Annotated in this window: 102 protein-coding genes and 1 pseudogene (1 of these 103 cut by a window edge); 64 read left to right on the top strand and 39 right to left on the bottom strand. The window is 54.6% G+C overall.

The window, feature by feature from the left end:
* Window positions 1-227: 227 nt before the first annotated feature.
* The 8 genes from ACN0UH_RS00810 to ACN0UH_RS00775 all read left to right on the top strand — a co-directional run bounded on the left by ACN0UH_RS00810 (window position 228) and on the right by ACN0UH_RS00775 (window position 7,246).
* Window positions 228-1,256 carry an amino acid ABC transporter substrate-binding protein gene (locus ACN0UH_RS00810; protein WP_417660267.1) on the top strand — a complete coding sequence of 343 codons (1,029 nt, stop codon included), beginning with the start codon at window positions 228-230 and terminating at the stop codon, window positions 1,254-1,256.
* A gap of 97 nt (window positions 1,257-1,353) precedes the next feature.
* Complete coding sequence (locus ACN0UH_RS00805; RefSeq protein ID WP_417660266.1) at window positions 1,354-2,538, top strand: amino acid ABC transporter permease; 1,185 nt, start codon at window positions 1,354-1,356, stop codon at window positions 2,536-2,538.
* A 10-nt stretch (window positions 2,539-2,548) separates the two neighbouring features.
* The gene (locus ACN0UH_RS00800) at window positions 2,549-3,646 is read left to right on the top strand and encodes an amino acid ABC transporter permease (RefSeq protein WP_417660265.1); all 1,098 of its coding nucleotides are present in this window, start codon (window positions 2,549-2,551) and stop codon (window positions 3,644-3,646) included.
* A gap of 11 nt (window positions 3,647-3,657) precedes the next feature.
* The gene (locus ACN0UH_RS00795) at window positions 3,658-4,422 is read left to right on the top strand and encodes an amino acid ABC transporter ATP-binding protein (protein ID WP_087517832.1); all 765 of its coding nucleotides are present in this window, start codon (window positions 3,658-3,660) and stop codon (window positions 4,420-4,422) included.
* 165 nt (window positions 4,423-4,587) lie between these two features.
* Window positions 4,588-5,061, top strand: coding sequence for a nuclear transport factor 2 family protein (locus ACN0UH_RS00790; RefSeq protein WP_417660264.1), 474 nt, complete (start codon window positions 4,588-4,590; stop codon window positions 5,059-5,061).
* Window positions 5,062-5,213: 152 nt separating this feature from the next.
* A complete protein-coding gene (gene pcsA / locus ACN0UH_RS00785; protein ID WP_417660263.1) occupies window positions 5,214-5,924 on the top strand; it encodes a phosphatidylcholine synthase in 711 nt (236 codons plus the stop codon).
* A 3-nt stretch (window positions 5,925-5,927) separates the two neighbouring features.
* Window positions 5,928-6,230: a GIY-YIG nuclease family protein gene (locus tag ACN0UH_RS00780; protein ID WP_417660262.1), complete on the top strand. Its 303-nt coding sequence runs from the start codon at window positions 5,928-5,930 to the stop codon at window positions 6,228-6,230.
* An 80-nt stretch (window positions 6,231-6,310) separates the two neighbouring features.
* Entirely contained in the window at window positions 6,311-7,246 is a 936-nt protein-coding gene (locus ACN0UH_RS00775; RefSeq protein WP_417660261.1) for a glutathione S-transferase family protein, read from the top strand.
* A 516-nt stretch (window positions 7,247-7,762) separates the two neighbouring features.
* Here the strand turns inward: ACN0UH_RS00775 and yejK are convergent.
* Both yejK and ACN0UH_RS00765 read right to left on the bottom strand, forming a co-directional pair.
* A complete protein-coding gene (gene yejK / locus ACN0UH_RS00770) occupies window positions 7,763-8,764 on the bottom strand; it encodes a nucleoid-associated protein YejK (RefSeq protein ID WP_417660260.1) in 1,002 nt (333 codons plus the stop codon).
* 83 nt (window positions 8,765-8,847) lie between these two features.
* Window positions 8,848-10,191: a TAXI family TRAP transporter solute-binding subunit gene (locus tag ACN0UH_RS00765; RefSeq protein WP_417660259.1), complete on the bottom strand. Its 1,344-nt coding sequence runs from the start codon at window positions 10,189-10,191 to the stop codon at window positions 8,848-8,850.
* Window positions 10,192-10,430: 239 nt separating this feature from the next.
* Between ACN0UH_RS00765 and ACN0UH_RS00760 the strand changes: the two genes are divergently transcribed.
* Window positions 10,431-10,718, top strand: coding sequence for an encapsulin-associated ferritin-like protein (locus ACN0UH_RS00760; RefSeq protein ID WP_010486623.1), 288 nt, complete (start codon window positions 10,431-10,433; stop codon window positions 10,716-10,718).
* Window positions 10,719-10,782: 64 nt separating this feature from the next.
* Here the strand turns inward: ACN0UH_RS00760 and yjeH are convergent, their stop codons facing one another.
* Window positions 10,783-12,057: an L-methionine/branched-chain amino acid transporter gene (gene yjeH / locus ACN0UH_RS00755; protein WP_339510846.1), complete on the bottom strand. Its 1,275-nt coding sequence runs from the start codon at window positions 12,055-12,057 to the stop codon at window positions 10,783-10,785.
* Between the two features lie 183 nt (window positions 12,058-12,240).
* On the opposite strand from yjeH, the gene ACN0UH_RS00750 reads away from it, so the two are divergent.
* The 6 genes from ACN0UH_RS00750 to ACN0UH_RS00725 all read left to right on the top strand — a co-directional run bounded on the left by ACN0UH_RS00750 (window position 12,241) and on the right by ACN0UH_RS00725 (window position 21,857).
* The gene (locus tag ACN0UH_RS00750) at window positions 12,241-12,663 is read left to right on the top strand and encodes an Lrp/AsnC family transcriptional regulator (RefSeq protein ID WP_417660258.1); all 423 of its coding nucleotides are present in this window, start codon (window positions 12,241-12,243) and stop codon (window positions 12,661-12,663) included.
* A 2-nt stretch (window positions 12,664-12,665) separates the two neighbouring features.
* A complete protein-coding gene (sbcD, locus tag ACN0UH_RS00745) occupies window positions 12,666-13,880 on the top strand; it encodes an exonuclease subunit SbcD (RefSeq protein ID WP_417660257.1) in 1,215 nt (404 codons plus the stop codon).
* A 214-nt stretch (window positions 13,881-14,094) separates the two neighbouring features.
* Window positions 14,095-17,529 (top strand): SbcC/MukB-like Walker B domain-containing protein, encoded by a 3,435-nt coding sequence (locus ACN0UH_RS00740; protein WP_417660256.1) that lies wholly within the window; start codon window positions 14,095-14,097, stop codon window positions 17,527-17,529.
* A gap of 398 nt (window positions 17,530-17,927) precedes the next feature.
* Complete coding sequence (locus ACN0UH_RS00735) at window positions 17,928-19,340, top strand: sodium/glutamate symporter (protein WP_417660255.1); 1,413 nt, start codon at window positions 17,928-17,930, stop codon at window positions 19,338-19,340.
* Window positions 19,337-20,965 carry an amidohydrolase gene (locus tag ACN0UH_RS00730; protein ID WP_417660254.1) on the top strand — a complete coding sequence of 543 codons (1,629 nt, stop codon included), beginning with the start codon at window positions 19,337-19,339 and terminating at the stop codon, window positions 20,963-20,965. Before ACN0UH_RS00735 ends, ACN0UH_RS00730 begins: the two co-directional genes overlap by 4 nt.
* Entirely contained in the window at window positions 20,952-21,857 is a 906-nt protein-coding gene (locus tag ACN0UH_RS00725; protein WP_417660253.1) for a CobW family GTP-binding protein, read from the top strand. Before ACN0UH_RS00730 ends, ACN0UH_RS00725 begins: the two co-directional genes overlap by 14 nt.
* Before the next feature lie 12 nt (window positions 21,858-21,869).
* Here ACN0UH_RS00725 and ACN0UH_RS00720 read toward each other — a convergent pair whose 3' ends face one another.
* Both ACN0UH_RS00720 and ACN0UH_RS00715 read right to left on the bottom strand, forming a co-directional pair.
* Complete coding sequence (locus ACN0UH_RS00720) at window positions 21,870-22,766, bottom strand: LysR family transcriptional regulator (protein WP_417660252.1); 897 nt, start codon at window positions 22,764-22,766, stop codon at window positions 21,870-21,872.
* A 171-nt stretch (window positions 22,767-22,937) separates the two neighbouring features.
* Entirely contained in the window at window positions 22,938-24,647 is a 1,710-nt protein-coding gene (locus ACN0UH_RS00715) for an amidase (RefSeq protein WP_417660251.1), read from the bottom strand.
* A 281-nt stretch (window positions 24,648-24,928) separates the two neighbouring features.
* Between ACN0UH_RS00715 and ACN0UH_RS00710 the strand changes: the two genes are divergently transcribed.
* Both ACN0UH_RS00710 and ACN0UH_RS00705 read left to right on the top strand, forming a co-directional pair.
* Window positions 24,929-25,234, top strand: coding sequence for a YceK/YidQ family lipoprotein (locus ACN0UH_RS00710; RefSeq protein ID WP_417660250.1), 306 nt, complete (start codon window positions 24,929-24,931; stop codon window positions 25,232-25,234).
* A 72-nt stretch (window positions 25,235-25,306) separates the two neighbouring features.
* A complete protein-coding gene (locus tag ACN0UH_RS00705) occupies window positions 25,307-25,765 on the top strand; it encodes a GNAT family N-acetyltransferase (RefSeq protein WP_417660249.1) in 459 nt (152 codons plus the stop codon).
* A gap of 30 nt (window positions 25,766-25,795) precedes the next feature.
* On the opposite strand, the gene rlmF is transcribed toward ACN0UH_RS00705, so the two are convergent.
* The 9 genes from rlmF to ACN0UH_RS00660 form a co-directional block, all read right to left on the bottom strand.
* A complete protein-coding gene (rlmF, locus tag ACN0UH_RS00700) occupies window positions 25,796-26,812 on the bottom strand; it encodes a 23S rRNA (adenine(1618)-N(6))-methyltransferase RlmF (RefSeq protein WP_417660248.1) in 1,017 nt (338 codons plus the stop codon).
* Window positions 26,813-26,884: 72 nt separating this feature from the next.
* Complete coding sequence (locus ACN0UH_RS00695) at window positions 26,885-27,445, bottom strand: VTT domain-containing protein (protein WP_417660247.1); 561 nt, start codon at window positions 27,443-27,445, stop codon at window positions 26,885-26,887.
* Window positions 27,446-27,464: 19 nt separating this feature from the next.
* The gene (locus tag ACN0UH_RS00690; protein WP_417660246.1) at window positions 27,465-27,767 is read right to left on the bottom strand and encodes a winged helix-turn-helix domain-containing protein; all 303 of its coding nucleotides are present in this window, start codon (window positions 27,765-27,767) and stop codon (window positions 27,465-27,467) included.
* 24 nt (window positions 27,768-27,791) lie between these two features.
* Complete coding sequence (gene nhaD, locus ACN0UH_RS00685) at window positions 27,792-29,168, bottom strand: sodium:proton antiporter NhaD (protein WP_417660245.1); 1,377 nt, start codon at window positions 29,166-29,168, stop codon at window positions 27,792-27,794.
* Window positions 29,169-29,511: 343 nt separating this feature from the next.
* Window positions 29,512-30,963 (bottom strand): Na+/H+ antiporter NhaC, encoded by a 1,452-nt coding sequence (gene nhaC, locus ACN0UH_RS00680; protein WP_417660244.1) that lies wholly within the window; start codon window positions 30,961-30,963, stop codon window positions 29,512-29,514.
* 70 nt (window positions 30,964-31,033) lie between these two features.
* The gene (locus ACN0UH_RS00675; RefSeq protein WP_417660243.1) at window positions 31,034-33,886 is read right to left on the bottom strand and encodes a valine--tRNA ligase; all 2,853 of its coding nucleotides are present in this window, start codon (window positions 33,884-33,886) and stop codon (window positions 31,034-31,036) included.
* A gap of 150 nt (window positions 33,887-34,036) precedes the next feature.
* The gene (locus ACN0UH_RS00670) at window positions 34,037-34,456 is read right to left on the bottom strand and encodes a DNA polymerase III subunit chi (RefSeq protein WP_417660242.1); all 420 of its coding nucleotides are present in this window, start codon (window positions 34,454-34,456) and stop codon (window positions 34,037-34,039) included.
* Window positions 34,457-34,464: 8 nt separating this feature from the next.
* A complete protein-coding gene (locus ACN0UH_RS00665; RefSeq protein WP_087517809.1) occupies window positions 34,465-34,884 on the bottom strand; it encodes a DNA polymerase III subunit chi in 420 nt (139 codons plus the stop codon).
* Window positions 34,885-34,956: 72 nt separating this feature from the next.
* Window positions 34,957-36,447: a leucyl aminopeptidase gene (locus tag ACN0UH_RS00660; protein ID WP_417660240.1), complete on the bottom strand. Its 1,491-nt coding sequence runs from the start codon at window positions 36,445-36,447 to the stop codon at window positions 34,957-34,959.
* A 144-nt stretch (window positions 36,448-36,591) separates the two neighbouring features.
* Between ACN0UH_RS00660 and lptF the strand changes: the two genes are divergently transcribed.
* Together lptF and lptG are read left to right on the top strand one after the other, a co-directional pair.
* Window positions 36,592-37,713, top strand: a complete 1,122-nt coding sequence (lptF, locus tag ACN0UH_RS00655; protein ID WP_417660239.1) for an LPS export ABC transporter permease LptF — start codon at window positions 36,592-36,594, stop codon at window positions 37,711-37,713.
* Window positions 37,706-38,767, top strand: a complete 1,062-nt coding sequence (gene lptG / locus ACN0UH_RS00650) for an LPS export ABC transporter permease LptG (protein ID WP_417660238.1) — start codon at window positions 37,706-37,708, stop codon at window positions 38,765-38,767. The genes lptF and lptG overlap by 8 nt, the downstream gene beginning before the upstream one ends.
* Window positions 38,768-38,825: 58 nt before the next feature.
* Here lptG and ACN0UH_RS00645 read toward each other — a convergent pair whose 3' ends face one another.
* The 6 genes from ACN0UH_RS00645 to ACN0UH_RS00620 form a co-directional block, all read right to left on the bottom strand.
* The gene (locus ACN0UH_RS00645) at window positions 38,826-39,320 is read right to left on the bottom strand and encodes an RDD family protein (RefSeq protein WP_417660237.1); all 495 of its coding nucleotides are present in this window, start codon (window positions 39,318-39,320) and stop codon (window positions 38,826-38,828) included.
* Between the two features lie 301 nt (window positions 39,321-39,621).
* Complete coding sequence (locus ACN0UH_RS00640; RefSeq protein WP_010486675.1) at window positions 39,622-39,834, bottom strand: cold-shock protein; 213 nt, start codon at window positions 39,832-39,834, stop codon at window positions 39,622-39,624.
* Between the two features lie 335 nt (window positions 39,835-40,169).
* The gene (locus tag ACN0UH_RS00635) at window positions 40,170-40,613 is read right to left on the bottom strand and encodes a DUF2489 domain-containing protein (RefSeq protein WP_417660236.1); all 444 of its coding nucleotides are present in this window, start codon (window positions 40,611-40,613) and stop codon (window positions 40,170-40,172) included.
* Window positions 40,614-40,620: 7 nt separating this feature from the next.
* Window positions 40,621-40,812 (bottom strand): SEC-C metal-binding domain-containing protein, encoded by a 192-nt coding sequence (locus ACN0UH_RS00630; RefSeq protein WP_087517803.1) that lies wholly within the window; start codon window positions 40,810-40,812, stop codon window positions 40,621-40,623.
* A 6-nt stretch (window positions 40,813-40,818) separates the two neighbouring features.
* Window positions 40,819-41,316, bottom strand: a complete 498-nt coding sequence (locus ACN0UH_RS00625) for an LEA type 2 family protein (RefSeq protein WP_417660235.1) — start codon at window positions 41,314-41,316, stop codon at window positions 40,819-40,821.
* 188 nt (window positions 41,317-41,504) lie between these two features.
* Window positions 41,505-43,313 (bottom strand): monovalent cation:proton antiporter-2 (CPA2) family protein, encoded by a 1,809-nt coding sequence (locus tag ACN0UH_RS00620; RefSeq protein ID WP_417660234.1) that lies wholly within the window; start codon window positions 43,311-43,313, stop codon window positions 41,505-41,507.
* Window positions 43,314-43,726: 413 nt separating this feature from the next.
* On the opposite strand from ACN0UH_RS00620, the gene ACN0UH_RS00615 reads away from it, so the two are divergent.
* On the top strand, window positions 43,727-44,287 hold the full coding sequence (locus ACN0UH_RS00615) for a hypothetical protein (protein WP_417660233.1): 561 nt from the start codon (window positions 43,727-43,729) through the stop codon (window positions 44,285-44,287).
* An 81-nt stretch (window positions 44,288-44,368) separates the two neighbouring features.
* Here ACN0UH_RS00615 and ACN0UH_RS00610 read toward each other — a convergent pair whose 3' ends face one another.
* Both ACN0UH_RS00610 and ACN0UH_RS00605 read right to left on the bottom strand, forming a co-directional pair.
* A complete protein-coding gene (locus tag ACN0UH_RS00610) occupies window positions 44,369-44,839 on the bottom strand; it encodes a YchJ family protein (protein ID WP_417660692.1) in 471 nt (156 codons plus the stop codon).
* 20 nt (window positions 44,840-44,859) lie between these two features.
* On the bottom strand, window positions 44,860-45,357 hold the full coding sequence (locus tag ACN0UH_RS00605) for a DUF6231 family protein (RefSeq protein ID WP_417660232.1): 498 nt from the start codon (window positions 45,355-45,357) through the stop codon (window positions 44,860-44,862).
* 428 nt (window positions 45,358-45,785) lie between these two features.
* Here ACN0UH_RS00605 and ACN0UH_RS00600 point away from each other — a divergent pair.
* The 3 genes and pseudogenes from ACN0UH_RS00600 to ACN0UH_RS00590 form a co-directional block, all read left to right on the top strand.
* Window positions 45,786-46,142, top strand: a pseudogene (locus ACN0UH_RS00600) (OmpA family protein); the annotation flags it as partial.
* A 302-nt stretch (window positions 46,143-46,444) separates the two neighbouring features.
* Window positions 46,445-46,837, top strand: a complete 393-nt coding sequence (locus tag ACN0UH_RS00595) for a DUF1145 domain-containing protein (protein WP_417660231.1) — start codon at window positions 46,445-46,447, stop codon at window positions 46,835-46,837.
* Window positions 46,830-47,603, top strand: coding sequence for a collagen-like protein (locus ACN0UH_RS00590; protein ID WP_417660230.1), 774 nt, complete (start codon window positions 46,830-46,832; stop codon window positions 47,601-47,603). Before ACN0UH_RS00595 ends, ACN0UH_RS00590 begins: the two co-directional genes overlap by 8 nt.
* A gap of 152 nt (window positions 47,604-47,755) precedes the next feature.
* On the opposite strand, the gene ACN0UH_RS00585 is transcribed toward ACN0UH_RS00590, so the two are convergent.
* Window positions 47,756-48,220, bottom strand: coding sequence for a CopD family protein (locus ACN0UH_RS00585; protein WP_417660229.1), 465 nt, complete (start codon window positions 48,218-48,220; stop codon window positions 47,756-47,758).
* A 143-nt stretch (window positions 48,221-48,363) separates the two neighbouring features.
* Between ACN0UH_RS00585 and dinG the strand changes: the two genes are divergently transcribed.
* From dinG to ACN0UH_RS00495, 18 genes are all read left to right on the top strand, one after another.
* Window positions 48,364-50,508 (top strand): ATP-dependent DNA helicase DinG, encoded by a 2,145-nt coding sequence (dinG, locus tag ACN0UH_RS00580; protein ID WP_417660228.1) that lies wholly within the window; start codon window positions 48,364-48,366, stop codon window positions 50,506-50,508.
* Between the two features lie 71 nt (window positions 50,509-50,579).
* The gene (locus ACN0UH_RS00575) at window positions 50,580-52,982 is read left to right on the top strand and encodes a beta-galactosidase (protein ID WP_417660227.1); all 2,403 of its coding nucleotides are present in this window, start codon (window positions 50,580-50,582) and stop codon (window positions 52,980-52,982) included.
* A 29-nt stretch (window positions 52,983-53,011) separates the two neighbouring features.
* The gene (locus ACN0UH_RS00570) at window positions 53,012-54,157 is read left to right on the top strand and encodes a serine hydrolase domain-containing protein (RefSeq protein WP_417660226.1); all 1,146 of its coding nucleotides are present in this window, start codon (window positions 53,012-53,014) and stop codon (window positions 54,155-54,157) included.
* 210 nt (window positions 54,158-54,367) lie between these two features.
* Entirely contained in the window at window positions 54,368-55,012 is a 645-nt protein-coding gene (locus ACN0UH_RS00565) for an OmpA family protein (protein ID WP_417660225.1), read from the top strand.
* Window positions 55,013-55,185: 173 nt separating this feature from the next.
* Window positions 55,186-55,833, top strand: coding sequence for a pyridoxamine 5'-phosphate oxidase (gene pdxH, locus ACN0UH_RS00560; RefSeq protein ID WP_417660224.1), 648 nt, complete (start codon window positions 55,186-55,188; stop codon window positions 55,831-55,833).
* A 70-nt stretch (window positions 55,834-55,903) separates the two neighbouring features.
* Window positions 55,904-57,010, top strand: a complete 1,107-nt coding sequence (locus ACN0UH_RS00555; RefSeq protein WP_417660691.1) for a CdaR family transcriptional regulator — start codon at window positions 55,904-55,906, stop codon at window positions 57,008-57,010.
* Window positions 57,011-57,178: 168 nt separating this feature from the next.
* On the top strand, window positions 57,179-58,546 hold the full coding sequence (locus ACN0UH_RS00550) for a GntP family permease (protein ID WP_417660223.1): 1,368 nt from the start codon (window positions 57,179-57,181) through the stop codon (window positions 58,544-58,546).
* 136 nt (window positions 58,547-58,682) lie between these two features.
* On the top strand, window positions 58,683-59,822 hold the full coding sequence (locus ACN0UH_RS00545) for a glycerate kinase (RefSeq protein ID WP_417660222.1): 1,140 nt from the start codon (window positions 58,683-58,685) through the stop codon (window positions 59,820-59,822).
* A gap of 141 nt (window positions 59,823-59,963) precedes the next feature.
* Window positions 59,964-60,428, top strand: coding sequence for a glycine zipper 2TM domain-containing protein (locus ACN0UH_RS00540; protein ID WP_417660221.1), 465 nt, complete (start codon window positions 59,964-59,966; stop codon window positions 60,426-60,428).
* Between the two features lie 513 nt (window positions 60,429-60,941).
* Window positions 60,942-63,734, top strand: coding sequence for a monovalent cation/H+ antiporter subunit A (locus tag ACN0UH_RS00535; protein ID WP_417660220.1), 2,793 nt, complete (start codon window positions 60,942-60,944; stop codon window positions 63,732-63,734).
* 1 nt (window position 63,735) lies between these two features.
* Entirely contained in the window at window positions 63,736-64,065 is a 330-nt protein-coding gene (locus ACN0UH_RS00530; RefSeq protein ID WP_417660219.1) for a Na+/H+ antiporter subunit C, read from the top strand.
* The gene (locus ACN0UH_RS00525; protein ID WP_417660218.1) at window positions 64,062-65,567 is read left to right on the top strand and encodes a monovalent cation/H+ antiporter subunit D; all 1,506 of its coding nucleotides are present in this window, start codon (window positions 64,062-64,064) and stop codon (window positions 65,565-65,567) included. The genes ACN0UH_RS00530 and ACN0UH_RS00525 overlap by 4 nt, the downstream gene beginning before the upstream one ends.
* Window positions 65,564-66,067 (top strand): Na+/H+ antiporter subunit E, encoded by a 504-nt coding sequence (locus tag ACN0UH_RS00520; RefSeq protein WP_417660217.1) that lies wholly within the window; start codon window positions 65,564-65,566, stop codon window positions 66,065-66,067. Before ACN0UH_RS00525 ends, ACN0UH_RS00520 begins: the two co-directional genes overlap by 4 nt.
* Window positions 66,052-66,321: a K+/H+ antiporter subunit F gene (locus ACN0UH_RS00515; RefSeq protein WP_417660216.1), complete on the top strand. Its 270-nt coding sequence runs from the start codon at window positions 66,052-66,054 to the stop codon at window positions 66,319-66,321. Before ACN0UH_RS00520 ends, ACN0UH_RS00515 begins: the two co-directional genes overlap by 16 nt.
* 8 nt (window positions 66,322-66,329) lie before the next feature.
* Window positions 66,330-66,662: a Na+/H+ antiporter subunit G gene (locus ACN0UH_RS00510; RefSeq protein ID WP_417660215.1), complete on the top strand. Its 333-nt coding sequence runs from the start codon at window positions 66,330-66,332 to the stop codon at window positions 66,660-66,662.
* Between the two features lie 126 nt (window positions 66,663-66,788).
* Entirely contained in the window at window positions 66,789-67,697 is a 909-nt protein-coding gene (locus ACN0UH_RS00505) for a DMT family transporter (protein WP_417660214.1), read from the top strand.
* Between the two features lie 33 nt (window positions 67,698-67,730).
* A complete protein-coding gene (locus ACN0UH_RS00500; protein ID WP_417660213.1) occupies window positions 67,731-68,822 on the top strand; it encodes a PLP-dependent cysteine synthase family protein in 1,092 nt (363 codons plus the stop codon).
* A 5-nt stretch (window positions 68,823-68,827) separates the two neighbouring features.
* Entirely contained in the window at window positions 68,828-69,328 is a 501-nt protein-coding gene (locus ACN0UH_RS00495; RefSeq protein WP_417660690.1) for a GNAT family N-acetyltransferase, read from the top strand.
* Between the two features lie 49 nt (window positions 69,329-69,377).
* Here ACN0UH_RS00495 and ACN0UH_RS00490 read toward each other — a convergent pair whose 3' ends face one another.
* The 3 genes from ACN0UH_RS00490 to ACN0UH_RS00480 all read right to left on the bottom strand — a co-directional run bounded on the left by ACN0UH_RS00490 (window position 69,378) and on the right by ACN0UH_RS00480 (window position 72,649).
* Window positions 69,378-70,994, bottom strand: a complete 1,617-nt coding sequence (locus tag ACN0UH_RS00490) for an NAD(P)/FAD-dependent oxidoreductase (protein WP_417660212.1) — start codon at window positions 70,992-70,994, stop codon at window positions 69,378-69,380.
* A gap of 100 nt (window positions 70,995-71,094) precedes the next feature.
* Window positions 71,095-71,496: a type II toxin-antitoxin system death-on-curing family toxin gene (locus ACN0UH_RS00485; RefSeq protein ID WP_417660211.1), complete on the bottom strand. Its 402-nt coding sequence runs from the start codon at window positions 71,494-71,496 to the stop codon at window positions 71,095-71,097.
* A gap of 487 nt (window positions 71,497-71,983) precedes the next feature.
* Entirely contained in the window at window positions 71,984-72,649 is a 666-nt protein-coding gene (locus ACN0UH_RS00480) for a COG3650 family protein (protein ID WP_417660210.1), read from the bottom strand.
* Between the two features lie 65 nt (window positions 72,650-72,714).
* On the opposite strand from ACN0UH_RS00480, the gene ACN0UH_RS00475 reads away from it, so the two are divergent.
* Window positions 72,715-73,110, top strand: a complete 396-nt coding sequence (locus tag ACN0UH_RS00475) for a DUF488 domain-containing protein (RefSeq protein WP_417660209.1) — start codon at window positions 72,715-72,717, stop codon at window positions 73,108-73,110.
* Between the two features lie 48 nt (window positions 73,111-73,158).
* On the opposite strand, the gene ACN0UH_RS00470 is transcribed toward ACN0UH_RS00475, so the two are convergent.
* Entirely contained in the window at window positions 73,159-73,791 is a 633-nt protein-coding gene (locus ACN0UH_RS00470) for a LysE family translocator (RefSeq protein WP_417660208.1), read from the bottom strand.
* Window positions 73,792-73,939: 148 nt separating this feature from the next.
* Complete coding sequence (gene plsB / locus ACN0UH_RS00465; RefSeq protein WP_417660207.1) at window positions 73,940-76,423, bottom strand: glycerol-3-phosphate 1-O-acyltransferase PlsB; 2,484 nt, start codon at window positions 76,421-76,423, stop codon at window positions 73,940-73,942.
* A 501-nt stretch (window positions 76,424-76,924) separates the two neighbouring features.
* Between plsB and ACN0UH_RS00460 the strand changes: the two genes are divergently transcribed.
* The gene (locus tag ACN0UH_RS00460; RefSeq protein WP_417660206.1) at window positions 76,925-77,134 is read left to right on the top strand and encodes a cold-shock protein; all 210 of its coding nucleotides are present in this window, start codon (window positions 76,925-76,927) and stop codon (window positions 77,132-77,134) included.
* 59 nt (window positions 77,135-77,193) lie between these two features.
* Here the strand turns inward: ACN0UH_RS00460 and ACN0UH_RS00455 are convergent, their stop codons facing one another.
* The 4 genes from ACN0UH_RS00455 to ACN0UH_RS00440 all read right to left on the bottom strand — a co-directional run bounded on the left by ACN0UH_RS00455 (window position 77,194) and on the right by ACN0UH_RS00440 (window position 82,333).
* A complete protein-coding gene (locus ACN0UH_RS00455) occupies window positions 77,194-77,568 on the bottom strand; it encodes a hypothetical protein (protein ID WP_417660205.1) in 375 nt (124 codons plus the stop codon).
* Between the two features lie 58 nt (window positions 77,569-77,626).
* Window positions 77,627-78,478 carry a putative RNA methyltransferase gene (locus ACN0UH_RS00450; RefSeq protein ID WP_417660204.1) on the bottom strand — a complete coding sequence of 284 codons (852 nt, stop codon included), beginning with the start codon at window positions 78,476-78,478 and terminating at the stop codon, window positions 77,627-77,629.
* The gene (gene dapE / locus ACN0UH_RS00445; protein ID WP_417660203.1) at window positions 78,475-79,617 is read right to left on the bottom strand and encodes a succinyl-diaminopimelate desuccinylase; all 1,143 of its coding nucleotides are present in this window, start codon (window positions 79,615-79,617) and stop codon (window positions 78,475-78,477) included. The genes ACN0UH_RS00450 and dapE overlap by 4 nt, the downstream gene beginning before the upstream one ends.
* 115 nt (window positions 79,618-79,732) lie before the next feature.
* Window positions 79,733-82,333 carry a glycosyltransferase gene (locus ACN0UH_RS00440; RefSeq protein WP_417660202.1) on the bottom strand — a complete coding sequence of 867 codons (2,601 nt, stop codon included), beginning with the start codon at window positions 82,331-82,333 and terminating at the stop codon, window positions 79,733-79,735.
* 341 nt (window positions 82,334-82,674) lie between these two features.
* Here ACN0UH_RS00440 and tcdA point away from each other — a divergent pair, with 341 nt between their 5' ends.
* Complete coding sequence (gene tcdA, locus ACN0UH_RS00435) at window positions 82,675-83,484, top strand: tRNA cyclic N6-threonylcarbamoyladenosine(37) synthase TcdA (protein ID WP_417660201.1); 810 nt, start codon at window positions 82,675-82,677, stop codon at window positions 83,482-83,484.
* On the opposite strand, the gene ACN0UH_RS00430 is transcribed toward tcdA, so the two are convergent.
* From ACN0UH_RS00430 to map, 7 genes are all read right to left on the bottom strand, one after another.
* Complete coding sequence (locus tag ACN0UH_RS00430) at window positions 83,471-83,896, bottom strand: SufE family protein (protein WP_417660200.1); 426 nt, start codon at window positions 83,894-83,896, stop codon at window positions 83,471-83,473. The genes tcdA and ACN0UH_RS00430 overlap by 14 nt on opposite strands.
* Complete coding sequence (locus ACN0UH_RS00425) at window positions 83,893-85,098, bottom strand: aminotransferase class V-fold PLP-dependent enzyme (protein ID WP_417660199.1); 1,206 nt, start codon at window positions 85,096-85,098, stop codon at window positions 83,893-83,895. The genes ACN0UH_RS00430 and ACN0UH_RS00425 overlap by 4 nt, the downstream gene beginning before the upstream one ends.
* Window positions 85,099-85,362: 264 nt before the next feature.
* Window positions 85,363-86,397, bottom strand: a complete 1,035-nt coding sequence (dapD, locus tag ACN0UH_RS00420; protein WP_417660198.1) for a 2,3,4,5-tetrahydropyridine-2,6-dicarboxylate N-succinyltransferase — start codon at window positions 86,395-86,397, stop codon at window positions 85,363-85,365.
* Between the two features lie 40 nt (window positions 86,398-86,437).
* On the bottom strand, window positions 86,438-86,785 hold the full coding sequence (locus tag ACN0UH_RS00415; protein WP_417660197.1) for an ArsC family reductase: 348 nt from the start codon (window positions 86,783-86,785) through the stop codon (window positions 86,438-86,440).
* 39 nt (window positions 86,786-86,824) lie between these two features.
* Window positions 86,825-88,033 carry a succinyldiaminopimelate transaminase gene (dapC, locus tag ACN0UH_RS00410; RefSeq protein ID WP_417660196.1) on the bottom strand — a complete coding sequence of 403 codons (1,209 nt, stop codon included), beginning with the start codon at window positions 88,031-88,033 and terminating at the stop codon, window positions 86,825-86,827.
* Between the two features lie 60 nt (window positions 88,034-88,093).
* Entirely contained in the window at window positions 88,094-90,796 is a 2,703-nt protein-coding gene (locus ACN0UH_RS00405) for a [protein-PII] uridylyltransferase (protein ID WP_417660195.1), read from the bottom strand.
* A gap of 73 nt (window positions 90,797-90,869) precedes the next feature.
* Window positions 90,870-91,652 carry a type I methionyl aminopeptidase gene (gene map / locus ACN0UH_RS00400; RefSeq protein WP_417660194.1) on the bottom strand — a complete coding sequence of 261 codons (783 nt, stop codon included), beginning with the start codon at window positions 91,650-91,652 and terminating at the stop codon, window positions 90,870-90,872.
* Between the two features lie 272 nt (window positions 91,653-91,924).
* Here map and rpsB point away from each other — a divergent pair, with 272 nt between their 5' ends.
* The 20 genes from rpsB to ACN0UH_RS00300 all read left to right on the top strand — a co-directional run.
* A complete protein-coding gene (rpsB, locus tag ACN0UH_RS00395) occupies window positions 91,925-92,668 on the top strand; it encodes a 30S ribosomal protein S2 (RefSeq protein WP_087517759.1) in 744 nt (247 codons plus the stop codon).
* Between the two features lie 118 nt (window positions 92,669-92,786).
* Window positions 92,787-93,656: a translation elongation factor Ts gene (tsf, locus tag ACN0UH_RS00390; RefSeq protein ID WP_417660193.1), complete on the top strand. Its 870-nt coding sequence runs from the start codon at window positions 92,787-92,789 to the stop codon at window positions 93,654-93,656.
* Between the two features lie 340 nt (window positions 93,657-93,996).
* Window positions 93,997-94,740 (top strand): UMP kinase, encoded by a 744-nt coding sequence (gene pyrH / locus ACN0UH_RS00385; RefSeq protein ID WP_087517757.1) that lies wholly within the window; start codon window positions 93,997-93,999, stop codon window positions 94,738-94,740.
* Window positions 94,737-95,294 carry a ribosome recycling factor gene (gene frr / locus ACN0UH_RS00380; RefSeq protein WP_417660192.1) on the top strand — a complete coding sequence of 186 codons (558 nt, stop codon included), beginning with the start codon at window positions 94,737-94,739 and terminating at the stop codon, window positions 95,292-95,294. Before pyrH ends, frr begins: the two co-directional genes overlap by 4 nt.
* A gap of 15 nt (window positions 95,295-95,309) precedes the next feature.
* Entirely contained in the window at window positions 95,310-96,071 is a 762-nt protein-coding gene (gene uppS, locus ACN0UH_RS00375) for a polyprenyl diphosphate synthase (protein WP_417660191.1), read from the top strand.
* Entirely contained in the window at window positions 96,064-96,879 is an 816-nt protein-coding gene (locus ACN0UH_RS00370; RefSeq protein ID WP_417660190.1) for a phosphatidate cytidylyltransferase, read from the top strand. The genes uppS and ACN0UH_RS00370 overlap by 8 nt, the downstream gene beginning before the upstream one ends.
* Window positions 96,876-98,069, top strand: a complete 1,194-nt coding sequence (gene ispC, locus ACN0UH_RS00365) for a 1-deoxy-D-xylulose-5-phosphate reductoisomerase (protein ID WP_417660189.1) — start codon at window positions 96,876-96,878, stop codon at window positions 98,067-98,069. The genes ACN0UH_RS00370 and ispC overlap by 4 nt, the downstream gene beginning before the upstream one ends.
* Window positions 98,066-99,418, top strand: a complete 1,353-nt coding sequence (gene rseP / locus ACN0UH_RS00360; RefSeq protein WP_417660188.1) for a sigma E protease regulator RseP — start codon at window positions 98,066-98,068, stop codon at window positions 99,416-99,418. The genes ispC and rseP overlap by 4 nt, the downstream gene beginning before the upstream one ends.
* 72 nt (window positions 99,419-99,490) lie before the next feature.
* A complete protein-coding gene (gene bamA, locus ACN0UH_RS00355) occupies window positions 99,491-101,887 on the top strand; it encodes an outer membrane protein assembly factor BamA (protein WP_417660187.1) in 2,397 nt (798 codons plus the stop codon).
* Between the two features lie 47 nt (window positions 101,888-101,934).
* Window positions 101,935-102,444, top strand: coding sequence for an OmpH family outer membrane protein (locus tag ACN0UH_RS00350; RefSeq protein ID WP_417660186.1), 510 nt, complete (start codon window positions 101,935-101,937; stop codon window positions 102,442-102,444).
* Between the two features lie 2 nt (window positions 102,445-102,446).
* Window positions 102,447-103,505, top strand: a complete 1,059-nt coding sequence (lpxD, locus tag ACN0UH_RS00345) for a UDP-3-O-(3-hydroxymyristoyl)glucosamine N-acyltransferase (protein ID WP_417660185.1) — start codon at window positions 102,447-102,449, stop codon at window positions 103,503-103,505.
* A 49-nt stretch (window positions 103,506-103,554) separates the two neighbouring features.
* Entirely contained in the window at window positions 103,555-103,995 is a 441-nt protein-coding gene (gene fabZ, locus ACN0UH_RS00340; protein ID WP_087517748.1) for a 3-hydroxyacyl-ACP dehydratase FabZ, read from the top strand.
* Window positions 103,992-104,768, top strand: coding sequence for an acyl-ACP--UDP-N-acetylglucosamine O-acyltransferase (gene lpxA, locus ACN0UH_RS00335; protein ID WP_417660184.1), 777 nt, complete (start codon window positions 103,992-103,994; stop codon window positions 104,766-104,768). Before fabZ ends, lpxA begins: the two co-directional genes overlap by 4 nt.
* Window positions 104,769-104,770: 2 nt before the next feature.
* Entirely contained in the window at window positions 104,771-105,901 is a 1,131-nt protein-coding gene (lpxB, locus tag ACN0UH_RS00330) for a lipid-A-disaccharide synthase (protein ID WP_417660183.1), read from the top strand.
* Window positions 105,901-106,497: a ribonuclease HII gene (gene rnhB / locus ACN0UH_RS00325; RefSeq protein ID WP_417660182.1), complete on the top strand. Its 597-nt coding sequence runs from the start codon at window positions 105,901-105,903 to the stop codon at window positions 106,495-106,497. Before lpxB ends, rnhB begins: the two co-directional genes overlap by 1 nt.
* Window positions 106,498-106,765: 268 nt before the next feature.
* Complete coding sequence (locus ACN0UH_RS00320; RefSeq protein ID WP_417660181.1) at window positions 106,766-108,232, top strand: alanine/glycine:cation symporter family protein; 1,467 nt, start codon at window positions 106,766-106,768, stop codon at window positions 108,230-108,232.
* 122 nt (window positions 108,233-108,354) lie between these two features.
* Window positions 108,355-111,873 carry a DNA polymerase III subunit alpha gene (gene dnaE / locus ACN0UH_RS00315; RefSeq protein ID WP_417660180.1) on the top strand — a complete coding sequence of 1,173 codons (3,519 nt, stop codon included), beginning with the start codon at window positions 108,355-108,357 and terminating at the stop codon, window positions 111,871-111,873.
* 194 nt (window positions 111,874-112,067) lie between these two features.
* Window positions 112,068-113,018, top strand: coding sequence for an acetyl-CoA carboxylase carboxyl transferase subunit alpha (gene accA / locus ACN0UH_RS00310; protein ID WP_417660179.1), 951 nt, complete (start codon window positions 112,068-112,070; stop codon window positions 113,016-113,018).
* Between the two features lie 52 nt (window positions 113,019-113,070).
* Window positions 113,071-114,384, top strand: coding sequence for a tRNA lysidine(34) synthetase TilS (gene tilS / locus ACN0UH_RS00305; RefSeq protein ID WP_417660178.1), 1,314 nt, complete (start codon window positions 113,071-113,073; stop codon window positions 114,382-114,384).
* A gap of 182 nt (window positions 114,385-114,566) precedes the next feature.
* Window positions 114,567-115,343, top strand: partial view of a CTP synthase gene (locus ACN0UH_RS00300; RefSeq protein WP_417660177.1) — the beginning only. The gene runs 855 nt beyond the window's last position; only the first 777 of its 1,632 coding nucleotides appear in the window; it begins with the start codon at window positions 114,567-114,569; its stop codon lies beyond the right edge, outside the window.

The raw sequence follows: 115,343 nt of genomic DNA, 5'->3' as shown, positions 1-115,343 counted from the left end.
GTCGCCAGAAGCGTTTTTTTGGTGATGAGCAAATTGCTATCCGTCTCACGTTCGTTCTACCAACGGACGTGCGCAAGTTCAAAGCCGGTTGAAAAAACGGCAACATAACTCGCGCTAATGCTCAATCCATGGTTAATTGCGTCGCTGCCAACGTAATTAACTCACCTCATAAGGGTACGGTGGTAGAGCTGAGACTCCAACACAACAAAAGCAACTGGAGGTTTTTAATGAAGATGGTGAAATCCACTCTGGCTATTCTGACTACCGCGACTGTTCTCGGTGTCAGTGGCTTTGCTCAAGCGGGCGCAACTCTCGACGCAGTACAAAAAAAGGGCTTTGTACAGTGCGGTATTAGTGACGGTTTGCCTGGCTTCTCGTACGCAGATGCCAAAGGTAACTACTTGGGGCTCGACGTTGATGTCTGCCGCGCAGTTGCTGCAGCTGTTTTCGGTGACGCTACCAAAGTTAAATACAGCCCACTGACGGCCAAAGAGCGCTTCACTGCACTGCAATCTGGTGAAGTTGATGTGCTGTCGCGTAACACCACTTGGACCAGCTCGCGTGATGCTGGCCTGGGTCTGAATTTCGCGGGCGTTAACTACTACGACGGTCAAGGCTTCCTGGTTAACAAGAAACTGGGTGTTTCCAGCGCTAAAGAACTCGACGGTGCAACCGTTTGTATTCAGGCCGGTACCACCACTGAGCTGAACCTTTCTGACTACTTCCGTGCCAATGGCATGAAGTACACCCCAATCACTTACGATACTTCTGACGAAAGCGCCAAATCGGTTGAAGCAGGCCGTTGCGACGTGCTGACTTCTGACCAATCGCAGCTATATGCACAGCGTATCAAGCTGGCCGCCCCTGAGGAGTACGTAGTACTTCCAGAAGTCATCTCTAAAGAACCGCTGGGTCCAGTGGTTCGTCAGGGTGACGAGGAGTGGTTCGACATCGTGCGTTGGTCTCTGTTCGCTATGGTTAACGCCGAAGAGCTGGGCATCACTTCGAAGAACGTAGAAGACATGGCCAAAACTACCAAGAACCCTGACATCGCACGTCTGTTGGGCGCCGAAGGTGAGTTTGGTAAAGATCTGAAGCTGCCGAAAGACTGGGCAGTCAAGATCGTCAAGCAAGTGGGTAACTACGGTGAAAGCTTTGACCGTAACGTCGGTGCCGGTAGCGATCTGAAGATCGAACGTGGCCTCAACGCCCTGTGGAACAAAGGTGGTCTTCAATACGCACCACCAGTGCGCTGACCGTCAGTGCTCGCGCCCGTCCTGGGCGTGAGCATAGTTCTGATGATGTGAACCCCATGCCCGCTGATGCGGGTGTGGGTGTTCCAAGAGGGCTTATATGCAAACTAGTGCAAATGCCTCTCACCCCAAGGGCTCCGTCTGGACTGACCCTAAGGTGCGTGCGTGGATATTCCAAATTCTTGCCGTTATCGCTGTCGTGGCGCTCGGCTGGTTCTTGTTTGACAACACCCAGACCAATCTGGAAAAACGCGGTATTACCTCCGGCTTCTCGTTCCTGAATAACAGCGCCGGTTTTGGTATTGCTCAACACCTGATCGAATACACGGAAAGCGATTCCTACGGTCGGGTCTTTGTCATTGGCTTACTCAATACCTTGCTGGTATCTGGCATCGGTATTGTTGGTGCAACATTGCTCGGTTTCATTCTGGGTATTGCGCGACTATCGCCTAATTGGCTAGTCAGTAAGCTGGCAACGATCTATATCGAGATCTTTCGTAATATTCCGCCTCTGCTGCAAATCTTCTTCTGGTATTTCGCGGTCATGCTGGCTATGCCAAGCCCGAGGCAGAGCCTTGAGTTTGGCAGTATGTTTTTCATCAATAACCGTGGCTTGTATATGCCTTCGCCGTCAATGACGGATGCATTTACACCGTTCTTGATTGCTTTGCTGCTGACTATTGTCGCGATTATCTTCATCGTGCGTTGGGGACGGGCACGGTTTGAAAAAACCGGCCAACCGTTTCCGTTGCTGCTGGTTTCGCTAGCAATGTTGGTGGTGATACCAGGTTTGACCATCGCGTTGTCAGGAAATCCACTGACGTGGCAGACCCCGGAGTTGAAAGGTTTCAACTTCCGTGGTGGCTGGGTGATGATTCCCGAGTTGATCGCTCTGACTCTGGCTCTGACGATCTACACCGCAGCCTTTATTGCTGAAATCGTCCGTTCGGGCATCCAGGCAGTGAGTCACGGGCAGACAGAGGCGGCGCGTTCGCTTGGCTTACCTGCCGGGAAGATATTGCGTTTGGTGGTTATTCCACAATCGCTACGGGTGATCATTCCGCCGCTGACCAGTCAGTACCTCAATCTTGCGAAGAACTCGTCCCTGGCCGCCGGTATCGGCTATCCAGACATGGTCTCGTTGTTTGCCGGTACGGTACTTAATCAGACAGGGCAGGCGATTGAAGTCATTGCCATCACCATGAGCGTGTACTTGGCGATCAGCATTAGCATTTCGCTGTTCATGAACTGGTACAACAAGCGCATCGCGCTGATCGAGCGGTAAGGAGCAGCCCATGCAAACTCATACCTTTAAACCTGACTTGCCACCTCCTCGCCTGAGCGTCGGCGCGGTTGGCTGGCTACGTGGCAACTTGTTTTCCAGCGTACCCAATACGCTGCTGACAATTGTCGCTGTGTATTTGATCTGGCTAATGATGCCACCGCTGTTCGATTGGGCGCTGTTCAGTGCTGACTGGGTGGGGACAACCCGTGCCGATTGCACCGGTGATGGCGCGTGCTGGGTGTTTATCCAGCAACGTTTCGGTCAGTTTATGTACGGTTTCTACCCGAGCGAACTGCGCTGGCGCGTTGACTTTGCCTTGTGGGCAGCGATCATCGGTGCTGCACCGCTGTTCGTGCCACAAATGCCACGCAAAGCCATTTATGGCTTGGGCTTCTTGGTTATCTACCCGATTCTGGCCTACCTGCTGCTGCATGGCGGTCACTTTGGTTTGGAAACCGTGCCAACCAGCCGCTGGGGCGGTCTGATGCTGACTTTGGTGATTGCCTCTGTTGGTATTGCTGGCGCCTTGCCATTGGGTATTGTGCTGGCGCTTGGACGTCGTTCAGAGATGCCGGCTATCCGGGTTATCTGCGTGACCTTTATCGAGTTCTGGCGCGGCGTGCCCTTGATCACCGTGCTGTTTATGTCTTCGGTAATGTTGCCGCTGTTCCTGCCGGAAGGCATGAGCTTCGACAAGCTGATGCGCGCCTTGATTGGGGTTATCTTGTTCCAGTCTGCCTATATCGCTGAAGTGGTGCGTGGTGGTTTGCAGGCAATCCCTAAAGGCCAATATGAAGCGGCTGCTGCGATGGGCTTGGGTTACTGGCGCATGATGGGGCTGGTTATCCTGCCGCAAGCGCTGAAGATGGTGATTCCTGGCATCGTCAACACCTTTATCGCGCTGTTCAAAGACACCAGTCTGGTCATCATTATCGGTCTGTTTGACCTGCTCAACAGCATCAAACAAGCGACCACAGACCCGGCGTGGCTTGGTATGTCGACCGAGGGCTATGTGTTTGCAGCCCTGGTTTACTGGATTTTCTGTTTTGGTATGTCCCGCTACTCCATGCATCTGGAGCGCAAATTGGACACTGGCCACAAGCGTTAGGAGCTAGTTAGATGAGTGAAGCAATTAAAAAGCCTGAAGCTGTGGAAAGCATGATCCAAATGCAGGGCGTACATAAATGGTACGGCCAATTCCATGTGCTCAAAGACATCAACCTCGACGTTAAATCAGGTGAGCGTATTGTCCTGTGCGGTCCTTCTGGCTCGGGTAAGTCGACGACCATTCGCTGCCTGAACCGTCTGGAAGAACACCAGCAAGGTCGTATTGTCGTCGATGGCACCGAGTTGACCCATGACCTCAAGCAGATTGAGGCGGTTCGTCGCGAAGTGGGTATGGTGTTCCAGCACTTCAACCTGTTTCCGCACCTGACCGTGTTGCAAAACTGCACGTTGGCGCCGATGTGGGTTCGCAAGCTGCCTAAGCGTCAGGCAGAGGAAATCGCCATGCACTACTTGGAGCGTGTGCGTATTCCTGAGCAGGCGAATAAATTTCCAGGCCAGTTGTCAGGTGGCCAGCAGCAGCGTGTGGCCATTGCCCGTGCCTTGTGCATGAAGCCGAAAATCATGCTGTTCGACGAACCAACCTCGGCACTTGACCCAGAAATGGTTAAAGAAGTGCTCGACACCATGATTGGCCTCGCTGAAGACGGCATGACCATGCTCTGTGTGACCCACGAAATGGGGTTTGCACGGACTGTGGCCAACCGGGTGATTTTCATGGACAAGGGAGAGATTGTCGAAGAAGCAGAGCCGAACAAGTTCTTCACCAATCCGGAGAACGAGCGCACTCAGCTGTTTCTCAGCCAAATCTTGCACTGATAGTCAGCACCTTGATAAGGGAGCCTTCTGGCTCCCTTTTTTATGTGTTCGGTTGCTTGTGGGATAGCTTTAAGGTTGCTATGCACATAGCGATAGAGAATATGTACTGATGCTTGAATGCTTGCTTCGCGCTAGTCTAATGAGAATCATGGAGAGAACTGTGCGATGAACCATACCAACGGCCAATTAATTCAGCGCTTTTACAGTGCCTTCCAACTGCTCGATGCCGAAACAATGGCGAGTTGCTATGCCACAGATGTGCGCTTTAGCGACCCGGTGTTTCCTGACTTGCGTGGTGAAGATGCCGTCGATATGTGGCGCATGCTTACCCGTCGCGCCAAAAATTTCAGCCTGACTTTTGATAATATTCAGGCCGACGAGCAACAGGGCAGTGCGCAGTGGGTGGCAACCTATGTGTTTAGTCAGACGGGTAACACCGTGGTTAATCGTATTGATGCAAATTTTAAGTTTGCTGATGGCAAGATAGCCGAGCACCGCGACCAGTTCGATCTTTGGTCCTGGGCTTCACAGGCGCTTGGGTTCAAGGGGCGTCTACTGGGTTGGACGCCGTTGGTGCAAAATGCAATTCGCGGTCAGGCGGCGAAAGGCTTGGCGCAATTTCAGGCCGCTCGCGAGTAATCAAGCAAGCTAAAGTATCATGTGCGCAGTGAGTGACGTTGAACGTAACGGGCAACTTTTCTGTCTGATAGGTATTGGTCTTATATGACAGACCTCCAAGTTGTGAGAAATTTATAGCCATGAGCAAAACCGCGCCACTGAGAGAACCGACCATGCAAGGATTGCTGCTGCGACTGGCCCAGGCCAAGGCTTGGGGTGTTCATGCGATGACCGCCAGCGGGGTGATTCTGGCGCTCTTGGCTCTGCTGGCGGTGCTTGATGGCAATCCGCGAGTGTCGTTGCTGTGGTTGGGCTTGGCGCTGTTGGTTGACGGCCTCGACGGAACGTTGGCACGTAAATACGACGTTAAGACCGTGCTGCCGCAATTTGACGGCACCACCCTTGATCTGGTCGTCGATTATCTGACCTATGTGTTTATCCCGGCGATTTTTATCTACCGCTTTGTGCCACTGCCCGAATACACCGCTTTGCTGGCCGTCGGTTTGATCTTGTTGTCATCGCTGTTCTGTTTTTGCAACGTCAACATGAAAAGTCAGGACAACTACTTTGTCGGCTTTCCGGCGGCGTGGAATGTGGTCATCGTTTATCTGTATCTACTCGATATATCTCCTTGGATGAGCGTTGCCTGCATCGTTGTACTTTCGGCGTTGACCCTGAGCACCATGAAGTTCCTGCACCCGTTCCGGGTCAAGGAATTCATGCCAGTCAACATCACCATGACCCTTATCTGGATGCTTTGCTGCTTGCTGCTGATACTGCAGTATCCACAAGCGCCAGCATGGTTGATGGCGTTGTGGGCGGTGTCCTCGGTTTACTTTGTGGCGGTCTGTGTGTGGCGCACATTGCGTGAATGGCTGCGCTGATAGATGACTGAAGTGCTTGATAAAACCTGGTCGGTGTATCTGGTCAGGGCGCAGAACGGCGCCTTGTATTGTGGGATCAGTGATGATCCGTTGCGACGTTTCGCCAAGCACCAAAGTGGTAAAGGTGCGCGTTTTTTCTTCTCCAGCCCGGCGCAAGCCTTGGTCTACACCGAAGCCTGTGCCGACAAGGGCGATGCATTGCGCCGCGAACGGGCGATCAAAAAGCTTAGCAAAGCGGCCAAAGAGATACTGGTGAAAAGCTTCAAGACCGATATCGCTGCGGCTAATACTGCGCTATCAACTTAATCGAATCGTTTCCTGGGCGTTATGCGGTTGCGGTTTCTGCGCGTAAGCTAGTGATCTATTAATAATTCACGGAGACCGCCATGCACGAGTTGATTTTGCACCACTACCCAACATCGCCATTCGCTGAAAAAGCGCGTTTGATGCTGGGCTTCAAGCAGCTCTCTTGGCGCTCGGTGATGATCCCTCCGATCATGCCAAAACCTGATTTGACTGCACTGACTGGCGGTTATCGCAAGACGCCGGTGCTGCAGGTCGGTGCTGATATTTATTGCGACACGGCACTGATCGCACGCCGTCTTGAGGCTGAAAAGGCCACTCCTGCGTTATTTCCTCTGGGCTCGGAGTTTACCGTCACCAGCTTTGCCCAGTGGGCTGATTCCGTGGTGTTTCTGCATGCCGTGAGCCTGGTGTTCCAGCCCGAGTCAATCGCTGCGCGCTTTGGCAAGTTACCGCCAGAGTTTCTAAAGGCTTTCGTTGCTGATCGTTCAACCCTGTTTGATGGCGGCTTGGCGGCGCGCTTACCGGCAGCGCAGGCCGCGCATCAGTGGCCTGCACTGATGCAACGTTTACAACAGCAACTCGAAAGCGGCGAAGGTGACTTCCTGTTTGGCGAAGCATCTATTGCTGACTTTTCGCTGGCACATGCACTGTGGTTCTTGCGTGGCACGCCAGTCACCTCGCCTCTGGTTGATGATTACCCTGCTGTAGCTGCATGGCTGGGCCGGGTACTTGGCATGGGGCATGGCTCGCTCAGTGAAATGAATGGTGAGGAAGCGCTCAAGATCGCCCGCGAAGCCACCCCAGCCGCACTGCCAGATGAGCAGTTTGTTGATCCAAACGGCTTTAAGCCGGGCCAGCAAGTGAGTATCAGCGCAGTTGATTACGGTGTTGACCCTGTAGAAGGCGAGTTGCTGTTCGCTGGCAGTGAAGAGCTGATCCTGCGCCGCGAAGACCCACGCGCTGGCACCGTACACGTTCACTTTCCGCGCCTGGGCTTCAAGATCAGCGCTGTGTGAAAGATGGTGGACAAGCTTCGCGTTGTCGCACCCTACAGGCGCGTAGGGTGGATAACGCTTTTTTTATCCACCACCTTTGCGGTCGCAAACAGGGCGAGCCGTTTGGGTGTTTTGGTGTTGCATCTTGGTGGACAAGCTTGGTGTTGTCGCACCTTACCGGCGCGTAGGGTGGATAACGCTTTTTTTATCCACCACTTTTGCAGTCGCAAACAGGGCGAGCCGTTTGGGTATTTTAGTGTTGCATCGTGGTGGACAAGCTTCGCGTTGTCGCACCCTACAGGCGCGTAGGGTGGATAACGCTTTTTTTATCCACCACTTTTGCGGTCGCAAACAGGGCGAGCCGTTTGGGTGTTTTGGTGTTGCATCGTGGTGGACAAGCTTCGCGTTGTCGCACCTTAGCGGCGCGTAGGGTGGATAACGCTTTTTTTATCCACCACTTTTGCAGTCGCAAACAGGGCGAGCCGTTTGGGTGTTTTGGTGTTGCATCGTGGTGGACAAGCTTGGTGTTGCCGCACCTTACCGGCGCTTGAGTTGATCAGTTAACTGAGTCGGCAGGTTGCGGATAATCAGCGTGTCCTGCTCCTCGTTATATTCAACCTTCGAGCCCAGCAGGTGCGCTTCAAAGCTGATCGACAAACCTTCTGCGCGCCCGGTAAAGCGACGGAATTGGCTGAGCGTGCGTTTGTCTGCCGGAATCTCTGGCGACAGGCCGTAGTCTTTATTGCGGATATGGTCGTAGAAGGCCTTGGGCCGCTCTTCATCGATCAAGCCTGACAGCGCCTCAAGGGTCATTGGTTCGCCAATCTTGGCCTGGCTGGTGGCGTAATCAACCAGCGTATCGGTCTTTGAGCGCGCCTGATCTTCTGGCAGGTCTTCGCTTTCCACGAAGTCGCTGAAAGCCTTGAGTAGCGTGCGTGTTTCACTCGGCGAGTCGACGCCTTCCTGGCAACCAATGAAGTCGCGGAAGTACTCAGAAACCTTCTTGCCGTTCTTGCCTTTGATAAATGAAATGTATTGCTTGGAGCTGGCGTTGTTGCGCCATTCGGAGATGTTGATCCGTGCGGCCAAGTGCAACTGCCCCAGGTCAAGGTGTTTGGCTGGCGTTACATCCAACTCATCATTCACCGCCACGCCTTCGCTGTGATGGAGCAGGGCGATGGCCAGGTAATCGGTCATGCCTTGTTGGTAATGAGCGAACAACACGTGACCGCCAACCGACAGGTTTGATTCCTCCATCAGCTTTTGCAGATGCTCAACAGCCTTGCGGGTAAACCCGGTGAAGTCTTGGCTGTCGTCGAGGTATTCCTTGAGCCAGCCACTGAACGGAAATGCGCCGGACTCTGCATGAAAGAAGCCCCAGGCTTTGCCCTGCTTGGCGTTATAGCTGTCGTTGAGGTCGGCCAGCATATTCTCGATAGCCTGCGAGGCGCCGAGTTCGGTTTCACGGGCGTGGAGAATAGCGGGTGTGCCATCTGGTTTTTTGTCGATCAGGTGAACGATACTGTGGCGGATCGGCATGGGGGGTCTCTTGAAAATCAAAACAGGTAGCGCAGAACTGGCGGTTGCTGCCAATCCCACGCGAATGGCGTTAGTTTACCTGATTAACTGGTGGACTCCGCGTTCTGCTGACGACGCTTTTGCAGGGTTTGCAGGCGTTCGATCACATAGCGCAGGTGTACGTGCAGGTCATAGAGTTCGTTGGAGTAAGACAGAGGCACATCAACGCTGGCCAGTTCATCCTGCAGTTGATCTAGGCGCTCAATCTCTGCGTCCAGATGTTCTGGCAAACTGCCTTTATCCAGCTGTCGATCAATCTCGCGCAGGTATTTGTACCAGCGGTAAATCCGCGCCCTGATCCGCCAGCGGTACAACGGACCTACCGCCTTGAACAATGGGAAGAGCACGACCAGCAACGGAATCAGCAGGATAATATAGCGATCAGCCAGCGAGGCCACCCGGAAAGGTAGATAGCGCTGCAGCAGGGGTAAGCCGTTTTTGTAGTAATGGTCGGCATCGCTGGAGAGTTTGAATGTCTGCGGCTCGGCACTCGGGAATTTACCAGCCTTGTCGAGCAGGGTCCCGGTTTTCATCACCTCTCGGCTGGCTTCGAGAAACAAGGCAACCAAGCCAGGGTTGAAGTCGTCATTGACCACCAAGGTCGCAACTGGTGACAGGGTCACCACTTCGCGCGACGGCGCGTTATTGGCCAGGTTGAGCAGGCCTTCACCCACGGTCAGGCGGTTAAAGAAGGGCAGGCGCGCTTCATAAGCATCCGCGCGGCGAAAGTTGGCAAGGGCGATATCCGGCTCTGCGGCGAGCTTTTGCACATTATCGTTTTCTGCAGGGCCAACTAGGAACACAGCATCAAGTTCATCGTTAAGCAGCGCTTCAGCCGCCTTGCTGCCACTGATCTTTTGCCAGGTTTGGGGGTATTGCTCTGGCAAGATGGCGTTGGCGCTAAGGATGGCCTCGGTGGCCGCTTGCGTGCCGCTGCCCTGGCTGCCAAGAGCAAGGCGCAGAGGCAACAGGTCAGCGATACGATCAAGATTGATATCACTGCGATAAAACAACCACAGCGGCTCGTGATAGACCGCGCCGAGCGTTTGCAATTGCTCGCGTTGTTCAGGTGCAAGCTGGCGCTCAAGACCACTTTGCACCAGTGCGATCTGCACGCCTGAGTCTTCATCCAGTAGTTTTTCGATGTTGTCGCGCGAGCCGTTGCTGGGCATCAGCTTCAATTCAAAGCCATCTTTTGCCAGCTCATCTTTTAGACGCTCGGCAAATATCCGGTATGCACCGCCTTCGGCGCCGGTGGCCATGGTCGCGCTTAACGGCGGCGGCGGGGAAACAAAGTAGAACACCGCCCCGACCAATAATCCCAATACCGGCACCACCCAGAAATTGGCCAAGATCATTATTTTCAGGTCATTCAAAAAGCGGGGCATGGTGCTTCCTTGTAAAAGATTCTTTATCAGGATAGAGCCTTGCGGCCCTCAGGGCTAAATATGCTTTGTTGAATTTAGCAAATGCGCAGCTCTCAATGGCTGCGGTTGCTGTAGTTGATACCGAGCATAAAGCTGGAAACTGCTATAAGGTAAAAATGCGTGACGCTGCGCTTATTGCATGCGCAGCCACAACGCGCCCTATGAACACCGTGGATTCGGTGCCTGATCTGGAGATGAATATGTCGAATGAAGGTTATCACGAGCCCATCGGCGAGCTGTCCGATGAAACCCGCGATATGCACCGTGCGATTACGTCACTGATGGAGGAACTTGAAGCGGTTGACTGGTACAACCAGCGAGTCGATGCCTGCAAGGATGATGAACTCAGGGCCATCCTGATTCACAACCGTGACGAAGAGAAGGAGCATGCGGCGATGGTGCTCGAATGGATACGTCGGCGCGATCCCGTGCTCAATGATGAACTCAAGGATTACCTGTTCACCACTAAGACAATCGCCCACAAGTAAGCCGTTCAGAGCCCTCGCGCCAAGGCCGTTATGACGACGGCCCTGGCGGTTGGGCCTGCATCGGTTATGGCTGAAGCATGCGCTGTTTTGCGGCTAGGCCAAGCCGCCAGCTGTTTAGCTTGTCGATCACCAGTAGCACGGCCAGCAGGCCGACCGCGTAGCCTGCATCGGTGCCGAGAAACGCCAGCACTATTGCGCAAAGCACGGCGCTAAAGCCCGCAAGCCATCGCCAGATGCCGTTCAGCAACAACCAACCTGCGGCCATGCTCAACAGGTAGATAAGGATAAAGTTGCCGTTGGCGTAGCGGATGAGTTGGTCTATGGAAATTGACAGGCTCCATGCCAGCGTTGCGCAAATGGCGCAGATCAGAACCACCAAAAGCAAGGCGCGGCTGGGGACGCCGTGGCTATTGCGCTGAGCCAGACTGGCTGGCAGTTTTTGCTCGTCAGCCAGGCTCCAGATCAGCCGTGAAAAGCCTTGGATATAGACATTCATCGAGGCAAAACAGGCCAGGTAACCGATGATGGCGCTAATCCAGCGGGCCTTGTCACCGGCCAACAGATCCAGCATGCGAGGCAGCGAGCTGGCATCGGTATTGACGTTGCCATACACATTGAAACTCAGCACCGCGACCGAGCAGGCCCAATAAACCAATCCCGCGAGCAAGACCCCGAGCAGCAGGGCGATGGGGAAATCGCGCTGCGGATTCTTGAACTCTTCACCCATGTGAGTGAAAGCCTCGATGCCGACAAAGCACCAGAACATCACGCCAAGCGCGACGGGTATCAAGCTCCAGTCGCTGTTTTGCGGCAACAGTGGCTGGCTGTTGCGTGGCAAGTCACCGGCCCACCAGATGTAGCCAATGGTCAGGATAATGGCCATGGCGATCAGGCTTTGGATCATGCCCGAGGCTTTGGCCGGGCGCTGGCCGAGCAGCAGGATCAGGCCAAGCGTGCCGAGCTGGACCATCAACAACTGGCTGCTATCAAGGTCGAACAGCGCTTGCCAGAAGCCGCTGGCAATATTCAGTGCGGCCGGCAAACCTACAGGCAAAACCGCGAGGAACAGCAAGGCACTGACGCGTTCCATGCGCGCGCCAAATGCCCGGCCAATCAGGTGCGGCGCACCGCCAGCATGGGGGTAATGGCGTCCGAGCTGGGCGAAGGTGAAGGCCACCGGCAATACCAGCACAATCAGTATCAGCCACGCCCAAAGCGATGCCTGTCCGGCGCTGGTTGCGGCCAGTGCGGGAATAATAAATATCCCGGTTCCAAGCAGCGAGGTACTGAGTAAACCTATACCTTGCAGCAGGCTTAATTCTTGGTTTAGACGGCTCATGGGGTATGCTCTGGTGGCGAATCATTGGGCGCTGGCGCAGCACGCTAACAGGTGCTGTCTAGAGCTGCTTGGAGGCGCCTTAATAATAAATCGGCGGGCAGTGTTAGGCTCCGCTCGAAATGGCGGTAGTTGCCGTCAAAATGGCGGAAATAGTCGTCAACTTGTTTGCCTGGGATGTTTGAAGTGGACAAATTTGATCAACAGATCATCTCGCTGTTGCGCGGTGATGCGCGCTTATCGGTTAGCCAGATAGCGCGTGAGATAAACCTTTCGCGCTCAGCGGTGGGTGAGCGTATTCGCCAACTCGAAAACAACGGCACCATTCTTGGTTATCACGCGCACCTGGTCGAACCAGAGGCTGTGGCGGTCAAGGCCTATCTTGAATTGTTTTACAGCGGTGGGCGTTGCGAGAACTACGCTGAGCGCATGCGCGCCTTCAGTGAAGTTCGCCGCTGCAGTGGTATCAGCGGGGAAACCGACATGCTGGTCTATATCGAAGCGCCGAGCATGCAACGATTCAGCGAAATACGCGGTGAAATCGAAAACTATCCCGGCATGCAAAAAGTTAAAACCCACGTAATAGTCAAAGACTGGGTGATGAGCTGATCATGCGTATTTTGCACACATCCGACTGGCACCTTGGCCAGCACTTTATGGGTAAGACCCGCCAGTTTGAACATCAGCAGTTTTGCAGTTGGGTGATCGAACAAGTGCTGGAGCATCAGGTCGATGCGCTAATTATTGCCGGGGACATATTCGACACCGGAGCGCCGCCGAGTTACGCACGTGAGCAATACAATCGCTTTATCGTCGAGTTGCGCAGCGCCCGCTGTGAACTGGTGGTGCTGGGTGGCAACCACGACTCGGTGGCGATGCTGGGTGAAAGCAAGACCTTGCTTGAGCAGCTCGATACACGGGTAATTCCCGGTGTGTGCGCAAACATCGTCGATCAACTGCTGGTGCTCAATCAGCGTGACGGAACGCCAGGCGCGCTGCTTTGTGGTATTCCGTTTATACGCCCGCGTGATGTGCTGCAAAGCCAGGCAGGGCAGAGCGCCTCTGAAAAGCAGTTGTCGCTACAACAGGCGATCGCCGCGCATTACCAAGCGCTGTTTGATTTGGCTCAAGCCAAGCAGGCTGAGCTGGGCGGTCACTTACCGATTATTGCCACAGGCCATCTGACTACGGTGGGTGCCAGCGCCAGCGAGTCGGTGCGTGAGATCTACGTGGGCGCGCTTGAGGCATTTCCAACCAATGCGTTTCCAGCGGCAGACTACATCGCCCTTGGGCACATCCATCGCCCGCAGAAGGTCGCCGGGCTTGAGCATATTCGCTATTGCGGTTCTCCAATCGCGCTGAGCTTCGATGAAGCCCGGCAACAAAAGGAAGTCCTGCTGGTTGAGCTCGATGGTAACGGCTTGCAGCAAATCACGGCGCTGGCCGTGCCCCGCGTGCAGCCATTGTTGTCGCTGCGTGGATCGCTCAAGGAGCTGCAAGCAGCGATTCTCGACGCGGCAAAACAAGGCTCGAGTGAGCGGCCCGTGTGGCTGGAAATACAAGTCAGCACCGATGATTACCTGAGTGACCTGCAAACGCGGATTGGCGCAATGTGTGAGGAGTTGCCCGTTGAAGTACTGCGCATCCGTCGTGAGCGCGGTACGGCGTCTGCCAGCTTATTCAGCGAGTCCAAAGAAACCCTCGATGAACTCAGCCCCGAACAAGTTTTCGCCCAACGCTTGAGCAGCGAAACACTGGATAAGACCGAGCAAGTGAGACTGACTGCGCTGTATCGACAGACACTTGAAGAGTTGCAGGGAGAATAGAACGGCTGGTTTTTTCTGGATCAGATGGGCTAGGCGTAGACCTACTTAATCCGTAGGGTGCGACAACGCGAAGCTTGTCCACCATGGCTCAAACAGCTATTTGCCAAAGCGGTGTTTATCAATAGCCAATAGCCTGAACATCCCACTGACTAACCCCTGCAAATACCTCGTGGAAATGCCAGAATAGCTGTTCATCACCGCCAGTGACCCCTGCATGAAAATCCTCAGCCTGCGTCTTAAGAACCTTAACTCACTCAAGGGCGAGTGGAAGGTCGACTTCACTGCTGAGCCGTTCAGGGACAACGGGTTATTCGCTATTACCGGGCCAACCGGTGCCGGTAAAACCACCTTGCTCGATGCTATCTGCTTGGCGCTTTATCACCGCACTCCGCGGATGAATACGGTATCTGCCAGCAGCAATGAGTTGATGACCCGGCACACCGCGGAATGTTTGGCCGAAGTCGAATTTGAAGTGAAAGGTGTGGGGTACCGGGCGTTCTGGAGCCAGCGCCGCTCCCGCGATAAGGTCGACGGTGCGTTGCAGTCACCGAAGGTTGAGCTGGCTGAAATGGCTGGCGGGCAAATCGTCACCGATAAAATCAATGAGAAGCTACGTGAAACCGAACGTCTCACGGGGCTCGATTTTGAACGTTTTACCAAGTCGATGTTGCTGGCTCAGGGTGGCTTCGCCGCCTTTCTTGAGGCTAACGCTAATCAGCGCGCCGAGCTACTTGAAGAACTCACCGGCACCGATATCTACGGACAGATTTCGCAGCGGGTATTTGAGCAAACCCGTGAAGTGAAGGCGGCGCTTGATCAACTACGAGCCAAGGCCGAAGGCGTTGAGTTGCTTAGCCCAGAGCAGCGTGCAGCGCTAGCCGAAGAAGTTGCACGGTTGACCCTTGATGAGCAGCGCTGGGTGGCTGAGCAACACGCCTTGCAGGCTCAACAGCAATGGCGCGAAGCTAAGCTCAATGCGCAAACGCAGTTGCAGCGGGCGAAGCAGCAGGCTGGCACCGCGCAACAGGCGTTGGTCGATGCTCAGCCACAGCTACAGCGATTAACCGCCAGCGAGCCGGCGAGTCAGTTACAGCCGCTTTACCAGGCGCAGCAACAAATCAGCCAACGACTGCACGCCAGCCAACAACTTGCTCAGCAATTACGTCAACAACACGGTGCTGTGTTGCACTCGATTTGTCAGGACGCCTGGCAAGGTCAGCAGTTGAGTCAACAGCTGCTGAATACTCAGCAGCAGACGCTGGTAACGTTGCAACAGCGTGCTGATCAGGTTGCTCAGCGCATAGCGGCGCAGCCACAGCGCGCGCAGTTAGGCGAGTATCTGAATGCCTGGCAGCAGCAATTTGCTGCGTTACGACAAAACCAGCAAGAGCAGGGTTCGGAGCAAACCAAGCAACTGCAGATTAGCCAACATTTGAGCCAGCTAAGCAGTGAACTGACGCAGCATCAGGCGGCGCTAAGCACTGTCCAAACCAGGCTAGCGCAGGCTGAGCAAGCCGCCAAACTGGCGCAACAACAGCTCGACACGCTTTTAGCCGGACAGACAGATGTCGCGTTGCGTGAGCAGTCGCAGCAACTGACTGATCGTGCTCGACAACTTGAGCATCTTGAGGCGTTGGCAAACCTGCGTCAGCAACATGTTGAGCAACACAGCCAGGCGCAAGCCCAGCTTGCTACTCGGCAACGTGAGCTAGCTGAACTAAGCCTGCAGCGTGATGTGCTGCGCAGTCAGTTTGTCGCCCTCAAACAACAGATTAGCGATAAGCAAAAGCTGCTTGAGCAAGAGCAGCGTATCCAACAACTGGAGCACTATCGTGCGGCGCTGCAGCCTGATGAAGCCTGCCCGTTATGCGGCTCGCTTAGCCATCCGGCGATCGCTGAATATCAGGCGTTGAACCTGTCTGAAACCGAACAAGCACTGCACTCAAAGCAACTTGAGCAAGATGCTGTGCGCAATCAAGGTGAAGCGCTAAGTGCCAAGCTGGAAGTGACCAAGGCGCAAATCGAACAAAACCAAATGCAAATAGGCGTTGCTGAACAAGCCATTGCCGATTGCGATCTGCGTTGGCAGCAAGGCTGCGAACTGCTGGGTCAGACACTTCGCGATGCCAATGAGGTGATTGCCGCGCAGCAGCTAAATAGCCAGCATGTGATGCAGCAACAGCAGCGCTTGATTCAGCTCGACCAGCTCAAGCAAGCTGCGCAACAGAGTGCTCAGCAGCAGATGCAGGCGGAGCGTGAGGCCAATCAATGCGCTTCACAGGTACAGGCGCTGCTGACCCAGCAAACCCACCAGCAGCAACGTCAGCAAGACAGCGTTATCGCGCTGCAAAAGCTTGAGTCCGACCATGCAAATCGTTTGGCCGATCTGCGCAGCAGTTTGCAAGCCTTAGGCTACACCTTGCCAGACGACCCACAACACTGGCTGCAAGAGCAACAGCAGGCTTGGCAAGATTGGCGTGGTGACCAAGAGCAGAGCCAGCAGCTCAGTAGTCAGATCAAAGAGCAGCAGCACTTGGTGCAGCAGGCGCAAGAACAGGCGCAGAGTTGGCAACAACGCTGGGTCGAGCAAGGCGAGGATGATCGTGTAGAGTTATCTCCCGTTGCTCAACCGCAAGCGCAGCTGCAGGGCTTGCAGAGCGCTTGGCAACCCGCCCAGCAGCAGCGCGATCAGTTGCAGGGGCAATTGCAAACCGTACTCCAGCGAATTGAGGACGAGCAGCAAGAGCAGTTGCAGCAGGCTGAGGCCTGGCAAGCCGCACTCACGGCCAGCCCCTTTGCTGACGAAACGGAATTTCTAGCCGCCGTGCTTGATGATCAACAGCGTCAAGCGTTGCGCGAGTTATTGCAGCGTCTAACCCACGATATTACTGCCGCGCAGGCGCTGGAGCAGGATTGTGAGCAGCGCATTAGCGCCCTGCAAGCCACTGAGCAAGCAGCACTGTTTAACGAGGTCGGCGATGATCAGTTATTGGTTAATCTGCAAACGCTCAGCGGTGAACTCAAAACCTTGACCGAACGCCGCGGCGAGATACGCGCTCAGATTCAAGGTGATGATGCGCGCCGTGAAAGTCAGCAAGGGCTGTTTGCGCAGATTGCCGCGCAGCAAAGTGATTACGATTTATGGCAACAACTCAACAGTTTGATCGGCTCGGCTGATGGCGCAAAATTCCGCAAGTTCGCACAAGGCCTGACGCTTGATCACTTGGTCTATCTGGCCAATCAACAACTTGAGCGCCTGCATGGCCGCTATCAGTTAGGGCGTAAAACTCAGGGTGAGTTGGAGCTTGAAGTAATTGATACCTGGCAGGCCGATGTCGCGCGTGATACCAAGACCTTGTCCGGCGGCGAGAGCTTTCTGGTCAGTTTGGCGCTGGCGCTGGCGCTGTCGGATCTGGTCAGCCACAAGACCAGTATCGATTCACTGTTTCTCGATGAAGGTTTCGGCACACTCGACGGTGAGACGCTGGAAGTGGCGCTTGATGCACTGGACAGCCTGAACGCCAGCGGCAAGATGATTGGTGTCATCAGCCATGTCGAAGCGCTGAAGGAGCGCATTCCCGTGCAGCTAAAAGTGCATAAAGGCATCGGCATGGGCTACAGCGGTTTGGATAAACGCTTCGCCGTGTGAAGCTGAAGTAATTTCCCAATGTCATCATGCCGTTTTCGGGATCACATCTTCTTTCCCCGTAATCCGACTTGCTACAGCGCGCCCGTTACAGGCCTGTGGCGCTGCTTTTCTTGCTTTATATCTGAATCCTAGGCCGATTGCGCTTGATAAAGCAGAATGCGAGTGATGCCTGTTAGGTATCAATTGTTGCCTAATTGATATTATACAAATCATCACCAGCGTTTTAAGTTTGCTGTGCTGTCGTGATTTTGAGGCCTGCTCGTCGCTCTGCTGGCAGTCGATAACAGACAGTTTCAAGTGACAGTGAAACAGAACAATAAGTGAGCCACGACTCACAAAAAACATCGCAACAACGTCTATCTGCCATTCCAAGAATAAGCATATGTAGAGGACTGACAATGGAAAGTACATTCCACGGAGTAATGGCTTTCGCCTTGCTCGCCAGCATGTTGTTGCTGGGCAGTGTCTTGCGTAATCGAATCGGTTTGCTCCGCAGTTCTCTGGCGCCAGCCAGCATTATTGGCGGCGTTATTGGCTTCATCTTGTTATCCCTGGGTTTAATTCCCGGGTTTGAGGCGGATGATTTCCAAACCCTGACATTTCATTTTTTCACCCTTAGCTTTATGTCCCTGTGCCTGACCGGTAAGAGCAAAAATGCCTCGCTTTCCGGGGGCAGCGTTGTGCGTGGCGGGCTTTGGCTGACCTTTATCTGGACCATCAGCCTTGGCCTGCAAGGGGTTATCGGCTATTTGGTGATAGTCGCCTACGACGCTGCGACGGGTTCCAATACCAGCGCATGGCTGGGCGCGATTGTGACCCATGGTTTTACTCAGGGGCCGGGCCAGGCGCTGACCTATGGCGGTATCTGGGAAAGTCAGTATGGCGTTGAGAACGCCGCTCAAGTGGGTATGATTTACGCGTCACTGGGTTTTTTGGTGGCTTTTGTGATCGGTGTGCCAGTGGCGAAGAAGTTTATCCGCAGTGGCCGTAATGCCAATAAAGCATCAAACATTGGCGACGACTTCAAGTCGGGCTTCTATAGCGCTGAGACCGCGCCAAGTAGCGGAAAAATGATTTCGCATCCGGCGAATCTCGACTCACTGGGTTATCACCTCGGGTTACTTGGGGTTGCTTATTTGATTACCTACCTGTGGCTGAACTTTATCCAGGCACAAGTTGCAGGCTTAACGCTTGGTGGTATCAACCTCTCCGTTTTGTTCAGCTTCAATATGTTCTTTGTCCATGGTTTGGCGGTTTGCGTCTTGATGCGCCTTTGTATTGATCGCTTGGGCTTGTCGCATCGTGTGGATGATGAAACCCTCAAGCGGATCACCGGTTCCTCGGTGGATTTTATGGTGGTCGGCACCTTGATGAGCATTCAGTTCACGGTGCTTTATGACCTGTTGACACCAATCATGTTGGTTACGTTGGCGGTAACCATCGCCACGCTGATTGGCTGTTTGTTGCTCGGCAGATTGAGCGGGGTCTTGGGCAGGGAAAGGGCGCTCACGGCATTTGGTTGCTGTTGTGGCTCGACCGGTACCGGCTTGCTGTTATTGCGCATGATGGATGCGGATTTCAGCACCTCGGTGCCCAAGGAGTTGGCCTTCTTCAATTTGGCCATCATCGTCACCAATTTCCACATATTGTTCTTCTTTGCGCCGCTGGTGCCCTCGTTGGGTGGCTGGACTTACTTCCTGGTCTTTGGCGGTACGGCACTTATCTTTCTCGCGGCCATTCCGTTGTTAATGCTGCGCCGCCCACAACTATCAACCATGCCTCCGTTACAGGGTAAGGAGTCCTGCTCATGAGCATTACCGTCTACGCCGCCAAACGCATTCTGACCATGAACCCGTCGCAACCCGAGGCTACTCATATAGCGGTGCGCGATGGTCGGGTCCTGAGCGTCGGCCCGCTGGCAACGATGGATGAATTGGGCGAGTACACCCTTGATCAACGCTTTGCCGAGAATATTATTCTGCCGGGCTTTGTTGAGGGGCACAGCCATGCCCTTGAAGGTGCGATGTGGAGTTACCTTTATCTTGGTTACTTTGACCGGGTTGACCCAGATGGTTTGAACTGGCCGGGTGCCAACAGTATTGCGGCGATGCAAGACCGTCTGCGTGAGGGCGCAGCGTTGCTCCCCGCTGGTGAGCCACTAATTGCATGGGGTTTTGATCCTGTTTACTTCGAGGGCGATCGACTTGACCGCCGAGTGTTGGATGCCGCGGTCAGTGATCGACCGGTGATCGTGATGCATGCGAGCTTGCATGTGATGTCCGTAAACACGCAGATGCTCGAATTATCCAACCTCCAGCAGCATTCTGGGGTTGAAGGCATCATGCTGGACGCTGCTGGCCAGCCCAACGGCGAGTTACAGGAAATGGCAGCCATGCACGCCGTTTTTGAAACCTTGGGGCTCAACCTGTTTGAAGCCGTATCGGCGTCTCACACATTGCAACGCTACGGCAAAGTTGCGCGTAATGTTGGGGTCACCACTATCACAGACCTCTACAATCCACTGACTGATGAAGGCATCGCCGCGTTGCAGGAAGTGACATCGGCAGATGACTTTCCAGTCCGCTTGGTGCCCGCGATGAGTGCTCTGGCGTGGACTCCGGAGCAAGGTGTAAAGCGATTACATCGCTGCATTGAGCTGAACAGTGACAAGCTGCACTTTGGCTTGGTCAAGATGATGACAGACGGCTCTATTCAGGGCTATACAGCACGTATGAAGTGGCCGTATTACCACGATGGCCATCCAAATGGTATTTGGAATGCGCCTCCCGAAGCGCTGCGCAAAATGGTTCAGGTTTACCATCAAGCAGGTCTGCAACTGCACATTCATACCAACGGCGATGAGGCTGTTGAGTTGATGCTGGATGCGGTTGAGGAGGCCTTGGATATGTGGCCTCGTGCTGATCACCGGCACACGTTGCAGCACTGCCAAGTCATCGATCACGCCCAACTGCGACGCACTGCCAAACTCGGCCTGTGCCTGAATATGTTCGCCAATCACCTCTATTACTGGGGCGACATACACCGTAGCCGCACGCTAGGGTTTGAACGCAGCCGCAGGCTTGAACCCTTGGCGTCAGCGCGGCGCTTGGGGATTCCGACGGCGGTGCACAGCGATGCCCCCGTGACACCTTTGGGACCACTGTTTACCGCGTGGTGCGCAGTGATGCGAGAAAGTGCGTCAGGCGAAGTACTCGGTGAACATGAGCGCGTCACAGTTGGCGAGGCGCTTGAAATGATCACCCTCGGCGCGGCATATACGCTGCGCCTTGATCATCTAGTCGGCAGTCTTGAAGTGGGTAAGTTCGCGGATATGGTTGTGCTCGATCAAGATCCGCTAACTGTCGAACCCGCCCAGTTGCGTCATATTGCTGTACTGGCGACGGTGCTTGGAGGAAAGGTCAATGCCGACACCTGAGCCTGTGCCCTTTACCGTGATCACCGGCTTTCTCGGCGCGGGCAAGACCACGCATCTCAATAGTTTGATTCGTCAGGGCTTACCCCGCGACAGTTTGATCGTGGTTAACGACTTTGGTGACATCAATATCGACGCCGAGCTTATCGAATACCGTGACGAACAGATTTTGAGACTGGGTAATGGCTGCATTTGCTGCACGCTTGGCGGCACCTTGGCTGAGCAGCTGGCTCAAGCTATGCGTTTGGAGCCGCGTCCTGCTGCAATCTATATTGAAGCAAGCGGTGTCGCGGAGCCGGCACGCATTGCTGATATCGGCAGAACTTCACGCCAGATGCGGCTGGCCTCGGTGATTTGTCTGGTTGATGGCAGTCAAATCACCAGGCATGCCGGGGATCGTTACACAGCAGATGTCTGGCGGTCACAAATTGCCGGAGCGGATCAAGTCGTTGTTAATCGTCTGCCTCCGGCGAACTCTGAGGCATACATCCAAGCATTTGAGCTGCTTAAACCTATCAATCCAGCTGCATGGCTTAACACCGATGCTGGGGCGTCTGTACACCGGCCCGCGGTACGTTCTCTTACGCCTGCAGCAGCTCAGAACCAAAGTCGTGACATGGCATGGGGTTCGGTCAGCCTGAGCTATCGCGGTGCAATCGATGGCGAGCGGTTGGAGCAGTTACTGCGGCAATATTCCGATGTTGTGCTGCGCGCCAAGGGCATCCTGGCGCGGACAGGGCAACAGACGGCCCAAGTTTTTCAGTTGAGTGGTGGCGTGCCCAGCTGGTTACCCGCGCGGCGTGATCCGGCGGTAAATCAGCTGGTTTGCATCGGCATTAAAGGGCCACGCTTTGAGGCACTGGCATTCGAGCTGGCGCAATTTGAGGCTGCCTAGAGTGTCCGCGATTCAATTTCCACTTGAAGGGTACTGCCTGAGAAATTCGATAAACTTTTGTTGGACCGGCGTTATGCCGGTCTTTAACCAGGCAGCCAAGGTGCATAAGCGGGTGTTTACATCCTTGAGCGGCACCACAACCACACCTTTGCGGCTGTAATTGGCTGAACTCTCAAGGTGAATGGTCACACCAATATTGGCCGCGACAAAGCCAAAGATACCCTCGCTATTGAACGCTTCTTGAGCAACCTCGGGTAAAAAATTTGCGCTCAGACACAGCGCATCCAGGTGCCGGCGAAAGTAGGCCCAATGGCTCATGCTGCCCAGTACGAATGGCTCTTTGGCCAGTTCTGCAAGTGCGATCTCTGAGCGGCTGGCAAGCGGGTGAAGATGTGATAACGCGGCGACAAACCGGTCGCGCTGGACCTCGATGCTGTCCATGTTCGGCTCCACCAGTGGGCCGGTAACAAAAGCAAACTCGATTGAACCTTCGTTAAGCATTTCAAGTTGCTGCTGAGTCGAGCCAAATATCAGTTCTGCTCTGATCTCGGGATAGCTGCGATGAAAGCCTTCGAGTATGGATGGCAACTGGCCCGACACCGCAAAATCGGTATAACCGATACGCAGTTGACCAATTTGCCCTGCACCAGCCTTGCGGGCTTGCTGTACGGCGTTTTCCAGTTGCTCGAATATAGTCCGGCTGCTTGCGAGAAACACTCGCCCAGCCTCGGTTAACTCAACCCGCCGATTGCTACGTAAGAACAGCACTTCACCTACGTTTTCCTCCAGTTGCTGGATGGTTCTGCTGAGCGCGGGTTGCGCCAGGTTCAGGCGCTCGGCTGCCCGGCGAAAATGCAGTTCTTCGGCAACCGCTTCGAAGGCGCGTAGATGGCGTAGATCAATCCGCATGGTAATACCCTTGACGCATCAATACCTATTGCTTTGATCTTATACGGGTAATGCCATTCGCTCTAGATAAAGGCTCAATCCATGCTCAGCGGTCAAGTACCGTGCCTTGATGGAATGCAAAGGTGTCATTAAGGGCCTGCCATGACCCTTAATGACTTTTGCCAACGTGTACTAGCGCTGTTTCAGCGGTGGTGTGCGCGGTGGAATCAAGCGCTTCGAGCCGGTGGCTTCGTATGCAGAAGCCAGGCTAAGCAGCGCAGAGTCGTCATAGGCACGACCGGCAAAGGTCAACCCTGCAGGCATACCGATGTCGGCCAGTACTCCCATCGGAACGGTCACCGTCGGCACGCCCAAGTGACGAATGGCGAGATTGCCGTTGGCAACCCAGACACCGTTGCTCCAGGCTATATCTGCCGACTTGATATTCACGTCCGCATCCGCTGGGCCAATGTCGGCCACTGTTGGGAAAATCACTGCATCAAGGCCGAGTTGATCCATCCATTGCTCAAGATCAGTGCTGCGAATCTGCTCAAGCGCACGCAAGCCGTCAGGCAGGGTGGTGATTTGATCCCAAGGAATAATTCCACTCTTGGCCATGCGTACGTATTCATCCATGCCTGCGGCCAGATCATCTTCTCGGTTTGGCAGTGTGCCGGGGTCGTGTGGGAAAATTTGCGGGCCATCGACATCGGCCAAGCGATTCAGCTTGGGATCGCCGTTAGCTTGCAGGAAATCATCAAAGGCCCAGGCCGACAGCTCCCACAACTCATGGTGCATGTAGTTCTTGGGTATCTGGGCGCGGGTGAATACCGTTGGCGTGCCGGGGCGATCGCCTTCGCAATTGGATATCATTGGGAAATCGACTTCGATCACTTCGGCGCCAGCGGCTTCAAGGCTTTTTCGGGCCTCTTGCCAGAGCGCGATCATTGAGTCGCGGGTGATGATTTTCTGCCCAGTTGGACCGCCAATCCCCGGTTTCTCCGAGGTGCCAGCGTCGGGATCGGCATTGATATACATGCGCGGCACGCCGAAACGCTTACCGGCTAGCGCAGCGGGCTTGGAGGCGAGGCTGGCGTAGGCCACAGGGCGTACCGATGAGGCCGCTGGGATTGGTACCCAAGGCTGCATCCTCCAGAGATCGCCGCGTGTGTCTGGGTCATCGGCGACGATAACGTCGAGCACCTCAAACAGGTCGGCCATGGTCCGGGCATACGGCACGACCACATCCATGGTGGGGGTTAATGGCCAATTGCCGCGCACTGAAATAACACCACGCGAGGGCGTATAGGCGCACAAACCGTTATTAGATGCAGGGCCGCGACCGCTGGACCAAGTCTCTTCAGCGAGACCAAAGGCTGCGAAGCTGGCAGCCGTTGCCGTGCCTGCGCCATTGGATGAGCCAGAGGCAAAAGGCGCGGTCAGATAGTCGCCGTTATACGGACTTTCAGCACGGCCATACACGCCGCGTTGCATGCCGCCGTTGGCCATGGGCGGCATATTGGTCTTGCCCAGGCAAATAGCCCCGGCAGCGCGCAGACGCTCCACGGTGAAGGCATCGCGGTAAGCAATCAGGTCCTTGAACGCTGGGCTGCCAGAGGCGGCGGTGAGGCCTTTTACCAAGTAACTGTCTTTGGCTGTATAAGGGATGCCGTCAAGCGGGCCGAGGGTTTCGCCCTGGGCGCGGCGTTCATCCGAGGCCTGGGCTTCTTTCAGCGCATCAGGGTTGCGCACCACCACCGCATTAAGCGCAGTTGGTGTGTCTGCACCGTCGTAGGCAGCAATTCGCTCAAGGTAAGCTTGAACAAGCTCAACCGCGGTTGTTTGGCCGGATTCAAGCGCGGCGCGCAACTCGGCAATGGACACTTCGGTTACTTCAATCATGCTGGCTCCACGGGCGGCAGGTGGGTTGTGCTGCGGGGTATTATGCTGCGCCATCTGGGTATCTTAACGCTAGCGTCTGGCCTTGTTTAGCGAATTGCTTAATTGATCAGTAGGCGAGTCGCCGAGCCACAGATCAATCCGAATGGATGTGGCGACGAAGCAAGTTTGCATCCATCGTTCTTTGCCCATTTAAATGACGCAGCTGTTGCTGCGCAACTCGATTCTCTATCCTTCGAGCGAGCTGATAGCTTGAGTAAAAAACAATAAAGGGAATTTGGCTGATGACTATGTTGCGCACAGGGATTGTATTGGTGGTTTTGTTTTCATTAACCGCTTGTGGAACAGTGCTTGAACGATCAGCAAACGGATTTTTTAAAAATGAGTATTACCGGGGCACCAAGTCTGACTTGCTGTCGGTGGGATTCTACCGTGCAAATAGCGAAAACTCCGTACTCCCAGTTGTTTGTTATTACATGATCGTATGCCCGATTTTTACTGTTGTTTCACTGCCGGTGGATATTGCAGTGGATACACTTTTACTGCCGGTCGATGCAATCAACAGGCAAGCTGAAGACGAAGCCAAGTAGCTGCTTGGCGTTATATGACTTATCGGGTGTTGTTCATCCGCCAACAAAATCCCTCAACCAATAGAGCTCTTTATGCTACGTGTGGACTGGCTGGAAAATCAGATGCATCACTGCGACACAATGGCCGAGCGCCTGTATCAACAGTTCAGCTATGAGTACGTCGGGCAAAGTCTCGCTCAGTGGCAGCAGGAGTTTGCGGCGGGGCAGGCCGATGGCAGCTGGAAGTCCTTGATTGTCACCGATGGCGATCAATTGCTCGGTGGTGCGGCGCTCGCTCAGGATGATTTATCCAGCCGCCCCGATCTCGGACCTTGGCTTGCCTGTGTATTGGTTGCGCCAGAGGCGCGCGGCCAAGGCTTGGCCGCCCGGTTGATCGAGGAGATTTGCGACCATGCACGAGACTCAGGAATCACAACCCTGTATTTGCATACCCACGACAAAAGCGATTACTACGCCAAACGCGGCTGGAATGTGCTGGACCGTTTTGAAGGCTGGGGCAAAGAACAGTGGCTGATGTCGCGAGAGCTGTAGCCACTGCTAAAACGTAGCGCAGCTCTTGGCTTAGCGCCAGCGGCTGTTAATCCACACTGCTTGTTGCTCTTTGCTTAAAAATGTCCAGGCAACAAACCGGCTTTGTTTTTGCCCCTGAGCCATTTCCACGGTGCGGACTTCTTGTGCGCCGATCTTGTTGAGTGCGCTGTAAACTCCGCCGAGGTTGCCTGCTTTGGATATCAAGGTGCTAAACCAAAACACCTGCTGTGCATGGTTGATGCTTTCGTTGATCAAGCGGGCGACAAATGCAGCCTCACCACCTTTGCACCACAACTCTGCCGCTTGGCCACCAAAGTTCAGCACCGGTAATTTGCGCTTGGGGTCGAGTTTGCCCAAGTTGCGCCATTTGCGGGTGCTGCCGCGTGTTGCTTCATCGGCTGAGGCGTGGAACGGTGGATTACACAATGTGATGTCGAAGCGATCATCGCTGCTGATCAGACCGTCCAGAATATGGTTGCTGTCTGTTTGCAGGCGCAGCTCAATGGCCGCGTCGAGGCCGGGGTTAGCGTCGATAATGGCGCGTGCCGAGTCGATTGCATTGCTGGCGATGTCTGAACCGACAAATTGCCAGTTGTATTCGCAGTGGCCGAGCAATGGATAAATGCAGTTGGCGCCTACACCGATATCCAGCGCTTTGATGTGCGCGCCACGCGGTATTTCTCCGGCGTTACTTTTCCCCAGCAAGTCAGCCAGGTAATGCAGGTAATCAGCGCGCCCCGGAATCGGCGGGCACAGGTAATCTGCGGGAATATCCCAATGTTTAATCCCATAGAACTGCTTGAGCAGGGCGCGGTTGAACACCTTCACTGCGTCGGGGTTGGCGAAGTCGATACTTTCCTTGCCATACGGATTAATGATCATGAAGTTAGCAAGTTCGGGGCTGGCTTGGATCAACGCCGGGAAGTCATAGCGACCTTGATGACGGTTACGCGGATGCAGTTGCCCCTTGGCTTGATCAGCTTTTTCGGCGGCTGGTTTTTTAGTGGCCGGCTTTTTAGCCGCGGGGCGTGCAGGTGGGCGAGACATGGTAATCCGTAAACAAGGTGGCGAGCGGGGCATTATTCATATTGAGCCAGCAATCGCCAGCAGTCTTGCGATTTAACTGATGTGCAGCACCTGTGCCAGGTAATCGAAGAAAATGCAGTACAGCGCAATCGGCAACGGCAAACCAAGCAGTGTGCCGAGCACATAGTGACGCATGCGCACACCCGACAGAGCGAGTGTGTAGTTCAGCGCCGGAAGTGTTTGCATAAGCATGCGCAGGGCAATGATGCTCATGAGTGGATGTTTATCCAAACCCGCCAGCAGCCGCTTGGCCAGCCGATTATCGATTTCGCGCAGGGCATTGCCACCGATATAACGGATGCTCAAATAGGTCAGCATGCAAGAGAAACAGGCGGCGACATAGGTGGCCACGCCACCCCAGAGCCGGCCAAGCGCGAGGACTGCGGCGGCCAGAAATATCCAGCCAGGAATTTGGATCAGATTGCCAAGGGCGAACAGCAGGGCAAACAGCAATATGCCTGCGAACTTGTGCGTCATGATGACCGACTTAACGGCTTCAAGACTGAATTGCTGGCGGATGCCCAAAGCTTCGAACAATGCAAACAAAGCGATTAAAACCAGCACAACCAGGAGTATGCGTTTGCGTCCGCTCATTTAGCTTCCCAGGTGATGACTATGGATAGTTGAGGGCTTGCTTGATGGCTGTGAGGTTAGCGCCAATCCAGCTTTTGTCGATGGCACCCCAGTTGCGGATGACATAATGCCCGGCGTTATTGCGGGTGCCGGGCTGTTGTTCAAACTCACAGATAATATCCAGTTCAGCCAAGGCGTTCAGCGTGTCCTGGGCCGTGCGTCGGGGCATGCCTGTCGTCTCCATAAGCGCTGGAATACTCGCCGCGCTGCCAGAGTCGATCAGCCAGGCGACATATAGACGCCGGTAAAAACTGCTTTTGGTTTTGCTGATCTCCTGCTGCATGCGCTGTTCCTTCAGGTCGAAATACTAGGCCAGTGTGGCGATCGCAATATAGCTCGCGGCACCGGCAATGTAGCCTAGAAATGCCAACAGGCTGATGGTTTTCAGGTACCAGATAAAGTTGATTCGCTCCATACCCATCGCCGCAACCCCAGCGGCCGAACCAATGATCAAACAGCTGCCGCCAGTGCCTGCGCAATACGCCAGCAATTCCCAGAACTGACCATTCATCGTGAAGCTTTGCAGCCAACTGACATCGCTGCTGGCACTGGCGATCGCCACTGGGCTCACCAGCGGATACATTTTCATCGCGCCTGCAACCAGCGGCACGTTGTCGACTACCGATGAAAGCAGGCCGATGGCAATGTTGATTGCGTAAATATTGCCCAGGCTTTCTTTCAGGGCAATGGCGACTTGGGCCAAGTGACCGGCAGTGGCCAGGCTGGAGACAGCCAGCAAAATCCCGAGGAAGAACAGCACGCTGGTTGTGTCGATGCGGCGCAACACGCCAATCACCGATAGCGGGTGTTTTTCTTCCGAGTTTTTGCCGCGGTGAATGATCTCGGTCACCACCCACATGACGCCCAGTCCGAACAGGATGCCCATATAGGGCGGCAAGTGGGTTACAGATTTGAAGATCGGCACGAACAGCAATGAGCCAAGGCCAATACCCAGTACCAGATTGCGCTCGAAGGGGGTGGTTGGGTCACGATGGCTTTCCAGCGACTCGTATTCAGGCGGGCGCTCGACTTCGCCTTTGAGGCGGAAGCTCAGGTAAATCAGCGGCACCATCAAGCACACCAGACTTGGGATGAACAGGTTGACGATGATGCTGCTGGCACTGATCTGTCCGCCAATCCAGAGCATGGTGGTGGTCACATCCCCAATTGGCGACCACGCGCCGCCAGCGTTTGCGGCAATCACCACGATACCGGCGAAGAACCAGCGATCCTTTTGGTCATCAACCAGTTTGCGCAGCAGTGAAACCATGACAATGGTGGTGGTCAGGTTATCCAGTGCAGCCGACAGGAAGAAGGTCAATATGCCGACCAGCCATAGCAGGTTTACCCGCTTATTGGTTTTGATGTGGTCGGTGACGGCTTTAAAGCCTTCGTGGGCGTCGATAAGCTCGACTATGACCATGGCGCCGAGCAAGAAGAACAATATCTCGGAGATCTCGCCGAGATGCTCACGCAACTGATGAACGACATAACCCGAGTTGTCGCCGTGCGTAACGTTGATATTGGTAATGGCCGGCAGAATTGCATCTGCACCCATCACCAATACAGTCCAGCAAATAACTGCGGTCAGCAGTGCCGATGCGGCTTTATCGATTTTCAGTGGATGCTCAAAAGCAATACACAGATAGCCAAGTACAAAAACACACGCCATCAACACATACATGATCAGAATTCCAGAGTTCGGTCCGTACGGGTGATCTTCTGCAGCCAACAATCAAGTTGCAGGCAAAGGCGGTTTTCTGCACACAACACGTCAAGCGTTTTAGCTTGTTGCGTGGGAGCTGCTGCCTGATCTTCATGCGGAAAATGCGTACGGAACCTGGGCTTTTTACCAGCGTTTAAACGCCGAGGGCTCTTGATGCGGGGGTAGAAGATGCCTGATTAGCGGTCTGTATGGGAAGGGGTTTATCTGCAAAAGTTGTTCTGGGTGGCGGAATTTTGCCCTTGCGTTTGCGCAAGCCAGTGCAGGTCTGCTTCGCATGAGACCTGCACCGTATGTTGGCCAGTTAATTCGTATGTGGTTTTGCCGCTAAAGCATTTGTTGGTGCAGGGGCAATAAATGCCAAGCTGATTGCCAGCAGCGGCATCAGTAGATTGAAGAAACAGTAGGGTAAATACGTCAGCGTCGATACACCCAGTGTCGCGGCCATGTAGGCGCCACAAGTGTTCCACGGCACCAATACCGAGGTCAGCGTGCCGCCATCCTCCAGTGCTCGTGACAGGTAAACCGGCTTGATGCCGCGCTTTTCATACTCGGCGCGGTACATGCGGCCCGGCAAGACCAGCGCGATATATTGGTCGGCAGTCACGATATTGGTGCCGATGGTAGTGACGACCGTGCTGGCGATCAGGCTGCTGGTGCTCTTGGCCAGATGAATAGTGCTTTCCAGCAGGCGCTGCAGCAGCCCGAGTTTTTCCAGAACACCGCCAAAGCACATCGCACAGATGATCAACCAGACCGTGGTCAACATACTGCCCATGCCGCCTTTGGAGAGCAGGCCATCGAGCGCCTCATTACCACTGTGCGACTCGTAACCAGCAAACAATGCCGTCCACACCGTTTTCAAGGCGGCTAAATTGCCTGCGCTTGGGTCTGCCAGACGGCTCATGACCTCGGGTTGAAAAATCAGCGCAAACACCGCGCCGAGCAATGCACCGAGAAAGATCGCCGGGAAGGCTGCCCATTGCCGCACCGCCAGAAATAACAAAAATGCGACCGGTAACAGCAAATGCCAGCCGAGAGTGAATTGGCTTTCAAGTGCATCGAGCACCTGAGCGATGCGCCCGGTGTCGTGGCTTGCCGATGCTTGTTGGCCCAGTACAAAGAAAATCACCAGAGCAATGGCCAGCGCCGGTACGCTGGTGCGCAGCATTAAACGGATATGCGCGAACAGATCGGCACCGGCCGCGGCGGGCGCCAGGTTGGTGGTGTCAGACAGCGGTGAGAGCTTGTCGCCAAAATAGGCGCCGGAAATAATTGCCCCAGCGGTAATCGCCGGGTCAAGACCCAGCCCCGAAGCCACGCCCATCAAGCCAATGCCGAGGGTGCCTGCGACTGTCCATGAGCTGCCAATCGACAGCGCGGTAAGGGCGCAGATAATGCAACTGGTGACATAAAAGTATTCGGCTGATATCAGCTTTAAACCCAACCAGATCATGGTCGGCACAGTGCCTGCGAGAATCCATGTGCCAATCAGTGCGCCAACGGCGAGCAGGATCAGGTTGGCTTTCATCGCCAGATGAATACCGGCGAGGATGCCATCTTCGATATCCGCCCAGCGAAAACCGTTTTTCATGCCGACCAGACCAGCGACAAAGGCCGCGCTCATCAGGGCAATCTGATTGGGGCCGCTTGAGGAGCTGTCACCGAACAGGTAAACCGACAGGCCAAGCAGGACGATCAATACACTGATAGGGAGCAGCGCATCGAGCAGGGAAGGGGAGCGAGTGTTAGACATTGTGGTACCGGTTAAAAACAATGGGGCCCGCGCCTTGTCGGTCGCGGGCCCCATTGGCTGTGCAGTTGGATTATAGCGAAGCGATACGCGCGCGTTGTTCAGCAAGCTTGCCGAGGGCCAATTCGGCTTCTGCCAGTTTGGCGCGTTCTTTTTCGATCACCTCAGCCGGAGCCTTGTCGACGAAGCCAGCGTTGCCCAGCTTACCGCCGACACGTTTGACTTCGCCTTCGAGACGCTGGATTTCCTTGTCCAGGCGGCCCAGCTCAGCGGCTTTGTCGATTAGACCGGCCATTGGCACCAGCACTTCCATGTCGCCCACCAGTGCGGTGGCAGACAATGGCGGCTCGTCACCGGCAGCCAGAATGCTTACTGATTCCAGCTTGGCCAGTTTGTTGAGCAGCGGCGCGTTGTCTTTGAGGCGACGCTGATCTTCACTGCTGGCGTTCTTGAGGATGATGTCGATGCGCTTGGCCATGGAGATGTTCATCTCGCCACGGATCTGGCGCAGGCCGAGCATCAGGGCTTTAACCCACTCGATATCATCTTCGGCAGCAGCGTCGATGCGCTCTTCATTGGCCACTGGCCAGGCTTGCAGCATGATGGTGTCGCCCGTCGCCCCGGCTTGGGCTTTGATCCGCTGCCAGATTTCTTCGGTGATAAACGGCATGAATGGGTGGGCCAGGCGCAGCGCTACTTCAAGCACGCGAATCAGAGTGCGACGGGTGCCGCGCTGACGTTCGATCGGCGCGTTCTCGTCCCAGAGAACAGGTTTAACCAGCTCCAGGTACCAGGCGCAGTATTCGTCCCAGATGAACTCATACAGTGCCGATGCCGCGAGGTCGAAGCGGAAGGCGTCGAGGTGACGGGTTACATTGGCTTCGGTGCGTTGCAGCTGCGAAATGATCCAACGGTCAACCGAGGACAGCTCAACCGCTTCACCATTGATGCCGGTGTCATGGCCGTCGGTGTTTTCGATGACGAAGTTGGCGGCGTTCCAGATCTTGTTGCAAAAGTTGCGATAACCCTCGACCCGGCCCATGTCGAACTTGATATCACGGCCAGTGGAGGCCAGTGACAAGTTGGTAAAGCGCAGTGCATCGGTGCCATAGGCGGCGATGCCTTCTGGAAACTCAGCGCGGGTCTGCTTGGCGATCTTCTCGGCCAGCTTGGGCTGCATCATGCCGCTGGTACGCTTGGTCAACAGGTTTTCGAGATCGATGCCGTCAACGATGTCCAGTGGATCAAGGACGTTGCCCTTGGACTTGGACATCTTCTGGCCTTGGCCGTCGCGCACCAGACCGTGTACATAAACAGTCTTGAACGGAACCTGCGGGGTGCCGTCTTCGTTCTTCACCAAATGCATGGTGAGCATGATCATCCGGGCAACCCAGAAGAAGATGATGTCGAAGCCTGTCACCAGCACGTCGGTCGGGTGGAAGGTCTTGAGGAATTCAGTCTGTTGCGGCCAGCCGAGCGTCGAGAAGGTCCACAGGCCGGAGCTGAACCAGGTGTCGAGTACGTCTTCATCCTGGCGCAGGGCTACATCGGCGCCCAGCTTGTTCTCACTGCGCACTTCGGCTTCGTTGCGGCCAACGTAGACATTGCCTGCGTCGTCGTACCATGCCGGAATACGGTGGCCCCACCACAACTGGCGGCTGATGCACCAATCCTGGATATCACGCATCCAGCTGAAGTACATGTTCTCGTATTGCTTGGGCACGAACTGGATGCGGCCATCTTCAACCGCAGCAATTGCAGGTTCAGCCAGGGATTTGGTCGATACGTACCATTGGTCTGTCAGCCACGGTTCGATGATGGTGCCGGAGCGGTCGCCTTTTGGCACTTTCAAGGCGTGGTCATCAACGCTGACCAGTAAGCCAGCAGCATCAAAGGCAGCAACGATTTGCTTACGCGCCTCGAAACGATCAAGGCCCGCGTATTCAGCAGGCAGGCTGGTATCGACATCTGCGTTGACGCTGCCGTCAACATTGAATGCCTGAGCATTGGCCAGTACAGCTGCGTTCTTATCGAAAATGTTGAGCAGCGTCAGGTTGTGGCGCTTGCCGACTTCATAGTCGTTGAAGTCATGCGCCGGGGTGATTTTCACACAGCCGGTGCCAAACTCCGGATCGCAGTAATCATCGGCAATAATCGGGATACGTCGGCCAACCAACGGCAGCTCAACGAAACTGCCGATCAGAGATTTGTAGCGCTCATCTTCTGGGTGCACAGCAACGGCGGCGTCGCCGAGCATGGTTTCCGGTCGCGTGGTGGCAACGATGAGAAAGGCATTGCCTTCAGTCGTGGTCTTGCCGTCTGCCAGCGGGTAACGCAAATTCCACAGGTGACCTTTCTCATCGTGGTTTTCCACTTCAAGGTCGGAGATTGCCGTGTGGAACTTGGTATCCCAGTTGACCAGGCGCTTGCCGCGATAGATCAAACCATCGGCGTGCAGGCGAACGAAGGCTTCTCTAACTGCATCAGACAGGCCGTCGTCCATGGTGAAGCGCTCGCGCGACCAGTCAACCGAGGAGCCCAGACGGCGGATCTGACGGGTAATTGTGCCGCCGGATTGTTCTTTCCATTCCCAGACTTTCTCCAGGAACTTGTCGCGACCGAGGTCGTGACGGCTTACACCTTCGGCAGCCAATTGGCGCTCGACGACCATCTGCGTGGCAATGCCCGCGTGGTCGGTGCCCGGCTGCCACAAAGTGTTGCGGCCTTGCATGCGGCGGAAACGAATCAGCGCATCCATGATCGAGTTGTTGAAACCATGGCCCATGTGCAGGCTGCCGGTGACATTCGGCGGCGGAATCATGATGGTGTACGGCTGACCCGAACCTTGTGGGGCGAAGTAATTGTTCGCTTCCCAGTTCTGGTACAGGCTGGTTTCAATGGCGTGCGGCTGGTAGGTCTTGTCCATGCGCGGCGGGACCCTTTTGACGGCTGATCGGAAAAGCCGACAAGTATAGCGGGGAAGAGCCTTGTCAGGTAAGTGCAAGCTGATTGCTTGCAGATATGCGGCGCCATTGCGGGTTTAAAACTGGCGTTAACCGTCTATTTTCGTCGAAAACTAGGGCCGGCGCGTAGGCAGTAGACGAGTTAGGCGTGCTTCGAGGCGCGATTTTAGTTCAGCCTCGATCTGCGGTACGAAATCGTCGATCACATCCTGCAGGATTAATTGCGCCGCGTTGCGTAGCTCAGTATCGAGACGATTGATCTCACTGTCGCGGCCGATCGACTGGCGTACGGTCGCGCGCAGAGCTTGCGCATCATCGATAGGGCTTTCTGGCTGGGCAGCAGGTGTCGGTGTTGCGCTGGCTTGCGGGGATTGTTCGACAATATCTGAAAGCAGCGGAATTGACTCCGGATCGATCGAGTCAAGATCGAACGCAGTTGATGCTTGGCTTTTTTCATCGCCCAGCAGTTCGCGAATCGACTCTAAATCGTCGAGCAAGTGTCCTGGTTTTTGTTGCGGTTTTGGCGTGTCCATTAATCTAACTACAGCTCAACTCGTTTTGGATCATAGCCACGCTGGCGGTAGCTACGGAAATTTTCCCGGCAAACGGTCAGTAAGTCCGGCTGTTGGTTGACGATTTCTATCACTCGGCTGAAGCGCTCAACGTGAGGTGAAATCGCATTGTTGAGGTTGATCAGAACACCTTGTTTAGCGCTCGGTTCTTCATCGACACCAATTACCACTGGGGCAAGCGGATCGTCACTATGCTGGTTGTGCGGGATGAAACAGTCCTTTTTGAACAGCCACATTTGCTCATCCAGCTCAGCGCACTGTGCAGAATCAGCTGCACGCACAAATACCGGCAAGCCATGACGCCATGCCTTCAGCGCCAACTGGCACGCTGCGCGTATACGGTCGGCGGGGCGGTCGGTTGCGAGTACGTAGAATTCAATTCGGCTCATGGGTTCATCAGTGCAAAGGGTCTGTTTAAAGCCTGGGTCGCGCTACCGCGACCCAAACCTTGTGCGCATAGCTTACGCTTTAGCGCGGTCCAACAGGTACTGAGTCAGCAGTGGAACTGGACGACCGGAGGCGCCTTTGTCCTTGCCACCGCTAATCCAGGCGGTGCCTGCAACGTCCAGATGAGCCCAGCTGTACTTTTTAGTGAAGCGCGACAGGAAGCAGGCCGCTGTGATGGTGCCTGCCTTGGGGCCGCCAATGTTGGCGATGTCGGCGAATGGGCTGTCCAGCTGTTCTTGATATTCATCAAACAGCGGCAACTGCCATGCACGGTCATCGGCTTGCTGGCCCGCGGTCAGAATCTGCTGTACGAGCTCATCATTGTTGCCGAGCAGGCCCGAGGTGTGAGAGCCGAGGGCAACAATGCAGGCGCCAGTGAGGGTGGCGATATCGATCACCGCTTGCGGTTTGAAGCGCTCAGCGTAAGTCAGGGTGTCGCACAGTACCAAGCGGCCTTCGGCGTCGGTATTGAGAATCTCAACCGTTTGTCCGCTCATTGTGGTGACGATATCGCCTGGACGCGCCGCGCCGCCGCTTGGCATGTTTTCAGCGCATGCCAGCAAGCAGACCAGGTTGATCGGCAGTTGCAGTTCAAGCACCGCTTTGAGGGTGCCGAATACGCTGGCGGCGCCGCCCATGTCGTATTTCATCTCATCCATGCCAGCCGCTGGCTTGATGCTGATTCCACCCGTGTCGAAGGTGATGCCTTTGCCGACCAGCACGAATGGCTTGTCGGTTTTTTTCCCGCCTTGGTAATTCATCACGATCATGCGTGGCGGCTGGTCGCTGCCTTGGCCTACAGCCAGGAACGCTCCCGCGCCGAGGGTTTTGAGTTTTTTCTCGTCGAGAATCTCAACCTTCAAGCCTTTGTAGGCCTTGCCCAGTTCCTTGGCTTGTTCGGCCAGGTAAGTTGGATGGCAAATGTTTGGCGGCATATTGCCGAGGTCTTTGGTGAATGCCATGCCCGTGGTGATGGCTTTGGCATGCAGGCATGCACGCTCAGCTTCGGCTTGCTCAGCCTTTTCAGTGATCAGGGTGATTTTTTTCAAGGCGCTGGCCGGGGCTTTCTGGCTCTTGAACTGGTCGAAGCTGTACTCGCCATCGGCCAGCGTTTCAACCAGCAAGCGTGCCTTGGCGTAAGCATCACGGCCTTTGACGTTCAGATCGCCAAGGGCGAAGACAGCATCGTTGCCACCAAGATTTTTCAAAACGGCGTGGGCGGAACCGATCAATTTGCGTAATTGACGGTCAGAGAGTTCGGCTTCTTTACCGCAACCGACCAATAAAACGCGTTCTGCTTTAATATTGGCAATATTGCGTGCCAGCAGCGTCTGGCCGACTTTACCGGCAATGTCGCCGCTCTTGAGCAGTGCGCTGATTGCGCCTGAGCTAGCGGTATCAATGGATTTGGCGATTTCGCCGAGCTTGCGGCCTTCGCTGACAGCGATAACCAAGGTGGCGGTTTTCAGTGTTTCCGGACGAGCGCTTTTGACAAAAAATTCCATGGAATGGTGTCCTCAAGACAACGGGTCGGTATTGCTGGATAATGGCGGCAATTAATTTAGTGATTCGCCCATTTGGCGAATTGGCAAACAGTGTGGCTAGTTTGAGCGTAGCTACCTGAGCCTGACAACCCTGGAGTGTCTGGTTTGATCGTCTTCCGTTATTTATCCCGTGAAGTGTTGACTACATTGAGCGCTGTAAGTGCTGTGCTCTTGGTGATCATCATGAGCGGGCGTTTTATCAAATATTTGGCCCAGGCCGCTCAAGGCGTGCTGGATCCAAGTGTTTTGTTTTTGATTATGGGTTATCGCCTGCCCGGCTTTCTCCAGCTGATTCTGCCGCTGGGGTTGTTTTTGGGTTTCCTGCTGGCATATGGGCGCTTGTACCTCGATAGCGAGATGACGGTACTTTCGGCCACCGGCATGAGCCAGCAGCGACTGATGGTGTACTCAATGGCACCGGCCACGCTGGTCGCGCTGCTGGTTGCATGGTTGAGCCTAGGTTTGGCGCCTCAGGGTGTTTCTCATGTTGCGCAGATTCTTAATCAGCAGGATGCACTGACCGAGTTCGATACCTTGGTCCCCGGCCGCTTCCAGTCGATGGGCGAGGGCTCGCGGGTGACCTATACCGAGAAACTGTCGAGTGATCGCAGCGAGCTTGGCGGTATCTTTATTTCTGAAAAGCGTCTGTCTTCCGATGGCGAGAAAGACCGTGGCATTACCGTGTTGGTCGCCGAAAGTGGTCGTCAGGAAATTCAGGAAGACGGCAGCCGCTATCTGATTCTGGAAAACGGTTACCGCTACGATGGCAATCCGGGGCAGGCTGATTACCGGACAATTAAGTACGATGAGTACGGCGTATTGCTGCCCAAACCTGAAGTCAATGTGGATGTAAGCGAGCGTGAGGCATTGCCCACCAGCGAGTTGATCGGCAGTGACGATCAGCGCCACAAATCAGAGCTGCAGTGGCGGATCTCGCTGCCAATCCTGGTCTTTGTTGTGACCCTGATGGCAGTGCCGCTGTCCCGCGTGAACCCACGCCAGGGCCGCTTCCTCAAGTTGCTTCCGGCGATTTTGCTGTACATGGCGTACTTGTCGATCCTGATTGCCGCGCGTGGCGCGATGGACAAGGGGCGGATTCCTTATGGGCTTGGTTTGTGGTGGGTACACGCAGTGTTTATCGCGATAGGCTTGTTACTGCTTTATTGGGAACCGATACGCCTGAAGTGGGCTGCTCGTCGTGGCGCGAAGGAGATGGCCCGTGGTTAAACTGGATCGATACATTGGTAAGCAGGTATTTCTCGCCATCCTCAGTGTGTTGGGGATTATTGTAGCGCTGGCATTGTTGTTCGCATTCATCGACGAACTGGGTGATGTCGATGAAAAATATGGTCTGGCCAACGCCGCTTGGTATGTGTTTCTGACTGCGCCTCGGCGTACGTATGAAATGTTGCCAATGGCGGCGCTAATTGGTTGCTTGATCGGGCTTGGCAGCTTGGCCAGCAATAGCGAACTGACCATTATGCGTGCGGCCGGGGTTTCTATCCGTCGTATCGTCTGGGCAGTGATGAAGCCGATGCTGGTGCTGATGTTCGCTGGCATTCTCATCGGTGAGTACCTGGCGCCGTGGAGCGAAAACATGGCCCAGGCCGACCGCGCCATGGCGCAGGGAGCGGGGGACGCGCAAAGCTCCAAGCGCGGGCTGTGGCACCGGCAAGGCGAAGAGTATGTGCATATCAACGCTGTACAGCCCAATGGCTTGTTGTTTGGCGTTACCCGTTATCAGTTTGATAAGGAGCGCCATCTGCTTTCTTCGAGCTTTTCGCGCAAGGCTCAGTTCCAGGGCGATTATTGGCAGCTTGATGACGTAACCACGACCCATTTCAAAGAGCGCAGTACCGAGGTGGTTAAAGCACCAACCGAGCGTTGGGATGTGGAGCTTAATCCGCAACTGTTGAGCACTGTGGTGCTTGAGCCGGGGGCGCTGTCTATTTCCGGGCTCTGGCGCTATGCCGGCTATCTGTCTGAGCAGGGTTTGAATAACAGTCAATACTGGCTGGCATTTTGGACCAAGGTTTTACAGCCCATAGTCACCGCCGCACTGGTATTGATGGCTATCTCGTTTATCTTTGGGCCGCTGCGTTCGGTAACCCTCGGTCAGCGGGTGTTTACCGGGGTGCTGGTAGGGTTTGTGTTTCAGATCGCCCAAGACTTGCTGGGGCCTTCAAGCTTGGTATTTGGTTTCTCGCCATTACTGGCGGTGCTGGTGCCGGCGGGGATCTGTGCAGTCGCCGGCGGTTGGTTGCTGCGACGGGCTGGCTAACCAGCGCACGAAAAAAAGCCAGCGCTCCTGAACAGGGCGCTGGCTTTTTGTTGCCGGATCACTTCTTGTGGATGTTTTTCGGTAACTGAACAGTTTGACTCTCTGAGTAAATCTCGTGCCAGGTCCGTTGTTTTTTATCGATAAGCACCCAGAAGTAGCCAAGACCCAGGCACAGCCACGATGCTATCGAGACCATAAAACGCAGCAGTGATTGCCACAGGCTAATCGCTGAGCCGTCAGTGTTCTGCGCGCGAATCCCCCAAACCTGCATGCCTAAGGTTTGGCCGTTGTAGGTCCAGAATTTACTGAAGAAACCGAACAGGCTCATAAACAAAATGGTTGAGAGTACAGGATCGCCATCCAGCGCGCCGGAGTCTGAAAGTTGCTTGAGTTGATCTGCGCCGTAAAAGCCCATCAAGATCAGTTTGTAGATGAATGTCACGACAATTAGCAGTGCTACGCAGAGTAAAAAATCGTAGAACATAGCTGCAAAGCGGCGAGGCAGCCCTGCTGATGGAAAATCGCCCTGGGGGCTGAGTTGACGTTTTCGCATGGTAACCCGCAAGTATGTAGCACCTTAGGAAGCCTCAGAAAAACTACTGCGCTAGGTATTACAGCGTTAAAAAACTGCTCACAGCCCTAAGGCTGAACGAACTTCAGTTGGGCAGCCCTTGCTGCGGCCCCGAAGGGGTGAGCAAAGCGAATCAAATGCTCATTTAGGATTACTAAAGTCGAGCGCGACCTCGCTCGCTTTTTCGCATCTTTGACTCGCTGGCGCTCGCTACCTTTTTCAGAGGTTCCTGCCATAAAAAAACCCCTGATGTTGCCATCAGGGGTTCTTCAAAGCGGCAAGATTATTCCTGGACTTGAACCTGGTCAGCTTGCATGCCTTTTTGACCTTGTACAGCTACGAAGCTGACTTTCTGGCCTTCTTTCAGGCTCTTGAAGCCGTTACCTTCGATAGCGCGGAAATGTACGAACAGATCCGGACCGCTTTCTGGAGTGATAAAACCAAAACCTTTCTCGTCGTTAAACCACTTGACGGTACCGTTCTGACGATTCGACATTTTTTATTCCTTGAAACTTAAAGTTGATGACAGCCTCCTCATAATAGAAGGACTGAGACTGGTTGCAAGGAGAATTAGCTTTCGGGAGGGATGTAGCGGATCGTAAGGATCTACTGCATCAGGCCACGATCGACTGCGACCCATGCAAACACAGTTAAATAACTCTACGCTAACTACATGGCAAATGCCAACCCCTTGCGCCACTCAAGGTTTGCGCTGGATTTTGCAGGGTCATGAAGTTGATTTGTTGGTCAGAGAAATAATCCATCAAGAAGACGTTTTGCAGTGTGGCGGCTCTGGCATTTGTTGACGGCAATAGGTGCCAGAGCGCCTGACTACAACGCTTCTTCTAGCAGCCAGCGTGCAGCTTCGCGGGCTTGCGCCTTGTGCTGCAGCTCCAGCTCAGTGAAGTTCTTTTCATGCTGGCGACGGCTGGTTTTATCCAAGGCTTTCCAGTCGGCATGAGTCGGCACGTGTGCAGTGGCTTCATACAGTTGATGAAATACCTGGCACCGCACGTTTTGACTAAGACGAATGTCGAAGTTATCGAGCAGCACTTTGATGCGAATCGCCCCTTCAATCAGCGGCAATTGCCCATCAAGTAAACTGCTGGCGAGAATTTTTAAATCCTCGCCCAGCCGCTGTTGCTGTTCGAAGGCCGCATTGCGTTGCTGAGACTCTCTTGACCAGACTTTGCGCCACAAGGACAGGGCGTAAAAGGCAAGGCCAATAACCAAGGCTACAGCGACGCAGATCAGAACTCCTGAAAGCAAGCTCATGGATTAATCACGCGCCGTGGCACTTCTTGAATTTCTTCTGGCTACCGCAGGGGCAGGGGTCGTTACGGCCGACATCTTTGAGTTCGTTGCGAACTGGCTCTTGATGGTTGCAGTGTGGGCCATGCACGTGACCATGGTGATGGTCATGATCGTGGTCGTGGCTGCAATCAGGGCCATGAACGTGAGGTTGCTGGGTCATGCGAAATTACTCCGGGATGAAATCACCAGGGATTATCTCGCCATTTCGCATCATGTGCACGTTGCGGCCGAACAATAGTCCAGTTTTAACCTCACCTTCGAGGCGGTAACGAATGGCTTCGTCGGGATGCTCAAGCATTTTCACGATCTGCCGGACATGCCGCCAGAGGTTGGTACGCACTGGAATCTCAAAATAATGCTGGCCATTGGCAGGTACGGTAAACCATACATCGGACTCGCCTTCAGCGAGTTTCATGTCATTGAGAAACACCACGTAGTCAATTCCGCGCACTGGCAGGCTGACGTCATTGGGGTTCTTAATGTGAAAACGTAGCCGGAATTGCTGTTCAAGCAATTTTGCTTTGATCACTTCAACCTTGACCAGACGTACGTCTGGGTCTTTAAAGTCGCCCGTCAGCCAAGTAGAACAACCGTTCAAAATGCTGGTAAGGCCAAAAATTAAAACTAGGCTGAGCGTTCTTATAATAGGTGCCTGATAAGCCATTTTGTACTCCGTAAGACGCCCAGTGTAACAAGCAACCGCTTGGGTGCAAGCCACTTAAGGTTAAAAACCTGCGGCATTCTGAGTCAAAATTAGGTCAGATATGTTACGGCTCAGCTTGCAGTTGTATTAAGCCCTTTATTTGCGGGCAGGGTTTAATCTCCGCGGACATTTCTGCCCGCGGAGCCTGTTCAGCTGTCGGTTTTTGTGTCCTCGCTGTCAGCCTGGAACAGGGTCTGCAATTCTGCTCTGGCTTCACGCGCCGTCTGCATCACCGCTTCACTGTTGCCATGCACACGGTATTGGGCCTCAAGGACTTGTTCGTCGTGCTCTTGGAAGCGGCTAATCAGGCGGTTGGCCAATTCTTCATCAATGCCCAGTCCGAGTAGTGTCAGGCGGCTCATTTCGAGGCTGGAATAGAAGGTTTCACGCACGGGCTTAGCGCCAGCGTCAATCAGACGGTAGACGTGGCTACGGCTGCGTGCCCGGGCAATCACCTTGACCTTGGGGTAAAGCCGGTGCACCAGTTCAACGGCCTTGAAGTTGGTGTCTGGATCATCCATTGCTGCAATGAAGTATTCGGCGTGTTCGGTTTGTGCCGCGCGTAGAATTTCCGGGCGCAGCGGATCACCGTAGAAAATGGGCATCTGCCCACCCAGGCTTCGCGATAACTCAATGGTTTCAACCGCTGTGTCCAGTGCGATAAACGGGATGTTCTGTGCGCGGAGGATACGCGCAACTATTTGCCCCACACGGCCGACACCGGCGATGACAACGCGTGGTGAGTCGATATCGATCGCCATGTTTTTGTATTCATCCGGGACTTCTTTCTCGGTTGGTTTTTCACGAAACATGCGTGCGACAAGCAGGATCATCAGTGGCGTCAGCGCCATCGACAGGGTGATGGTTAAAATAAGCAGGTCGTACAGCGCGGGTTCAAAGAGACCTTGCTGACGAGCCATTTTGAACACCACAAAGGCAAACTCACCCCCAGCGGCCAATACAATGGCCAGCCGCAGCGCGTTTTGTTTATTGAGGCCGCCAATAAGTTTGCCGACCAGCAGCAATATCGGCATTTTCAGTGCAATCAATATCAGGGTCAGGCCCATGACTGTCAGCGGCTGGGTTATCAGTAAGCTGATATCTGCCGACATGCCAACGCTGATGAAGAACAAGCCGAGCAACAGTCCTTTGAATGGCTGAATCTGTGATTCGAGTTCGTGACGATATTCGGAGTCAGCCAGCAACAAGCCTGCGAGAAAGGCGCCAAGCGCCATTGAAATGCCGGCAGTCTCCATCAGCCAGGCGGTTCCAATAACTACAAGCAATGCGGTTGCAGTCGATACTTCTTGTAGGCCTGTTTTGGCCACGGCGCGAAAAATAGGGCGCAGTAAATAGCGGCCGCCGACAATCACCAGGCCAATACTGCCGACCACTTTCAATAATTGCGTGGTATCGATGCCGCTACCGGCAGTGGCCCCGCTGAGTAACGGGATCATGGCTATTAAAGGGATTGCGGCTATGTCCTGGAACAGCAAAATGGCGAAGGCTAAGCGACCGTGCGGGCTGGTCAGTTCCTTACGTTCAGCGAGTATCTGTAAGCCAAATGCGGTGGATGACAGCGCCAGACCCAAACCAAGTACCACCGAGGTTTTCAGGGGTTGGGCGAATACCTGCCAGGCAACGGCACCGATGATCACACCGGTAAGTACGACTTGCGCCATGCCCGCACCAAATACGGCTTTGCGCATTACCCAGAGCCGGCGAGGAGAGAGTTCTAAGCCAATAATGAACAGCAACAGGACGACGCCGAGCTCTGAAATATGGCTCACACTTTCTGGGTTGGTGATCAGGCCCGTGATTGATGGGCCAATCAATACCCCGGCGATCAAATAGCCAAGAACGGCTCCCAGTTGCAAACGTTTAGCCAGCGGCACCACGAGTACGGCTGCTAGCAGGAACACTACGATCACCTGCAATACGCTGCCTTCGTTATGCATTTTCTGATCCTTGAATAAATTAACGTTAAATACAGCGAAACTAGGGTCTCGCCAATGGCTTGGCGATCACTTTCACCTCGGGGCTGGTGAATTGCGCGATCCAGCGCACAGCTTCAATCTCCTGTCAGTGAATTTGGCATGTACCTCAAGTATCGAGCTACTTATCGCTAGTCTAAGCAACTAGGATATAGCCATGGGCTTGCAAAGGGATAGCGTGGCTGTTGGGCTGGATATATTAGCCAGCGGTTGAGCTGATAAGTTGCGGTTAGCTATGTTTATCGCGTGGCACTGCCGGACAGAATAATTATTTGGATGCTCGTCAGCCTGACTTCACTGCAAGTTTGTCTGGATAAAGGTATAAACAGCTTGTCGTTTGCTGAGCGGTGTCAGTGAGTGCAGATTAGGGGAGTTACATGAGCCGTTATGAAGTCGTTTTCTCGGGGCAGTTAGTGCCTGGGGCGGATATGGCCTTGGTTCAGTCCAATCTCGGACGTTTGTTTCAGGCTGATCCCAAGCGTATCGCGATGATGTTTTCAGGGCGCCGTTTGGTCATCAAAAATAATCTTGATGAGGCGAGCGCCGAAAAGTACCGGGCGACGCTTGAACGTGCGGGCGCTGTGGTTGAAATCGTCGCTATGCCTGAAGAGATTGAAGAAATCGAGCTGGCTCCTGCGCCGGCTGAACCTGTTGCCGCCGCGCCAACTAAACCTGCAGAAGCGCCGTCAAAAAAGCACTCATCCAGCAAGGTGTTACCGCGTGATGAGTACATGGCGGCGTTCAGTGAGGTTGAAGCCCCCGATTTTGAGATCGCCCCATTAGGTGACGATCTGCAAGACAAGAAGCCTGACCCGCAAGCGCCGCAAGTTGATTTTTCGCAGTTTTCCTTGGCGCCTGTCGGCAGCGATATGGGCCAAGCCAAGGCCGCTCCCACTGGACCTGCGCCGGATGTGTCACATATTAAACTGCAAGATTGAGTGAGCGTGCAGAGCTGCGGCTAAGCTCGGTGCAGCTTGGGTGTTGGTCTGTAATGGTCGGTAAGATTTTGCTGTCGTTGATTAGAAAAAGACTGCACAACACTTCTTGAATTTTTGCCCGCTGGAGCAGGGGCATGAATCATTGCGACCAATCTTCATCGGCACCGTAGGGTCAATAAAGTACCAGTGGCCGTTGCTCTGAACGAACGCTGAGCGTTCGCGGTGGCTATGTTCGCCGCTTGCGTCGTGCCAGCGTGCGGTAAAGGTCACAAAGGCATGCTCGGGTTTACCGCCCAGTACTTCGGCGTTTTCGACCTCTAAACCGAGCCAGGTACTTTGCAGGCTCCAGGCGCTAATGGCTTCGCGGTCCAGTAGGTGTTGCTGGGCCGGAAGGGTTGTTTCCAGCAAATAATCAATGAGCCCCAACGCATAGGCACTGTAGCGGGAGCGCATCAAGGTTTCGGCGCTAGGTGCGGGGGTGCCCGAATGATAGCGAGCGCAGCATTCGGACAGCAGATTAGAGCTACCGCACGGGCAGCTTGAGTCCATTATTGGGATATTCATGGCGTCGGTTACCACCAGTATTTGCCGAAGTTCTCCGGGTTGGCCCAAAATTTTGCGTTGAGCCAGTCAGGGACTTGTTTGTATTCAAGTAAGTCATAGGTGAACAGGCTGAGCTTCTGTTCGTCCCGTACAAAGTGCTCACTGGCCTGCAGAGCGAGTGAAAACATATCGGTTTCTTGCCATTGGCTGGCGGCTAGATCGACCAATACAACAATTCGATTGGTATTCAGGTTGCGAATCCCACCGAGTAATTGCAAGCCAGCACTTTTCGGCAAATGCTCAAGGCAATCTACAATCAATGCTAGGTCATAGCGCTGCGCGGCTAAAGCTTCAGGCAGTAATCCGGCCTCAGCATGGGCAATCTCGCAGTCTGGGTGCGCCTGTTTGAAGGCAGCTAAAGCTGGTAATTCACTGGCGCCAACCAGCAGTAATCGTTTAGGCGCGTAGCGCTCTAGTATGGCCGCTACAGCTTGCAGTGGGGTACGTGAAGAAATGCACTCACTCATTGATATTCCTCATACAGGTGGATAAAGACTAACCTGCATGCCTATGATGGCCTATAACTGTTTGTTCTTCACATCGATGTAAATCAACTCTGGCGGAATTTAGAAGTGCCGTCTTTAATCCATAAGTATCGGTTTGGAGCCGATTATTAACCGGAGACGTATATATGAGCATCACTAGCAAAGCGGTACCCTTGGTTTTGGCAACCACCTTCCTGACTGGCTGTGCTGGCATTCAGAAAAGTGACTGGCCTACTTGTGCGGTAGTTGGTGGCATCGGCGGTGCTGGTTTGGGCGCAATTGAAAGTTCTGCCTGGGCTGGCGGTGGTGCCGCAATTGGTGCTGGCTTGGCAGCAGCATACTGCTGGGTTCATGGTGCATCGCCTGAGCCAGTGGTTGAGGAAGTTGTTGTCGTTGAGGAAGTTGAACCAGTTGCTGAGGCTGTTCGCGTTGAGTTGGATGTCAAGTTCGACTTCGACAAGGACAACGTCAAAGAAGGCAGCTACGGCGATATCCAAAACCTGGCTGATTTCATGAAGCAGTTCCCGCAAACCACCACAGTGGTTGAAGGTCATACTGACTCCGTGGGTACAGATGCCTATAACCAATCGCTGTCTGAACGTCGTGCTAACTCGGTACGTAACGTACTGGTTGACCAGTACGGAGTAGAAAGTGGTCGTGTCAACTCTGTAGGTTACGGTGAAAGCCGTCCAGTTGCTGACAACGCTACCGCAGAAGGTCGTGCGATTAACCGTCGCGTAGAAGCTGCAGTAGAAGCTCAGCCTTAATCCGCTGTATTCGAGTTTCCCTCGGTAGGCCTTCATGGCTTGCCGGGGGCAGGCTTGAGGCGACGGAGTAATAGTTACTCTCTTGAGTTACCGGTTTTGTCCGGTAACGCAAGTGCTTAAAGCGTTTTATCGCTGCGGACGTTCGTCCAGGCGTTCTTCTCGATAACCTTTTCCACTGAACATCAGCTGATTGCTCTGGCGGATGCGTGGATCACTGCGTCTCGGGTTTATTTGCGCTGAGCATTTCATAGCGGCGTGAAAGCCGTTAATGTGCGGCAAAATAAAAACTGCTGGGGGCGGTGATGAAAGTGATTATAGGTGTGGGCGCGTTGCTCACACTACTGTTTTGGGCTGTGGTGCTAGGTAATCTTGTTGCGCCCTTTGCGCAACCTTTTTCGATGCTGCTAAATATCGCTGGAGCCTTGGTCGCGGCGGCGCATGTCGTCGAGTTATGGTATTTCAAGTTGGCACTGCAACAGTCATCAACGCCTTGGCTTTGCCGGGCCAAGGTGCTTGTTCTAGGTGTTTTCCATGCCTTTACACTCAAACGCGATCAGCCGCTGAGCGCTGCGCCGAGCCAGGAGCTTGCCGAGCAAGGGCAATCACAAGCAGTTTCCGTGGCTGAACCAGAAGGTGACAGTCATCTGCAACTGCACATGCAATTTGAGCCAGTGACGGAGACCAACCATGCGTAATGTGCTTATGACTGCTGCGTTTACAGCAGCTTTATTCAGTCCTTTTGCGTTGGCGCAAGCGCTGATCAAAGTTGAACCCAATAGCATGATGCGCTTGCCTGGCAACTCCAGCGTATTGTTACTCGAACGTTTGGAGGTAGCGGACCACGGCACTTTGCTGGTGCCGGCCGGGCTTAGTGAAATTCGCGTGGCCTACATTCATCTCGGCCCCGAAGCGCGAATTGCAATCGCGCCGAGTGAACGCTCATTTCGTCTTGAAGCCGTTACTGGAGAGATTGCAGCTGGTGCGCAAATTACCGCTCGGGGAGCGCCGGGAACCTATGAACGACCAGCTGTTGCCGGGCGTACATTGGCCATTCGCCTTGAAGATGTGACAACTGAGTCGCTGTTGATTGATGTGCGCGGCGGCCAAGGCACCCCCGGTTATGCTGGCTTGATGGGCGCCAATGGCAAAGAGGGTGGTTGCTTATGGGGCCAGTCGAGCCAAGGCTTGAACGGTTACGATGGCGGTGATGGTCATGCAGGTGCGTCAGGCGGGCAGGTACGTGTAGAAGTGCCACAAGCATTTCCAACTGAGCGTCTAACCGTTCATGTTGACGGCGGCGAAGGTGGTTTGGCGGGGGCCGCAGGTGCAGGCGGTACTGGCGGCACCAGTAAAGATTGCTGGATCTACGACACCCGCGGTGCGCGTAATGGACGCCCTGGACAAGCAGGACAGCCTGGCGCCATGGGTGCCCCGGGTTCGGCGGATATCATCACATTTTGAGCGGTCAGCCCATCTTGAGTCATCCATAGGGCTGTGGGTCGATTGATAAAAAACCGGAGATTTCTCCGGTTTTTTTGGGCTCGACCTAGCGGGCTCTATGCCTGCTTCCTTCAGCGCTGAACAGGTCTTGATAAGTGTGGGGCAATTGATGTTTAAAAGGTTGGGCGTAGGGCCGCGAGCGCCACGACGATCAGGCCAATGATTAAGTTAATCCCGACCAAACGGCGAATCTTACCGAGCACAGCACCGCCAACTGGCCATTGTTGCTCGGCAATCGCGCGGCGTAACTCTGGTAATTGCAGTGCTTGAATACGTAAGAACAACGCAAGCATGACGATATAAAGCCCCATCATCACATGCACATATTTTGGGGCTGCCTCAAAGCCGGAAAAACGCATGTGCAGCATGCCCATGCCACTGATCGGCAGTACCAACACTGCCAGCCAGACCCAGCGGAAGAAGCGCTGAAAGACTTCAGCCCACAGTTGCAGGCGCATTGGCGCTTCAAGTGTTTTGACTGCTGCCGGACGCAGGATCATCCAGGCGAAAAACATGCCGCCAACCCAAATCAGGGCAGCCAGCAGGTGTAAAGCGTAGGTCAGGGCGTAAAGTGTCATCTGAGGCTCCGGTTGTTATAGCTTTAGGCCGAGAATCGGCTGATTGGTGGACAGACGTTTCTGCGCAGGATTGATTAGCGCGCTATGATAGCGGCCGTTTGCAAACACTGAAAATTTATCCAGCCTTTTGCGCCATTATTCCCATGCTTAGTAACGAACTTAAGACCCAGATCCAGGGCGCCTATACGCGTTTCCTCGAAGCCAAAAGCCTCAAGCCGCGTTATGGTCAGCGCTTGATGATCGCCGAGATCGCCAAAGTCCTCGGTGTAATTAAAACCGATGGCGAAGGTAAACGTACCAGCGATGCTGCAGTAGTTGCGGTTGAAGCGGGCACTGGTACCGGTAAAACCGTGGCGTATTGCATGGCGGCGATCCCGACGGCCAAGGCTGCGGGTAAACGTTTAGTCATCGCCACCGCAACAGTCGCGCTGCAAGAGCAGATTGTCTACAAAGACCTGCCGGACCTGATGCGTAACAGTGGCTTGAACTTCAGTTTTGCGCTGGCCAAGGGGCGTGGCCGTTATCTGTGTTTGTCCAAGCTGGATTTGCTGTTGCAAGAAGGCCACGCGCAGACCGCCACGGCGCAGTTGTTTGAGGAAGAAGGTTTCAAGATTGATGTCGATGAACAGAGTCAGAAACTGTTCACCTCGATGATCGAGAAACTTGCCGGTAACAAGTGGGACGGCGATCGCGACAGCTGGCCGCAAGAGCTTGAAGATACTGACTGGGCGCGTTTAACCACTGATCACAGCCAATGTACCAGCCGTCATTGCCCAAACTTTCAGCAGTGTGCTTTTTATAAAGCACGTGAGGGCATGGGCAAGGTCGATGTCATCGTCACCAACCACGACATGGTCCTGGCCGACTTGGCACTTGGCGGCGGCGCTGTACTGCCTGATCCGCGTGAAACCCTGTATGTGTTTGATGAAGGTCACCACTTGCCGGATAAGGCGATTGGGCATTTCGCACACTTTACCCGCTTGCGCTCAACCGCTGACTGGTTGGAGCAGGTTGCCAAGAATCTGACCAAATTACTCGCGCAGAATCCGCTACCGGGCGATCTCGGGCGTTTAATCGAACAAGTGCCTGAGCTTGCGCGCGAGATCAAAACTCAGCAGCAATTCATGTTCAATGCCTGTGAGCAGGTGGCTGATTTTAAACCGGGCGAAGACATGGAAGGCCGCGAGCGCCCGCGGCACCGGTTTGTCGGCGGGGTGGTGCCCGAGCACCTGACCGAGTTGGGCGTTGAGCTGAAAAAGGGTTTTTCGAAACTGACCGATTTATTCACGGGCGTCACCGAGCACCTCAAAGAAGCCATGGACGGTGAAGCGACCATTGGCATCGCCAGCCATCAGGCAGAAGAATGGTACCCTTTGTTCGGCAGTCTTCTGGCGCGAGCTCAAGGTAATTGGGAGTTGTGGTTGGCATTTACCGCTGAAGACCCGGAAGACAACCCGCCAATGGCGCGCTGGTTGACCCTGGCTGAAAGCGGCGCCATGTTTGATATTGAAGTCAACGCAAGTCCCATTCTGGCGGCGGAAATGCTGCGGCGTAATCTGTGGAATGTGGCCTATGGTGCGCTGGTGACATCAGCGACACTGACTGCGCTGGGCACTTTTGACCGTTATCGCATGCGTGCAGGCTTGCCCAAGGTCGCGGTCACCGCTGTGGTGCCCAGCCCGTTTCACCATGCCGATGCAGGTGTACTCAAGGTTCCTGACTTAAAAGCCGACCCGCGTGATGCAACTGCACACACTGCGGCAATAATCCGGGATCTGCCCGGTTTGGTTGAGGGCTCGAAAGGCACCTTGGTGCTGTTTTCGTCACGCAAGCAAATGCAGGCGGTATTCGACGGGCTTGAGCGTGACTGGCGCAAGCGTGTTTTTATACAGGGCAATTTGTCCAAGCAGGAAACCCTGAACAAGCATAAGGCTCGGGTTGATAGTGGCGAAGAAAGCGTGTTGTTTGGTCTGGCCAGCTTCGCAGAAGGCGTCGATTTACCCGGCGCTTATTGCGAGCATGTGGTGATTGCAAAAATTCCTTTTGCCGTGCCGGACGATCCTGTAGAAGCGGCGCTGGCTGAGTGGATCGAGGCGCGGGGAGGCAATCCATTTATGGAAATTGCCGTGCCCGACGCCTCACTCAGGCTGGTTCAGGCGTGCGGGCGGTTGCTTCGCACAGAAGCGGACCGAGGTACCATCACCTTGCTTGATCGCCGGGTTGTCACGCAGCGCTACGGCAAGGCCATTCTCAATGCATTGCCACCGTTCCGTCGCGAAATAAGTTAAGTCAAAAAATCTAGGGTGAATATTCGTCTCATCAGGTTGTCCATTGATGGGACGTTTGGGAGAGACTGTAAATGAAGCACCGTCGTTGGCTATTACTTGTTGCTCTATTCACCTGCTCAAAAGCCTTTGCTGCGCTTGAAGGGCAGCACACGTTACTTAATTTTGTCAGCCCGACTGATGTGGTCAAAGTCGTAACTAAAGACTCAAACTTTCCAGAGCTCACGGCTGAGCAAACCCCTGAAGGCGAGATCCTTCGTCGTTTCGTGTTCAACCAAGCGCAGCAACCGCGCCTCGAACTGACGCCGAATAATGGTGTTTGGGATTGGTCTGAAAACGCGCAGATGACCCTTTACCTGCAAAACGCCATGGATTGGGCGCTGACCCTGAATGTGCAGATTGAAAGCGCGGACGGTAAAGTCTTGAACACCAGCGTTGCTTTGCCCGCTGGGCCGGGACAAACGCTGGTTGTACCGCTCAACGCCACTTCGGCGAATGCACATGGCATGCGCGCCGCGCCGCCGATGCCATTGACCTTTGAAGGTCAGAAGGTATTGCTGGCGACTGATGTCACAGGGGAGCTAGACCCGCAGAAAGTCAGCCGGGTGACTTTGTCATTGAATAGCCCTGATGCGGCTCAAAGCATATTGCTCGGGCGTTTTGGGGTCAATAAAGGCACGTCTATCGAGAGCGCAGCCTATGACTCGATCGTTGATCAGTTTGGCCAGTTCACGCGTTCTCACTGGCCAGAAAAAGTTAAGAGCAATGACGAACTGAAAAGCGCTGCGCTGAAAGAACAAGCGCAATTGGCCAAATGGCTCACTGAGCGTCCCAAGCTGGATCAGTATGGTGGTGTGTTGGGTGGACCAAAACTTGAGGCCACTGGTTTTTTCCGTACGCAAAAATTGGGTGACCGCTGGATTATGGTCACGCCGGACGGCAATCCGTTTTTTTCCCTTGGGGTGAATGCGGTCAATGCCGACCAGAGCCAGACCTATATTGAAGGTCGTGAGTCGATGTTCAAGGGCTTGCCCGATGCGGCTGACCCTTTGGCCGCGCATTACGGCAAAGGCGACAACCAAAGCGATAATGGCTCTGGCAAAGGCCGTGGTTTCGACAAGGGTAAATGGTTCGATTTCTACAAAGCCAATTTGCAGCGCACCTACGCGGATGATGCCTGTATGCCGGCCAGTCCAGAATCAAAGCCAGCAACTGCAAATGTTGGCGAGTCCACTCCAGCAGCGGAGCCTGCGGCAAAACCTGCTGCAGATAAAACGCTTGCTGATCCCGCCACAGCAAATTCTCCGGCCACTGTGGCTGATTGCAGCACCAGCTCGTTCGATGCCGAGCGCTGGACTGGGTTGGCTCTGACCCGTCTGCAAGCCTGGGGCTTTAACACTATTGGTAACTGGAGTGCAGATTCACTTGGGGCCGCGCATCGAGTGCCCTATACATTGCCGCTTTCGATCAGTGGCGATTATCAGACTATCAGCACCGGTCTTGATTGGTGGGGCGGTATGCCTGATCCGTTTGACCCGCGTTTTGCCATGGCCACTGAACGTGCTGTAGCAATTGCTGCGCGTGACCACCGTAATGATCCATGGCTGATCGGCTATTTTGCCGATAACGAGCTGGCCTGGGCGCACCCTGATCCGGGCCCGCGTGGGCGTTATGCGCTGAGTTTTGGCACACTGCGTTCGACCACGGATGTACCCGCCAAACGTGCATTCCTAAAGATGCTGCGCGATAAATACCGCAATCAGCAAGGCCTTTCCAAAGCCTGGGGCATTGATTTGACTGCGTGGGAGTTAATGGAAGATCCGGGTTTTGAAGCGCCGCTTCCGAATGAGAAATACCCGGCAATCGAGCAGGATTATCAAGCTTTCCAGCGTTTGTTTGCTGATACATATTTCAAGACTATTGATGATGCGTTGCAATGGCACGCGCCGAATCAACTGTTGTTAGGTGGGCGTTTTGCGATCAGTACGCCAGAAGCCGTTGCCGCATGTGCGCAGTATTGCGATGTACTGAGCTTCAATTTCTACACGCTCGAGCCGCAACATGGATATGACTTCGCTGCACTGCGTGCCCTCGACAAGCCGGTCATGATCACCGAGTTTCACTTCGGCTCACGTGATCGCGGGCCGTTTTGGGGCGGTGTGACCGAGGTCTATGCCGAGAAAGACCGTGGTCCGGCGTATACCCATTTTATTGAACAATCGCTGGCTGAACCCTCAATTGTTGGGGCGCACTGGTTCCAATACCTTGATCAACCTGTCACGGGGCGTTTGCTTGATGGGGAAAATGGTCACCTGGGCCTTTTGGGGATCACGGACCGGCCGTTTTCAGGTTTTGTGGAGGCGGTGCGCAAGACCAATCTCAAGGTGGGTAGCCGTTTGCTTGAAAGGCTTAAAGATGTACCGGCTGCTCAACAGTCGTCAACTGAGACTGAAGCGCAGCCCGAAGCAAAGCCATAACCTATATCTACCATCGATAAGGATAAAACATGCAGATTCAGGGGTATTTCGACCTCAAGTTTGAAGGTGTCAAGGATGCCTTCGCCGAGCTGTTTGATAACCCTCAAGAACGTGGCGCTGCACTTTGTGTTCAAGTCGCTGGTGAGACGGTCATAGATATCTGGGCTGGCACGGCCGATAAAGAAGGTCTGGAGGCATGGAACAGCGACACAATCGTTAACTTGTTTTCCTGCACCAAAACCTTTGCGGCGGTAACTGTCATGCAGCTGGTTGGTGAAGGCAAACTCGATCTGGACGCGCCGGTGGCGCGTTACTGGCCTGAGTTTGCTGCAGCAGGCAAGAGCTCGATCACTGTTCGTCATCTGCTTTGTCATCAAGCGGGCATTACTGCTCTGCATCACATGCTGCCAGCAGAAGCACTTTATGATTGGTCCGCGATGACCACGGCGCTGGCAGCCGAACAGCCCTGGTGGCAGCTTGGCGAGGGGCATGGCTATGCTCCGATTACCTACGGCTGGCTGGTGGGTGAGGTGATTCGCCGTGTAGAGGGTCGCGGTCCCGGCGAGTCTATCGCTGCGCGTATCAGTAAGCCGCTGGGCTTGGATTTTCATGTTGGCCTGGCGGATGAAGAGTTTTACCGCGTCGCGAATGTGTCGCGTGGCAAAGGCAATCTAGGCGATGCAGCAGCGCAGCGTCTGCTCAAAGTGATGATGACTGATGCCAGTGCGATGTCGACACGCTCATTCACAAATCCTCCTTCAATAATGACCAGTACCAATAAACCCGAATGGCGGCGCATGCAGCAACTCGCCGCAAACGGTCACGGCAATGCCCGCAGCCTTGCCGGGTTTTACAGTGGGTTACTGGACGGCAGCTTGCTTGAAAGCGAATTGCTGAGCGAGTTAACCCGTGAACACAGTCGCGGAGAGGATAAAACCCTGCTGACACAAACGCGTTTTGGGCTAGGCTGCATGTTGGATCAACCAGATGTTGCCAATGCGACCTATGGCATGGGCCGTGGCGCATTTGGACATCCTGGGGCGGGTGGATCCATTGGTTTCGCTGACCCGGAGCGTGATGTTGCATTCGGCTTTGTGGTCAATAATCTAGGGCCATTCGTCTTAATGGACCCCCGAGCGCAAAAACTTGCAGTGAAGTTGGCTGAATCTTTGTAGCAAGCTCAGCTAAACTGTGCCGCAATATAGCTTTAGGGAACCTCTGAAAAAGTAACGAGCAAAGGCAGTGCAAGGTGTGGAGGGCCAAAATACGGGTTATACCTGTGAATAAGCACTTCAGGGTTTTGACAACATCTTAATGCTTGAGTCAGTAGTTTTTCAGAGTATCCCTAAGACTTACTTGACTGTTCTATTAGGTGTGGATAATCGATGCGCTCACATAAGTATCTAGCAATTGGCTTGGCAGTGCTGGTCTCTGGCTGCTCTAACTTCAAACTTCCTGAACAACTCAGCTTCCTGTCGCCCGGTCCTGCTAAAGCTGCGGCGCCAGCATTGCCCAGCCCAGAAGTTACCAAAGCCTGGTTGGACGCATACGAGCCTCGTATCCGTGAAGCAGTCAAGGGCAGCAATTTCGAGGTTGAGCGCCGTGAAAGCGTATTGGTGGTAACCGCGCCGGTTAAGTCGAACTTCAACCCTGATCGCCCAAGCATGTTGATGCCAATCACCTTGTCGCCTATCACCAAGGTCGCCAAGTTGCTGGAAAATGATAAGGACATGGGTATTTTGATTCTGGGCCACACCGATACTTCCGGTACGTTGGAACTCAATCGCGAATTAAGCCAGAAGCGCGCCCGCGCCTTTGTTGCTATTTTCCAGCTCAGCGGCCTGAAGCGTGATCGGTTACTGGTTAAAGGTATGGGCCCTGATGCTCCGCGTGCCGCCAATGACAGCGCTGCGGGTCGTGATCTGAATCGTCGCGTTGAAATGATCCTCACTTCGCAGAAAACCCTGAACGCACTGCTGGCTCAGTACGAGAAGCCGTTGCCGGTTGTTGCCAAGACCGAATCCAAGTAAGCCGCGCTTCTTGCACTTAGGAAACTTCTGAAATAACCAGCGAGCCCGGTCGTTTTCAGAGGTTCCTTCGGGTGACCCGCTAGAGCGTGGCGGGTCATGCATTTTGCGGCAGATCAAGCCAGCCGCACAGCGCTCGGGTAAGCTAAGCAATATCCTTCAGGAGGGCTTAGCCAATGACCCAGACTCTGGCCGATATGCGCCGTGAATACACCCGTGATGGTTTAAGCGAGGAGCAGGCTCCGCAAGCGCCATTTGCGCTCTTCGAGCAGTGGTTTGCGCAAGCGCTGAAGACCGAACAACTACCGGTTGAACCCAACGCAATGACTCTGGCGACCGTTGATGCCAATGGTCGACCGCACTGCCGTGTGTTGTTGCTCAAAGGGCTGGATGCCAGTGGTTTTACTTTTTTTAGCAATTACGACAGTGCCAAGGGCGAGCAACTGGCTGCTCGGCCCTTTGCTGCGATGACGTTCTTCTGGCCAGCACTTGAGCGTCAAGTGCGCATTGAGGGGCGGGTTGAGCGGGTGACGCCTGCGGAGTCCGATGCGTACTTTCAGGTGCGACCAATGGGCAGTCGTTTGGGTGCCTGGGCCTCGCCGCAAAGTCGTGTGATTGCTGACCGAGCCGAGCTTGAGGCGCTGCTGGGTCAGGCTCAACAACGGTTTTCTGATCAGGCTCCGGAGTGTCCACCGCATTGGGGCGGATACCGCTTGCTGCCCGAGCGCATAGAGTTTTGGCAGGGGCGCCCCAGTCGTTTGCATGATCGTTTGAATTATCGACTTTTAGACGGCCAGTGGCAGCGCGAGCGTCTGGCACCCTGACGCGCAGTTGCACACAGCTTGAGGTTGGATTTTTTCGTCGGTTTGATAAATCGACTTGAACAGGGCGCATATATTGATACTCGATTCGATGCTGGCGCAGCATATTGTTGATCGCGCAATGGCAATCCTGCCGCACAACATTAATGTCATGGACGCTCAAGGCATGATCATCGGCAGTGGTGATCCTGAGCGCTTACACACTCGCCATGAAGGGGCGCAGTTGGTTCTGGCCAATCGCCGGGTGGTGGAGATCGACGAGCAAGCCGCTGCATGTCTGCGTGGCGTTAGACCCGGGGTCAATCTACCGCTGATGTATGCCCAGCAGCTTATCGGGGTATTGGGTATTACCGGGTCTCCTGAGCTGGTGCGGCCTTATGCCGAGTTGGTGCGTATGGCTGCGGAAATGCTGGTCGAACAACGCCAATTGCAGGCTGAGCATAACTGGCAGCGCCACCAGTTGGAGTCCTGGTTGCGCATGCTGCTTGACCCTCAGCAATCTTTGGCCAGCCTTGAAGCCGAGGCCCAGCGCCTGGATTTACATCTGCATTGGCCAATGCAAGCCTGCCTGCTGGAGCTGGATGACGACAGCCAGTCAGTACTCAGGCAAGCCCGGGTGTTGAGTGTGCTTAACAGCAAGAGCGAACAACTGTGCACAGTATCCGGTGCGCGTGAGCTGTTTTACTGTCGTCCCGCCAATGCAGGGCGCGGCGACAGCGCTTGGTTAGGCTCTGCTGATGAACGCGATTGGGGCGTTCGCCGCTTGCTGGTCAGCGATGCCGCCCATTCACTTGATGAGCTGCGTCAAGCCAGTTTGGCGTTGCGCGACCTGCAGGTGTATGCACGTGCCCGTAACCCGCATGAGCGGTTACTGCGCTTAGAACAGCACCGTTTATCGACTCTGCTTTATGCCCAGCGTCACAGCTGGTTGTTGCAGGGTTGGCTGGCGCCGCTGAAACAGGTGCTAAAACAAGACGCCAATGGTGCTCTACTGGAAACCTTGCGTGCATGGTGCGAGCACGATGGCCAGGCGCAGGTGTGTGCGGATGCGTTGGGTATTCACCGCAACACGCTGCGCTATCGGCTTGAGCGAATCGCTGAATATAGTGGGGTAGAGCTGACACGGCTCGATCAGCGTCTACAGTTGACACTGGGGCTTGAATTGCTGGACCCCGAATAAGCCGGTAGACATCGATGTTAATGATTGTGCGCGTGCACAGTAAAGCTGTGAATTTGCTAAATGTTTGCAGTGCGCTGGCACAGGGCGTCGGGGTGTGCGACTGGGCGACAATGCTCGGCCAACCGGCAGGTTGCCGGGCATTCCTATAAAAACAACCTGGAGAGTGACATGGTCCTAGTCCTGATCCTCATCGCGTTAATCGCTTTCATTGTACTGTCCACCACACGTCTTAAGCTGCACCCGTTCTTATCACTGCTCGCAGCGGCTCTGATCGCCGGTTTTGCCTATCAGGTTCCTGCTGGCGATATCATCAAAACCATCACCGCTGGTTTCGGTGGGATTCTGGGCTATATCGGTATCGTCATCGTGCTCGGCACCATCATTGGTGTGATCCTTGAGCGCAGCGGTGCTGCCATTACCATGGCTGAGTCGGTGATTAAGCTACTTGGCGAGCGTTTTCCGACGCTGACCATGTCTATCATCGGCTACCTCGTCTCGATTCCAGTGTTTTGTGACTCAGGCTACGTGATTCTCAATTCATTGAAGAATGCGCTGGCCGCTCGTATGAAAATATCAGTCGTGGCGATGAGCGTTGCTTTGGCAACCGGTCTCTACGCCACGCATACTTTCGTGCCGCCAACACCGGGACCGATTGCCGCTGCCGGTAACTTGGGGCTGGAATCTTCGCTGGGTCTGGTGATCGCCGTGGGCCTGTTCGTGGCGATGATTACAGCGCTGGCGGGTATGCTCTGGGCTAATCGTTTCATCAAGCAAGATGATTCCGAGCTGCTGGAAGAAGCACCAAGCGAGCTACTGGCCGAGGATGTTGACTTCGAAGCGTTGAAAGCCCGCTACGGCAAGCTACCTTCAGCGACGCAAGCCTTTGCGCCAATCTTCTTGCCGATCGCGTTGATCTGCCTCGGTTCTATCGCCGCCTTCCCAAGCAAACCATTGGGCGAGGGCGCGTTATTCAGCGTATTGAATTTCCTCGGTCAGCCAGTGGCAGCATTGTTGGTCGGCTTAGCGCTGGCGTGCACGCTGCTCAAGGGCGAGAACAAGCGCCAGCAATTCCATGATCAGGTTGCTGCTGGGCTTGTCGCGGCCGCGCCTATTCTGTTGATTACCGGTGCCGGTGGCGCATTTGGTGCCATGCTCAAGGTTACTGAGCTGGGCAATTATTTGGGCACCAGCTTGTCTGCATTAGGCGTTGGCTTGTTTATGCCCTTCCTGGTTGCTGCTGCTCTGAAAACAGCGCAGGGCTCATCAACTGTTGCGCTGGTGACGACCTCTGCAATGGTTGCACCGTTGTTGAGCAGCTTGGGCCTGGACAGTGAAATGGGTCGCGTACTTACCGTTATGGCAATCGGTGCCGGGGCGATGACCGTTTCTCATGCTAATGACAGCTTCTTCTGGGTGGTTAGTCAGTTCAGCCGCATGAAAGTCTCGACGGCTTATCGCGCCCAGACCATGGCGACCTTGGTCCAGGGTGTGGTTGGCATGCTCACAGTCTGGCTGTTGAGCCTGGTATTACTGTAACTGTCAGCCCGACTAGGGTTGCCGATGACTTTGCCAGCAGCGCCTCTGTAACAAGCGCCGCTGCTGGCGAGTCGACAATATGTAATCGCAACAGGGTTGCGATGTTTTGCGAGATTCCTCTGTAAGAGAGATGTTTATGAAAGTCGTGATTGCGCCGGACTCCTTTAAAGAAAGCCTCACTGCAGCTGAAGTTGCAGAAGCAATTGCGCGGGGCTGGTCGGCCGTTTATCCGCAGGCGGAAATATCTCTAAAACCTATGGCAGATGGCGGCGAAGGTACTGTTGATGCCGTGCTGGCTGCAGCCGGTGGCGAGCGTCGCGAATTGCAAGTACAGGGCCCTCTCGGTCAGCCGGTAAGCGCTCATTGGGGGCTGCTGCGCGATAACACTGCAGTGATTGAAATGGCTGCGGCAAGCGGCTTACATTGGGTGCCGCGTGATCAACGAGACGCCACTGTCACCAGCAGTTTTGGTACTGGCGAGTTAATTCGCGCCGCGTTGGATGCCGGTGTTGAACGAATCATTCTTGGCCTGGGCGGCAGCGCCACCAATGATTGCGGTGCGGGCTTGATGCAAGCGCTGGGTGTGCGTTTTCTTGATGCCGATGACCGTGAACTGGCTCCCGGTGGCGCTGCGTTGATCAATCTGGCGCAGATTGATTTGTCCAATCTCGATGCTCGGGTACTCAAGGTTCAGTTCGATATCGCAGCGGATGTCGATAATCCATTGGTGGGGCCGCGAGGTGCTTCGGCAATATTTGGGCCGCAAAAGGGCGCTTCACCTGATCAGGTTCAATCGCTCGACGCGGCTTTGCAGCGTATGTCGCGTATTGTCACCTCAACCCTGGGTGAGGATTTCAGTGCGATTCCAGGTGTTGGCGCAGCGGGTGGCCTCGGTTTTGCTGCAAAAGCCTTTCTCAAGGCTCGGTTTCGTCCGGGTGTTGAGTTGGTTGCCGAGCTTTCGGGGTTGGCCACCGCCTTGCAGGGTGCTGATCTGGCGATTACCGGCGAGGGGCGACTGGATGCACAGACCCTGCACGGTAAAACACCCATCGGCGTTGCCCGTTTAGCGAAAGCGGCAGGGGTCCCGGTTGTGGTCTTGGCTGGCAGTTTGGGCGAGGATTATCAACGCACCTATACTGGTGGTATCGATGCGGCATTTAGTCTCACACCCGGTCCAATGGATCTGGAGCAGGCGCTGACTAATGCAGCCGCCGAGTTGCAAGCGAGAACTACGGACATTGCCCGACTTTGGCAGGTTGCGCAGGCAGCACGCTAACCAGTAATTTAGAGCGGCTGAAGAAATAACTCGGGCGACAGGGCGATTTTTCACAAACGCCTGAGATGATTATTGATTAAGGCCGTGACTGCGCTTGGCAAGTCGAGGTCTAATGCAGTGATACTCACTGGAGGAATAGTTATGCGTAAACCCAATCTGCTCATCGCTTCGTTTGCCGCGCTGGCCTTGATGCTGGGTGGTTGCCAGTCAAGCTTGACGGGTGACACCTACAGCCGTGATGAGGCGCGCCAAGTGCAAACCGTTCGCCTGGGCACCATTGAGTCGCTGCGTCCTGTGAAAATCGAAGGCACTAAAACCCCAATCGGCGCAGGCGCAGGCGCTGTTGTTGGTGGGGTAGCGGGTAGCACAATCGGTGGTGGTCGCGGTAGTGCGGTTGCGGCAGTGATTGGTGCAGTCGCTGGCGGTTTGTTGGGAGCAGTGACCGAAGAAGGCCTGACTCGCACCCAAGGCGTCGAAATCACTGTGCGTGAGGACGATGGCAGCATGCGTGCCTATGTTCAGCAAGTCGAAGAAAACCAGGTGTTCCGTGTTGGCCAGCGCGTCCGCATCTTGACAGTCAACGGTACCAGCCGCGTAGCACCTTAACTGTTCTTCAATGGCGTCAGCTTAAACTGGCGCCATTGTTCTTTGTGCATCGACAGTTTTTCACGACGATACACATCTCTGCTGTTGCATGGCCCAAGTGATGGCCCGTTGGCCACTGTGCTTTAAGTGCATGCGGAGTTTGTTTACCCATAGATAATAGTCTCTACGACGCTGCCAGCCTGTGTTCGAGAGGTTTCGTGTGCTTATTTGGTAGGCTATGTTCCCCGTGCGATTGAGCCTTGAGTGTGGGGGAGAATGCTCAGGCACAGCGAAGCGCTGCATGCAATTAAACATGCTCTAGAGTTTTAGTAATAATTCTATTCATGACGTCTATGCGATAGACATGGATAATCAGGAAATAGTCGAGCTTCTACAGGGACTTATGATCTGCGCCACGCAGGTTGTCCGCCGTTGGGAGCGTGAGTTGGGTAGTGCAATTTGCTATCAAACCACCAAATGGATACTAACAAGTCGCGATGATCTCAATCGCGTGCTTGCACAAGGGGTTTGTATATGGTGCTTGCGTTAATTATCGCCTTGCCTTTTTTCGGGGTGATCTTACCGCTACTGGCTGAACGTTTGGGGCGTTCAGCATGTGCCGTCGCAGCAGGCCTTGCGCCTCTTGCGGCTCTGGTTTTGTTGGTGTCGCAGCAGGCAACGGTATTTGCTGGCGATATGATCAGGGCACGTGTGCAATGGCTGCCCGAGATAGGGCTCAATCTCAGCCTGCGCCTCGATGGTCTTGGTTTTCTGTTCGCCATATTAATCCTTGGCATCGGCCTGCTGGTAATCCTCTACGCGCGTTATTACCTGGCAAAGCAAGAGCCAATGGGGCGCTTCTTCGCCTTCCTGTTGCTGTTTATGGGCGCCATGCTCGGTGTGGTGTTGTCAGAAAACCTGCTGTTGATGGTGATGTTCTGGGAGCTCACCAGCCTTTCATCCTTTCTGTTGATTGGTTTTTGGAGTTCACGCACTGATGCGCGAAAAGGCTCGCGCATGGCCTTGGCGGTTACCGGCGGTGGCGGTCTTGCGTTGCTCGCGGGTGTGCTGCTGCTTGGTCATATTGCGGGCAGCTTTGAACTATCCCAGGTGTTGGCTGCAGGCTACGCTATACGTGCCCACGCCTTGTATCCGGTGGTGCTGATCTTGGTGCTGCTAGGGGTTTTCACCAAGTCTGCGCAATTCCCGTTTCACTTCTGGCTGCCGCACGCAATGGCTGCACCGACGCCTGTTTCGGCTTACCTGCATTCGGCAACCATGGTTAAAGCTGGGGTTTTCCTGCTCGCCCGGCTGTACCCGGCGTTGGCAGGTACGGACCTGTGGTTTTATATCGTCAGTCTCACCGGCCTTGCGACAATGTTGATAGGTGCCTGCATGGCGCTGTTCCAGCATGACCTTAAAGGTTTGTTGGCCTATTCAACGATCAGCCACCTGGGCTTGATCACCTTGCTGTTTGGCTTGAATACCGAGCTGGGCGCAGTCGCCGCGATCTTTCACATCATCAACCACGCCACGTTCAAAGCATCGCTATTTATGGCGGCGGGGATTATTGACCACGAAACCGGCAGTCGCGATATGCGGCGCATCAACGGTATGTGGAAATACATGCCGCACACCGCGATGTTGGCGATGGTCGCGGCGCTGGCAATGGCGGGTGTACCGCTGCTCAACGGCTTCCTCAGTAAAGAGATGTTCTTTAGTGAGACCTTGAACCAGCACATGCTTGGCAGTTTTGACTGGGCTATTCCGGCAATCGCGACATTGGCGGGCGGTTTCTCGGTAGCCTATTCATTGCGCTTTATCCACGATGTGTTCTTCAATGGTGAGCCGATAAACCTGCCGAAGTATCCACCGCATGAGCCGCCTCGCTACATGAAGGTGCCGGTGGAAATCCTGGTGTTCCTGTGCCTGCTTGTGGGTATTGTGCCGGCTTATACTGTTGCGCCGTTACTCGCGGCAGCGGCCTCTTCAAGCCTGGGCGGCGAGTTGCCCGAATACAGTCTGGCCATTTGGCATGGCCTGAACTTGCCGTTGCTGATGAGCTTTGTCGCGACCGCAGGCGGTGTTCTGGTTTACGCCTTCCGCCAACCACTGTTCCGCTGGTACGCCGGTTTGCCGGAGGTGGACGCCAAACTGGCGTTCGATCAGTGCATGGTGACGCTGGTTGATTTTTGTAGACTGATTACCCGTCGCCTTGAAACCGGGTCGCTGCAGCACTATCTGGCGCTGTTACTGGGTGCTGCGTTGGTCGTGGTCACGCTGGCGCTTGGCCCATTGCCGCAAATGCAAGGCCCGGTGGCATTGACACCGATTGATGGCATCACCGCGTTGGGGCTCGGCATCATGGCATTGGCCGGTCTGATTACCGTGGTGTTCCACCGCCAGCGCTTGGTCTCGCTGCTGATGCTCAGCGTTGTGGGCTTGATGGTCGCTCTGGCATTTGCCCGTTATTCCGCACCTGATCTTGCTCTGACGCAGTTATCTGTCGAAGTAGTGACCATCGTGTTGTTGATGTTGGCGCTGTTCTTCTTGCCTGCACAGACCCGGATGGAGTCCAGCAGCATGCGTGCCTTGCGCGACTTCGTTTTGGCGATTGGTTGCGGCGTGATGATCGCAATGTTGGCGTTTGCGGTGCTGACGCGACCATACGAAACCATTGCCGGCTTCTTCCTCGCAAATAGCGTCAGTGGTGGCGGTGGTCATAACGTGGTCAACGTGATTCTGGTGGACTTCCGTGGTTTTGACACCATGGGTGAAATTACCGTGTTGGCGATTGCAGGCGTGGGCATCTACGCGATGCTTGATGGCCTGCGCTTGATTCAACCTCACGCAGATGCTGAGGGCCGCAGCTGGGCCCGTGACCGCCACCCGCTGATTCTGGCGACGCTGTCACGTGTACTCTTGCCAATGGCGCTGTTGATTTCGGTGTTCATCTTCTTGCGTGGCCACAACTTGCCGGGCGGTGGTTTTATCGCGGGCTTGATCACAGCTGTGGCGTTAATTCTGCAATACGTCGCCAGTGGCGTGCAGTGGACGCAATCACGCTTGCCGCTCAACTACCACCGCATGGCGGGAGCTGGGGTGCTGATTGCAGGGCTTACGGGGGTTGGCAGCTGGTTGTTTGATCGGCCGTTCTTGACCTCGGCCTTTGGCCACTTCGAAATCCCGTTTATTGGCGACATCGAACTGGCAACTGCAATGTTATTTGATCTGGGTGTGTACCTGACTGTAGTCGGTGCGACGCTGCTGATTCTCGCTAACCTGGGCAAGTTGACCCAGGAAAAGCCCGGACAAGAGGTTCTCTAACATGGAAGCAATATTCGCCGCAGTACTGGGTATCCTCACAGCTAGCGGGGTCTATCTGTTGCTGCGTGCCCGCACCTTTCCCGTGGTGATGGGCCTGACCCTGATTTCTTACGCTGTGAATCTGTTTTTGTTCGCCATGGGCCGTCTGCAAACCGGTGTCGCATCGGTTATTACCGAGAACGGCAAGTACGGTGATCCATTGCCGCAGGCGCTGGTGTTGACCGCAATTGTAATTGGCTTCGCGATGACCGCATTTGTTGTAGTGCTGGCCCTGCGCAGTGTCGGTGAGACTGAAACTGACCACGTTGACGGCCAGGAGAGCAAACCATGAGTCACGCGTTAATCCTGCCTATTTTGCTGCCGATGTTTGTCGGCAGTATGTTGTTGTTTGGCGCGCGTCTGAGCATGCCGGTCAAGCGTGTCATGTCGTTTTCGGTGGTGCTGGTCTTGCTGCCACTGAGTTTCTGGTTGATGGCGCAAGCCAATCAAGGTGATCTGCAGGTGTATGCGCTGGGTAATTGGCAGCCACCTTTCGGCATTATTCTGATGCTCGACCGTCTTAGTGCGTTGATGCTGGTCGCAACCGCCGTGCTTAGCTTTTTCGCCTTGCTCTACGCCATCCGTGGTGACGATGAGCGCGGGCGTAATTTTCATGCCTTGTTCCAGTTCCAGTTGATGGGTATTTACGGCGCGTTCTTGACCGGTGACTTGTTCAACCTGTTCGTGTTCTTTGAGATTTTGCTGATCGCGTCATACTCACTGCTGTTGCATGGTGGTGGCCCTGATCGCGTACGCGCAGGCTTGCATTATGTGGTGCTGAACCTAGTCGGTTCGGCATTCTTCCTGATTGCCGTCGGCGTGCTTTATGGTATCACCGGCACCTTGAATATGGCGGACATGGCTCAGCGCGTAGCCGCCGCCAATGCCGACCAAGCACCGTTGATTGGTGCAGCCGGGTTTCTGTTGCTGGTGGTATTCGGTCTCAAAGCAGCTTTTTTGCCGCTGTATTTCTGGCTACCAAAGGCATACGCCTCAGCGACAGCTCCGGTTGCTGCACTGTTTGCGATTATGACTAAGGTCGGGCTGTATTCGATCCTGCGGGTTTACACCCTGATTTTTGGCGATGACGCCGGCACCCTCGCCAATATGGCGGATGCTTGGCTATGGCCATTAGCGCTGCTGACGATCGGTTTGGGCGCAATCGGTGCACTGGCTGCGGCCAGTTTGCATGGTCTGGTGGCCTATCTGGTTGTTGTTTCGGTCGGCACATTGCTTGCTGGCTTGGCGATTGGCACTCCTGAGTCGGTATCGGCGGCGCTGTATTACTTGCTGCACAGCACTTGGATAACCGGCGGCTTATTCCTCCTGGCTGATTTGATCTCGCGCCAGCGCGGAGTAAAAACCACAGAGTTGGTACAAGGGCCTGAGTTGCAAAACCCTTATATCCTAGGCGCGCTGTTCTTTATTGGCGCTATCTCCGTGGCGGGTCTGCCGCCGCTGTCCGGGTTTATTGGTAAGTTGCTATTGCTGCGCTCGGTTGAGCCTGGGCTACAAATGGCGTTTCTCTGGCCGGTGGTCTTGATCGGTGGTTTAGTCACCGTCATTGGCCTTAGCCGCGCCGGTAGCACGCTGTTCTGGCGTGTTGGGGTAAGCCAGTTAGACAGTGCAGAGCTCGATTATGGTCGCCTGTTTGCTTGCATCGGACTGTTGGTCCTGAGCCCGGTATTGGTTGGCATGGCCTCGCCATTGCTGGATTACATCCATGCGACCGTTGAGCAGTTGCATGACTTGCCGTTGTACTACCAGATTATTCAGGCCGGAGGAGGCGCATGAAGCCCCGTCATTTCTTGCCACACCCGCTGTTAAGCCTGTGCTTGATGGTAGTTTGGATGCTGTTGGTAAATGACCTGAGCCTAGGTAGTTGGGTACTTGGCTGCATACTCGGCTGGTTGATTCCATTAGTTACTCAGGTGTTCTGGATCAACCCGCCACGGATCTCCAAACCGTTCAAGCTGTGTTGGTTTTTTCTGCGCATTATTGGCGACATCATCATCGCTAACTTGCAGGTCGCGAAGCTAATTCTCGGCCCGCAAAGCAAGCTGCGCCCGGCATTTGTCGAGATCCCGATGTTACTGGAGGATGACTTGGCGCTGACCATGCTTGCCAGCATTATTTCACTGACGCCGGGCACGGTATCGGCTGATCTCAGTGATGACCGCAAGATGCTCTTGGTACACACTCTTGATGTGGGGGATGAAGCGCAGTTGGTGGCTGAGATCAAAACCCGTTACGAAGCCCCTCTGTTGGAGGTATTCACATGCTCGACTACGTGATTCCCGTGTGTCTGGTGTTTCTAGGAATGGCGCTGTCACTCACCGTTGCCCGGCTGATCAAGGGCCCGGATATGCCAGATCGGATTCTGGCGCTCGATACCCTGTACATCAGCGCGATTGCCTTGCTGGTGCTGTTCGGTATTTGGCTCAGCTCGGATCTATATTTCGAGGCGGCGTTGCTCATTGCGGTGATGGGCTTCATTGGCACAGTAGCAGTGACAAAATATCTGCTGCGTGGCGATATCATTGAATAGGAACGCCCATGAATATCTGGATTGAAGGCCTGGTTTCGCTGTTTCTGTTGGCAGGCAGTGTGTTCACTTTTATTGGGGCGTTGGGGCTTTATCGTTTGCCCGACTTTTTCATGCGTTTGCATGGCCCAACCAAATCGACCACCTTGGGCGTTGGCGGTATGGTCATCGCCTCGTTGATTTACTTCGGCGCGCGGGGTGATGGCATCAGCTTTCATGAGCTGTTGATTACCCTGTTCCTGTTTATCACCGCACCGGTCAGCGCACATATGCTGGCTAAAGCTGCAATGCAGCAAAAGCTGCGGATCAACGAGAACACCAGCGGCAAACCCTGGGATCAGTAACCTCGAGCCGCGCTGTGCAGGCGCGGTAAGTCAGCCCCCGTTACCTGCACACTTTCCACGCGCGACTGTATCTGTCACGCCAAGCTCGGTGGCTCTACACTGTGACGTCTTTTTGTGAGGTCGTGTATGAGTGCGGAGCAGGGCAGAGGCGTGGCAATTGTTTGCCTTATAAGCGCAATGGCGATTTGGGGCAGTTCATTTATTGCCCTCAAACTGGCTTTTGCCGAGTTGCCGCCCTTGTGGGTGATCTTCGGCCGCATGCTGCTCGGCAGTGTGGTGTTCTTGTTGGCTTGGCGTTGGCGTGGTCGCTTTGACTATCGTCAAGGCGACTGGAAATACCTGATTGGTCTGGCGGCTTGCGAGCCTTGTCTTTACTTCATCTTTGAGGCATTGGCCTTACAGAATACCAGCGCCTCACAAGCCGGAATGATAACCGCCCTGTTGCCGTTGATGGTCGCAGTTGCCGCCTTTGTATTCCTGCGCGAGCGCACCACTCGCACGACCTTGGCGGGCTTTTTGTTAGCCGTGGTTGGCGCCGTTTGGTTGAGTCTGGCGGGCAGCGCCAATGAACATGCGGTTAATCCGCTGTTGGGCAACTTCTACGAATTTCTCGCAATGATTTGTGCCACGGGCTACACCCTGTTGCTCAAGCACCTGTCATCGCGTTATTCGGCATTTATGCTCACGGCGATGCAGGCGTTTATTGGCGCACTGTTTTTCTTGCCAGTTGCTGCTTCTCAGGCGCCATTCCCGGACAGTATCAGTCTGCAAGGGGTCGGCGTATTACTCTATTTGGGCATCGCCGTGACGGTTGGCGGCTATGGTTTATACAACTTCGGGGTCAGCCGATTGCCCGCGAGCCAGGCCTCGGGGTTTATTAATTTGATTCCGGTGTTCACTCTGATCATGGCGATGCTGGTACTTGGCGAAAGCCTCAACCTGATGCAGCTATGCGCCGCTGGGTTGGTGTTTGCTGGTGTTGGTTTGAGTCAATGGCGCAACACGCCGCCGCTTCCGGCGGGCGTTCTCGACTGACGTTAATCAGTAAAATATAGCTTGGAGGCACAGGTGACAGATTTGAGAGACTGGAGTCGGGAAGCGATCCGTACCATTGAGGCGGACTTCCAGCGTAGCGCCGATACGCATTTGATCCCGCTCGACTTGCCCGGCCTGCCGGGAATCGATCTGTATTTTAAAGATGAGTCGAGTCATCCGACCGGCAGCCTCAAGCACCGCTTGGCGCGTTCGCTGTTTCTGTATGCGTTGTGTAATGGCTGGCTCAAGGCCGGTGCTCCGGTAATCGAAGCGTCGAGTGGTTCTACCGCGGTTTCCGAAGCTTATTTTGCGCGATTATTAGGTATTCCCTTTATCGCTGTGATGCCCGCCAGTACTTCAAAAGAGAAGATCGCACAGATCGCATTTTACGGTGGTCAGAGTCATTTGGTTGATGATCCGGCGCAGATATCAGCGGAGTCTAAACGACTGGCGCGTGAGACTGGCGGTCACTTCATGGACCAGTTCACCTATGCCGAGCGCGCGACTGACTGGCGAGCCAATAACAATATTGCTGAATCAATCTTCCAGCAGTTGCGCTTTGAGCACCATCCCGAACCAAGCTGGCTGGTTTCCAGTGCTGGTACGGGCGGAACCTTGGCAACCCTGGGGCGTTATGTGCGCTATCGCCAGCATTGCACCAAGGTGTTCTGTGCCGATACCGAGCAATCGGTGTTCTACGACTATTACTGCAACGGCGATGCCAGCCAGACGTGGCACTGTGGCTCGCGTATTGAGGGCATTGGTCGACCCTGTGTAGAGCCTTCATTCTTGCCTTCGGTGATCGATGCCATGGCCAAGGTACCGGATGCGCTGTCGCTGGCGGCCATGCATTATCTGGCGGGCAAACTAGGCCGGCGCGTTGGCGGCTCAAGCGGAACCAATTTGGTCGGTGCTTTGCAGGTCGGCCAGCACATGCTTGCGCAGCAGCAAAGCGGTTCAATCGTGGCTATTTTGTGTGATGGCGGTGAGCGCTACAGCGCCACGTATTACGATGATGCATGGCTAAAGGCTCAAGGTTATGAACTCGCTCCACTGATAGAAATCATTCGTGCCTGTGCCGAAGAAGGCGCAACGTTACCGTCAATGCCAGTGACGGGTTTATGAGCCCGATTATTGCTCTGCGCCAAGCCGATGTCGCAGATATTGATTCACTCTGCGCACTGATTTTCGAGCACGGGCCTAACCCGTGGAATCACCTGCCGCCTGCTGACGTCACTGCACATTTGCGGGCGATTGCCACAGGTGATGTGCAAGCAGTCGTGGCCAGTGCTGACAGTGAGTTGTTAGGTTTCGTCAGCTATCAATTGACGGACCATTTTGCTCATTACCAGCCAGTTGAGCGCTGCAGTAATCAGCAGGCGTATATCTGTGAGGCAGTCTCTGCGCGCCAAGCGGCAGGACAAGGTTTGGGTTCACGCATGCTGTTGGCTGCCATCGATAAGCTGGCAGAGCAGGGTGTTAAAGATATATACATTGAGCGCCACGAGGAAAATGCAGCCTCTGCAGGCATGATGCGCAAGGCCGGGTTTGTCGAGATCGATTGTTTCGACGACCATGCCAGACGACCAAATGGCTCAGGGCGCACCAGTGTCTGTTGTATAAGGATGTGAAGCACAGGCCAGAATCGCTCTGGCCTGTGCTGTCGACTCAGCAGTGGTTTTATTCGGCGGTTAAGCCAAGCATGCTACGGGCAACGGCTTCGGCAACACGAACCCCATCAACCCCGGCCGAGAGTATTCCACCCGCATAGCCTGCACCCTCGCCAGCCGGGAACAGCCCCTTGACGTTAAGGCTCTGCAACTCTGCGTTGCGGGTAATTCTCAGCGGCGATGAGGTGCGGGTTTCGATCCCGGTCAGTACGGCGTCATGCATGGAGAAGCCGCGAATCTGCTTTTCGAACGCAGGTAAGGCCTCACGAATCGCTTCAATCGCAAAGTCAGGCAGTGAAGGTGCTAAGTCGCCAAGCTTGACCCCTGGCTTGTACGAGGGCTCAACCGTGCCCAGTGCGGTCGAGGGCTTACCGGCAATGAAGTCGCCGACCAACTGGCCGGGTGCTTCATAGGTACTGCCGCCGAGTACATAGGCGTGCGACTCCAAGCGTTCCTGCAGCTCAATGCCCGCCAGCGGCCCGCCCGGATAATCTTGCTCGGGGGTAATACCGACGACAATCCCGGCGTTGGCATTACGCTCGTTACGCGAGTATTGGCTCATGCCATTGGTGACGACGCGATTGGGCTCGGAAGTCGCCGCCACAACGGTGCCGCCCGGGCACATGCAGAAGCTGTATACCGAACGACCATTCTTAGCGTGATGCACCAGTTTGTAGTCAGCCGCGCCCAGTTTTTCATGCCCCGCATATTTGCCCAGTCGCGAACGGTCGATAAGCGACTGCGGATGCTCGATGCGAAAGCCAACGGAGAATGGCTTGGCTTCCATGAAAACATCACGGCTGTGCAGCATGCGAAAGGTGTCACGTGAGCTGTGACCGAGGGCTAAAATTACGTGCTGGCTGAGCAGTTGTTCGCCATTTTCGAGGACCACGCCTTGCATCTGGCCGTCCTCAATAAGTACATCACTGACGCGCTGTTCGAAGCGTACTTCACCGCCAAGTGCCTTGATTTCTTCGCGCATTGTGGCAACGACGCCAGTCAGGCGGAAAGTCCCGATATGCGGTTTGCTGACGTACATGATCTCTTCGGGCGCACCCGCTTTGACAAACTCTTCAAGCACCTTGCGGCCGATAAACTTCGGGTCCTTGATCTGGCTGTAAAGTTTGCCGTCAGAAAAGGTCCCGGCTCCGCCTTCACCAAATTGCACATTAGATTCAGGGTTCAACACATTCTTGCGCCACAGTCCCCAAGTGTCTTTGGTGCGCTGGCGCACTTCCTTGCCGCGCTCAAGTACAATCGGGCGCAGGCCCGCCTGGGCCAGAATCAGTGCGGCAAAGATCCCGCAGGGACCAAAACCGACCACTATCGGGCGTTGTTCCAGCGGTTGCTGCGCGTGGCCAACGGCGTGGTAGCGGGTGTCGGGTGCGACACCGATGTGGCGGTCATCACTGAATTTCGCCAGCACTGCGGCTTCATCGCGCAGGGTGCAATCGATGGTGTAGATGAAGTGAATTTCGCTGGATTTTTTGCGGGCATCGTAGCTGCGCTTGAATAAGGTGAAATCAAGCAATTCGCCATCAGCAATTTGCAAGCGCTCGACAATAGCGGGGCGCAACGCTTCATCAGGGTGATCAAGCGCGAGTTTAAGTTCAGTGATTCGTAACATCGGACAACCCAGTATCAGGGCCGGAGGTAACCCGGCAGCTAGTTTAGGCGGACGATTATACATCGTTGCGTGCTATTGACGATCATTATAGTTGCACACATTATTCATGATGGTTGCTGGACGCTATGTAAGAGGAGTAGAGAATGTCCGCGAAACTTGATTCATTAATTTCTCCTAGTACTAAATCTCGTACTGCGTAAGCTAAACAATCATTGTCTATAGTTATTTCATAGTCATTGAGGGACAAGTACTCTAGACCTACAGCAAGCCCTGTACGCTTATTCGCGTCAGGTAAGGAGTGGGCAACAGCAATGCTGGCTGTATATTTAGCAGCGATTTCAAAAATATCATCTAAGTTATTGTATAAAATTGCGTTGTCAATGCGTGCTAGTGCACCTTGTAAGATGGGAATATCGACTGGACCTTTCATGCCGGGTTCAGTGCTAAGTATGAGTGTGTTTATTTCAATTACTCGCTCATATGGAAAACGAATTACTTCCATTACATATCAGCCAGCTTCTTAAAAGTTCTTTTGTGAGTTCTTAGTGCTAGTCTTGTTTCTGTATTCACGAGTTGGCGGCCATAATCACCGCTAAGATCAATCTTCTTTGTTGCCTTTATCTTTGGTCTGGTGACGATGTTGACACCATAAATTTCTAAATTTGTATTCATAGGAGTAGCGTCCTAGGCACCCAAAATGCTGATTGCAACGTAGCCAAGGTAGCATAAGGCGGACATAGGTGCATCTCTTTCACCGATCAAGGCTAAGCCTATTTTTGTTTGAATCGTCCCGGATTCGCTGTGTGAAAAAGGTACGACTTAAACGAACAGCTACAATGACAAAAGTGTTAAAGATTGTTATGTTTTGATTCAGCATACGTGGCTGAAAGCCTTTAAAAGTGAGGATTTGTTAGGTTTCTTTCCCATACAAGCCTCATGTTAATACCGGGTCTGCGATCAGCGGCTCAGATTAATGGTCGTCGGGTGCATTATCTGGGCTGAGCACCGCCAAAATAGCCACAACCCCGCATGACTTGGCCGTTAATTCGCAGCTCGGCGCTGAGGTGGCTGACCGCACCGCTCATGCTGTCAACGCAATGCTGCGGCGTGACCCAGAGTTCCACGCGATTGCCATTGGCTTCGCTGGAGATACTCATGCGCCCTTCAGGCAGCTGCTCTTCAAGATAGGGTAATACCAAGGCTTTTTGCCCCGGACGTTCCAGTAGTAACCCTTGTGCGCTGACGCCAATATGCCAGTCTGGCTCATGGCCACTGGCGCGGACTTTGGTCAGCCGATAGGCCAGGTCGTTACACAGTTCGCCCTCGCGTTGCAGACGATAGACAGTGTCTGGTTTGAATGAACCATCATTGCTGTCGGCCGAGCCCAGCAAGCCACGCATATCAACCTGTAAGGTTGAGGCTCCGTCGTCGTAAAGTGCCTTGGCATCATCGCGCAGATTGCTGGAGGCATCATTTTTGATGACGAACTGGCGTTTCTCACCGCATGGGGTAAAGATTAATTGTTCGCCGCTAAATTGCAGTTGCCCCTGCATGCGGATCATTGCGGCCTGTTCATCGACGGGTTTGCCGGTATACACCTGACAACTGGCGAATAAAGGGAGCAGTGTGAACAATAAGGTACGGCGTAAGCGCATCAGTAGTCTCCAGGCAAGTCGCAACACGTTACCGATGCCAGCGATCCACCACAAGGGTCAGCTCAATGATTCAATGTAAACGGGTGTATGACGCGGTAGACACAAGCGATGGCCGACGAGTTCTGGTTGATCGACTGTGGCCGCGTGGCGTGCGCAAGGACGCCCTGGTATTTGATCAGTGGTTGCAAGAGCTGGCGCCGAGCACCGCGCTACGCCAACGCTTTGCGCATGTTGAGCAGCGTTTTAGCGAGTTTCGTCAAAGCTATTGGCAACAGCTGAACAATCACCCTGAACACTGGATGGCTCTGCTCGATATTGCCGAACGCGGAACGTTGACGCTGCTCTATGCCGCTAAAGACACCCAGCACAACAATGCGCAGGTGCTCGCTGAGTTTCTGCAACAAGAGTTGGATCGGCGCGACCGACCCAGTTCGCCGGTGTGCTACGGCAACGAGCTATGAAGTTGGTTGGACCAGCGCTCAATCTCTACGCTAAACCGTTGGCAGGTTTTATTTGGACAATGCCAGCTTCACGCCCAAGGCGACAAACACCGCACCAATCGTGCGGTTTAGCCAACGCGTAATACGCTGGCTGGCTTGGATGTGACGACTGGCGAACGCAGTTGAAACTGCCAGAAAGTGACACCAGAGCATGCCGTTAAAGTTGAAGATACAGCCCAGCACGATAAAGGCCAGGGCTTTATGTTCGGCATCTGGCGAAATGAACTGCGGCACAAAGGCCAGAAAAAATAGCGCCACCTTGGGGTTGAGTACGTTGGTCAAAAATCCTTGTAGATAAAGCCGGCCATAACTGCGCGGCGTTAACACCGGCGCCGATTGGGCTGCGCTCGTTTGGCTTTTGCTTAACAGCATGCTGATGCCGATATACAGCAAGTAAGCCGCGCCGAGGTATTTGATGACCAAAAAAGCAGTGGCTGATGCGGCGAGCAGTGCCGACAAGCCCAGTGCGGCGGCAAAGACATGAATAAATGTACCGCTGCCAATTCCAAGTGCGGCTGCTGAGCCAGCTTTCCAGCCTTGGGCGGCACTGCGCGACATCACCAATAAGGAGTCTGGGCCCGGCGCCATATTGAGCAGCAAGCCGGTGATGATAAACAGCTCTAGATTCTGTATGCCGAGCATGCACGTGCGCCTTTGATGCTGGATCGGTAGGCATCTTTATAGCGCATTTGATCAACGAATACTGGCAATTGATATGCAGTTGCAGGGCACAAAAAAGGTCGCAGTGCTGCGACCTTTTTTGATGTCTGTTTCATTCTGAAAATAAGCGTTAAGGCAAGTCGCCAGCTTCTTCGCTCTGATCCATGGTGACTTGGCGAATCGACAGGCGAAGTTCCGCAGGCAGTACGCGCTTTGCGGCGCCCTCGGCCAGTTCGCTGAGCAATGGATGGTGGCTCAGTTTTCCGGCTTCATCCTGGCGCAGCACGCCTTGATCAAGCAGTGTCTGGATAAAGTGACGGAACAGGCTCTTGTCGAAAAACTCCGGTGCGTTAAGCCCATGAAGAATCGACAAACGCTGGGCCATGACGGTACACAAATCTTCCAGTTGCTCTGCGCTGATGGTGTTCTGTCCTGCATTAAGCAGCAGCGCAATCGCCATGTAGAAACGCTGCAGGGTTTGTGCGATAGCCCGCGACAGTAAGGTCAGCAGCACAAATTGACGTGAGCTTGGCGCAGGCCGTACGTAAACATCGTTCTCTATCTTGAGCAAACCCTGTTCGACAAAGGCATTGAGCCACTGGTCAATCACTTCATCGAGTTCGTCGAGGTTCCAGCGGATAAACAGCTCGGACTGCAAGTACGGATACAGCGCGCGGGTGAAGCGCAGGATCTGTTCACGGCTGATACGTGCGCTGCTCTGGAAAAAACTGGCGAGCAATGCGGGCAGGGCAAAGATATGCAGCACGTTATTGCGGTAATAAGTCATCAGCACCGCATTGTGCTCGTTGAGGTAAAGAATCTTACCCAACGCGTCTTTTTGCTCTGCCAGCAGGCCCATGCCTTTTACGTATTCAATCAGTGCCTCGCCATTGCCTTCGGGCAGGGTTGTGTGCGGTGAGTAAGGCACGCTGCGCAGCAGCTCCAGGTATAAATCCAATACCCGGGTCAGGGCACGATCATCCAGTGCCAGTTTGCTGGTAGACAGCAAGGCCAAAGCCACCAGGTTTACCGGGTTGATGGCGGCGGCTTCATTAAGGTGCTGCGCCACTCGGTCACCGAGACGGTTAGTGGTTGCGCTCAGCCAGTCGGGGCGGAACTGCGGGGCATGGGTTTGTTCGCGCCAATTGGGTTGTTCGCTGTCGAGAAACTCGGCCAATTTGATGGGTTCACCAAAGTTGACCCAGACCTGTCCGAAGCGCTGTTTGAGCGCGCCAATGACTTTGAAAATGTCGAAGATCGACTCTTTCTTTTTACTGGCGCCACGCAGCTCACCCAGATAAGTACGGCCTTCAAGTACTCGCTCGTAACCGATGTACACGGGTACGAAAACCACGGGCATGCGGTTGTCACGCAAGAAACTGCGCAAGGTGATCGCCAGCATTCCGGTTTTCGGCTGGAGCATGCGGCCAGTACGCGAGCGACCGCCTTCGACGAAGTACTCGACCGGGAATCCCTTGCTGAACAAAGTGTGCAGGTATTCATTGAATACGGCGGTGTAAAGCGGGTTGCCCTTGAAGGTACGGCGCATGAAGAACGCACCGCCACGTCGCAGCAGGCCGCCAATTACCGGCATGTTGAGGTTAATGCCAGCAGCAATGTGCGGCGGGGTCAAACCGTTGCGAAACAGCAGATAAGACAGCAGCAGGTAATCGATGTGGCTGCGGTGGCAAGGCACATAAATGACCTCGTGACCTTGGGCGACATCCTGCACGCCTTCGATGTGATTAACCTTGATGCCATCGTAGATCTTGTTCCAGAACCAACTCAGTACTAGTTCCAGAAAACGGATTACCGTATAGGTGTAATCCGAGGCTATTTCATTGCCGTAGCGCAATGCCTGCGCTTCGGCTTTTTCGATTGAAATACCTTCGCGCTGAGCTTCCTCGGTGATCGCCTGACGCACTTGCGGGCCATGGATCAATCCTTTAACCAGATTGCGTCGATGGGAAACATCGGGGCCAATGGCTGCGGTTTTCTGGTTGCGGAAATGCACCCGCAAAATACGCTGCACCATGCGCAGCGTGCGTTCATGGCCTTTGTTCTGTTCAACCAGTTCGCGCAGGTGAATCGGAGGAGAAAACTGGACGCGGGTTTTACGTCCCAGAATCAGAATGCTGACCAAGCGGCGCAAGCGTCCGGTGACCGCCCAGCTATCAGCGAACAGCAGTTTCCAGGGGCTGGTTTCGCGGTCGGGCGATTGGCCCCAAAACACGCTGACCGGAATCACTTGGGCGTCATCAACAGCATTGTCACTCAACGCGGTAACAACCCGGTCAAGGGTTGGCGATATACCGCGCTTATCCGCGCGCCCAAACCAGCCTGCAGGCGGGTTCAGATAGAAGTAGGCAGCGGGCTCCATCAAGTCGCCGACGGCAACAGGCAGCACCGGGCGCGGCAAACCGGCTTTGCGGCATTCGGTGTCGAGTACGGCAAGGTCACTGATCGAGGGTTTTTGCAGGACAAACAGCACAGGCTTGCTGCGGTCGAGCTTTAGGGTAAAGGCTGATTGATTGATGGTTTCCGAGCGTACCCAGAGGTACAGCAGGCGGCGCACTGTGCCGAATACAAGGCGGCGAAACGGGGAGCGGGTCATACGAAGTCTGCAGGCTGTAAAAACGAGCATCTGCTCGGGGGCGCTAGTGTGCCGGATCAGTCGCCGCTGGGCAAAATTCTTCGCAGCAGAAGCCGCAAAAATCCCGTTTTTACCACCGTTCGTCGTTTTTCAGTCTGTTTTCCGAGACGAACCCAGTGTTCGACGGTTGATCAAATATCAACCAAGTTGCATTTTTGTGCGATCTGTCACATCACCAGCGTGTGTGGTTTTAGTCTGAAATATGCCGCCAGGGCCCGTGAAGTAACGCTGCAGAGCTTGTCTGGTATGGCCTTTAATCCATCGGAAAAAGTGCTTTTCAGTCACAAACCTTGTTCTATACTCGAGAAGCGGTTGCAGGGTGGGATTTGCAGCAAACGAGCCCTTGGCCAGCGATTGGTCTTGCCTTTTTTGCAAGGTGTTGTTGACCAGAGCCGCATGTTAATCAGTGCGCCGCGTAATTCCCTTCGGGACAATAAAAACTGTAGTTGGAGAGTGTGGGTAATGGCTGATCGTGAAGTAGGAACCGTTAAGTGGTTCAATGACGCCAAGGGTTATGGCTTTATTCAGCGCGAAGACGGCGCCGATGTGTTTGTTCACTACCGGGCGATCCGGGGTGAGGGGCACCGCTCTCTGGCAGAAGGCCAGAAGGTCGAATACGCGGTAGTTGAAGGTCAGAAGGGCTTGCAGGCAGAGGATGTTGCGGGTCTGTAGTCACTGAACTGCTATAAGGCCCGGGCATTATGTCCGGGCCTTTTTAATTGCAGCGCCAACTAGTTGTTTGTGCGCCAGGTAATCTCTTCGACGCCGTCTTCACTGATACGCATCCAGCGATCAGCCTGTTCATCACTTTCCTCCTCTTCCCAGCTCCCCGGTGCGCAACGGACTTCGACCTTAAGTGCGGCAAATGCCGCTTGTGCGCAGCTCAGGTCATCTTGCCAAGGCGTAGCATCACTTTCGAGGAACAGGCTGTTCCACTTGCCGACGGCTTTGGGTAGCCATGTGACCGGTACATCACCGGCACGGCATTTGTAAGTCTGGCCTTTTTGTTGCCACGGCGTGCAAGGACCGAGCGCGGTGCTCAACCATTCAGCGATCGCATTGTGGTCGGCATCTTTGAGGTAAATCTCGATATCCGGTTGGCGCATGGCAATTAATCCTTGTCGAGCATGGTGTATGTGCGGGCCTGCGGAATGCCGGTGCCCTTTAAGTTCGCACTATCCAATCGTAACGAATGGCGACCGTTACTTCTAATGGTTCTGCGATGACCGCTGCACGCCGTTCAGCACTGGCGCGCCAGCCGTGTGGAGTCATGGCCAGCAAGTCCGCGCGGGCCTGTTCGCTTTCAACCTTGAGCGAAAAGCTCAGGGTTTCACTGTGAGCCAGTTGCATGCCATCAGGAATCAGTTCCAGATGCTTTTGGTCGTCGTAATCGCGGACTTCATCATAAAGCTTCTGGCGCAACTCTATCAGGTGACTGCGGGTCGGGCCCATGCGCAACAATCCACCATTGGTGGCGAGCACGCGTTTGGCTTCTTGCCAGTCCAGCGGGCTGAATACGCTGGCCAAAAGCTCGCAATTCGCATCTGCTAGCGGCAGTCGGGCCATGCTGGCAACAACCCATTCCACCGCGGGCGCTCGCTTGCAGGCACGTTTAACCGCTTCACGCGAGATGTCCAATGCGTAGCCTTGTGCCTTGGGCAGCATGCCGGCGATTTGCTCGGTGTAATAGCCTTCGCCACAACCGATGTCCAGCCAGCGGGCAGGCGCATAACCTGCTGCAAGCTGGGCCAAACGTTGGGCCAATGGTGCGTAATGACCGCCATCGAGAAACCTGCGCCGCGCCTCGACCATCGCCTGATTATCACCGGGATCACGACTGTTCTTGTGTTGCACCGCAAGCAGGTTCAAATAACCCTGACGTGCGCGGTCGAAGCGGTGATTGGCAGGGCAAGCCACGGTTTTATCGACCTGACTGAGCGCGCCCTGACAGATTGGGCAGATAAGCCCCAAACGCTTGCCTTCAGGGCTTGGCGAGTGTGATGCAAATTCGGTCATGTCAGCAGGTTGACCATGGTTTGATAGTAAATTTCGGTCAGCACATCGAGGTCGCTAGCCAGTACGCGTTCGTTGACCTGATGAATCGTCGCGTTGACCGGGCCAAGCTCAACAACCTGCGCACCCATGGTGGCGATAAAGCGCCCATCAGAGGTGCCGCCGCTGGTGCTGGGTTTGGTTTCCCGGCCGGTGACGCTACGGATGCTATCGGCGACGGCATCCAGCAACACGCCGGGCTCGGTAAGAAACGGCAAGCCGGACAATGCCCACTCAAGGTGGTAGTCGAGGCCGTGTTTGTCGAGGATGTCGATAACCCGTTGCTGCAACCCTTCAACTGTCGACTCGGTCGAGAAGCGGAAGTTGAAGATGCTGGTCAACTCGCCCGGCACCACATTGGTCGCGCCAGTGCCAGAGTTGAGATTGGAGATTTGGAAGCTGGTCGGCGGGAAGAAATCGTTGCCGTCATCCCAATGGGTGTCAGCCAATTCAGCCAGTGCCGGAGCCGCCAGATGGATTGGGTTCTTGGCCAGGTGCGGGTAGGCTACGTGGCCCTGCACACCGCGCACGGTCAGGGTGCAACCGAGTGAACCACGACGACCGTTTTTGACTACGTCACCGACCAGACTGGTGCTCGATGGCTCGCCAACGATGCACCAGTCCATGCGCTCGCCGCGTTTAGACAGCAGCTCAACCACCGCTTTAGTGCCGTGATGAGCTGGGCCTTCTTCATCACTGGTAATCAGAAAAGCAATGGCGCCTTTGTGCTTTGGATGGTCAGTGACAAAGCGTTCAACTGCAACAATCATCGAGGCGAGGCTGCCTTTCATGTCGGCAGCGCCACGACCGCAGAGCATGCCCTGTTCGTCGATCAGAGCATCGAAGGGCTTATGCTGCCAAGCTTGAACCGGGCCGGTTGGCACTACATCGGTGTGGCCAGCAAAGCACAGCACTGGTCCGGTGGCGTGACCATGGAACGCCCAGAAGTTATCAACCTCCTCAATACGCATCGGCTCTACCTTGAAACCAAGGTCGCTCAGACGGCGAGTCATTAGTTCTTGGCAGCCTTCGTCGACCGGGGTGACGGAGGGGCGGCTAATCAGATCGCAGGCGAGTGCGAGAGTTGGGGAGAGGGCAGTCATTGCGGCTCCTGAGCGGCATCGAGCAGAAAGGCCGCCATCTTAAAGCAAAACTACGGCCATTGGCCGCCGTCAGGCTGTAAATCTGGGCATTAGCTGCACAGATAGCAGTGGAGGCTTAGCTCACGACCTCCGCGTCGATTTCCGCTTCTGATTCCACCGGCTTTGGCAGCGACGACAGCATCGCCATAATTACCGCCGCCAAGTAGGGCAGCGATTGCACAAGCAGCGTTGCCACCCAGAACTTCACATCAGCACTCGGCAAGCCTTGGGCGATGGTTATACCGACCACGGCGCCCCACAACAGCAGCATGATGAACACTTCTTCGCGTGCCTCGGCAAGCGCTACCAAGAAGCCGTGGCTGCTGCGCATTTTCGGTGTGCGGAAGAACGGGATCGTGGTGGTAAACAAACCGTACAGCACTGCCTTGGCGATGGTGTGTGACAAGGCCAGTCCAGCAACCGCCGCACAGAATGCATCCTTGAGGTTAACTCCGACTGCACGCTGATACAGGAATACGATCTTGCCCAGCTTGAACACGAACAAGGCCAATGGCGGGATCGCAAATATCAGCAGCGGCGGATCGACACGCTGCGGCACGATAATCATTGCCGCTGACCACAACAATGCGCCCACGGTGAAGAAGATATTCAAGCCGTCTGCGACCCAGGGCAACCAACCGGCAATAAAGTGATAGCGTTGGCCGCGCTTGAGGCTTGAGTCTTTACCGAGGAACAAGCTGCGGGCATGACCCTTCATGATCTGGATGGCGCCATAAGCCCAGCGGAAGCGCTGCTTCTTGTAATCGATAAAGGTGTCGGGCATCAGACCTTTGCCGAAACTGTCGTGGGCATAGGCTGCGCTGTAGCCTTTCTTGAATACGCGCAGGCCCAGTTCGGCATCTTCACAGATGGTCCAGTCAGCCCACTTCAATTCATCCATCACCGTACGGCGGATCATGGTCATGGTGCCGTGCTGGATAATTGCGTTGCGGTCGTTACGGGTCACCATGCCGATGTGGAAGAAGCCTTTGTACTCGGCGTAGCACAGTTTCTTGAAAGTGCTGGTATTGCCGTCGCGATAGTCCTGTGGCGATTGCACCACCGCGATTTGCGGGTCGGCAAAATGCGGCACCATGTGCTTGAGCCAGTTGGGATCGACGCAGTAGTCGGAGTCAATTACCGCGATGACCTCAACATCCGGCGCTGTGAAGGGCAGGATGTAATTGAGCGCGCCGCCCTTGAAGCCAGCGATTGGTGCCTTGTGGAAGAAGCGGAAGCGCGGCCCGAGTTGCTCGCAATAGGCTTGCACCGGTTCCCACACCGCCGGGTCTTTGGTGTTGTTGTCGATGATGATGACTTCGTAATCCGGGTAGTCCAGATTTGCCAGCGCATCCAGAGTCTGCTTAACCATTTCTGGTGGCTCGTTGTAACACGGCACATGGATCGATACTTTTGGGCGGTACTCCGAATCGCCCATCACTGGCTGGAAGGGTCTGCGTCGGGCACGAACCCAGGCGGCTTCGGCCAGTTCATGGGCTTCAGTGAGCAATACGATAAATACGCCGATGGCACCAATGCCGAGCAAGATGCCAACGGTGAGGCTGAACCAGGTGCTGTATTGCTGGCTGTAGTCATAACCGATCCACACCAGCGCCGAGCCACCAGCAAAGGCGACAAAGGTCAGGAAGGTACGGCCACGTTGACGCAGCGAACTGCCGTCAATCAACAGCAACGCCAGCGAAAGCAGGGCCATGACCACCGAACCGATAGCCAGCAAGCGCCATTGCGGAATGGCCACGACTGGACCTGTGAAGTTGAATTTTGGCTGGCGCTCGAGGTTGTAAACCCCCCAGTAGGCGCCTACCGAACCTTCATCGCTGATTTTCCAGGTCTGATCGAAGGCTTCAATCACGAAGTAGTTGTAGCCTTTGGCGTTGAGCGTATTGACCAATGTGCGCAGATAAATCGCCTGGTCTGCTTGGGAGGCATCGGCGCCTCCACGCATACGCCCGTTGCTTGGCCAGCCAACTTCCGAGAGCAGTAGCGGCTTTTTCGGGAAGAGTTTCTTTAGATCGCGGGCGCGATCAAGGACGAACTGAGTCGAGTCCTCCATTGGGATAAATTCCCAATAAGGCAGAACGTGTGCCGCGATGAGGTCAACGTGCTGGGCCAGTTCTGGGGATTCTTCCCAAATGTGCCACTGTTCTGAGGTCGATACTGGAACTTTGACCCCGGCGCGGACGCGGTCCAGGTATCCGATCAGCTTTTCGGTAGTGATTTCGCGGCGGAACAATGCCTCGTTACCCACCAGTACACGGACCACGCTGCGCGATGTATTGGCCAGCTCAATGGCTTTGGCAATTTCACGCTCATTGCGTTCTTCATCGTTACTGATCCAGACACCTAATGTCACACGCAGGCCGAATTCCTCAGCCAGGCGTGGAATGTGCGCCAGCGCTTCGTCAACCGAGTAGGTTCGGATGTTATCGGTTTGCTTGGCGAGCATTTCCAGGTCTTGGGTAATCTCTTTATCGCTTGGATAAATATTGTTCTGCGGGGTTTGCCCCTCACGGAATGGCGAAAATGAGTAACCGGCAATCCGGTCAGGCCAGTCGGGTGCGCTAACCGGCAAGTTGTAGAGCGCCCAAAAGCCCGAGAACAAGGCGGCAATTGCCAAGACAACGACCAGGTTGATTCCAAAAATTCTTGATGACATATCTGTTTCGGGTTCCGCTGCGTGGAGCGAGGGGGAGCCGGTGAGCACCGGATGGCGCGCATGCTACTCCGCCGTCGATAAGCTGTATAGCGCCTGACACATCCTTTTGCCACGCGCACGAACGTCATTCGACTTAGAGTGGGAAATGGTTATAGAAGTTCGAGGTGTAATGCATTTATAGCCACTCTTGCACGCTATTGAAGTGTTTTGCGGGGTTTGTAGCGTGGTGACTATTTGCGTCGAGCGGCCTTAAGTTTGCTGGGTACTCAGCAAAGGCTTGGGAGTTGCTGGCTAGCTTCTTATAATGCGCGATTGAAGGTTTTGTGGTGTTGGGGTTAGGCATGCAGATTGATGAACAACGCTTTTCAGGTATCGCCCGTTTGTACGGTCGCGAGGGCACTGAGCGTTTGTGTGCCGCGCACGTAGCGGTGGTGGGAATTGGCGGCGTTGGCTCTTGGGCTGCTGAGGCATTGGTACGCTCGGGCGTCGGTGAGGTTTCGCTGTTTGACCTTGATGATGTGTGCATCACCAACACCAACCGGCAGATCCACGCCTTGAGTGGTGCTGTCGGCAAAGCCAAGGTTGAGGTGATGGCCGAGAGGCTGCGGGCGATTAACCCCGCCTGCAAGGTGCACGCGGTGGCTGACTTTGTGACCCGTGAAACCATGGCCGAGTACATCACCGAAGACATGGATGCGGTGATTGATTGCATTGACAGTGTCAACGCCAAGGCGGCGCTGATCTCATGGTGCAAGCGGCGCAAGATCCAGATTGTCACCACGGGTGGGGCTGGCGGGCAGATTGATCCGACGCAAATCCGCGTGGGTGACCTGAATAAGACCTTTAATGACCCGCTGGCGTCGAAAGTGCGTTCGACTCTGCGCCGCGATTATGGCTTCTCACGCACCATGGGCCGTAACTACAGCGTACCGTGTGTGTTTTCCACTGAGCAACTGCGCTATCCATTGCCTGATGGCACCACATGCCAGAGCAAGAGCTTTGTCGGTGAAGGCGTAGCGTTGGACTGCGCAGGCGGTTTCGGCGCAGCCATGATGGTGACATCGACTTTCGCCATGGTTGCGGTAAGCAAGATTATCGAGAAGTTGATTGAGGGCGCCCGTCGCCCGTCTGAGCGGGTTAAGCCTCAGTAGTCAGCTCACGCATACGCTGTAACACCGCATTCAAGCCGTTGCTGCGTGACGGCGACAGTTGCCGCGATAAACCCAATTGGTTGAACCAGTCGCTCAAGTCCAGCTGTGCCAGCGCAGCACTGTCGAGCCCGTTGACTCGCACCAGAAGCAATGCGAGCAAGCCGCGAATCAGCCGCGCCTCGCTTGCCGCGTAAAACTGCCAGCGCTGCTCCGTGTGTTCAGCCGCAAGCCAGACTTTGCTTTCGCAGCCATGCACAAGGTTTTGTTCAGTGTGTTGTGCTTCGCTCAGTGGTGCGAGCTTTTCGCCCCACTGCATCAGTAAGCGAGCGCGTTGCTCCCAGCTTCCGGCTTGCTGGAATGTATCAAGTGCTTGCTTGGCGCTTGGTGGCAGTACTGGCTGCGCGGGGCTCATCTGAGAATATCCAAGGCGTTATCCAGTGCGCTGAAGAAGCGCTCAAGGTCGCTACCATTGTTGTACAGGCCGAGGGAGACGCGAATCGCGCCGCCAAGGCCGAGCTGGTTCATCAATGGCATCGCACAGTGTTGCCCGGCGCGTACGGCAATTCCTTGCTCCGTCAGCAGTTGGGCAAGGTCTGCATTATGGACATCTGCGACGACAAAGCTGGCCAGTGCGATGTTCGGCTCGCCGAGCACGCTGATGCCATCGCGGGCGGCAAGTCCCTGCATTAACTGCTGATGCAGCGCCTGCTCAAAGGTTGCTATTGCTTGTTGATCAAGCTGATCGAGATAGCTGAGTGCGGCGCCCAGCGCAATCACGCTGCTGATCGGTGGCGTACCTGCCTCAAAGCCAAGTGGTGCCGGGCGGAACATGGCTGAGTGGTAATCTGCGGTTTGCACCATCTCGCCGCCCAACTGCCAGTGCTTCAGCTGCGCCAATGCCTCGGTTTTGCCGTAGAGCACGCCAACGGCGTCAGGTCCGTAGAGTTTGTGGCTGGAAAATACGTAAAAGTCGCAGTCGAGTTGCTGCATATCATGGCGGCCATGCACAGCACCTTGGGCGCCATCAATCACAGTCAATGCGTCATGGGCTTTGGCCAGCGCTAACAGTTCAGCCACCGGCTGCCAGCAACCGATCACGTTAGACATTTGACTGACGGCTAACAGGCGAGTGCGCGGGCCAATCAGCTCTGCGGCGCGTTCCAAGTCAATGCGCCCATCTGCGCGTAACGGCAACACCACAAGCTTCAATTTCTGACGCAAGGCCAGCTGTTGCCACGGCAATAGATTGGCGTGGTGTTCCAGTTCGCTGATCACCAGTTCATCACCGGCTTGGAACAGGTGCTCCAAGCCATACGCCAGCAGGTTAAAGGCCGATGTTGCGCCGTGGGTAAAGATTATTTGTGCGCTGGATTGCGCGTTCAACCATTTGCCTACGTGCTCGCGGCTGGCTTCGAAGGCACGGGTGGCGCGCTCGCCGGGCAGGTGCTGGGCGCGGTGTACATTCGCGCTGCCAGTGGCGTAATAGGCGAGCAAGGCATCAAGCACCGCTTGCGGCTTTTGCGCGGTGGCAGCACTGTCGAGATAGGTTTGACCCTCAGCTTCAAGGGCCAGAATGCCGGGGAAATCTGCGCGCCAAGGTGAGGGCAGGGACATAACGGGTTCCGAGACGGTGAGCGGATAAACCAAAGGGTAGGGTGGATGGCGCTTTATTCATCCACCAATAGCAACTGTGTTAGTGAGCTATTTGCCCACCTTTAAAGAGTTTTGATGATTGAGCCATGGAGGACAAGCTTCGAGTTGTCTTCCCTGCGGATTGCTTGAGCAGCAGCGGGCAAGCTGCGCATTGTTCAGTCTCTCAGTCATTAACAAACTAACCGAAGCCCACGAGTGGTAGGCCCCGATTAGGCAGACACGCGCTTAGTTGTGCGCGTGCAGTGCTTCGTTCAACTCGATGGCAGACTTGTGCGTCTTGCACTCAACTGCGCCAGTGATCGAGTTGCGGCGGAACAGCAAGTCAGGCTGACCAGCCAGTTCACGAGCTTTAACCACTTTGACCTGATTGCCTTGCTCGTCGAGCAAGTTGACCTTGGTTCCGGCGGTTACATACAGGCCCGACTCAACGGTGTTGCGGTCGCCCAGTGGAATACCGATACCGGCGTTCGCACCGATCAGGCAGCCTTCACCCACGGAAATAACGATGTTGCCGCCGCCAGACAGTGTGCCCATGGTTGAGCAGCCGCCGCCAAGGTCAGAGCCTTTGCCGACGAATACGCCAGCGGAAACACGGCCTTCGATCATGCCCGGGCCTGCGGTGCCAGCGTTGAAGTTAACGAAGCCTTCGTGCATTACGGTGGTGCCTTCGCCGATGAATGCGCCCAGGCGAATGCGCGAGCTGTCAGCGATACGCACGCCAGCGGGCACAACGTAGTCAGTCATTTTCGGGAATTTGTCGACCGAGAACACTTCCAGCAGCTCTCCGCGCAAGCGTGCTTCGAGCTGACGTTCAGCCAATTCACTGAGGTCGATAGCGCCCTGGCTGGTCCATGCCACATTCGGCAGCAGCGGGAAAATACCGCTGAGGTTCAAGCCATGCGGCTGTACCAGACGGTGCGAAAGCAGGTGCAGCTTGAGGTAGGCTTCCGGGGTGCTGGTTGGCGCGGCGTCTTCAGCGAGGAAGGTCGCAACCAGTGGCTTGTGGCTTTCGGCCAGACGAGTCAGCAGAGCTGCTTGAGCAGCGTCAACGCCCTTGAGCATTTCGGCGAGGTCGCTGGCTTGCTGGGTGGTGAACTGGATGGCTTGATTGCCGCCGTCATAACCGAGCTTTTCTGCCGCTTTGCTAACCAGCTCAGCCGAAGGGTTGAGCAATGGTTGGGCGTAGAACACTTCCAGCCAGTTGCTTTGACGGTTTTGCGTACCTACGCCGAAGGCCAGGCTGTAGAGAGTGTTGTTCATGTTGAGTTCCTTGCAGCAAATTCAATATTTAAGAGATGCGTTAGGCCAGCTCGGCTGCATAACGGTCAGGTTTGAAACCCACCAGGGTTCTGTCGCCCAGATCAAGGACTGGGCGTTTAATCATCGACGGTTGGGCCAGCATCAACTCGATGGCCTTATTCTGGTCGAGGTCGCTTTTCTGCGCCTCATCCAGTTTGCGGAAGGTGGTACCAGCACGGTTGAGTACGATCTCCCAGCCATGTTCGTTGCACCACTTTTCCAGGTTGCCGCGGTCAATGCCCACGGCTTTGTAATCATGAAATTGGTAGCTTACAGCGTGCTCGTCGAGCCAGGTACGAGCCTTTTTCATGGTGTCACAAGCTTTGATGCCAAATAGGGTGTTGCTCATTCAGTCAACCTCTTAAAGCCGTGCAGGCGATTGTTCGCCTTAGTCATTCTTTACAAACTGACGAATCCGCTCTGCCGCTTCAACGCATTCAGCCAGCGGCGCGACCAACGCCATGCGCACGCGCCCAGCACCTGGGTTATGACCATTAACGCTACGTGACAGGTATGAGCCGGGCACAACAGTTACGTGCTCTTGGGCATACAGGTCGCGGCTGAACTGCTCGTCATCAACTGGGGTTTTCGCCCATAGGTAGAAGCCGCCGTCCGGGCGCTGCACATCGAGTACGCCATCGAGAATCGCCAGCACTGCATCAAACTTCTCGCGGTACAGGTCACGGTTGGCGAGTACGTGGTCTTCATCGGTCCATGCCGCAATGCTTGCCAGCTGCGTTTGCACCGGCATCGCACAGCCATGGTAGGTACGGTACAGCAGGAAAGATTTCAGTATGTCGGCATCGCCAGCCACAAACCCAGAGCGCAATCCCGGCAGGTTAGAGCGTTTCGACAGGCTGTGAAATACCATGCAGCGTTTAAAATCGTTGCGACCCAATTCAGCGCAAGCAGTAAGCAGCCCGGCTGGTGGGTTGGCTTCATCGAAGTAGAGTTCGCTGTAGCACTCGTCTGAGGCAATCACGAAGTCAAACTTGTCAGCCAGCGTGATCAGTTGTTTAAGGGTGTCCAGTGGAATCAACGCGCCAGTCGGGTTGCCGGGTGAGCACAGAAACAGAATCTGACAGCGTTGCCAGACGTCATCACTGACGGCAGCAAAATCAGGATTGAAACCATGCTGCTCTAGGCAAGGCAGGTAGTGCGGCTCTGCGCCAGCGAGCAGTGCCGCGCCTTCATAGATTTGATAAAACGGATTCGGACTGATCACATAGCCAGGCTGTTCGCCGGTTTGCGCACGTTTGACCACCGTTTGGGTGAAGGCAAACAACGCCTCACGCGTACCGTTCACCGGCAACACGTTGCGGGCAGGGTCGAGCGCACCGACTGGCAGGTTAAAGCGCTTGCTGGCCCAATTGGCGATGGCCTCGCGCAGTGCGGCAATGCCCAAGGTGGTCGGATAGACAGCCAGTTGCTCAAGGTTATCGCTCAGCGCTTTGGCGACGAAATCAGGCGAGCGATGCTTGGGTTCGCCAATGGACAGGGCGATAGCCTTTTTCTCTGCGTTCGGCGTCACGCTGCCAAGCAAGGCGCGGAGTTTCTCGAACGGGTAGGGCTGCAACTGGTTTAACGCGTCATTCATGGTTTATTCCTGGCAACGTCTTAGCCGCTGGGCATATCAGCCTGGCGGCGGCTGTCGGGTTCAAATGGTAATTTTGCTCGGCTCACTGCCCACGGTACTGGCGTCGCTTAGCTGCGAGACAATGGTTTCCTGTAAGCGCATACAAAGCTCTGGATCTGAAAGTTGCTGGTTGTTGGCGTCGGTCACGAAGAATACGTCTTCTACGCGCTCGCCCAACGTCGCGATTTTCGCGTTCTGGATAGACAAGTCGAAATCAAGAAAGATACGTCCAATTCGGGCCAGCAGTCCGGGGCGATCAGGCGCGGTCAGCTCAATTACTGTAAACGGGCGCTGGGCGTCATTGTGAATGGTCACCCGTGGTGCGAAGTCAAAGTGCTTGAGCTGGCGCGGTACGCGACGTTGAATGATATTCGGGTAGTCATCCGGGTTGATCAACGCATCAATCAGGCCTTGGCGAATTTGCGTGATACGCGCCGGGTTATCGCCAATTGAGCTGCCGTCACCTTCGAGCACAATGTAGGTGTCGAGGGTGAACTGGCTGGTCGAAGTGAGGATTCGGGCGTCATGAATGTTCAGGTTTAACTGAGCCATTGCCGCCACCGTCACGGCGAAGAAATCATGTTGGTCCTGTGCATAAATGAACAGTTGGGTGCCGCCCTCGAAGTCGCGCTGAGTGGTTTCCTTGATCAATACCAGCGGATTGCCATCGTTCGGATGCTGGATGATCGCCTCGGTATGCCAGGCCACATCGCTGGCCGTATGGCGCAGGAAGTAATCATCACCGAGGTGCGACCAGAGTTGCTCGGCCTCGTCAGGATCAGTACCGCTGCGGACCAAGGTATCCAGCGCCGCTGTCTGCGTGAGCCGTATCTGCTCTTCACGTTCAAGGCGGTTTTCCAGGCCACGATTCAGTGCGCGTTTGGTTTCGGTGTAGAGCTGGCGCAGCAGGCTGGCACGCCATGAATTCCACAGCGTCGGATTAGTCGCGTTGATATCGGCAACGGTTAGCACATAAAGGTAATCAAGGTGCGTTTGATCGCCAACGAGCATGGCAAAGTCATGGATGATTTGCGGGTCAGACAGGTCTTTGCGTTGTGCGGTGGTCGACATGGTCAGATGATGTTGCACCAGCCAGACAATCAACTTGGTATCCCAGTCGGGCAGCTGATGGCGCACGCAAAACGCCTCAGCGTCCACCGCGCCGAGCTCCGAGTGATCACCACCACGGCCCTTGCCAATGTCGTGATACAGGCCGGCCAGGTAAATCAGCTCTGGCTTGGGCAGTTTATCCATGAGCTTGCTGGCCAGTGGAAACTTCTCGGCCATCTCGACCCATTTGAATTTGCGCAGGTGCTTAATCAAATTCAGGGTGTGTGCATCGACCGTGAAGATATGAAACAGGTCGTGCTGCATCTGCCCGACGATATGGCCAAACTCAGGTAAATAGCGCCCCAGAATGCCGTAGCGGTTCATCCGGCGTAGGTTGCGGTGGATGCCCGAGGGGCTTTTGAATAGCTCGATAAACAGGCTGGTATTGCGAATGTCATTGCGAAACTCATCGTCGATCAAGTGCCGGTGATCGCGCAGCAAACGAATACTGTCAGCACAGACGCCCTTTATATGTGGGTGTTGAGCCATAAGCACGAACACTTCGAGAATCGCGAACGGGGTGCGCTTGAAGACATTCGGATGGGTCACCTCGATGTAGCCATCGCGTAGCTGGAAGCGGCTATTCAGGCCGGTGGCGGTGCCGCGTTCACCTGCACGCAATATCTGTTCTTCGAAGTGCTGTTTGATCAGGTCGCTGAGTTCAGCAATGCCCATCACCACGCGGTAGTACTTCTGCATGAAGTGCTCGATGCCACGCTTGCTCTCGTTAGTCTCGAAGCCCAGCAATTCGGCGATCTGCGCTTGATGATCGAACAGCAAGCGGTCTTCGGCGCGGCCTGCGAGCATATGCAGGGCATAGCGCACCTTCCACAAAAAATCCTGGCTGGCGGCGAGCATGGTGTACTCGGTTTTCAGCAGGAAGTCCTGTTCAATCATCGATTGCAGGTTAAGCGTGCCGAAATGTCGGCGCGCGACCCAGAGAATGGTCTGGATATCACGCAGACCACCCGGTGAGCCTTTGACGTTGGGCTCGAGGTTGTATTCGGTGTCGTTATATTTGGCGTGACGGGCGCGCTGTTCTTTGCGTTTGGCCAGAAAGAATTCCTGGCTTGGCCACATTTGTTCGGTACTGGTCACCGCCTGCATGCGCTGACGAAGACGCTCTGGGCCAGCGATGGTTCGGCTTTCCATCAAGTTTGTGATGACGGTCAGGTCGGCCCGGGCCTCTTCGGCACATTCATTGACCGAGCGTACGCTTTGGCCTACTTCCAGGCCAATATCCCAAAGCAGTAGAAGAAATTGCTCAATCGGTTCGCGAAAGGTTTCGTGATCGGCATTGTCGAGCAATATCAGCAGGTCGATATCGGAAAATGGATGCAGCTCGCCACGGCCGTAGCCGCCAACGGCGAGCAAGGCGATGTCAGCATCTTCCGACCAGTCGAGGCGCAGCCAGGCTTCACGCAGGATTTGGTCAACAAACCAAGCACGATCCTCAATCAAACGGCGAACTTCACGGCCTTCGTAAAAGCGGGCATTAAGTACGTCATTGGCGCGCTTAATGGCTTTTTTGAAGGCAGCGATCGGGCTGGACTTTAAGGCCAGTTCCGCTTGGAACTGCCCGCGGTCGAACAGCTGAGGATCTACCTGAGGCATGCAACGGCCTTCCTTATGTAGCGCGACAAGAGACTCAATCAGAATTGATTGCCGGTGGAGCAGTCTGCGCGTATCAAGCTGATACGCGTGGAATTGTATCGTCGCTGCGCAGGGTGAAGATTTCGTAGCCGTTGGCAGTCACCAGAATTGTGTGCTCCCACTGTGCGGAAAGCTTGCGATCCTTGGTGATGGCAGTCCAGCCATCGCCGAGCAGCCGAGTTTCGGCGCGGCCTTGGTTAATCATGGGCTCAATGGTGAAAGTCATGCCTTCCTTGAGCTCCATGCCAGTACCGGCGCGGCCATAATGCAGCACCTGTGGCTCTTCGTGAAATACAGCACCAATGCCGTGGCCGCAGTATTCGCGAACCACAGAAAAACCGTTTTTCTCGGCGTGCTTCTGAATCACTTCACCTATATCGCCCAGGCGGGCACCGGGCTTGACCAGTTCGATGCCTTTATACATGCACTCTTGGGTGATTTTGGCCAAGCGTTCAGCCCACTCTGGCACTTTGCCAACCATGAACATCTTGCTGGTGTCACCGTGGTAACCGTCTTTGATCACGGTGACGTCGATGTTCAGTACGTCGCCTTCTTTCAGCGGCTTCTCGTTAGGAATGCCGTGGCAGACTACGTGGTTGATAGAGGTGCAGATCGACTTTGGAAAACCCTTGTAGTTAAGCGGGGCAGGGATAGCCTGCTGCACGTTAACAATATAGTCGTGGCAGATGCGGTCGAGTTCCTCGGTGGTCACACCGGGTTTGACATGTTCGCCGATCATTTCCAGCACGTCAGCGGCCAAGCGGCCAGCGATGCGCATTTTTTCGATTTCCTCGGGCGACTTGATGGTGACGGTCATATAGGGTCTCGGGCATGCAGAAAAGTGGCATATGGTAACAGCTTAGAGGTGCATTCTATAAGGGCAAAGGTAACTGCTCTGAAGTTTTGCTGTAATCGATGTGTAGCTTGTAGGTAGTTATTGTGGTATAAAACGCGCCGCTTTCATGGGCAGACTGTCCAAAAGCCTAAACCCACACACGTATCGACACGATTTCCTGGGTGCCGTTTGTTCTGCAAATGGTTGGAGATTGGGATGCGTGGAGGCCTAACCCGACTTATTAAGGAACGACCATGTCCCAAGTCAATATGCGCGATATGCTGAAGGCCGGTGTGCACTTCGGCCACCAGACCCGTTACTGGAACCCGAAAATGGGTAAGTACATCTTCGGTTCGCGTAACAAGATTCACATCATCAACCTTGAAAAAACCTTGCCAATGTTCAACGACGCACTGTCGTTCGTTGAGAAGCTGGCTTCCGGTAAAAACAAGATTCTGTTCGTTGGCACCAAGCGCTCTGCTGGCAAGATCGTTCGTGAAGAAGCAGCTCGCTGCAACTCTCCGTTCGTCGATCACCGCTGGTTGGGCGGCATGCTGACTAACTACAAAACCATCCGTGCTTCGATCAAGCGTCTGCGTGATCTTGAAGTTCAGGCGCAAGACGGCACTTTCACCAAGCTGACCAAGAAAGAAGCCCTGATGCGCACTCGTGATCTGGAAAAACTGGATCGCAGCCTGGGTGGTATCAAGGACATGGGCGGTCTGCCAGACGCTCTGTTCGTTATCGACGTTGATCACGAGCGCATTGCTATCACCGAAGCCAACAAGCTGGGCATCCCAGTAATTGGCGTTGTTGATACCAACAGCAGCCCGGAAGGTGTTGATTACATCATCCCAGGTAACGACGACGCCATCCGTGCCATCCAGTTGTACATGGGTGCTATGGCTGACGCAGTTGTACGTGGTCGTAGCAACGCTAACGGTGGCACCGACGAATTCGTCGCTGAAGCCCCGGCTGCTGAAGCCGCTCAAGGCTAAGCAGTAAGCGTTACTCGCTGCGCAAAAAGGGGGCTTAGCCCCCTTTTTGTCACTTATAGAATTCATCGCCCGCCTGGCGGGTGAGATGGTTGAAGACCTACCTAAGAGGATTTCGAACATGGCAGAGATTACTGCAGCCCTAGTTAAAGAACTGCGTGAGCGTACTGGTCAAGGCATGATGGACTGTAAAAAAGCCCTGACTGCAGCTGGTGGCGACATCGAAAAAGCAATCGACGATATGCGTGCTGCTGGTGCCATCAAGGCTGCCAAGAAAGCCGGTAACATCGCTGCTGAAGGTGCTATCGCAATCAAATTGGCTGGCGATAACAAGCGCGCGCTGATCATCGAAGTCAACTCCCAGACTGACTTCCTGGCTCTGCAAGACGATTTCAAAAACTTCGTCAGCAGCAGCATCGACAAAGCCTTCGCTGAGAACATGACTGACGCAGCTCCGCTGGTTGCGGCCATGGAATCTGATCGTGAAGCCTTGGTTGCTAAAGTTGGTGAGAACGTAAACATTCGTCGCCTGTCGAGTGTTGAGGCTGACGTTGTTGGTTCTTACCTGCACGGCCACCGTATCGGTGTTCTGGTTGCTCTGAAAGGCGGCGATGTTGAGCTGGCTAAAGAAGTTGCCATGCACGTAGCGGCGAGCAACCCTCAGTTCCTGAGCTCGGCTGAAGTCTCTGAAGAAGCAGTTGCCAAGGAAAAAGAAATCTTCCTGGCGCTGAACGAAGAGAAGATCAAAGGCAAGCCTGCTGAAATCGTTGAGAAGATGGTTGCTGGTCGTATCAGCAAGTTCTTGGCTGAAGCGAGCCTGGTTGAGCAAGCTTTCGTTAAAGACGACAGCATCAAGGTTGGCGATCTGGTGAAGAAAGCTGGCGCTGAAATCGTTTCGTTCACTCGTTACGAAGTGGGTGAAGGTATCGATAAAGGCGAAACTGACTTCGCTGCTGAAGTTGCTGCACAGCTGGCTTCCAGCAAGCAGTAAGACGGTCTAAAAACTGTCGTCCCAAAGAGGCTGCCCGCTTATGCGTGCGGCCTTTTTGTCAAACTAGGGTAGCAAATTAGGATGCCCCTGAAAGCAAGGGCCCAAGCGGTACAGGTTAAAAGCTGCTTACGCTGCGGGTCAGCTCTTGTAAACTGCAAGGCTGATGCGCCTTTCGACCTGGCTATTTGGTGTTCAAGACGTTTTCAAAGGTTTGCCTTGGCCGGTTGCGAAAAATATTTTCCGGCTTTTGTGATTTAAAAGCCCCGACTGTTGCCGAAGTACTCGATAATTGCGGGCTGTATTATCCGCATAGAATTTTAACGCCGCAGGAGAGAATTGTATGGCTCAGCAGGTGAGTGGTCGTCAACCGCGTTATAAGCGCATTCTGCTCAAACTAAGCGGCGAAGCCCTGATGGGGTCGGAAGAGTTTGGTATCGATCCCAAGGTGCTTGATCGCATGGCCCTGGAAGTGGGGCAATTGGTAGGCATCGGTTTGCAAGTTGGTCTGGTGATCGGTGGCGGTAACCTGTTTCGCGGTGCGGCATTGAGCGCAGCCGGAATGGACCGAGTGACTGGCGATCACATGGGCATGCTCGCCACCGTGATGAACGCCTTGGCCATGCGCGACGCGCTGGAGCGTTCGAATATCCCGGCAATCGTGATGTCTGCGATTTCCATGGTCGGTGTGACTGATCACTATGACCGTCGTAAGGCCATGCGCCATCTGAAGACTGGTGAAGTGGTGATTTTCGCTGCCGGCACCGGTAACCCTTTCTTTACCACTGACTCTGCTGCGTGCCTGCGCGCAATCGAGATCGATGCGGACGTGGTATTGAAGGCGACTAAAGTCGATGGCGTATACACTGCGGATCCATTTAAAGATCCGCACGCAGAGAAATTTGAGCGCCTTACCTATGATGAGGTGCTGGATCGCAAACTTGGGGTGATGGATCTGACTGCCATCTGCCTGTGCCGCGACCATAATATGCCGCTGCGAGTCTTCAATATGAATAAGCCAGGCGCCCTGTTGAACGTTGTTGTCGGTGGCGCTGAAGGTACCCTGATCGAGGAAGGTGAAGAATGATTAACGAGATTAAGAAAGATACCCAGTCACGCATGGCCAAGAGCCTAGAGTCGCTGAATGTCGCTTTTGCCAAAATTCGTACTGGCCGTGCACACCCAAGCATCCTCGACAGTGTAATGGTGTCCTACTACGGTACCGATACGCCGTTGCGCCAAGTCGCCAACGTGGTCACTGAAGATTCGCGCACCTTGGCGCTGTCTGTATTTGACAAGGGCATGATTCAGGCTGTTGAAAAAGCCATCATGACCTCTGATCTCGGCCTCAATCCAGCGACGGCCGGTACCACCATTCGGGTGCCAATGCCTGCGCTGACCGAAGAAACGCGCAAGGGCTACACCAAGCAGGCGCGTGCCGAAGCTGAAAACGCCCGTGTTGCGGTGCGCAACATCCGTCGTGATGCCTTGGCGCAACTTAAAGACTTGGAAAAAGAAAAAGAAATCAGCGAGGACGACGAGCGTCGCGCCGCTGATGAAATCCAGAAGCTAACCGACAAGTATGTTGCTGAAGTCGATAAGGCACTGGAAAACAAGGAAGCGGATCTGATGGCCGTCTGACGGTCAGGAATCGTTATGGATAAAGCCAAAGACGGTGGCCCGGCAGCTATAGTGCCGCGCCACGTGGCCGTGATTATGGATGGTAACAACCGCTGGGCGAAAAAACGCCTGTTGCCGGGTGTTGCGGGCCATAAAGCCGGCGTTGATGCGGTGCGTGCGGTAATTGAGGTGTGCGCGGAAGCTGGGGTCGAGGTACTGACCCTGTTTGCGTTTTCCAGTGAGAACTGGCAGCGCCCGGCTGATGAAGTCGGCGCGCTGATGGAGTTGTTCATGAGTGCTTTGCGTCGTGAAACGCGCAAGCTCAATGAGAATGACATCAGCTTGCGGATTATTGGGGACCGTTCGCGCTTTCATCCCGAGCTGCAAACTGCAATGCGCGAGGCTGAGGCGCAAACAGCCGGTGAGAAGCGCTTTATCCTGCAGGTTGCTGCCAACTATGGTGGTCAGTGGGATATTGCCCAGGCGGCGCAGCGTCTTGCCCGTGAAGTGCAGGGTGGGCATCTGCAGCCCGGCGATATTACCCCGCAACTGTTGCAAAGCTGCCTGGCAACTGGTGACTTGCCGTTACCTGACCTGTGCATTCGTACCGGTGGTGAGCACCGCATCAGCAATTTCCTGCTGTGGCAACTAGCCTACAGTGAACTGTATTTCACCGACCTGTTCTGGCCTGACTTCAAGCACGACGCGATGCGTCATGCGCTTGCTGACTACGCCACCAGACAGCGGCGCTTTGGTAAGACTAGCGCGCAGGTAGAGTCTGAGGCGCACAATGCTTAAACAACGTGTAATCACTGCGCTGGTGTTGTTGCCTATCGCGCTGGCCGGCTTCTTTTTGCTTGATGGCGCTGCGTTTGCACTGTTTATTGGCGCAGTGGTCAGTCTCGGTGGCTGGGAGTGGGCGCGTCTAGCCGGTTTTGAGTCGCAGCCATTGCGCATTGCTTATGCTGCGCTGGTTGCTGTGTTGTGTTGGGTACTCTATCTCCTGCCGATTCTGGCTACGCCGGTGCTCTTGCTGGGAATTATCTGGTGGGGCGTCGCGACTTGGCTGGTTCTGGGGTACCCGCAGAGCAGCCAGTTCTGGGCGGGTGCGCCACGCAAGTTAATCATCGGTTTATTGATTTTGCTGCCGGCTTGGCAGGGGTTAGTGCTGTTCAAGCAGTGGCCGCTGGCTAACTGGTTGATCATCACCGTAATGGTGCTGGTGTGGGCTGCTGATATTGGCGCTTACTTTTCCGGCAAGACTTTTGGTAAGCGCAAGCTGGCGCCGCAAGTCAGTCCTGGTAAAAGCTGGGAGGGGGCGATCGGTGGTTTGTGTACTTGCCTGCTGATTACCTTGGTTGTCGGTGTGGTACGTGGCTGGAGCGCTGGCGAAATGATCTGGGCGCTGCTTGGTGCTGCAATAGTGGTGATGATCTCAGTGGTTGGTGATCTCACCGAGAGCATGTTCAAGCGTCAGGCTGGGGTTAAGGACAGCAGTAGCTTACTGCCGGGTCATGGCGGCGTGCTGGATCGTATCGATAGCCTTACCGCGGCCATTCCTGTGTTTGCGGTGCTGTTGCTATTGTTTGGTTGGGGCAGCCTGTGAGCCTTCAGCAAATCACTGTATTGGGGGCCACCGGCTCCATTGGGTTAAGCACCCTTGATGTAATTGCCCGACATCCGGACCGTTACCAGGTCTTTGCCTTGAGCGGTCATAGCCGTCTGGTTGAGCTTGAGGCTCTGTGTTTGCGGCACAAGCCTGTGTTCGCGGTTGTGGCGGATGCACCGAGCGCCGAGCAGTTGCAGGCAGCATTGGCTGCTGCAGGTTTAAAAACCCAGGTTTTGTTCGGCGAAGCCGCCTTGTGTGAAGTGGCTGCGCATCGTGACGTGGATACCGTCACTGCTGCGATTGTGGGGGCCGCAGGTCTGCGCCCGACACTTGCCGCAGTTGAAGCTGGCAAGAAGGTGTTGCTGGCCAATAAAGAAGCGCTGGTGATGTCTGGTGATCTGTTTATGCAGGCAGTGCGCAAAAGCGGCGCTGTGCTGTTGCCGATCGACAGTGAGCACAACGCAATTTTCCAGTGTCTGCCCGGTAACTATGCGCAGGGGCTGGCGCGGGTAGGGGTGCGGCGTATTTTGCTGACCGCATCGGGTGGCCCGTTCCGGCAGACACCGCTGGAGCAATTGGCTGCGGTTACGCCAGAGCAAGCATGCGCGCATCCAAATTGGTCGATGGGGCGAAAAATCTCTGTCGACTCAGCCAGTATGATGAACAAAGGCCTTGAGTTGATTGAGGCATGCTGGCTGTTTGATGCAAGGCCTGCGCAGATCGAAGTTGTGATTCATCCACAGAGCGTTATTCATTCGTTGGTTGACTATGTCGATGGCTCGGTATTGGCGCAATTGGGTAACCCAGATATGCGCACGCCGATAAGCCATGCGTTGGCATGGCCTGAACGAATTGACTCGGGTGTTGCGGCGCTGGATCTGTTTGCTGTGGCGCGTTTGGATTTTGAAGCGCCAGACGAGCAGCGCTTCCCATGCTTGCGCTTGGCGCGTGAGGCTGCAGAGCACGGCGGTACAGCGCCGGCGATGCTCAATGCCGCCAATGAAGTTGCGGTTGCAGCGTTTTTACGGCGTCAGATCAGTTTTCCGCAAATCGCGAGTATCATTGACCGGGTACTGAACAGCGAAGCATCGACTGCTGTCACATGCCTGGAAAATGTCTTTGCTGCGGATAACCGCGCACGGGCTCTGGCAGAGCAATGCGTTAATCAACGCGGAGAAGTGGGATGAGTGCGTTGTATATGATCGTTGGTACCTTGATTGCCTTAGGGGTGCTGGTGACTTTCCATGAATTTGGTCACTTCTGGGTGGCGCGACGCTGTGGTGTCAAGGTTCTACGTTTTTCGGTCGGCTTTGGCACCCCGTTATTGCGCTGGCATGACCGTCAGGGTACTGAGTTCGTGCTGGCTGCGATTCCGCTAGGCGGTTACGTCAAAATGCTCGATGAGCGCGAAGGTGACGTGCCTGCCGAGCAGGCCCATCTGTCGTTCAATCGAAAATCGGTTGGTCAGCGTATTGCTATCGTTTCTGCCGGACCGATTGCGAATTTTCTGTTGGCAATTGCGTTTTTCTGGTGTGTAGCGCTGCTGGGCAGCCAGCAAGTGCGCCCGGTTATTGGTGCGGTGGCTGAGTCGAGTTTGGCGGCGGATGCCGGTTTAGAGCCCGGTCAGGAAATTGTTGCGATAAATGGCGAGCCGACTAATGGTTGGTCAGCGGTCAATTTACAGCTCGTTCGTCGGCTGGGTGAGAGCGGAGTCCTTGATGTCACCGTCAAGAATCCAGGCTCTACGGCTGAGAGCGCAGAGCAGATCAAACTCGATAATTGGCTTCAGGGCGTTGATGAGCCTGATCCGATTGCGGCGCTGGGGATTCGCCCGTGGCGCCCGGAAATAAAGCCCGTACTGGCTGAAATCGACCCTGCAGGACCTGCAGGTGCTGCAGGTTTACAGGCGGGTGATGAGCTGGTTACGCTTGATGGCGAGCCGCTGAAAGATTGGCAGCAACTGGTTGATCAGGTGCGTGCCCTGCCTGGCCAGTCGGTAATATTGCAGATTATCCGTGCAGGCCAACCACAAGATGTGGCTGTAACGCTTGCGGCGCGAGGCGAGAAAGGCGCTCAGACCGGTTACCTCGGTGCAGGAGTCAAACCTGTCGACTGGCCACCGGAAATGCTTCGCGAAGTCAGCTATGGCCCTCTGGAGGCCGTTGCAGAGAGTATTAAGCGCACCTGGACCATGAGTGTGCTGACTCTCGACTCGCTAAAGAAAATGCTGTTTGGCGAGCTCTCGGTAAAAAACTTGAGCGGGCCGATAACCATTGCTAAAGTGGCGGGCGCTTCAGCTGAGTCGGGCATAGGGGATTTTTTAAATTTCCTCGCTTATCTCAGTATTAGCCTAGGGGTTCTTAATCTTTTGCCTATCCCTGTGCTAGACGGGGGACACCTGCTTTTTTACCTCGTCGAGTGGGTGCGTGGTCGACCGTTGTCTGAACGGGTACAAGGTTGGGGGATGCAGATTGGCATCAGTTTAGTAGTCGGGGTGATGTTGCTTGCCCTGGTTAATGATCTGGGTCGTCTGTAACTGCTTTTGAATTACAAATCTGTCGCCTTTAGCGGCAGGTTTTTATCGCCAGTTGGAATAAGAAAGGACTTCATGAAACGTCTGCTGCTACCTGTGGTTCTCGCCGCATTGATGATCGCCGAAGTTCACGCCGAGTCCTTCACCATCTCCGATATTCGAGTCAACGGCCTCCAACGTGTGTCCGCTGGCAGCGTATTCGGTGCCTTGCCGTTAAATGTCGGTGGTGAAGCCGATGATCGCTCTTTAGTTGAAGCGACGCGTGATCTGTTTAAAACCGGTTTCTTCCAGGATATCCAGCTTGGCCGTGACGGCAATGTGCTGGTTATTACCGTGGTTGAGCGCCCCTCGATTTCCAGTATCGAAATCGAAGGTAACAAGGCGATCACCACCGAAGACCTCCTCAAAGGACTTAATCAGTCGGGCCTTGAAGAAGGTGAGATTTTCCAGCGTGCAACTCTCGAAGGTGTGCGTAATGAACTGCAACGCCAATATGTTTCCCAAGGTCGTTACTCGGCTGAGATTGAAACTGAGGTGATTCCGCAGCCGCGCAACCGGGTTGCGTTGAAGGTCAATATCAACGAAGGCGAAGTTGCCTCTATTCAGCACATCAACGTCGTGGGTAACAGCGTCTTCCCTGATGAAGACTTGCAGAGCCTGTTTGAGTTGAAGACTACCAACTGGCTGTCGTTCTTTAAAAACGATGACAAGTATGCCCGTGAGAAACTCTCCGGTGACTTGGAACGCTTGCGTTCTTACTACCTTGATCGCGGCTATATCAACATGGATATCGCTTCGACACAGGTATCGATTACCCCTGACAAGAAACACGTCTATATCACCGTCAACATTGATGAGGGTGAGAAGTACAAGATTCGTGACGTGCGCCTGAGCGGTGATCTGAAAGTACCGGAAGAGGAAGTCCGCAAACTGTTATTGGTCAAAGAAGGCCAGGTTTTCTCACGTAAAGTGATGACCACAACTTCTGAATTGATCACCCGCCGCCTAGGTAACGAGGGTTACACCTTCGCTAACGTGAACGGTGTACCTGAGCCGCATGATGACGATCACACTGTCTCGGTAATGTTCGTTGTTGATCCGGGCAAGCGCGCGTACGTTAACCGCATCAACTTCCGTGGCAATACCAAAACCGAAGACGAAGTGCTACGCCGTGAAATGCGTCAGATGGAAGGTGGCTGGGCTTCAACCTACCTGATCGATCAGTCGAAAACCCGACTTGAGCGTCTTGGTTTCTTCAAAGAAGTTAACGTTGAGACTCCAGCGGTACCGGGTACAGATGACCAGATCGACGTTAACTACAGTGTGGAAGAGCAAGCCTCCGGTTCGATTACCGCCAGCGTCGGTTTCGCTCAGAACGCCGGTCTGATCCTCGGCGGCTCGATCACCCAGAACAACTTCCTCGGCTCGGGTAACAAGGTCAGCCTTGGCCTGACTCGCAGTGAATACCAGAGCCGCTATAACTTCGGCTTCGTTAACCCCTACTGGACACCAGACGGCGTCAGCCTGGGTTACAACCTGTTCTTCCGTGAAACTGACTATGACGAGCTCGACACTGACGTCGCAAGCTACTCGGTAGACAGCTACGGTGCGGGCATGAGCATCGGCTATCCAATCAGCGAAACCTCGCGTCTGACCTATGGCCTGACAGTTCAGCAGGATGATATCGACACCGGTATCTATACCGTTGATGAAATCTACGACTTCCTTGAAGAGGAAGGCGACAGCTACCTAAACTTCAAGGCCTCGATTGGTTGGTCTGAGTCGACGCTCAACCGTGGCGTACTGGCTAACCGGGGACACTCGCAAAGCTTGGTGCTCGAAACCACCATTCCAGGTAGCGACCTTTCGTTCTACAAGCTGGATTACCGTGGCCAGATTTTCACCCCGCTGACCGATAACTACACCATGCGTTTCCACACGCAATTGGGTTATGGCGATAGCTATGGTTCGACCTCTGAGCTACCGTTCTATGAGCACTATTATGCTGGTGGCTTTAACTCGGTTCGAGGCTTTGAAGACAGTAGTCTGGGCCCGCGCAGTACGCCGAGTGTTGTGCGTAACGACCAGGGTGAAATCGTTTACGGCGTACAGGATGCCAATGGTCGCTACACTGACCCGGATCAAGATCCGCTGCCATTCGGTGGTAACGTATTGGTTCAGGGTGGTGCTGAGTTGTTGTTCCCATTGCCGTTCGTGAAGGATCAGCGTTCGCTGCGTACTTCGCTGTTCTGGGATGTGGGTAATGTCTTCGACACCAACTGCTCCTCTGCACAGAAAGCAGAGAGTGACAGTTGTGAAATATCACTGGGCAATATGGCCAGCTCTGTCGGTGTTGGTTTGACCTGGATCACCGCGCTGGGCCCGCTGAGCTTCAGCTTGGCAATGCCAGTCAAGGAGCCGGATGATGCTGATACACAAGTGTTCCAGTTCTCCCTTGGCCAGACGTTTTAATCGGTTGATGACCGATCAACAAAAATGGATTTTTGCAGGAGTGTACCGTGCGTAAATTTACTCAAGTTGTACTGTTAAGCGTTGCTATGTTGTCGGTGGCGACACCGGCCATGGCTGAGATGAAAATTGCTGTACTGAACTATCAAATGGCTTTGCTCGAGTCTGATGCAGCCAAGCGTTACGCGGTTGATGCCGAGAAGAAATTCGGTCCGCAACTGAGCAAGCTGAAGAAGCTGGAAAGCGATGCCAAGACTATTCAGGATCGCTTGGTAAAAGGCGGTACGAAATTGCAGACCGCTGATCGCGAGCGTCTTGAGCTTGATTTCAAGCAGAAAGCCCGTGACTTCCAATTCCAGTCTAAAGAACTCAATGAGCAAAAGGCTGTTGCTGACCGCGATATGCTGAAAAAGCTCAAGCCCAACCTTGATAAAGCGGTTGAAGAAGTTATCAAGAAAGGCAGTTTCGACTTGGTTCTCGAGCGTGGTGCAGTTATTGATGTCAAGCCTCAGTATGACATCACTCGCCAAGTTATCGAGCGCATGAACCAGCTGCGTTAATTATGAATTCACCGGTTTATACGTTGGGCCAACTGGCCCAGCGTCTCGACGCTACGCTGCGCGGTCCTGCTGATAAAGTCATCACCGGTTTGGCGACTTTGCAGGATGCCAATGCGCAGCAGCTGAGCTTTCTAGCCAATCCGCAATACCGCAAGCACTTGGCAAGCTGCCAAGCCGCTGCGGTTTTGTTGACTGTGGCTGATGCGGAAAGCTACAGCGGTGATGCCTTGATAGTGGCGAACCCGTACTTGGCTTATGCCGAACTGTCCCATGCCTTCGATCGCAAGCCGGTTGCAGCAGCAGGGGTTCATCCGAGTGCGTTGGTTGCTGCGGATGCTCAGGTAGATGCGACCGCTAGCATTGGCCCATTTGCGGTGATTGAGAGCGGTGCCTGTATTGCTGCTGGCGTGACTGTTGGTGCGCATTGTGTTGTTGGTGCGCGCTCGGTAATCGGCGAAGGTGGCTGGTTGGCACCGCGCGTAACGATTTATCACGATGTGCGTATCGGCAAAGCTGTGGTGATTCAGTCGGGTGCTGTTCTGGGTGGCGAAGGCTTTGGTTTCGCCAACGAGAAGGGCGTCTGGCAGAAAATTGCCCAGATTGGCGGCGTGATAATCGGTGATAATGTTGAGATCGGTGCTAATACCACTATCGACCGTGGCGCTTTGGCGGACACGCTGATAGGCAATGGTGTCAAGCTGGACAACCAGATCATGATCGCGCACAACGTTCAGGTCGGTGATAACACCGCCATGGCTGGCTGCGTCGGTATTTCTGGTAGCACCAAAATTGGCAAGAACTGCATGATTGCAGGCGGTGTGGGCATGGTTGGCCACATCGAAGTGTGTGATGGGGTATTTGTGACGGGTATGACCATGGTCACTCGTTCAATTACTGAGCCAGGCTCTTATTCGTCTGGTACAGCGATGCAACCCGCAGGTGAGTGGCGTAAAAGTGCAGCACGCATTCGTCAACTTGACGACATGGCGCGCCGCCTGCAACAGCTGGAAAAACAGCTGGCTGCGGTGACTTCTAGCGGGAACGCCTCATCTGATGCTTGAGCACGGCTGAAGTCGTGCTCTTCTCTTTTTACTACAGGCTTCTCTGGAAATGATGGACATCAACGAAATTCGCGAGTATTTGCCGCATCGCTACCCGTTTCTGCTGGTAGACCGCGTCGACAATCTAGACGTAGAAGGCAAGACTATTCGTGCCTATAAGAATGTCAGCATCAATGAGCCATTCTTCAATGGTCATTTTCCTGAGCATCCTATTATGCCCGGCGTACTGATCATCGAAGCGATGGCTCAGGCGGCTGGCATTCTTGGTTTCAAGATGATGGATCTGAAACCGAGCGACGGTACGCTGTACTACTTTGTAGGCTCGGATAAACTACGCTTTCGTCAGCCGGTTGTTCCGGGTGACCGTCTGATCTTGGAAGCTAAGTTTCTCAGCACCAAGCGCAGTATTTGGAAGTTTGAATGTAAAGCCAGTGTCGACGGCAAGGAAGTTTGTTCGGCTGAAGTGATCTGTGCGGAACGCAAATTATGAGTTTGATTGACCCTCGTGCCATTATCGATCCCGCTGCCAAGCTGGCTGACGACGTTACTGTCGGCCCGTGGGCGATTATCGGGCCCGATGTAGAGATTGGTGAGGGTACAGTGCTTGGGCCTAATGTGATTATCAAAGGGCCTACTCAAATTGGTAAGCACAATCGTGTCTATCAATTCGCGTCGTTGGGCGAAGATACGCCTGACCGCAAGTACAAGGGTGAGCCAACCCGCCTGGTCATTGGTGATCACAACATCATCCGCGAAGGTGTGACCATGCACCGCGGAACGATTCAGGATCGTGATGAAACCACAATTGGCGACCACAACCTGATCATGGCTTATGCCCACATTGGTCATGACAGTGTTGTCGGTAATCACTGCATCTTGGTCAACAACGTTGCATTGGCCGGGCATGTACACATTGGTGACTGGGCAATTCTGTCTGGCTACACACTGGTTCATCAGTTCTGCCACATCGGCGCGCATAGTTTTGCCGGTATGGGCACTGCGATTGGCAAGGATGTACCGGCTTATGTCACGGTTTCTGGCAACCCTGCCGAAGCTCGCAGCATGAACTTTGAAGGCCTGCGCCGTCGTGGCTTCTCGGCTGAGTCGATTCATGCGTTGCGCCGCGCCTACAAAACCGTTTACCGCCAAGGGCTGACCATTGAGGAAGCCTTGAAAGAGTTGGCGGAGCCTTCCATCGAATTTCCTGAGGTTGCGGTATTCCGTGACTCAATTCAGGCATCCCAGCGCGGCATTACTCGCTAAACATGGCTCGCATACGTGTAGCTCTGGTAGCGGGTGAGGCTTCCGGTGACATCCTTGGTGCCGGTTTAATCCAAGCCTTGAAGCAGCGTCATGCTGATGTCGAGGTCATCGGTATTGGCGGTCCTCTGATGGAAGCGGAAGGTTTGCAGTCAATCTTTCCGATGGAACGACTGTCGGTGATGGGCTTGGTCGAAGTGCTTGGGCGCCTGCCCGAGTTGCTCAAGCGTCGTCGTCATTTACTGCGCGACCTGATTGCGGCCAAACCAGACGTCTTTATTGGTATTGATGCGCCTGACTTTAATCTCGACTTGGAATTGAAGCTGCGCCGTGCCGGTATCAAAACCGTGCACTACGTCAGCCCGTCTGTGTGGGCGTGGCGGCAAAAACGTGTGCTGAAAATTCGCGAAGCTTGCGACTTGATGCTCACGTTGTTCCCGTTTGAGGCAAAATTCTACGACGAGTATCAAGTGCCGGTGCGCTTTGTCGGGCACCCGTTGGCCGACGCGATTCCATTACAGGCTGATCGCAAAGCTGCCCGTGAAACGCTCGACTTGCCACTTGATGGTCCTGTGGTTGCGTTAATGCCAGGCAGCCGCGGTGGTGAAGTTTCACGGTTGGGCAGTGTGTTTTTTGACGCCGCTGAGCGATTACGCAACTTGCGCCCAGGCATCCAATTCGTCGTGCCTTGCGCAAACCCGCAGCGCCGCGAACAAATTGAGCAAATGCTTGCCGGTCGCGACCTGCCGCTGAAGTTGCTCAATGGTCAATCGCACCTGGCTCTGGCGGCCTGTGATGCGGTATTGATTGCTTCGGGCACGGCGACGCTTGAGGCGTTGTTATACAAGCGTCCAATGATTGTTGCTTATCGCGTTGCACCGCTGACATTTAAAATCCTCAGTCGCATGGTCAAAAGCCCTTATATTTCGCTGCCTAATTTGCTGGCGGAGCGCTTGTTGGTTCCTGAATTGATTCAGGACGCTGCAACCCCGGAAGCATTGGCCCAGTTGCTTGCGCCGTTGGTAGACGATGGTCATGAGCAGACTCTGGGCTTTGATCAGATTCACCGGACATTACGTTGTGATGCTTCGGTTCAGGCTGCGGATGCGGTACTTGAATTGATTGAGCGCAGCTGATGCAACTAGGTCTGGACTTTGTCACCGTTGAAGAGTTGGTGGCCGGGGTCGATGAAGTTGGCCGCGGTCCGTTGTGCGGCGCCGTGGTGACTGCGGCGGTGATTCTTGACCCGGCGCGGCCGATTCTGGGCTTGAATGATTCGAAGAAGCTCACCGCAGTGCGTCGGGAAAAGCTCTTTGATGAGATTCGCGAGAAGGCTTTGTCATGGTGTATCGCTCGCGCAGAGGTCGAGGAAATCGATCAGCTGAATATCCTCCATGCAACCATGTTGGCGATGCAGCGCGCAGTCGAGGGCTTGAGTGTCACTCCAAAGCTGGCGCTTATCGACGGTAATCGTTGCCCGCAATTGCAGGTGCCAAGCGCTGCTGTGGTTAAGGGTGACAGCCAAGTTCCAGCCATCGCAGCTGCTTCAATTCTGGCTAAAGTCAGCCGTGACCGTGAGATGCAGGCGCTGGATCTGCAATATCCGGGCTATGGTATTGCTGGCCATAAAGGCTACCCAACAGCGGTGCATCTCGAAGCACTTCGGCGGTTGGGGCCGACACCGGTTCATCGCCGTTCCTTTGCGCCTGTTCGCGCGCTCTTACCTGAATGACCCATTTTTCGGCTGAAGTGTCGCCTCACTGACCGCATTGGTCGCACCTTCACATGCAGCCATTGGCCGCAATGTTAGAAAGTCCCCACCCTTTCGGAGGGGCTACACTGGCTTAGTGCCGCTTGGCTCTGCTTTCAGTTGAAACTCAATGTGCAGCTGTATATGCATGCGCAGTCTTGCTCGTCGTTATCGGTAGCGTCAGAGTTTAATTTTCCCGGGCCAGAATAAGGTCCAATGGATAGCCGCGCTGAGCGGTTGGGAGTGATCAATGCAAGATATCGCCACTCAGGTCGTCGATGTTCTCAACGACTTAATCTGGGGCAAAATCCTTATCTGGCTGTTGGTCGGTAGTGGTTTGTATTTTACGGTCAGGTTGGGCGCTATTCAGTTCCGCCAATTTGGCCATATCTTCTCCGTGCTCAAGGGCAGCCGGCAGAGCGATGACTCAGGTATTTCATCTTTTCAGGCGCTCTGCACTTCACTGGCAGCCCGCGTAGGAACCGGTAATATTGCCGGTGTCGCCGTAGCAATTACCTTGGGTGGGCCCGGCGCGATTTTCTGGATGTGGCTGATTGCCTTGATTGGTATGGCTACGGGCTTCGTCGAAGCAACTCTGGCGCAGCTATTCAAGGTCCGTGACGAGGCCGGCCAGTTTCGCGGTGGGCCAGCGTATTACATGGAGCGTGGCCTGAATGCGCGTTGGATGGGGATTTTGTTTTCGATATTCCTGATCATCGCTTTTGGTTTTGTTTTTAACTCAGTACAGGCCAACACCATCAGCAATGCGTTGACCGGTGCTTTTGCCCTTGATTGGGGGACTTTCAGCCTAGGTCAAAGCGTGATCCCGGTTGCGTCTGCCGTTATCGGTGCGGGGTTGGTGGTCATGGCCTCAATGATCATCTTTGGCGGACTGCGTTCGATTGCACGCTTCTCTGAGCTGGCTGTACCGGTTATGGCAGCGGCTTATTTGTTGATTGCGTTGCTGATTATCATCATCAATATCAGCGAAATTCCAGCGGTGTTGATGCTGATCTTCAAGAGCGCTTTTGGTTTGCATGAGGCGGCTGCTGGTGGTATCGGCGCGGCGATCATGAATGGCTTCAAGCGCGGTTTGTTCTCAAACGAAGCCGGTATGGGTTCTGCGCCCAATGCGGCGGCCTCTGCCACACCTTATCCGCCGCATCCGGTGTCGCAAGGTTATGTACAAATGGCGGGTGTATTTATCGACACCATTGTGATTTGTACTGCATCGGCAGCAATCATTCTGTTGGCGCAAGTGCCAACCGATGGCGCGACGGGTATCACTTTGGTTCAGGATGCTTTGAGCAGCGAGTTGGGCGGCTGGGCCAAGTATTTTTTGACTGTGGTTATTTTGTTCTTCGCCTTCACTTCTATCGTTGCAAACTACTTCTACGCGGAAAACTGCCTGGTATTCCTTGAGCACAACCATAAAGCAGGTTTGTTAGTCTTCCGGCTCGTCGTGTTGGGAATGGTGATGTTTGGCGCATTGGCATCATTGCCGTTTGTCTGGAATCTGGCCGATGTGTCGATGGGTTTGATGGCGATTACCAACTTGGTAGCGATCCTGTTGCTGTCTAACCTGGTGTTTAAGCTAGCCAAGGATTACAACGCTCAACGCAAAGCCGGACAGCTGCCGACGTTCGATGCGGCGCAGTATCCAGAGGTGCAAGAAAAGCTTGAAGCGGGCGTCTGGGATGATCGTAAACAGGCTTGATTGTTGAGTTTTTAACAGCCGTAGCAGATTAAGCTGTTCCGGCTGGTGAACTCAGGCTTATGTTTTACCCAAGGTTCGGTACAATCCGAACCTTGTCGTTTTTGTGTTTTGTAAGGGCTGTCATGACTGCTTCGTTCGTCCATTTACGTGTGCACACCGAATTTTCGCTGGTCGACGGTCTGGTCCGGGTCAAACCGCTGATCAAGGCAGTCGCTGGCGCAGGCATGCCAGCAGTAGCTGTGACTGACCAGAGCAATATGTGCTCGTTGGTAAAGTTCTACAAAGCCTCGATGGGTGGCGGTATCAAGCCTATTTGCGGGGCTGATATCTGGATGGCCAGCACTTGCGAAGACGGTCCGCTGACGCGCATGACTCTTCTGGCGATGAACCCCAAGGGCTATCGCAACCTCACTGAGCTGGTATCACGCGGCTGGAGTGAAGGGCAGAGCAATGATTTGGTGATCATCCAGCGCGACTGGGTGAAAGCGGCCAACGAAGGCTTGATCGCGCTCTCAGGCTCGAAAGAGGGTGAGGTCGGGCTGGCCTTGCTGGCGGGTGATCAAGTTCAGGCTGAGGTGCTGCTCAAAGAGTGGATGGAGGTCTTTCCTGAGCGCTTTTATCTGGAAGTGCAGCGCACCAATCGGATCAACGACGAAGAACATTTGCATGCCGCCGTGGCGCTGGCCGAACGTTTTGCCGCGCCTTTGGTTGCCACCAACGATGTGCGCTTCATCATGCAGGATGATTACGAAGCACACGAAACTCGGGTGTGCATTGGCGAGGGTCGTCCGCTGGATGACCCGCGTCGCGTGCGGATGTATTCCGATCAGCAATACCTGAAGTCGCCAGAAGAGATGGCAGAATTGTTCAGCGACTTGCCCGAGGCGCTGCAAAACACCATTGAAATTGCCAAGCGTTGCAATATTGATGTGCAACTAGGCACCTATTTCCTGCCGAACTTCCCGATTCCAGACGGCATGACCATGGATGAGTACTTCCGCAAAGTCTCATTTGATGGTCTTGACGAGCGTCTGGAGGTTCTGCTGCCTAAAGACACGCCGGATTACGAAGCCAAGAAGCAAGTCTATGTCGATCGCCTCAACTTTGAATTGAATATCATTATTCAAATGGGGTTTCCGGGTTACTTCCTGATCGTAATGGACTTCATCAAGTGGGCTAAGAACAACGGCGTTCCGGTCGGCCCTGGCCGTGGCTCGGGTGCTGGCTCGCTGGTCGCCTATGTGCAGAAAATTACCGACCTTGATCCGTTGGCCTATGACTTGCTGTTCGAGCGGTTCCTCAACCCGGAACGGGTCTCGATGCCCGACTTTGACGTTGACTTCTGCATGGACGGTCGCGACCGTGTGATTGATTACGTTGCGCAAAAATACGGGCGCAATGCGGTTAGTCAGATCATCACCTTCGGTACGATGGCGGCCAAGGCGGTGGTGCGTGACGTCGCCCGTGCGCAGGGTAAGTCTTACGGTCTGGCGGATCGTCTGTCGAAGATGATCCCGTTTGAAGTGGGCATGACGCTGGCCAAGGCGTTCGAGATGGAAGAGCCATTGCGCGACTTCCTCAAGACCGATGAAGAGGCGGCTGAAATCTGGGAGATGTCGCTCAAGCTCGAGGGTATTTGTCGGGGCACGGGCAAGCACGCTGGTGGTGTGGTTATTGCGCCAACCAAGCTCACCGATTTCTCGCCGATTGCCTGTGATGAAGAAGGCAATGGTCTGGTAACCCAGTTCGACAAGGATGATGTTGAGTCGGCGGGGCTGGTGAAGTTCGACTTCTTGGGTTTGCGTACCTTGACCATCATCAAGTGGGCGATGGAAACCATCAATCGTGAGCAGGCCAAGCAAGGTTTGCCCGATCTGAATATCGACTTTATCCCGCTCGACGACAAACCAACCTTTGCCATGTTGCAAAAGGCTGAAACCACAGCGGTATTCCAGCTTGAATCACGGGGCATGAAAGAGCTGATCAAGAAGCTCAAGCCCGATTGCCTCGAAGATATGATCGCACTCGTGGCGCTGTTCCGTCCGGGGCCGCTGCAGTCCGGCATGGTGGATGACTTCATCAACCGTAAGCACGGGCGTGAGCCGATTTCCTATCCGCATCAGGATTACCAGTACGAAGGCCTGCAGCCCGTTCTGGCGCCGACCTACGGGATTATTCTGTATCAAGAGCAAGTGATGCAGATCGCCCAGGTTATGGCGGGCTACACCCTCGGTGGCGCGGATATGTTGCGCCGGGCGATGGGTAAGAAAAAGCCTGAAGAGATGGCCAAGCAGCGCGGTGGCTTTATTGAAGGTTGTGCCAATAACGGTATTGATGCGGATCTGGCAGGTAACATCTTCGATCTGGTAGAGAAATTTGCGGGTTATGGCTTCAACAAGTCGCACTCGGCCGCTTATGGCTTGCTCTCTTACCAGACTGCTTGGCTCAAGGCTCACCACTCGGCCGCATTTATGGCTGCCGTTTTGTCGGCGGATATGCACAACACCGACAAAGTGGTCACTCTGATCGAAGAGTGTCGCAGCATGAAGCTGCGTATTGATGCGCCTGATGTCAATACATCCGAATTCAAGTTCACGGTTAATGAAGGGGGCTGGATCGTTTACGGTCTGGGCGCCATCAAAGGTGTCGGTGAAGGCCCGGTTGAAGCCATTGTTGAGTCGCGCCGTGATGGCCCGTTCAAGGATTTATTTGATTTCTGTTCGCGGGTGGACCTCAAGCGTATCAACAAGCGCACATTGGAAGCCCTGCTGCGTAGCGGCGCACTGGATCGCCTGGGGCCGCACTTCCATGAAGAGATCAAGGCCTACCACGCCAATATCGACCGTAATCGCGCGGTGCTGCTAGCGGCAATGGAAGAGGCGGTACAAGCCGCTGAGCAAACAGCGCGTAGCCATGATAGCGGCCACATGGATCTGTTCGGCGGAGTGTTTGCCGATGAAGAACAGGATGTCTACGCCAATCACCTTCGCGCCCGTGAGCTGTCGCTCAAAGAGCGCCTCAAGGGTGAAAAAGACACCTTGGGCCTTTACCTGACCGGCCACCCAATTGATGAATATGAAGGTGAAGTGCGCCGTTTTGCTCGTCAGCGCATTATTGATCTCAAGCCTGCACGTGATACACAAACGGTTGCTGGCTTGATCGTCAACCTGCGGGTGATGAAGAACAAGAAGGGCGACAAGATGGGTTTCATCACCCTGGATGACCGTTCCGGGCGAATCGAAGCCTCGTTGTTTGCCGATGCATTTGCCAGTAATCAGGCATTGCTGCAAAGTGACGCGTTAGTAGTTGTCGAAGGCGAAGTCAGTAATGACGACTTCTCCGGTGGCTTGCGTTTGCGTGCGAAGCGAGTGATGAGCCTGGAAGAAGCGCGCACCGGCTTGGCCGATAGCCTACGCTTGAAAATCGCCAGTGATGCCCTGAAGGGGGACAAGCTGCGTTGGCTTGCGGACTTATGTGCTCGACATCGTGGTGTTTGCCCTATCACCATGGATTACACCAACACGGATGCCAAGGCGCTTTTGCAGTTTGGTGAGGATTGGAGAATCAATCCAGCAGATAGCTTGATTCAGGCATTGCGTGACCAGTTTGGGAAAGACAACGTCTTCCTGCACTACCGCTAATTTTTAGCACTGAACTTCAGTATAAGAATTGGCGGATAAATTATGGCCCTGAGTGGTCTGGGTACCTGTGTTGTTTAAAATGACGATGCAGTGCACACACTCAGGTGTCGACCTTAATGCGCCTGATCCATTAATGTATGGCGCAAACGGATACAGCTCCCGGCCACTTGGCCGTCGACGCAAGACGGATGACTATGAACCCGAATTTTCTCGATTTCGAACAGCCGATCGCCGACCTGCAAGCCAAGATTGAAGAGCTTCGACTGGTTGGTAATGACAACTCGTTGAACATCAATGACGAGATTGCTCGCCTGCAAGACAAAAGCAGCACCCTCACCGAAACCATTTTCGGTAACCTGACTAGCTGGCAAGTCGCGCAACTTGCGCGTCATCCCCGTCGTCCCTATACGCTTGATTACCTTCAGCATGTATTCACTGAGTTCGACGAATTGCACGGTGATCGTCATTTCTCTGATGATGCGGCTCTGGTTGGCGGTGTTGCCCGTCTGGACGGTGAACCCGTTATGGTTATCGGCCATCAGAAGGGCCGTGAAGTCCGCGAAAAGGTGCGTCGTAACTTCGGCATGCCGCGTCCAGAGGGTTATCGTAAAGCCTGTCGCCTGATGGAGATGGCTGAGCGCTTCAAGATGCCAATCGTGACGTTCATCGACACGCCGGGTGCCTACCCGGGTATCGATGCTGAAGAGCGCGGCCAGAGCGAGGCGATTGCCTGGAATTTGCGGGTTATGTCACGCTTGAAGACGCCAATCATCGCCACGGTAATTGGCGAAGGTGGTTCTGGTGGCGCATTGGCGATTGGTGTTTGCGATCAATTGAACATGCTGCAGTACTCGACGTACTCGGTAATTTCGCCAGAAGGCTGTGCTTCTATTCTGTGGAAAACCGCAGAAAAAGCACCAGACGCTGCCGAAGCGATGGGTATTACTGCTGAGCGCCTGAAAGGTCTGGGCATTGTTGATCAAGTGATTGGCGAGCCTTTGGGCGGTGCTCATCGTGATCCAGCGGCTGCTGCTGAGTCGGTACGCCAGATGCTGGGTACCCAGCTCAAAGAGTTGAAGAAACTCAATACCGAAGAGCTGTTGGCGCGTCGTTATGAGCGACTGATGAGCTACGGTATCGCATAAGTTAGTTGCACGGGCCGTTCCAGGCCCGTGTTGCAATAATCAGGTGTGCGACATGAGCTTGATTGCCAAGGTGCAGGAAAATTTAGCCCCTTGGCGTCAGTCAACGGCATGGAAAGTCGCTTTCTCTGGTGGGCTTGATTCCACCGTTCTGCTGCATATTTTGGCGAGTCTTGCGCAACGCGAGATCATCCCGCCGCTCTTCGCTTTGCATATCCATCACGGTTTACAGCCTGTCGGCGACGCTTGGCCTGAGCATTGTCAGCAGATCTGCAATGAGCTGGCGGTGCCGCTCAAGGTGGTGCGGGTGACCGTTGCACAAAGCGCAAGCCTCGAACAAGCCGCTCGTGATGCTCGCTATGCTGCATTTGCAGCTGACCTCGCCGTCGAAGAGTTGCTGCTGGTTGCCCAGCATGCAGATGATCAAGCCGAGACCCTGTTATTCCGGCTGCTACGTGGGGCGGGTGTGCGAGGGCTGGCAGGCATGCCGGTTAGCCGTCAGTTGGGCCGGGGCAGCTTGCTACGACCGTTACTCAACTGTTCGCAGGCTGAGTTACGCGATTATGCGATCAAGCATGGGTTGCGCTGGATTGAAGATCCGTCGAATAGCGATGAGCAGTATTCGCGTAATTTTTTGCGCAGGCAGATTATGCCGATGCTGAGTCAGCGTTGGCCGCAGGCGGCCAGTCGTCTCAGCAAAGCCACTGAGCATTTGTGTGAAGCCTCGGAAATGCTCGATGAGCTGGCTGTGCAGGATCTCGCTGCCGCGCAAGGCTCAACGAATTGTACGTGGCTTAAACTCCCCAGTTTGGGGTTGGCGCCTTTGCGCGAGCTTAGTCAGGCACGTCAGCGTAATGCCTTGCGCTACTGGTTACGTGAATTGACGCCGATGCCCGATACCGAACACTGGGCTGGTTGGTGCAGCTTGCGTGATGCCGCAGTTGATGCGGCGCCGATATGGCGATTGGCTGCCGGTGAAATTCATCGAGCCGATGAACGGTTGTGGTGGCTCAGCGGCGACTGGCTGCAACAACCTGCGCCGGTTTGCTTGCGAGTCGTTGCGGGGCTGTCGTTGACGCTGCCCGGTAATGGCTCTGTGCGCATCGAAGGACAACTGCCTGTTGGTGATTGGTCGGTGGTCTACCGGCAAGGCGGTGAGGTCATGAATCTGCCGGGGCGCGGGCGTCGAGATCTTAAGCGCTTGCTCAATGAACAGGCTGTTGCAGGATTTATTCGCGGCCGATTGCCGCTGTTGATTGCTGGCGGACAGTTGGTTGCCGTGGCAAATATGCCGCAGCTCTGCGCAGTTCAAGGCGCAGAGTGGCGTTTTGTTTGGGATTTGCCGACGAGCGATCTGGGTTTGAGCTGAAAAGGGCTTTCGAGTAGACTACGCTCCCGTCTTAATAGCGCTTTTGCTGATTCCGTTTGCCAGTGGCAAAACGAGTCGGTGAATGTGTTCTGGTTACTGCGATTTGGTAGCTGGATGCTTTACATTTCCTTCGCTTTCCCCGGCGGCGCAGACCGCTTAAACGCTGATTTCTAGGATTTTTCATGACGCGCTACATTTTCGTCACGGGTGGTGTTGTTTCTTCTTTGGGGAAGGGCATTGCCTCGGCTTCACTGGCGGCTATCCTGGAGGCGCGGGGCCTGAAGGTCACGATGCTCAAGCTGGATCCATACATCAACGTTGACCCGGGCACCATGAGCCCGTTCCAGCACGGTGAAGTGTTCGTCACCCACGACGGCGCCGAAACCGACCTGGACCTGGGCCACTACGAGCGGTTTATCCGCACGACCATGACCCAGAACAACAACTTCACCACCGGTCGCGTTTACGAAGACGTACTGCGCCGTGAGCGCCGTGGTGATTATCTTGGTGCCACCATTCAGGTGATCCCGCACATCACTGATGAAATCAAGCGTCGCATCATCAAGGGTGCTGGTGATGCTGATGTGGCCATGGTTGAAATTGGCGGCACGGTTGGTGATATCGAATCTCAGCCGTTCCTTGAGGCAATCCGCCAGTTACGTGTTGAAGTGGGTGCCAAGCGCGCCATGCTCATGCACCTGACGCTGGTGCCGTACATTGCTACAGCCGGTGAAACCAAAACCAAGCCAACTCAGCACTCGGTAAAAGAGCTGCGCTCGATTGGTTTGCAGCCTGACGTACTGGTTTGCCGTTCTGATCACCCGATTGATGTGTCCTCGCGTCGCAAGATCGCGCTGTTCACCAACGTTGAAGAACGCGCTGTGATTTCGTTGGAAGACGTCGACACCATCTACAAGATTCCTTCGGTGCTGCACGCTCAAGGTCTTGATGATTTTGTC

The sequence above is a fragment of the Pseudomonas sp. genome (assembly GCF_048265905.1).
Classification (GTDB): Bacteria; Pseudomonadota; Gammaproteobacteria; order Pseudomonadales; family Pseudomonadaceae; genus Aquipseudomonas.
This window is presented reverse-complemented; position numbering and strand designations above follow the sequence as displayed.

Bases quoted from the DNA above. Each gene is read 5' to 3' on its own strand.
- ACN0UH_RS00810 (WP_417660267.1), top strand. From the start codon at position 228: ATGAAGATGGTGAAATCCACTCTGGCTATTCTGACTACCGCGACTGTT.
- ACN0UH_RS00805 (WP_417660266.1), top strand. From the start codon at position 1,354: ATGCAAACTAGTGCAAATGCCTCTCACCCCAAGGGCTCCGTCTGGACT.
- ACN0UH_RS00800 (WP_417660265.1), top strand. From the start codon at position 2,549: ATGCAAACTCATACCTTTAAACCTGACTTGCCACCTCCTCGCCTGAGC.
- ACN0UH_RS00795 (WP_087517832.1), top strand. From the start codon at position 3,658: ATGAGTGAAGCAATTAAAAAGCCTGAAGCTGTGGAAAGCATGATCCAA.
- ACN0UH_RS00790 (WP_417660264.1), top strand. From the start codon at position 4,588: ATGAACCATACCAACGGCCAATTAATTCAGCGCTTTTACAGTGCCTTC.
- pcsA (WP_417660263.1), top strand. From the start codon at position 5,214: ATGCAAGGATTGCTGCTGCGACTGGCCCAGGCCAAGGCTTGGGGTGTT.
- ACN0UH_RS00780 (WP_417660262.1), top strand. From the start codon at position 5,928: ATGACTGAAGTGCTTGATAAAACCTGGTCGGTGTATCTGGTCAGGGCG.
- ACN0UH_RS00775 (WP_417660261.1), top strand. From the start codon at position 6,311: ATGCACGAGTTGATTTTGCACCACTACCCAACATCGCCATTCGCTGAA.
- yejK (WP_417660260.1), bottom strand. From the start codon at position 8,764: ATGCCGATCCGCCACAGTATCGTTCACCTGATCGACAAAAAACCAGAT.
- ACN0UH_RS00765 (WP_417660259.1), bottom strand. From the start codon at position 10,191: ATGCCCCGCTTTTTGAATGACCTGAAAATAATGATCTTGGCCAATTTC.
- ACN0UH_RS00760 (WP_010486623.1), top strand. From the start codon at position 10,431: ATGTCGAATGAAGGTTATCACGAGCCCATCGGCGAGCTGTCCGATGAA.
- yjeH (WP_339510846.1), bottom strand. From the start codon at position 12,057: ATGAGCCGTCTAAACCAAGAATTAAGCCTGCTGCAAGGTATAGGTTTA.
- sbcD (WP_417660257.1), top strand. From the start codon at position 12,666: ATGCGTATTTTGCACACATCCGACTGGCACCTTGGCCAGCACTTTATG.
- ACN0UH_RS00740 (WP_417660256.1), top strand. From the start codon at position 14,095: ATGAAAATCCTCAGCCTGCGTCTTAAGAACCTTAACTCACTCAAGGGC.
- ACN0UH_RS00735 (WP_417660255.1), top strand. From the start codon at position 17,928: ATGGAAAGTACATTCCACGGAGTAATGGCTTTCGCCTTGCTCGCCAGC.
- ACN0UH_RS00730 (WP_417660254.1), top strand. From the start codon at position 19,337: ATGAGCATTACCGTCTACGCCGCCAAACGCATTCTGACCATGAACCCG.
- ACN0UH_RS00725 (WP_417660253.1), top strand. From the start codon at position 20,952: ATGCCGACACCTGAGCCTGTGCCCTTTACCGTGATCACCGGCTTTCTC.
- ACN0UH_RS00720 (WP_417660252.1), bottom strand. From the start codon at position 22,766: ATGCGGATTGATCTACGCCATCTACGCGCCTTCGAAGCGGTTGCCGAA.
- ACN0UH_RS00715 (WP_417660251.1), bottom strand. From the start codon at position 24,647: ATGATTGAAGTAACCGAAGTGTCCATTGCCGAGTTGCGCGCCGCGCTT.
- ACN0UH_RS00710 (WP_417660250.1), top strand. From the start codon at position 24,929: ATGACTATGTTGCGCACAGGGATTGTATTGGTGGTTTTGTTTTCATTA.
- ACN0UH_RS00705 (WP_417660249.1), top strand. From the start codon at position 25,307: ATGCTACGTGTGGACTGGCTGGAAAATCAGATGCATCACTGCGACACA.
- rlmF (WP_417660248.1), bottom strand. From the start codon at position 26,812: ATGTCTCGCCCACCTGCACGCCCCGCGGCTAAAAAGCCGGCCACTAAA.
- ACN0UH_RS00695 (WP_417660247.1), bottom strand. From the start codon at position 27,445: ATGAGCGGACGCAAACGCATACTCCTGGTTGTGCTGGTTTTAATCGCT.
- ACN0UH_RS00690 (WP_417660246.1), bottom strand. From the start codon at position 27,767: ATGCAGCAGGAGATCAGCAAAACCAAAAGCAGTTTTTACCGGCGTCTA.
- nhaD (WP_417660245.1), bottom strand. From the start codon at position 29,168: ATGTATGTGTTGATGGCGTGTGTTTTTGTACTTGGCTATCTGTGTATT.
- nhaC (WP_417660244.1), bottom strand. From the start codon at position 30,963: ATGTCTAACACTCGCTCCCCTTCCCTGCTCGATGCGCTGCTCCCTATC.
- ACN0UH_RS00675 (WP_417660243.1), bottom strand. From the start codon at position 33,886: ATGGACAAGACCTACCAGCCGCACGCCATTGAAACCAGCCTGTACCAG.
- ACN0UH_RS00670 (WP_417660242.1), bottom strand. From the start codon at position 34,456: ATGGACACGCCAAAACCGCAACAAAAACCAGGACACTTGCTCGACGAT.
- ACN0UH_RS00665 (WP_087517809.1), bottom strand. From the start codon at position 34,884: ATGAGCCGAATTGAATTCTACGTACTCGCAACCGACCGCCCCGCCGAC.
- ACN0UH_RS00660 (WP_417660240.1), bottom strand. From the start codon at position 36,447: ATGGAATTTTTTGTCAAAAGCGCTCGTCCGGAAACACTGAAAACCGCC.
- ACN0UH_RS00645 (WP_417660237.1), bottom strand. From the start codon at position 39,320: ATGCGAAAACGTCAACTCAGCCCCCAGGGCGATTTTCCATCAGCAGGG.
- ACN0UH_RS00640 (WP_010486675.1), bottom strand. From the start codon at position 39,834: ATGTCGAATCGTCAGAACGGTACCGTCAAGTGGTTTAACGACGAGAAA.
- ACN0UH_RS00635 (WP_417660236.1), bottom strand. From the start codon at position 40,613: ATGAGCTTGCTTTCAGGAGTTCTGATCTGCGTCGCTGTAGCCTTGGTT.
- ACN0UH_RS00630 (WP_087517803.1), bottom strand. From the start codon at position 40,812: ATGACCCAGCAACCTCACGTTCATGGCCCTGATTGCAGCCACGACCAC.
- ACN0UH_RS00625 (WP_417660235.1), bottom strand. From the start codon at position 41,316: ATGGCTTATCAGGCACCTATTATAAGAACGCTCAGCCTAGTTTTAATT.
- ACN0UH_RS00620 (WP_417660234.1), bottom strand. From the start codon at position 43,313: ATGCATAACGAAGGCAGCGTATTGCAGGTGATCGTAGTGTTCCTGCTA.
- ACN0UH_RS00615 (WP_417660233.1), top strand. From the start codon at position 43,727: ATGAGCCGTTATGAAGTCGTTTTCTCGGGGCAGTTAGTGCCTGGGGCG.
- ACN0UH_RS00605 (WP_417660232.1), bottom strand. From the start codon at position 45,357: ATGAGTGAGTGCATTTCTTCACGTACCCCACTGCAAGCTGTAGCGGCC.
- ACN0UH_RS00595 (WP_417660231.1), top strand. From the start codon at position 46,445: ATGAAAGTGATTATAGGTGTGGGCGCGTTGCTCACACTACTGTTTTGG.
- ACN0UH_RS00590 (WP_417660230.1), top strand. From the start codon at position 46,830: ATGCGTAATGTGCTTATGACTGCTGCGTTTACAGCAGCTTTATTCAGT.
- ACN0UH_RS00585 (WP_417660229.1), bottom strand. From the start codon at position 48,220: ATGACACTTTACGCCCTGACCTACGCTTTACACCTGCTGGCTGCCCTG.
- dinG (WP_417660228.1), top strand. From the start codon at position 48,364: ATGCTTAGTAACGAACTTAAGACCCAGATCCAGGGCGCCTATACGCGT.
- ACN0UH_RS00575 (WP_417660227.1), top strand. From the start codon at position 50,580: ATGAAGCACCGTCGTTGGCTATTACTTGTTGCTCTATTCACCTGCTCA.
- ACN0UH_RS00570 (WP_417660226.1), top strand. From the start codon at position 53,012: ATGCAGATTCAGGGGTATTTCGACCTCAAGTTTGAAGGTGTCAAGGAT.
- ACN0UH_RS00565 (WP_417660225.1), top strand. From the start codon at position 54,368: ATGCGCTCACATAAGTATCTAGCAATTGGCTTGGCAGTGCTGGTCTCT.
- pdxH (WP_417660224.1), top strand. From the start codon at position 55,186: ATGACCCAGACTCTGGCCGATATGCGCCGTGAATACACCCGTGATGGT.
- ACN0UH_RS00550 (WP_417660223.1), top strand. From the start codon at position 57,179: ATGGTCCTAGTCCTGATCCTCATCGCGTTAATCGCTTTCATTGTACTG.
- ACN0UH_RS00545 (WP_417660222.1), top strand. From the start codon at position 58,683: ATGAAAGTCGTGATTGCGCCGGACTCCTTTAAAGAAAGCCTCACTGCA.
- ACN0UH_RS00540 (WP_417660221.1), top strand. From the start codon at position 59,964: ATGCGTAAACCCAATCTGCTCATCGCTTCGTTTGCCGCGCTGGCCTTG.
- ACN0UH_RS00535 (WP_417660220.1), top strand. From the start codon at position 60,942: ATGGTGCTTGCGTTAATTATCGCCTTGCCTTTTTTCGGGGTGATCTTA.
- ACN0UH_RS00530 (WP_417660219.1), top strand. From the start codon at position 63,736: ATGGAAGCAATATTCGCCGCAGTACTGGGTATCCTCACAGCTAGCGGG.
- ACN0UH_RS00525 (WP_417660218.1), top strand. From the start codon at position 64,062: ATGAGTCACGCGTTAATCCTGCCTATTTTGCTGCCGATGTTTGTCGGC.
- ACN0UH_RS00520 (WP_417660217.1), top strand. From the start codon at position 65,564: ATGAAGCCCCGTCATTTCTTGCCACACCCGCTGTTAAGCCTGTGCTTG.
- ACN0UH_RS00515 (WP_417660216.1), top strand. From the start codon at position 66,052: ATGCTCGACTACGTGATTCCCGTGTGTCTGGTGTTTCTAGGAATGGCG.
- ACN0UH_RS00510 (WP_417660215.1), top strand. From the start codon at position 66,330: ATGAATATCTGGATTGAAGGCCTGGTTTCGCTGTTTCTGTTGGCAGGC.
- ACN0UH_RS00505 (WP_417660214.1), top strand. From the start codon at position 66,789: ATGAGTGCGGAGCAGGGCAGAGGCGTGGCAATTGTTTGCCTTATAAGC.
- ACN0UH_RS00490 (WP_417660212.1), bottom strand. From the start codon at position 70,994: ATGTTACGAATCACTGAACTTAAACTCGCGCTTGATCACCCTGATGAA.
- ACN0UH_RS00485 (WP_417660211.1), bottom strand. From the start codon at position 71,496: ATGGAAGTAATTCGTTTTCCATATGAGCGAGTAATTGAAATAAACACA.
- ACN0UH_RS00480 (WP_417660210.1), bottom strand. From the start codon at position 72,649: ATGCGCTTACGCCGTACCTTATTGTTCACACTGCTCCCTTTATTCGCC.
- ACN0UH_RS00475 (WP_417660209.1), top strand. From the start codon at position 72,715: ATGATTCAATGTAAACGGGTGTATGACGCGGTAGACACAAGCGATGGC.
- ACN0UH_RS00470 (WP_417660208.1), bottom strand. From the start codon at position 73,791: ATGCTCGGCATACAGAATCTAGAGCTGTTTATCATCACCGGCTTGCTG.
- plsB (WP_417660207.1), bottom strand. From the start codon at position 76,423: ATGACCCGCTCCCCGTTTCGCCGCCTTGTATTCGGCACAGTGCGCCGC.
- ACN0UH_RS00460 (WP_417660206.1), top strand. From the start codon at position 76,925: ATGGCTGATCGTGAAGTAGGAACCGTTAAGTGGTTCAATGACGCCAAG.
- ACN0UH_RS00455 (WP_417660205.1), bottom strand. From the start codon at position 77,568: ATGCGCCAACCGGATATCGAGATTTACCTCAAAGATGCCGACCACAAT.
- ACN0UH_RS00450 (WP_417660204.1), bottom strand. From the start codon at position 78,478: ATGACCGAATTTGCATCACACTCGCCAAGCCCTGAAGGCAAGCGTTTG.
- dapE (WP_417660203.1), bottom strand. From the start codon at position 79,617: ATGACTGCCCTCTCCCCAACTCTCGCACTCGCCTGCGATCTGATTAGC.
- ACN0UH_RS00440 (WP_417660202.1), bottom strand. From the start codon at position 82,333: ATGTCATCAAGAATTTTTGGAATCAACCTGGTCGTTGTCTTGGCAATT.
- tcdA (WP_417660201.1), top strand. From the start codon at position 82,675: ATGCAGATTGATGAACAACGCTTTTCAGGTATCGCCCGTTTGTACGGT.
- ACN0UH_RS00430 (WP_417660200.1), bottom strand. From the start codon at position 83,896: ATGAGCCCCGCGCAGCCAGTACTGCCACCAAGCGCCAAGCAAGCACTT.
- ACN0UH_RS00425 (WP_417660199.1), bottom strand. From the start codon at position 85,098: ATGTCCCTGCCCTCACCTTGGCGCGCAGATTTCCCCGGCATTCTGGCC.
- dapD (WP_417660198.1), bottom strand. From the start codon at position 86,397: ATGAACAACACTCTCTACAGCCTGGCCTTCGGCGTAGGTACGCAAAAC.
- ACN0UH_RS00415 (WP_417660197.1), bottom strand. From the start codon at position 86,785: ATGAGCAACACCCTATTTGGCATCAAAGCTTGTGACACCATGAAAAAG.
- dapC (WP_417660196.1), bottom strand. From the start codon at position 88,033: ATGAATGACGCGTTAAACCAGTTGCAGCCCTACCCGTTCGAGAAACTC.
- ACN0UH_RS00405 (WP_417660195.1), bottom strand. From the start codon at position 90,796: ATGCCTCAGGTAGATCCTCAGCTGTTCGACCGCGGGCAGTTCCAAGCG.
- map (WP_417660194.1), bottom strand. From the start codon at position 91,652: ATGACCGTCACCATCAAGTCGCCCGAGGAAATCGAAAAAATGCGCATC.
- rpsB (WP_087517759.1), top strand. From the start codon at position 91,925: ATGTCCCAAGTCAATATGCGCGATATGCTGAAGGCCGGTGTGCACTTC.
- tsf (WP_417660193.1), top strand. From the start codon at position 92,787: ATGGCAGAGATTACTGCAGCCCTAGTTAAAGAACTGCGTGAGCGTACT.
- pyrH (WP_087517757.1), top strand. From the start codon at position 93,997: ATGGCTCAGCAGGTGAGTGGTCGTCAACCGCGTTATAAGCGCATTCTG.
- frr (WP_417660192.1), top strand. From the start codon at position 94,737: ATGATTAACGAGATTAAGAAAGATACCCAGTCACGCATGGCCAAGAGC.
- uppS (WP_417660191.1), top strand. From the start codon at position 95,310: ATGGATAAAGCCAAAGACGGTGGCCCGGCAGCTATAGTGCCGCGCCAC.
- ACN0UH_RS00370 (WP_417660190.1), top strand. From the start codon at position 96,064: ATGCTTAAACAACGTGTAATCACTGCGCTGGTGTTGTTGCCTATCGCG.
- rseP (WP_417660188.1), top strand. From the start codon at position 98,066: ATGAGTGCGTTGTATATGATCGTTGGTACCTTGATTGCCTTAGGGGTG.
- bamA (WP_417660187.1), top strand. From the start codon at position 99,491: ATGAAACGTCTGCTGCTACCTGTGGTTCTCGCCGCATTGATGATCGCC.
- lpxD (WP_417660185.1), top strand. From the start codon at position 102,447: ATGAATTCACCGGTTTATACGTTGGGCCAACTGGCCCAGCGTCTCGAC.
- fabZ (WP_087517748.1), top strand. From the start codon at position 103,555: ATGATGGACATCAACGAAATTCGCGAGTATTTGCCGCATCGCTACCCG.
- lpxA (WP_417660184.1), top strand. From the start codon at position 103,992: ATGAGTTTGATTGACCCTCGTGCCATTATCGATCCCGCTGCCAAGCTG.
- lpxB (WP_417660183.1), top strand. From the start codon at position 104,771: ATGGCTCGCATACGTGTAGCTCTGGTAGCGGGTGAGGCTTCCGGTGAC.
- rnhB (WP_417660182.1), top strand. From the start codon at position 105,901: ATGCAACTAGGTCTGGACTTTGTCACCGTTGAAGAGTTGGTGGCCGGG.
- ACN0UH_RS00320 (WP_417660181.1), top strand. From the start codon at position 106,766: ATGCAAGATATCGCCACTCAGGTCGTCGATGTTCTCAACGACTTAATC.
- dnaE (WP_417660180.1), top strand. From the start codon at position 108,355: ATGACTGCTTCGTTCGTCCATTTACGTGTGCACACCGAATTTTCGCTG.
- accA (WP_417660179.1), top strand. From the start codon at position 112,068: ATGAACCCGAATTTTCTCGATTTCGAACAGCCGATCGCCGACCTGCAA.
- tilS (WP_417660178.1), top strand. From the start codon at position 113,071: ATGAGCTTGATTGCCAAGGTGCAGGAAAATTTAGCCCCTTGGCGTCAG.